This is a genomic window from Methylicorpusculum oleiharenae, assembly GCF_009828925.2.
GTDB classification, from domain to species: Bacteria; Pseudomonadota; Gammaproteobacteria; order Methylococcales; family Methylomonadaceae; genus Methylicorpusculum; species Methylicorpusculum oleiharenae.
The window spans coordinates 4,439,221-4,554,563 of sequence record NZ_WUTY02000001.1 but is presented as its reverse complement, the minus strand read 5'-3'; the positions used below and the strand labels follow the sequence as shown (position 1 = coordinate 4,554,563).

The window sequence follows — 115,343 nt, the reverse complement described above, 5'->3', positions numbered from 1 at the left end:
AACCCGGTTATGGACTACAGTGCCGGGCTTTCCCCGAGGTTTGCCGTAATGGTTGACAGTGCAGAGAGCAACCATGTTAGCTAAACGTGAGTGTTTCAAAGACTTTCGCTTTTGGTGTTTAACCTTCGCTTTGTTGGCTTTGGTGATGCTGTTTCTGTTTCCCAAGATCAAGCGATCGGGTCCGGCCTATCAGATGACATTCATTGTCGATATCACCCGGAGCATGAACACCGAGGATTACCGTTATCACGGTGAAATCATCAGCCGACTCGAGTTTGTCAAAATGACCTTACGTGAGCTTTTGTCGAGCTTGCCGTGCCAATCCAAAGTGGGTTTGGGCGTGTTTACCGAACGGCGTTCGTCACTGTTATTCCAGCCTATAGAAGTCTGTTCCGGTTTTAATGAACTGGATGCCGCCATTGCTGCATTGGATTGGCAATCGGCCTGGGCAGCTGATAGCCGGATTGCTCACGGTTTATTGAATACTCTGGATATGTTGAAAGATGATCAGGAAACCCGTTTGATATTTATCTCGGACGGTCATGAGGCGCCACCGCTCAATTCGCGTTATGGACCTGATTTTTCCATCGTGAAGGACACGATCAAAGGTTTGATCGTGGGCGTCGGTGGGTTAGAACCGAAACCTATCCCGAAATTTGATCAGCAAGGCAAACGTGTGGGGTTTTATAGCGCCGATGATGTACCGCACCGTTCAACTTTTGGCGAATCGGATCTGAATCCTGAATCGATTCAAGGCTACGATGCCCGCAATGCTCCTTTCGGCAGTGAGGCTGCGGTAGGTTCGGAACATTTGAGCCGGTTGCATGAACCGTATTTGAAACAATTGGCGGCAGAGACCGGTTTGGGGTATCAACGCTTGACCGAAACAGCAGCGTTTAATCAGGCGCTTCAATCAGAAGCATTAGCGGTTAACAAAGACATCTGGATCGACAGGCGCTGGCAGTTTGCTTCAATAGCGCTGTTGGCTTTGCTGCTGGTGTTTATATAGGCTGAAATACTCAAATCCGGATGTTTAAAAGCCATGTCCTTATCTATCAGTCACTTTGTTCTGCCTCCATGCTTTTTTGTAGATCGAAAAGCACTTGGTCTGAAGTGTCAACTTTTATAATGCCGAGTCGCGGGTATTCAAGATCGACAATCACGTAGATAGCAAGCGACATAACCGCCGAGAAAGACAAAATATGCAGCCAGCTGCGTTCCTTGTTGACGGACATGCTGTAGCCAACCAGCAAAGCACCGATAAAGCTCAGTCCATAAAGCAAGATATAGATCTGTACCGGAGGATGATTCTTGGTTGCCATCTCTCTGGTTGTGGTGATGTCGATCATTTCATTTAATGCGGGGATCAGCAACATGGTTGCCTGGGGCGATGCGTCAGGCAAACGGCTTGCTGCCAATGACAACCTCCAAATCCGGGTTTGCAGATCAGCTACCTTGTTCTGTTTTACTTTCATGAGGGGCTTATTAGCCCTGTCTTCGTAAATGGTTGCCCTGATGCCGGTGTAGGTGCGAAACAATTCAGGAATTTCCGGCTGGGCTTCTTTGGAAAGCAAGTCAATACGCAGATAGGCCGTGCCGATGGCATTGGCTTCCTCGGTTATCAAATCTCGGCGTTCTTCCAGTCTCGTTGCTGCGCCCGAAAAGGTAAAAGCGATAACCAGTCCTAACAAGGCAAACACAGCACCCTCAGCCGCTCCGATCCCTTCTGCCAAGCCTTTGGGGTCATTTGCGATGCGGTTAAGGCCGATTCGCCTTCCAAGTTCAGAAACAGCCACCATTAAAAAAAATAGGACACAGGCTGTGATTGTAATTAATAGGGTAAAGTCTATTTTGTCAGCCATTTTGAAATATTTCCCGATTACGATGGTTTCCCGGCGGGCATCCTCTTTATAGGCCCGAATTTGAACACTTGATAGAACCTACCATAAACACAAAATAAGTTTAAAGGTAACTTTTCAGAGGACCAACCAAACAAAGGTGATGGACCTCGTAGGTTGCGGTTGGCGATAGCCAACCCAACATTTCAAGGCCATAGCGTTAATTGTTGGGTTGCGAAAAGCACGCAACCCAACCTACACCTAATAATTACGATCTAATCAGACCCATACTTCGATAGACTGACGTGTGGCTATAGATCAACGCAGAATGGTTTACCGCATCAAAAACATCAGGATTCCTGATTCAGATACTTCATCGCAAAAACGGCGGCGGTCGTGCGGTTTTCCACATTCAATTTTCGGAAAACCTGTTCCAGGTGCTTATTAACCGTTCGGGGGCTCATGCTCAGAATAGTCCCGATTTCCCGGTTGGTTTTGCCTCGGGCAATCCAGAGTAACACTTCGGCTTCCCGTTCGGTAATGGGCAGCGCGGAGCGTAAGCGTTCGATTTCACTGGGGCGCTGCAAATCAATCAGCCGTAATAAAAATTCGTTGGCACCGGTTTGGCCTATATAACGAATTTCCAATGGCTTCTCGTTCACCTTGATGAGGAGACCTTTTTCTTTATTAAACTGAGGCTGCAGTAACTGGCGCAATTGATTGGGAAGATTTTCCTCAAGCCAGTCTATTGTGACACCTGCCGTATTGAACAGTTGATTGGCCTGGGGAGTAGTCCACAGCAAAGCGCCTTCCGAGGATGCGGCGAACAGGTATTGACCGGCGGTATCCAGAGCGGTTTGTGCGCTTAAGGTGAGCCTGGCATTGGCTAAATGGACTTGCATACGCGCAATTAATTCATCACCTTTGACGGGTTTGTTGATGTAGTCCACGCCTCCGGCCTGAAGGCCTTTGACAATGCTTTCTGTATCGGACAATCCGGTCATGAAGATGACGGGAATATGAGCCAGCGATCGGTTGGCTTTCAGTCGTTTACAGGCTTCAAATCCATCCATGTGGGGCATGATCGCATCCATCAATATGATGTCCGGCGTGATGTTGTCCACAATGGTCAGCGCTTGAGCACCTTCCAGCGCAACCAGCACGGTCAGTCCGGCCTGATCGAGTGTGTCGTTAAGCATGCTCAAGGTTTCAGGGGAGTCATCCACAATCAAAACCACGTCTTTTTTCCGGCCGGTCTGCATCATGCCTGTTCCTTGAGTAATTTGATCAGTGCTGAAAACTGGAACTGATGCGTTAATTCTTCAAGCTGCTGCATCAGGTCGGCATCAATCTGATGCTCATTTTTAAGCTGTTCAAGTAATGAACAGATGCCATTGGCGTAGCCGATTTGTGCCAGCCGGATTAACTCGCCTCGAGCTTCTTGATCGGTTATCAGGTTGGTTTTTAACGTATCGCTGATACTGCGATTTTGTTGGGGTGCTGCCAAAGCAAGACCGGTTTGATTTTGGGTGTCTTGTTCACAGGGTTTATAAAGCCAGGTGAGTCCGGTCTGTTGCTGAAGCGTGTCCAGAAGTTGAGCCATGCGCAGGGGTTTTACCAAATAAGCATTATGGGGCGCCATTTGAAGCTGCGGCGGAACTTGCTCATTGGCGTTGGCGGATACCATCAGGATGACAGCTGAAGGTATCCGCTTGCGAACAATATGAGCCAGTTCCCAGCCGCTGATTCCGGGCATGGCGATATCCAGCAGGAAAATATGCGGTTCGCATTCACAGTATTGCAGCATATCCAGGCAAGACAAGCCGTCCTGAGCCTGAATTACATTAAAGCCCAGTGGTGTCAGCATTTCCTGAAGCAGGCCACGATGACTGGGTTCATCATCTACGACAAATACGGTTTTCTCTTTGCCCGCGTAGCCGCAGACTATTTTTTCGGGCGCGGTATTGGCGGCAAGGGTCATGGCGCTGCTCAGCATCAGCCGGACATTAAAATGGCTGCCCACACCCGGTGTACTCTCTACGCTGATATCGCCGCCCATGATCTCAGTCAGGAAGCGGGTAATGGTCAGACCCAAACCCGTGCCGGTGATATGGGGCGATCCGGCTTTGCGTATCCGTTCGAAAGGCCGGAAAATTCGGTCCATATCTTTGGATGCGATACCGACACCGGTATCTTTGATAGAAAATTCGGCGACCTGATTTCGATAACTGACCGAAAGGCTGACTTGGCCTTGGTGGGTATATTTAATCGCATTCGATATTACATTGATCAGGATTTGACGCAGGCGTTTTTCATCGGTGCGCACCGTATCGGGAAGCGGAGTCAGACGTTTGTACTCAAAATGGATGCCCTTTGCAATTGCCTGAACTTCGAACATGCTGACAATCTGATCCAACAGACCGCCCAGCTGGACATCGCTGCGCGACAGATGAAGACGGCCTGCCTCAATGCGGGAAATATCAAGCAGACCTTCGATCAAGTCGGCTAGATGTTCACTGCTGCGGCGGATAACGGCCAGCGCATCCCTCCTTTTTGCCGGAATGGTCTGGTCTTTTTCCAGAAGTTGCGCATAGCCCATGATGGCATTGAGCGGTGAGCGTAATTCGTGGCTGATTCCCGTCAAATAGCGGCTTTTGGCCTTGTTGGCAGATTCTGCGACCTCTTTGGCTTGCTGCAATTCCTGGTCGGTTTTTTTATGGGCGCTAATTTCGGCCATCAGGAGTTGTGTTTGGCGTCGGGATTCTTCCTGGGCAATCTTTCTGTTTTCGTGGACCAGCGCGAACATCCAGGCTACGACGCCCGATACGATCAAAAGTATAAAGAAAACATTGATCAATGCCAGGGCAACTCCATTTTTTTCAACCCCTTCATCAAGCGTTATTTGAAAAAACACCAGCATCAACAAGCAGGCGATCATCAAACTGGTCAGTATGAACAAACCCAGAAAATGGCCAATGCGGTTATTCAACACTTTCACCCAGCTCAGGGGGAACACCAGGCTTAACGATGCCGTCAATTGATCCGACAGTCTGGCGTTGGTTTTACACATGTCGTGACAACGGCTGTCCAACGAACAACACAGCGAACAGATGGGCCCGGCGTAAGCAGGGCAATGACTCATGTCCTCGGGTTCGAAATGGTGTTCACAGATACAACAGCTTATCTCTGCACGAGAAGGAAAAACCGAAGGTTCGCGGGCAATATAGTAACGCCCCTGGGTTAGCCAGGCGATCAGAGGGGCGCAAATAAACGTAGAGCCCAGGGCGATAAAAGAAGACAGGGCGCGCGGAATTTCCCCGAACAGCCCGGCGTGAGCCATAAAGCCGGTGACTGAAGCAACGAGCATCGAGCCTACGCCGACAGGATTGATATCGTAAAGATGGGCGCGTTTGAACTCCATGGTTTGGGGACGTAAGCCCAGCGGTTTGTTGATGACCAGATCCGCAACCATTGAGCCTACCCAGGCCAGGGCAATAATCGCATAAACGCCGAGAATTTCTTTCAGAACCCGGTAAATGCCAAGTTCCATCAACATTAATGCAATTGCAACATTGAACACCAGCCAGACGACGCGGCCGGGATGGTTCTGAGTGAGTCTGGAGAAAAAGTTGGACCAGGCAATGGATCCGGCATAGGCGTTTGTCACGTTGATTTTGAGCTGCGACAAAATTACAAACGCACCGGTCATCAACAGCGTGAATTGCGGGCTTTGATTCATATAACTGAATGCGGTCAGGTACATCCGGTTAGGATCGGAGGCTTCCTCGTGAGCGATGCCATGCTTGAGAGCCAGCACAGCTAAGAAAGAACCTATCAATATCTTGCCGGAACCGATGATGATCCATCCGGGGCCTGCAGTCAGCATCGCTAACCACCAACTGCGCGACGATTTATTTTCCTGGGGAAGAAAGCGAAGAAAATCTACCTGTTCGCCGATTTGCGCTATCAGTGAGAACAAAACTGCAGATGCAGCGCCAAAAGCGATCAAATTGAAATCCGGGCCGGTTGCCGTGGGATTGTATTCAGTCCAGAGGCTGATGGCTTCATCCGATTTTAAAGCAATGCAGGCCAGGGGCAGAATTTGCAGAACAAGCCACAGCGGTTGAGTCCAGATCTGAAACCGGCTGATCAGCGTGATGCCGTGGGTAACCAGAGGAATGACCAGCAACGCGCTGATTAAATAGCCGATCGATAGTGGAATATTGAGTATCAGTTCCAGCGCCAGTGACAGGATCGCGGCTTCCAGTGCGAAAAAAATAAAGGTGAAAGACGCATAAATCAGCGATGTAATGGTCGATCCGATATAACCGAAGCCTGCTCCCCGGGTGAGCAAGTCAATATCAATGCCTTGTTTTGCCGCGTGGTAACAAATTGGCAAACCGGTCAAAAAAATGATCGTTCCGACTACCGCAACAGCCGTTACGGCGTTAGTAAATCCGTAGCTGAGGGTTATTGCGCCGCCAATGGCCTCCAAAGCCAAAAATGAAATCGCACCCAAAGCAGTAAGCGCTACCTGCGTGGCCGACCATTTTCTGGCGCTATTGGCCGTGAAACGCAACGCATAGTCTTCAAGTGTTTGGTTGGCTACCCAGCGATTGTAATTCCGTCGAACCCGAAAAACTTTTTGCTGGGCGTTCATGAGGTGAGCGTAGCCACTTGGCTTAAGCGTCTTTTTGAAAGTGACGAAGCGGGTCTTAAACCAATGGTGTATGGAATGTACGTACTCCAATCCAAACCGGGATCAAAAGGCGGTTGTTCTGATTGCGAGTTACCACAGGCAACAGCATAAAGCTTGGCTAAACGGGGTTTCATAGTTGAAAGCATACCTGGACACTGTGTCATTAGCTATACGTCATATGACGTAACAGGGGTGATCATCCGACGAATGGCGGACTAAGCCGCTTTAACGGACACTAACCGCGAACCACATAAACCTTAGGAGAGCACATTATGCGTAACCCAACCGATCTTCGACTATCCAAAGCCGGCAGCACTTGTCAGGTGTCTGGACGTCGTCTGACTGTCAAAGCGCTATGCGCCCTGCCTGTGAGCCTGTTGCTGGCGTCACACATGGCCTGGGCGGCACCGGCAACCAGTGAAGTCAATACCACGGGATTGGCCGTAACCGATGATACCGTAACCGTCGGTATTTTGCATTCGGTGACCGGCACCATGGCGATCAGCGAAACCGGCTCGGTGCAAGCGGAGAAACTGGCGATCGATCAGATCAACGCCACGGGAGGCGTATTAGGCCGTAAGATCGAATACATTCAGGAAGATGGCGCCAGTGATTGGCCGACATTTGCTGAAAAATCCAAAAAACTGCTGGTCAATGACAAAACAGCGGCTGTATTCGGTTGTTGGACTTCCGCGTCACGTAAGGCGGTATTGCCGGTGTTTGAACAATATAACGGCATGTTGTATTACCCGACGTTTTATGAAGGATTGGAACAGTCGCCTAACGTAATTTATACCGGTCAGGAAGCGACACAACAGATTATTGCCGGTATCGACTGGGTCGTAAAAGAGAAGGGTGCCAAAACATTTTATCTGCTCGGTTCCGATTACATCTGGCCGCGTACCTCCAACAAGATTGCCCGTAAACATATTGAAAAGCTGGGTCTGACCGTCGTTGGGGAAGAATACTATCCTCTGGGCCATACCCAGTTCAACTCCGTGATCAACAAGATCAAACTCAAAAAGCCGGATGTGATCTACGCCATTGTGGTGGGCGGGTCTAACGTTGCCTTTTACAAACAGCTGAATGCCGCCGGTATCAAGCTGCCCAGTGAAAAACCGCTGCTGCTGACTATTTCCGTGACTGAAGATGAAATCCTGGGGATAGGCGGAGAAAATATTGAAGGCGCCTATGCCGCGATGAAGTATTTCCAAAGTTTGGACAATCCCAATAACAAAGCATTTGTTCAGGCCTTCAAAGACAAATGGGGTAAAGACATTGTGATCGGCGACGTAACGCAGGCAGCCTATCTGGGACCCTGGTTGTGGAAAGCTGCGGTAGAAAAAGCCGGTTCATTTGATATCGACAAAGTGCGTGCCGCTTCACCGGGTATCGAATTGACCACAGCCCCTGAAGGGTATGTCAAGATTCATGAGAACCATCATCTTTGGTCCAAGACCCGCGTCGGTCTGGCTCAGAAAGACGGTCAATACAAAGTCGTATTTGAAAGTGCCGATCTGATTGAACCCAATCCATTCCCGGTGGGCTATCAGTAAACGCTTCAAAGGGCCGGATCAGGTTAACCCTGACTCCGGCCTACGCTATTCAAACGGCAGCAATGGAGGATTGAACCATGTTTGATGAGTACACCATGAGTGAGCTGACCTCAATTCTTGCGATGCAGGGATTTGCAGGATTGATTCTGTTTTCTGTACTGGTTTTGATGGCGCTGGGCTTGGCCATTATTTTCGGTCAGATGGGGGTCATCAATATGGCACACGGGGAGTTCATGATCCTGGGTGCTTACGTAACCTATTTAACGGCTAAATTATTTGAGACTTACATGCCCAGCCTGTTTGACGGTTATTTCTTTGTCGCGATGGGCTTGGCTTTTCTTGCTTCGTTTGCGCTGGGTGTGCTGGTGGAGTGGTGCATGATTCGCTTCCTCTTTAAACGTCCTCTGGATACTTTGCTGGCAACCTGGGGCTTGAGCCTGATTTTGCAGCAGCTTTATCGGACGATTTTCGGCGCGCGCGAAGTGGGCGTCACTTTGCCGGACTGGATGATGGGTTCTTATGCCTTGAGCGAAACCATTGAAGTACCGATCAACGGTATTTTTGTCATGGTGCTGACGCTGTTTATTTCTTTGTGCGTTTATTTACTGATGTTCCGTTCACGATGGGGTAAACAGGTACGCGCAGTCGTGTTAAATCGGCCCATGGCCGGCGCTGTAGGCATCAATACCGAAAAAATCGATCGCTATACGTTCGGGATAGGCTGCGGTGTTGCGGGTATCGCGGGCAGTGCTTTTACGATGATCGGTTCCACCGGACCGACTTCAGGCCAGTTATATATAGTCGATACGTTTCTGGTTGTTGTGTTCGGAGGCGCACAAAGTCTGCTGGGTACTATCGCATCTGCGTTCACCATCTCGCAATCGCAATCCACGCTGGAATTTTTTCTCAGTGGGTCAATGGCCAAGGTCATTACGTTGCTGCTGGTGGTCGGCATCCTCATGTTGCGGCCTCAAGGTCTCTTCGCTCTCAAGATCCGTCATTAATGAAATCAAGGAGATATTCCCATGCAGGAACGTGCTAAAGCTTTATTTATGCCACGCCAGGACCTGATTGGATTTGCAGTGCTGGCGCTTATTTTGATCGTGATACTGCCGCTGGTTTTGGATGTGTTTCGTTTGAATCTGGTCGGCAAATACCTGACTTATTCTTTCGTCGCATTGGGTCTGGTGCTGTGCTGGGGGTACGGCGGTATTCTGAGTTTGGGGCAGGGCTTGTTTTTCGGGCTGGGTGGCTATTGTATGGCTATGTTTTTGAAGCTGGAAGCGTCCGATCCCGTATCGACCAAAATCCAGTCCACTCCCGGCATTCCCGATTTTATGGACTGGAATCAGATTACCGCTATACCCTGGTGGTGGCAGCCTTTTAACAGTCTGACGCTGAGCTTGATCGTGGTGGTTCTGGTGCCCACTGTGTTTGCATTTATTATCAGCGTGGCGATGTTCAAACGTCGGGTGGGCGGCGTTTATTTTGCCATCATAACCCAGGCGTTGGCGGCAATACTGACCATCCTGATCATCGGTCAGCAAGGTTATACCGGCGGCGTTAATGGTATTACCGATTTACGCACGCTGCTGGGTTGGGACATCCGCAGCGATAATGCGAAGCTGGTTCTTTATTTTGTCAATTGCATCCTGTTGTTTGGCTGCCTGCTGATCGCTCAGTTTATCCGTAAGAACAAATTAGGCCGGATTCTGGTAGCGATGCGTGACCGTGAAGAACGGGTCCGGTTTTCCGGCTACGATGTGGCCAACTTCAAAATCTTTGTGTTTTGTCTGGCCGCTGCCATTTCATCAGTCGGCGGAGCGATGTTTACGCTGCAGGTCGGGTTTATGTCGCCTTCTTTTGTGGGCATTGTGCCGTCCATAGAAATGGTGATTTTTTGCGCTGTGGGCGGAAGATTGTCGATACTCGGCGCGGTCTACGGTTCTTTGCTGGTGAATTGGGCTAAAACCAGTTTTTCCGAATCATTTCCAGAATTATGGCTGTTCGCCATGGGCGCACTGTTCATTGGTGTCGTCATGGCTTTTCCCAATGGGCTTGCCAGTCTGTTTCTTCGCTATATAGAACCCTATCTTCCTGCCTGGTATCACGGCAAAGCAAAACCGGTCCAACCTGCTGAAGTTTTGGAAAAAGCGCCGTTGACTTCAACGGATACTCAGCCTGAAACCGCAACCAGTAAAAGCACTGAAAAACAATCCGATGAAACGGTGCCTGTCAATTCGCTGGAAGGGGGCGTTTATGTCGATTAAGGCGAATGATTTTGTCCTTGAAGTGGAAGGGCTCACGGTATCGTTCGACGGATTTAAAGCCGTTAATGATTTGTCGTTTTATGTCAATGAAGGCGAAATTCGGGTGATTATCGGACCGAACGGGGCGGGTAAGACCACCGTGCTGGATTTGATCTGCGGACGCACGCAAGCCACAAAAGGCTCCATCAAGTTCCGGGGGAAAGAGCTGACGCGGATGAAAGAACACGAAATTGTGCATACGGGCGTGGGCCGAAAGTTTCAAAATCCTTCCATCTACGAAGACTTGACCGTCTTTGAAAACCTGGAGATTTCTTACCCGCGTGGCCGCAGTGTTTTTGGTGCGTTAGCGTTCAAGCGGGATAAGGAAGTCATCCGGGAGGTGGAAGCAACCGCCGAAACCATATTTCTAAAAGATGACCTGGACAAACAGGCCGGTCTGTTAAGTCATGGTCAGAAACAATGGCTGGAAATCGGGATGTTACTGATTCAGAAGCCGGATTTGCTGATGCTGGATGAACCGGTTGCCGGGATGTCCGTTGCCGAACGTAAAAAAACGGCGGATTTGCTTAACCGAATTACCGAAGGACGTTCTGTTCTGGTGGTCGAACACGATATGCAGTTCGTTGAAGATATTGCTCATCGGGTGACAGTCATGCACCAGGGCAAAGTGTTGTCGGAAGGCTCCATGTCACGCGTGAAAAATGATCCCAAAGTGATTGAAGTTTACCTTGGGCATTGATGAGAATCAGGAGAAATCAGAATGTTGAGCGTTAGAGATTATCACGTGGCTTATGGTCAGAGTGAAGTACTGCATGGGCTTAACTTTCAGGTTAAACCCAGAGAAATTGTGGCGGTGATGGGCCGTAACGGCATGGGTAAATCGACGCTGATGAAGTCGCTGATCGGCATGATACCGGCTGCGCAGGGCAGGGTTACGCTGGAAGACATCGATATTACTCATCTTAAAAGCCATCAGCGTGTGGCCGGGGGATTGGGTTTTGTACCTCAAGGACGCATGATTTTTTCAACCATGACCGTCAAGGAAAACATTGAAACCGGTCTGACCAGCACCGGTGAAAAAACCATACCGGAAGATCTTTACGAACTGTTTCCTGTGCTTGAGGAAATGCGTAACCGGCGCGGCGGGAATCTTTCCGGCGGTCAGCAGCAGCAATTGGCCATCGCCAGGGCATTGGCCAGCAAGCCCAAACTGTTGTTGCTGGATGAACCGACTGAAGGGATTCAACCGTCCATCATCCGCGAGATGGCTCGGACCTTGAAAAAGATCAGGGATACCCGAGGCTTGTCCATCATCGTATCCGAGCAAGTGCTGAGCTTTACGCTTGAAATCGCGGATCGGGTCATCGTGCTGGAAAAAGGCGAAATTGTTCATGAAGAAGAGCGGGCATCGCTTAACGAAGCCAAAGTCGCGGCTTATTTATCCGTTTGAACCACCCAAGCAATCAATCCACTCAGGAGAAATGATATGGCTGACACCATTATAAAAGTCGATTTAAACAAATCCCCTTACGAAAACGATATGATTCACAACCGCTGGCATCCTGACATTCCTATGGTGGCGATGGTGAAACCCGGCGATGATTTTATAGTCGAGTCGGTGGACTGGACCGGCGGTCAGATCAAAAACAACGACTCCGCCGATGATGTGCGTGATGTCGACTTGTCAAAAGTGCATTTTCTATCGGGACCTGTAGGGGTTGAAGGCGCAGAACCCGGTGATTTGCTGGTCGTAGAAATTCTCGATATCGGTGCATTTGAAGAGAGTCAGTGGGGGTTTAACGGCTTCTTTTCCAAACAGAACGGCGGCGGCTTTTTGACCGAACATTTCCCTGAAGCGCAAAAGACAATCTGGGATTTTAACGGCATGTTTACCAAATCTCGCCATGTGCCGGGCGTTGAATTTGCCGGGTTGATCCATCCGGGGCTGATCGGAACATTGCCTTCAAAAGCCATGCTGGAAGAGTGGAATACACGGGAAAAAGCGTTATACGATACCGATCCGGATAGAGTGCCTGCGCTGGCAACATTGCCTTATGCGGATACCGCGCATATGGGCCGGATGAAGGGCGAAGAGGCAAAGGCTGCCGCTGCAGAAGGTGCCAGGACCGTTCCGCCGCGCGAACATGGCGGTAACTGCGATATCAAGGATTTATCCCGCGGTTCAACTGTGTATTTTCCGGTTTATGTCGACAATGCCGGGCTCAGTGTCGGCGATTTGCATTTCAGTCAGGGCGATGGCGAAATTACGTTTTGCGGCGCCATTGAAATGGCCGGCTGGATTCATATGCGGGTTAACCTGATCAAGGATGGCATGCAGAAATACGGTATCAAAAATCCTATTTTCAAACCCAGCCCGATGGCGCCCAAATATGACGATTATTTGATATTTGAAGGTATCTCCGTCGATGAGGGCGGCAAACAGCATTATCTGGATGTTCATATCGCATACCGCCAGGCCTGTTTAAACGCGATAGAATATCTGACCAAATTCGGCTATTCGCGAGCGCAGGCCTATACCATTCTCGGTGTTGCGCCGGTTCAAGGCCATATCAGCGGGGTTGTAGATATTCCAAATGCCTGTGCGACCTTATGGCTGCCTACGGATATCTTCAAGTTTGAGGTCAAGCCCAATGCCGATGGTCCCAAAATAGAAGTGGACGGCAGTGTTCAAGTGCCTTTGTCACCGGATCTTTAATTATAAAAAATCCGCAATGAGTCCACATTAGAGTAGCTTCGTGGATCAGTGATGTTTCTATCTTAAACAAATCAAGAGGAGCGTTGATCGTGCCTGTTTATGATTATAAATGTTCAGATCATGGCGTTTTCCATGATCTTGCGACCATGGATCAAGCCGGTATGCCCTGTGCGTGCCCAAGATGCGGCAAGCCCAGCGCCCGTGTGATTTTGATCGCTCCGCAGGTGCTGGCTATGGCGCCGGCCAAACGAAAAATCATCGAAACCAACGAGAAGGCAAAGCATGAACCCCGGCTATCAACACCGGATGCCCGAGAAGAAACGGCCTTACGCCATCAGCACGGCAAAAGCTGCGGCTGTAACATTAAACATCCGGATCGCAGTGATTTGAGTCAGCAGGTGGTGTTTATGCCCGATGGCAGCAAGGTCTTTCCGTCCCAGCGGCCGTGGATGATCAGTCATTAGTATACCTTTCGCACTTCAATTTTCGGCAGTGCCTAAGGAGGCAACGGGTTGTTCGGCAAAGGCTTTGCCAGCATGGATGCTGGCATAGAGCCTATAGGGAAGTATTTACGGCGTACTTTGACGGACACCCCGGTGCCGAATTTCGATCCACGATGGGTATATTTTTCGTTGAAATGGTTAACTTAAGTTTCAAGGCCATATGATTAGATTCGCAAATACAGATGAATCCGGGTTACGGATTACACATTATAAGGCTGGGCAATCCAGTCGCGCAGGATGGCTTCATCACGTTCCGGAAGGTAAGCAAAATCACCGGTGATGTCTTTGTAAACCGATTGGGCGCTGTAGGGCGAAACCAGTTTTCCTTTGACCATGTAAAAAAACCAGGCAAATGGATAGCCGGCCTGGCGATCGAACCGGTTTAACAGATTGTTGAGTGTGTTGCCTTTGATTCCGCTGATATCTTCAAGGTAAGGCAGGTGATTGACGTGGGTGTTGATAATTTCGGCGTTCACAATTTGCTCGCCGAAACGGCCGGTATGTTGATAGGGTCGGATGATCCAGTCTTCAGACAGTTTATGACTTTGACCGGCGCTGCTACGGTTCCAGTCGTCCATAAAACGTTGAACCGGATGTTCGAACGCATGATGTTTGTTGATTTCTTCCATGAATAAATTGATATCGGTTTTGCGCCGGTAGGTGTAGTTGGATGAGCCCAGGTAAAAACTTTCAATACTGGCCGGATTCATCGGATCAATAAATTCCTCTAAATCTTCCGGCAACTCTTTTTCATTGACCATTAACCGGTCGGAAATTTCATGCGTCTTATCGATTTCAATCAGGGTGAAATCAGCGGCTTGTTTGCCGGTTTGAACGACATAATACAGCGTTTTTCCGGTTTGCCGGGTGGCAATCAGTTTTTGTTCGCGGGCATGGTCGATCAGAATTTGCAGATTTTGGCCGCACTGAATATAGGTTCTTTCCGTCCATTCAATTAAATCATGGGCGATACGTTTACCTTCGGAGTCGACCACACCCCCTATGCGATACCATTCTTCTCCAATCATGGCCAAACGTACCGGATAATCCGGAATGAGTGATTCTAATTTAGCCAGCAGCGCCTCATCGCTTTGGCCCGGGATAATTTTTTTACAGCATTCGGAGAGGGTTTGACCGGCAATGATTAATTGCGATTCATTCATATTCGGCTCCAGAGGGATGCACAGCATTAAGGCGTTGATTTACCAAGGCCCGGACATCAGGTTCCGGATCGTCGGCCAGTCCCGACAGGTCGTCAGGGTTGGCCCGGAGCGCGGCGGTATAGCGTACCAGCCAGTCAGCGTCGTTGAACAGCACCGAAACATCCTTCGGCGCCATCCGTTCTGCCAGAATTCGTCTTATTTCCGGGGAGGCATCATGGATCATCAGGCCAAGGCTCATCTCCGGGAGGCGTTTAGCTACGATTTTGCGTACCTCCAGATCCTCATCCTTGATATAACGGAATAAACGGCCGGTAGGCAGGCGTTTGGCGACGGTTACCCGGACAATGTAATCCCGGTCCGTTGCCAGTTTTTCCAGATGCTCCAGTTCGATGCGGCTGGCAACCGTCATGCGTACTTCCCGGTCAGGGTCGTCGATCATCGGCAGCAACTGATGCTGGGGTAGCCTAAAAGCAACGGCACGTCTGACGACTTCATCTTCGTCGTTCATCACGTTCAGCAATGCTTTTAACGGCGCATAGCGAACAGCAATGGCACGTCTTTCCCAAAAGGCATCGTTCAGAAATAGCACGGCATAAAGCGGATTGACTCTAAGAAAGCGGTCAATTTGCCGGCCACTCTCGGCCATCACACAGGTATCTCCCGGCATGCAGCGTCCCATCAACAAGGTTTTGCTGCGAAAACGGCACAGACTGCAGTCGGCCATCGGAGTCGAAACGGGGCGTTGTTCACCGTCCATCGAGTATCCTTATCAGTCGTATTCCACAATTTCAGCAACGACGAAACCGGATGCCTGTTCATAACTTTGCGTCAGGCACAGACAATGATCTCTTCCGTCAACCAGGTATAAATTAAATTCGGGATGTTCCAATACAGGGGTTTGATCAGGGATGTCATCGTCCATGCAATAAGTAAAGTGAATCCCCGGATGTTGCTCTCTCAATAAACCGATCACCGTTTCATCAATACCTTGCGAGGCAATGGTTTCAGCAATCGTTTGTGTCAGCTGTGGGTTAATCATAAAACCGGTTCCTGTTTTTCGAAACGGAAGCGCTGAGTGCCTTCGATACCCATCACCTTGGCGAGCCAGGGTGGTGGAGACTCTACGAGTATGAGTTGCAGTTGTTCCAGCACGGAGGCTATCGTTTTATGGTTCCCGATTTTGATCAAATGGACGCCCTTTTTTACGATTTTGGCCGCAGCGGCACCGCCTATGGAGGCAATGTGCAGGATTTGGCAATCGGCAATCAGATCGGCACGGTATTCGTTTTTGTCCGAATATTTTCGCGCGTCTTCCATCTGTATCGGGCGAATATCGATAGGGCGGATTTCGCTGGTCGATATTTGATAAATCATGAATTGCAGGCACGAACTGAAATGACCGTCGACATGGTAGCCATCCTGACTGCCGATCGCAATCCGGATAGAGCCCGGCATTTCGCCGTCATGATAGTCTGTTTGACCTGGAGCAGATAGTTCGACCGGTTTGGCCGTTTTAAGAATACTTAATGCGTGGTCAAGGACAGTTTCAGTAAACGCTCGTCCGTGTCGCTTGAAAACCTCGCTGAACCGGGTTTTATCCAGTGAGTCAACCGACGCTTCCGTCAAGGGTAAACCGGTGCATTCGGTTAATACGGTCATGAATAACTTAGTCTGTGTATCGGGCAGGGAGCGCGCTGCCAGCCCGATACGCAAAGCCAGATCCCTGTTTAGATTTGGCTTGTTCATGACTAGGCCGTTAACGGTAGGATACAGTTGTCGATGGGGCATACCCTGACACATTCAGGTTTGTCGTGGTCGCCCAAACATTCAGTACAGGTTTTTTTGTTGATTTCGTAGACGATGGCGCCTTCTTTGATCGATCCGGTCGGACAGACCGGCTCACAATCACCGCAGGAAATGCATTCGTCAGCCACTATATATAAAGCCATGACAGCCTCCTTATAAACGTTTTGCTTGTAAAGTCGTTGGAATTTTCGGTGGGGGTGAGGTCGGTTCAAAATAATAACGGGAACCATCCCCTAGCACGACTTCGCCACCCCATTTGTCCGGTGTGTCGAATTCCATGGACTCAATCGTTTCTTCAAGATCTTTCTTAGCCACATAAAACAGCAGTTTGCCGTCTTCACGTTTTCTCAGCATGACGCTGGGCATAGGGTTCTCCAAACAAAAGTAGGTTGGGTTGGCAATAACCAACCCAACGTTGAAGCTTGTGCGTCAGGTTGGCTGTTTCCAGCTAACCTGAACTTGAGTTAACTAGCGAACCAAATCGTAGTTATAGTCGGTAGTGCCCATGCCTTTGGTTTCCTTGTCCAATTGCTCCAGTACGGCGTTGACGAGGGTTGTCAGGATATACATGCCGCCTTCGTAACCGAGCGTTGTCATTCTGTGCAAATGGTGACGGTCAAAGATTGGAAAGCCTATCCGGATTAACGGTACTTCGAACTCTTCACCTTTGTAGAAGGTGTCACGTTGAATAAATTTACCGTATGAATTACCGATCATGAAATCGGGCTTGTTGGTGAAAACCAATGACCGAAAATGCCACAAGTCTTTGCTGATATGAACCGTCGCACTTTGGCCGTAAGGTGAAGCATTCAATATTTCTTCACAGGCTTTTTTCCAGCGTTTGTTCGCATGATTGGCCAAGACGTCAGTCACTTCGGCACCCAGTTCCAGCAGGAATTTTGTCATTCCCAAGACAAAGTCGGCATCGCCATACAGTGCGAACTTCTTGCCGTGTAACCAGGCATGAGAGTCAGTCATCATGTCGACAAAGCGGCCGCGCTCTTTTTCCAGTGAGGCTGGAATCGGTTTGCCGGTCAGGTCGGAAATGGTCATCAACAATTTGTCGGTCCACTCCAGGCCCATCGGAATATCCAGCTTCGGCGTTTCGTGTTTCCAGGTAGCGTTCAGGTATTTCTTGGTTTTTTCCAATTGCCAGGGTTGCAGCAGAATTGTATTGATGGCATTCGGCGCATCCTTGACTTCATCCATCGTCGTGCCGCCGGCATACATGCGGAACTGTCCATCAGCCGGAGTATCCAGCACTTCGGTAGGATCACTGAGCAATGAATAATCGACACCCATTTCTTTCATCATGCGATGAATCACGCGAAAGTTGCCGAGATAGGTTTCAAAACCGGGTACAAAATTGATTTTGCCGTTGGAACCGACTTCTTTATCTTCCATGAAATTTAGCGTGAAATACCGGGCAATCCCTTCGAACATATTATCCCAGCCGGTCGTATGGCTGCCGACGAAGCTTGGCGTATGCGCAAACGGAGTTGGAAATTCCTGTTCGATATGGCCTTCTTTTTTGGCGTTGTTAATAAACGCGTTCAAGTCGTCACCAATAACTTCGGCCATACAGGTCGTCGAAACGGCAATCATGTCGGGCTTGTAAAGTGCCTTCGCGTTTTCGAGACCGGCAAACATATTTTTTTGCCCACCGAAAACGGCCGCATCTTCTGTCATAGAGTCGGAGACACAGGAGATCGGTTCTTTAAAATGACGATTGAAATAGGTACGAAAATAAGCCACACAACCTTGTGATCCATGCACATAAGGCAGGGTTTTTTCAAAACCCAGCGCACATAATACCGCACCTAAAGGTTGACAGGCTTTGGCTGGGTTTACGGTCAGCGCTTCGCGGTTGAAGTTTAATTCTTTGTATTCCTGAGTGGTCGTCCATTGGAACACTTCGTCAATGGTTTCCTGCGGGTGACGTTCTTCGTAGGCTTCGCGTTTATTGGCCAGGTTATCTTTGTATTCGTCAGTACGGAACAATGGATAACTGGGTTGAATGTTGTCGACTTCTTGGCTCATGATAATCTCCTGACGCGCCACTAATCTGTGGACAGCGTAGATTGGATTTTGCCGGGTTGTTTTATCGGTCAACCCAGCCTGCATTAGGTAGATCTGTTTAGGATGGGTTGCAGGTGTTTGCAACCCAACACAAGGTGTTATGCCACCGCTTTTACCGCATCGCTGGCAGCCTCGGTTTTCCAAGGTGCTTTAAAGTTTTTCCAGCAAGGATTGTTGATAGTCATATCCATATCTTTGGCGAAGATGGCAAAGCCATCATAGCCGTGATAAGGACCTGAATAATCCCAAGAGTGCATTTGGCGGAACGGCACGCCCATTTTTTGGAAAATATACTTTTCCTTGATGCCGGAGCCGACGAGATCAGGCTGTACTTTTTTGACGAATTCTTCAAACTCATAGCCGGTTACATCATCATAAAGCAGGGTAGCGTTACCCATTTCCTTGATGGTCCGGTCGTAGTCATCATTGTGAGCAAATTCGTAGCCGGTCCCCACCACTTCCATGCCCAGATCTTCATAAGCGCCGATAACGTGACGTGGACGCAAACCACCCACATACAGCATCACGCGTTTACCTTGCAGGCGAGGTTTATATTTGGCGATAACCGCTTCATACTCGATCTTGTAGCGCTCAATCACACGTTCCGCGCCTGCCTGGATGGTTTCATCGAAGTGGGACGCGATTCTGCGTAACGATTCTGCTATTTTGGTAGGACCGAAGAAGTTGTACTCAATCCAGGGAATGCTGTACTTTTCTTCCATATGCCGGGCGATGTAGTTCATCGAACGGTAACAGTGAATCAGGTTCAGCTTCACTTTCGGGGTTTTTTCGATTTCAGCGATGGTGCCGTCACCTGACCATTGAGCCACTACGCGCAGACCCATTTCTTCCAGTAAGGTTCTGGATGACCAGGCATCTCCGCCGATGTTGTAATCGCCGATCACAGCGACATCGTAAGGTGTGGTCGGGAAGCTGTCGTCGCCATCTCGATTTTCCAGCACCCAGTCACGGATCGCATCATTCGCAATATGATGGCCTAATGATTGAGAAACACCGCGGAAGCCTTCGCAACGAACCGGCACGATAGTTTTTCCATGTTCTTTTTTCTTCACTTTGGCGACCGCTTCGATGTCGTCACCGATCAGGCCGATAGGGCATTCTGATTGAATCGAGATACCTTTATTCAATGGAAACAACACTTCGATTTCATCGATCAACTTGGCGAGTTTTTTATCGCCACCGAAAACGATGTCTTTTTCCTGAAAATCGGAGGTAAAGTTCATCGTGCCGAAGGTGTTGATACCTGTGGTACCGACGTAATAGTTACGGCGACCGGCGCGGGAATATTGTCCGCAGCCGACCGGGCCGTGGGAAATATGGATCATGTCTTTGATCGGACCCCAAACCACCCCTTTTGAACCGGCATAGGCGCAACCACGAATGGTCATGACACCCGGCAGGGACTTACGATTTGAGGTAATACATTTATTTGCTTTTTCCAGGCTTTGATCGTTCACGGCCAAATGTTTGGCGCGATCGAGTTTAGCTTTTTCAGGGTAGACTTCCAGCACTTCCTGAATGAGTGCTTCAGTCTCTTCTCTTGTCATGGCTGCCATGATGTTATCCTCCTAATGCCGTGGGTAATCTCCCAACAGGCAGTTGTGGGAATCGTAGGTTGGGCTAGGCGAATGCCTAACCCAACATCTTGAGCTGTGTGCCGGGTTTAACTTAAAACAAGCAAAACCCAATCAGCTTTATGCAGTAGCTTCAGCTGCTGCAGTCTTGCCAACGATGCTCTCGTCAACTTCTTCCATGATGCCAAATTCCATCAACATGTCTTCCAGTTCATCCATTGTGATGGGTGTTGGAATGACCAGATTTTTGTTGTGGAGGATTTTAGTAGCAAGATCGCGGTACTCTTGCGCCTGTTTGGCTTGTGGTTCGTATTCGATAACCGTCATACGGCGAATTTCAGCACGTTGAACCACGTTGTCACGCGGAACGAAGTGAATCATGTGTGAACCGAGTTTAGAGGCCAACTCCATAATCAGTTCGTCTTCACGAGCTGTTTGACGTGAGTTGCAGATTAAACCGGCTAAACGAACGCCGCCTGAGTTAGCGTATTTCACGATACCTTTAGCGATATTGTTGGCCGCATACATGGCCATCATTTCGCCCGAACAAACGATATAAATTTCTTGCGCCTTGTTTTCACGGATTGGCATGGCAAAACCACCACAGACAACATCCCCAAGTACGTCATAGAAAACAAAATCAAGGTCTTCATCGTAAGCACCTTCTTCTTCAAGGAAGTTGATCGCTGTGATAACACCACGGCCGGCACAACCAACGCCTGGCTCTGGGCCGCCGGATTCAACGCATTTAATGTCGCGGTAACCTACCTTTAATACATCTTCAAGTTCCAAATCTTCTACGCTGCCTGCATCCGCAGCCATTTGCATAATTGAGTTTTGTGCTTTGGCGTGAAGGATCAAACGGGTAGAGTCAGCTTTTGGGTCGCAGCCGACAATCATCACTTTCTTGCCGAGTTCGGCTAAACCAGCGACCAGATTTTGAGTAGTGGTTGATTTACCGATACCACCTTTACCGTATATAGCGCATTGACGTAATGCCATGTTATTCTCCTGCTTGGGCTTGTTGTGAACAGTACTTGGTATTTAGCAAGCCGTGTGCCAAACTGAAAAAATAATCTAAGCTATTGAATCAAATGATTTATTAATTATGTTGTAAGGTGATTGTTGGTTGTGTTACCAACAATTTGTTAGGACTGGTGGTATTTTCAACAAGAACAGTACGTTTTTTCAGGACGGCAGTGTGGTTAAGCGTATTTTGTAGGAGCGGGCCATGCCCGCGATTGAATTAACTTGGGTCGCGGGCATGGCCCGCTCCTACAATATAGCCTTTCAATTTATTGCGATGGCCTTATTATTTTCACATTGACAAAATTTCTATTACTACCCACACCCGGAATTTATAGATGAAAATCATTTCATGGAACGTTAACGGTATACGCGCCATACAAGGTAAAGGCTTTGCCGAGACGCTGGCTCAACTTGATGCAGATTGTATCTTGCTTCAGGAAACCAAGGCGCAGGCCGAACAGATCGACAAAGCGCTGGAAGGTATCAACGGCTATCACATCTATTCCAATTGTGCTGAACGTAAAGGGTATTCCGGTGTAACGATTTTATCCCGGCATGAGCCGCTGCAAGTTATCCGTGATATCGGGATAGCAGAACATGACAGGGAAGGGCGCGTCATTGTTGCCGAGTTCGAGGGGTTTTATTTGCTGAATGTCTATGTGCCCAATTCCGGCGAAGCCTTGTCAAGGCTCGATTACAGGCAGGTTTGGGATGGTGAGTTTCTAGCTTACCTGCAGCAATTGCAAAGCAAAAAGCCCGTGATTGCCTGTGGAGACTTTAATGTGGCACACCAGGAAATCGATATTGCCCGCCCTAAGGCCAATTACAATAAATCGTCCGGTTATACGCAGGTTGAAATTGATGGCTTTAGCCGCATGGTCGAGGCTGGATGGGTCGATACTTTTCGTCACTTTCATCCGGATACAGTTGCCTACAGTTGGTGGAGTTACCGTGCCAATGCCAGGGTAAAAAACATCGGGTGGCGGATTGATTACGTTTTGACCAGCCAAACACTGATCGACAAGGTCAGGCAGGCTTTTATTCTGCCGGACATTTTGGGTTCGGATCACTGTCCGGTCGGTATTGAGATTGCGTTGTAACCGATGATTAAATCTGAACACCTGCTGCTGGAACATCGCTCGGCTTTGTCTGCTTGCAGTGCCTGTCCTGATATGAAAGGCCCGGTTGTTAGCGGCAGTCCGATACTGTCACCTATCTTATTGATAGGTCAGGCGCCAGGCGATAAAGAAGGTATTTATGGCAAGCCCTTTGCCTGGACTGCAGGCAAAACGCTGTTCAAATGGTTCCAGCGTATCGGCCTCGATGAAGCTTCTTTCCGGCAGCGAGTTTACATGGCCGCTGTGTGCCGTTGTTTTCCGGGCAAGAATCCCAAGGGCGGAGACCGTGTTCCCAGTCTTTCCGAAATTGATAACTGCGCCCGTTGGCTGCATTCTGAGATCAAGCTACTCAGACCGGCGCTGATTTTGCCGGTTGGCAAACTTGCGATCAGCCAGCTGATGCCGGTCAAAAAGTTGAACGATGTGATTGGTAAACTTCATCAGGTCACTTATCACGGGCATACCACTGAAGCGATACCGCTGCCGCACCCTTCTGGCGCTTCAACCTGGCACAGGACAGAACCGGGCATCAGGTTACTGGATTTGGCATTGTCCGAAGTGCAAAATCATCCGGCTTGGCAGCAAGTCTGCACACACCGCTGATCTATCAAGTCGGGGCGGGGTCAGCGGCTTAGCGATCCTGCGCCGTCAAGCCCCCATGGATGGGTCTACGGCGTTCCTCGCAAGGCTTACGCCAACTCTAACTCAAGCCAGATTAAATGTTCAAACCGGGAATTGTTGCTGCTTACACGTCAATTTGATTTCTGAATGAATCGTGAGTTAACGGCGTGGCCTGGGATTCGCTGGCGTACTTATGGCAGATATAAATCAAAAACTGTACGCCAAAAATGAGATTGGCCATCAATAAGTGTATCGGTTGAGCGAACGCCGGAAAACCTAATCTATCCAGCGAAACACCGGCTAAGATTGCAATGACAACACAACTGGTCAAAAGGATACCGAGTTGCTGTAATGCTCTGTTATTACCCGTCAGTTTGAATAATTTCCAGCCCAGCCATAAATTGGTGAACAGAATAACTGACGAAAATGAACGGTGGACATAAAAAATGACCGGTAAATCATTGCGCCAGAATTGCCTGTCAATATAACTGTGCTGATTTGCAATGAGATCAACCGCTTCGCGTACCTGAGTGCCCATGGAAATCTGCACTAAAGTCATCCCCATGGCAACCTTGATGACGGTTCTGAATTGTGGGGGTAATTGGTCGATGGATAGCGTCTGCAACGTATCGTGTTGAGATCGGGCGATCACATAAATCAGCAATGCCACGATAAACAGGGCCAGCATCATATGCAGCGTGATGATCAGCGGTTTAAGATTGCTGGCGACCACAGCTGATCCCAGCCAGCCTTGAAAACCGACAATCAAAACCACCGAGCACGACAAATAAAAAACGGTTTTATCCGTTCTTAAATAAATGCGCGATGCCCAGGCAGTAGCAAGAATCAAAATGCCTATCGTGACGCCGCTAAGGCGATTCAGATATTCGGTCCAGGTTTTTACCGGATTAAACGTTGTGTTTTTATAGCCACGCTCGGCATAGAGGGTTTGGTAATTATCTGGGAGCTGACTAACATCGGTAGGCGGTACCCAGGACCCAAAGCAGGTAGGCCAATCGGGGCAGCCCATTCCAGCACCGGAAGCCCGGACGATGCCGCCAACCAGGATCAAGAAATAAACGGCGATAATGGTTATGGTGCCCAATCGCCTGAAGCTTTTAAAAGAGTGTGTGTCGGTCATTGCTTCGCTTTGATTTGCTGATTTAATTAAGGAGCATTTGTGCTAATTCAATTTCTTCAGAAACACCCTCAATTTCCAAAATCTCAGAGTCAGGGGCAATACCCAACTTGCCAAATGCCGGTACTGTTGACCAGTCGACCCGGGTGGCCGGGTGATCTGTTCCTGCAATGCTTTGCAAAAATGCAACCTGGACAAGGTCGACATAATCGGCTTTAGGCCCCGAATCGTAAGAAAAATTGATGTATTGGTAGGGCACCGCTTTCAGCTCTTCCGGAAAAGTCCAGTTTTGCATAATGATTTTTCCAATCGCAGGATGCGCTTTTTCCAATAGTTTTGAGAGCCGTGACGGACTGTCACTGAACTCGGGCATTTTTTCAACCAGCATTAAAATAGGCAGTTTGCCGATTTGATGAATCAACCCTGCCAGCATTGCTTCATCAGGGTTAAGATGAGGTACAAAGGCGGCAAGTGCCCGGCTGATAGCGGATACATTAACACTTTGCTCCCAGGTTTCCCTGAAATATTGTTTCAAGTTATTTGACGTGGGATTAAACATTTGCTGCATAACCAAGCTGGTTATCAACGATTTAAGCGTTTTATTTCCCAGTCGGGTAACTGCCGTCTGAATATTCTTAATTTCATTGGAGCCCCGGTATAAAGGGCTGTTTGCAACCTGAATAAGCCGGGCTGACAAGGCTGCGTCGGTCACAATCATGTTTGCCAGATCGTGGGCAGTTGCTTCACCCTTATTAACAGTGTCTCTGACCTTTATAGCAATATCCGGCAGGGTCGGCAAAATAAGGCGGTTTGCATTCAGTTCCTGCTGAACATGCTCTAGAAAATCTTGAACGGATTTAAATTGCATCGGGGTAAAATCTCAATATAGATGGAAATGGCTTACTTTTATAAAACGATTTATCGTTAACCCGGCTAATGGTTTTTGTTTATGCAGCGATTGCTCGTGTTAAAAATAAACAACTGATCAGCAGAACAACTCAACGAAAGTCGAGAACCGGATTTGCTAATCCAACCATCGAATCATTCAGCTTTCGAAAGGTCGTTACGATCATCGCCCGATCCAAGGCTGGATGATTACAAACACAAATTGTTTTTTTTGGATTTAGCCAAAAATGATCACGGTAGTAAAGTATAGCTATAAATAATTTCTAAGTTGCAACCTGGCCGATTTTACTTGCAGGGCATCATTGGTGCTTTCTGTCGTGGGTAATACGACTTGAAGGCTACAATTTTTGCCGTTATAAAAAGCTTGTAGAACTTTTCCTACCGTTTCGCCTTTACTGTCAGAAATTTCAGTGTTGGGTAAGGGGGCTGTTTCACAATTAGCCTCGGCCAGATAAAGTTCGCGTTTGGCTTTGCCAAGAAAGTGAGTCCGTGCAACAATTTCCTGGCCTGTATAGCATCCTTTGTTAAAGCTGATTCCGCCCAGTTTGTCCAGATTCAGCATTTGAGGAATAAATTCTTCAGAGGTGGTTTTGTCCAGCCAGGGAATACCGGCATTCAAATCCAGCAGTTGCCATTCCTCACTCGTAGCCGGTTTAAAAGGTTTGTCTGAACCGGTTATCGATGCCAGCGAATCCAAGCTTTGTTCTGCACTCAGAATAACCAGAAAACGGGGTTTGGGTGATGGCAGTTTAAGTCCGTAGACAGGCGTTAGAAAAATTCCGAAATCCGGCTCCGGCAAATTTAATTCCGGGGCCTCCTGATTCAGCATCAAACCAACTAAACAGTCAGTTTCACTTGAATCAATCAGTTTGACATCTGATCTCAGTACATAGCGTTGCAATGTTATTTTTACATCATCCAGCAAGGTTTCGGGAAGAATCAATTTGTAGGATTCATCGTATTTGACGACAATAAACGTCGAGATTACTCGACCTTTGACGTTGCATAAGGCACCCAGGCTGGCTTTTTCTTCCGTAATGTCATTGATGTTGCAAGTAACCTGGCCTTGTATAAAACGACCTGCATCCTTTCCTGTTAAGGTCAGAATGCCAAGATGAGATAAGCGGTTTGGGAAATTATGTATCATTGCAAATGAGTTGGAATTCTTAGGGGTGGTCGGGGAAATATCAACAGCTGATGATGACAGTTTTTCACAAAATTATATCGTTCTTTGGCAGTTGAAAATAGAAAACTTCAATTAATCGTTATCTGTACTTCTTTGGCATCTGTCTGACAAAGCCCAAGGATGTCTGTTCATTTTTTTTGGAAAAACTAATGGTTTGCATATTGCCATCACTCAATTAAACGGAAAGGGTTCGTGCCATTCAATTTCGGCGTGTTCCAAATGGTAATCGGCGATGGTTTTTAAAGGGCCGCCAATTTCAGCTGCGGCATAAGTCATTAGGCTGATTCGTTGTATCAAGCAAGCAGTTGCGCAGCTTTGTGGAAATACTTTAATACGCGAGATAACGTGATCTCTGGGCCAAGTTCCAGCATAAAGTCCAACCGTCACATGAGGTGTATAAGCTGAACTGAAATAGGCCTGCGCCGAGGAAGCCAGGCAGTTATGCAAAGTAGCAATGCTGTTTGTCCTCTCATGAACATGCAAAAAAGGGGCGGAAGAAAAGCTCGACAATGCGCCAATTTTGATTTCAAAAGGCTTCAGACAGGCCTGACGCATCCATGCTATTTGGGAATCTAAGGACTTGGCTCCGAAGTCGTCAGAGTGCCTGGGATTGTTGCTTGGAAATCCGCAGAGGCTTAAAGTGATATGCGGTTGGCGGTTATAGTCATCCAGCAGAAATTCGGCCAGATGTTGCTTTGCGGCATTGACCTTTTGACCTACATCAGGGTAATCAACGTCGATTGCCCAGAAGGCAAAATGCGATCTTCCTAAATGCCATTCCGGAAAATCCCTGCGTACATTGGGTAGGGTATGAAGGCCATCGAAACAGTGATGTTCAGCATTGGTCACAGCCATTAATCCAAGTTGAAGCAATGTTTGGCGAGGGGTTCATCAAATGAATTTCCGATAATGTCAGGTTAACGTTGCATTCTTGAGCAGTGATTTAAGCCCAGCAGGGTTACCGTATCGTTTCACCTGGTCTTTATAGCTTATCAACGATGCCTCCAGGGCTTTATTTTTGTCGATACACACAGCAACGGCTTCCAGTTTTGGGTGTGGTTTGCGAATTTCATAACCCTGTGTTGTAATGCCGATGACTTCTCTGGCTGTCACCGTTATTCGTTCCATCGTGTCGTCCCACAGATTGCTCCAGCTAAGCGGCGAGGCAAAATGAAATTCAGTCATGGCCTGGATGCTACCCAATAACCAGGCGTCATTGGCCAACAGAGACCAGTTTCGGGTGTCCAGAATGCTGCCCATCGGGCCAGTCGATTCTTCGGCGAGTGTGCCGAGGTTTTCTTTCATGATGGCATCAATACTGGGAAATGACTCGTCAGACGGAACCCAGGAATAGTCTTCTTTACCGTTATCTTTGCGGATACTTATCTGGAGCGCCAGACGGCCGACAATGGTCACCCCGAACGGTATGATATTTCCATCGGCATCAAGTAATGTCGTCCCTTGCCGGGCATGCTGATAGATTTTAAAAGCAGTGTCGATATTTTGCGGATTTAACGAGGCATCAGAATAATAATCTGTGCCGCACTCAAGCGCATCCTGCCGAAAATCATTATTATGTGTATACATGGTTTTTTACTGTGCTTCCCGGATGATTCTGCCTTCTATTTGATGCCTTATTGTCCTATCAGGCAACTTGCTGATCGCTTCCTCGACGGTTTTACGGAAACTTGCGGCAGTTCCTTTATCCAGACGTGTGGGACTGGATTTTCCTGCCCCTTTGGAAAAGAGGGTATAGCCATCGATGAAACCTTTTTCCCAAATGAAATCGTTGCTGGCAACCCGGTAATTTTTATTAATATCCAGCGGTTGATAGGCAGCGTTACCTCGCAATTTGACCTCAACATCGGCAGGAGTTATGGAATAAGTATAAACGCCGTTCGATTCCATCGCATGATACTTGAACCGAAGCCCGGCTACCTGAAGAAAACGTCCGTCACCCAGATGTGATTTTGACACCGAGTTTTTCAGTACATCCATTATTTGCGCGCCGGTAAGTTCGAAACTGACCAGTCCATTGTCGTAATAAAAAAGCCCTTCCATGTCATAAACCGTAATCGGACCGGGCGGAATGTTGTCGTTGATGCGAATGCCACCGCCGTTGGTAAACGCAATGTCGGTTTTCATGTGCTCGCGGATCACATCGGTCAGAAAATTTCCCAGTGCCGTTTCCCGGCCTCGCACTGCCGGTTCAACGCCTTCGAGCAGATAGCGGGTATAGCCTAATACCTGGTTCAGATCCTTGTTCTCTTTGCTGAATTCTTCCGCCAGCCGTTCCAATTGTTTGCCCACTTCGGCATCGACCCGAGCATCTTTTTCTAGCTTACTGCTCACGTCGATTTTCCGGTGACGGGTTTCGACGCTGCCATCCGACAAAACACGGACATCATGCAGCACGGCGCTCTGAATGTCTGCATCGGCCTTGGTAATCCAGGTTTTACCGGCTTGTTTCTCGATATAGAAATGCTCATGGCCGCCAATTATCAGGTTTATCTCAGGAAACTCATGCGCCAGCCATTGATCCTGATCGAGATTCTGATGCGTCAGCGCGATGATCACCGCGGCACCTTTTGCCTTCAAATTGGCTATCGCTTTGCTGATCACTTTTCGGCGAATTTCCAGATCGTAATCGAAACTGACATAAGGCGGTTGTTGGCTGTCCAGCGTGATGCCGAACAGACCTACCTTCACGCCGTTGATATTCTTGATCAGTACATCATGAGCATTGGTTAACCGTTCAGAGAGGGGTGAGCCCGATGAACTCTCGGAAGAACGGTACCTGACATTGGCAGATACCCAGGCAAAATCAGACTGTGCAATGCGTCCTAGCAACACGCCCGGATCAGGATCGTCAAATTCATGGTTGCCGAACACAGCTATCATACGGTCATCGAAAGCCGATTCATTGCCATCCATCAGGTTTAAAACTTTAACCATGCCATCGCCTTTTAAATACTTGCTCATGACCGATGGAAACAGAAAATCGCCGCCGTGCAGCATCAATATCTGTTTACCGGCATCTTCAAGCTGCTTGCGAAGCGTGCGCAAACGAGCAAAACCACCGACACTGCCGTTTTGCAGACCCTCGATCTTATAGGAATCATTAATCTGCAAAATTGAAAAATGCGCTTCGCGTTGAACCGGAGCGAGATCAGCACTGTCATCTAGCGGTGTTAATTCCGAACAACTTGCCGTCCACAACAAGACGCTGATTAGCGAAACATGCCTGGCCACCTTCCAAAAGTTCATCGTGCAACCTGTTTTATTGTTAAACGCGTCATTTAAGAGCGGGTTTGTTAGGAGATATAAAAATTCACACCTTGTCATAGGCGTATCGTTATGTAAATAACCCAATATATTTAATACTCAGGCAGTTGCATGCCTAATAATAAATACAATAGGGTTGACTTTACATGAAATTATTAGAAAGCGCTGTCGTCGTTACTACATTGGCAGTTTCATTTGGACCGTTTTCAGCTACAGCTGATGTCTGTTTGGGGATGGCATGTATGTATAACAGAATGACTCCGATTGAAGGCATTGACGCAACTTTGGGTCTTTTTGCTAAAGAAGCCGAGAAACGTTTTGCAGAACTTAAAACGATGATCGACTTAACTCAAGCCGATAGGGTATCGCAAAAGACCAACCTGCTAAACCGTATTATGGACACGCCGGATGAAGCATCCGGTGCTCGTTGATAATAAAGATATTTACGACACAATAAGGAACTAACGGCAGTCCGGATCAACACGGCTGCCTATAATTGCAAACGCAACTATTCAGCGTTTAATCAATCGGATTTTTTTGAACCTTCTGAAAGCAAGTTCTAAGCTAATTGGGCTCTAATATCCACTGTTAAAATACAGTTGACAGAATACCGTTTGACTCAATAACGTAGATCCGACGCTGCAACAAGCATAAGCACTAATGTCTGCGGAGTAGCTGAACTTGTTGCAGCGTTCCTTTAGACAGATAACAAAGCTGCCATCGGCTGTCGCAATATCCATTGATTCCGAATCGGCCTGACTCGTTTTTCTTGATCAATTTCGCCTTACCCTGGAATGCCAGTTCACTCTTAAACTTCAACCGGCCAAACCCCCTCTTCATATTCCGGCATAATCTCAAAAACACAGAAAAAATCATTGTTTTTTCTGGTAACTGAATAAATAACCCTATACCCTGTTTCATTGGTTCTCGGCTTGAGGTCGAGATCAAAGACAATTAAGTCACTTTCGAACAGACGATGGACTTAAGCTCCGGCTCGATAATTGCGGGTGTGGGTTGTTAATTCACAGGTAATTGGGAGAATATCGATAATGAGCGAAAATACGAATGCCAAGCCACTTTATATTTTATTAATAAGTGTCCACGGCTTGATTCGCAGTCGCGACTTGGAATTAGGCCGCGATGCCGATACCGGTGGCCAAACCAAATATGTGATTGAGTTGGCGAAATCACTGGCAAGACAGGTCAATGTCAAGCGTGTGGATTTGGTAACGCGTCGGATAATTGATTGCGAAGTAGCTCCCGATTATGCCCTAGCTACGGAGCCGTTAGCTGAAAATGCACAAATAATTCGAATCGATGCGGGCCCGGAAGCTTATATTCGCAAAGAGGAACTGTGGGATCATCTGGATAGTTTTGCCGACAATTTGTTAACCTGGCTTCACCATCAGTCCGAAATGCCCGATATTCTGCATAGCCATTATGCCGATGCTGGTTATGTGGGTATCCGTCTTTCGCATTGGACCGGTTTACCGTTGATTCATACGGGTCATTCTTTGGGGCGAGATAAATGCCATAGGTTGTTAGCTATGGGATTGACTATGGAGGATATAGAGAAGCGCTATCATTTGCTGCGCCGCATCGAGGCTGAGGAGGACACATTAACCAACGCTGACTTGGTGATTACCAGTACCCGCAATGAAATTGAAGAGCAATACGAACTTTACGATTGCTACACACCGGACAAGATGGCGATTATTCCGCCAGGAACCGATCTGGAACAGTTTCATCCCCCCCTTCATCGGTGTGAAGACATTGCCTTTGCAAAAGTTCTCGAGATGTTTCTGAATGAACCGGATAAGCCCATGATTTTGGCGTTATCCCGCCCTGATGAAAGGAAAAATATCGTAGGTCTATTGGAAGCTTATGGTCAATCGCCCCGTTTGCAGGCGATGGCTAATCTGGTCATTGTCGCGGGCAATCGTGAAGATATCAGGGAGTTGAGCGAGGGTCCGCAAGGGGTTTTAACGGAGTTGTTACTCGTTGTCGATTATTACAATCTTTACGGGCGCGTTGCGCTGCCGAAACATCACTCAGCTGACGACGTTGCCGATATTTATCGTCTTGCCGCGTTGTCCCGCGGCATTTTCGTTAATCCGGCATTAACCGAACCATTCGGTTTGACGCTGCTGGAAGCGGCCGCAACAGGTCTGCCTCTGGTTGCCACAGAAAACGGCGGTCCGGTAGATATTATTGGCAATTGTCATAACGGCCTGCTGGTTGACCCGCTTGATAAAGCGGCGATGGCTGAAGCATTGTTGACTCTTCTCGAAGATACAAAACTGTGGTCGGAGTTTTCCGGAAATGGCTTGCAAAATGTTGCCCGCTATTATTCATGGGATGCTCATGCACAAGCCTATTTGCGGAAAATTTCGATGTTACCGCACCGTGAACATCTTCACAAAACGCCTCTTGTCGCCAAAACTGGCCGCTACCGCAAGCAAGCCATTTTTACCGCTATCGATAACACTTTGTTAGGCGACTCTGAAGGTTTGGAGCATTTTGTAAAACTTATACGCGAAAAACGTAAAACATTTCTATTCGGTATTGCAAGCGGAAGGCGGCTGGATTCGGTATTGGCCATTTTAAAAAAGCACCGAATTCCGATGCCGGATATTTTAATTACAAGTCTCGGAACTGAAATCTATTATGCTCCCCAGCTGATTGCGGATATTGCCTGGACTTACCATATCGATCATTTGTGGATGCCGCAGGTTTTAAGGCGCATCATCGGAGGCTTGCCCGGTCTGACTCCGCAACCCAAAAGCGAATTAAGCCGTTTTAAACTTTCCTATTATTACGACAGTACTATCGCACCGCCGATGGAAGAGATTTTAACGCTATTGCGGCAGCAGGAATTTACGGTCAATCCGACACTCTCTTTTGGACAGTTTTTAGATATCGTTCCAGCCAGAGCCTCGAAAGGGCAGGCCTTAAGATATGTTGCCAGGCAATGGAATATTCCTCTGGAACGTATCTTAGTTACGGGGGGATCAGGCGGCGACGAAGATATGCTGCGAGGAAACACGTTAGGGGTTGTTGTTGCCAATCGGCACCGTGAAGAATTATCGATACTGAGCGATACGGAGCAGGTTTATTTCGCTGAACAATCGCATGCGAAGGGCATATTGGAAGCTATAGAACATTACGATTTTTTCAATCTTTAGCGGGGATTAAACAGTATGTCCAAACATATCTTGATTTGTACTGACCTTGATCGCACATTGCTCCCAAATGGAAAACAACCTGAATCACCCGGAGCTAGAGCCGCATTTGCTCGACTGGTTTCGCGTCTGGAGGTCTCCCTGGCTTTTGTCAGTGGCCGGCACAGGCAGCTGGTTGAAGAGGCTATTAGCCAATATCAAATACCCATTCCCGATTGGGTGATCGGTGATGTCGGCACGACAATATATCAACTAAAAGACAATAAATGGCTGCCTTGGCCGGAATGGGAACAAGAAATCTCTTTAGACTGGCAGGGGTTGACGGCACATGATTTGAGGCCTTTTTTTAGAGAATTTAAGGCCTTGACTTTACAGGAAGAAAGTAAACAAAACCGTTATAAGCTTAGCTATTATCTGCCGTTAGAAACAAAAGTCCGGCCACTTCAACATGCTATGTTGTTGCGGCTTAGTTTGGCAAATATTCGCGCAAGCCTGATTTACAGCGTCGATGAAGAGACGTCAACGGGTCTGCTGGATGTGTTGCCGGAACGCGCGACTAAACTTCATGCCGTAGAATTTTTAATGCGGAATAAGGACTTTGATATTTCAAATACCGTTTTTGCCGGCGACAGCGGAAATGATTTACCGGTGCTTACCAGTGCGATTCAGTCCGTATTGGTCGCCAATGCCGGCCTCGATGTCGTCGAACAAGCTCAATATCAATCTTTGCAGGAAGGTTCGGAATCGGCTTTATATCTGGCGCAAGGCGGTTTTATGGGTATGAACGGCAATTACAGTGCTGGCATACTTGAGGGCGTTGCCCATTATCACCCTGAGACCCGGCATTGGATGGAGCAAGACGATGAACAATAACAAACCTCTGCATATTTTCGGTGAAGTGCTGTTTGATCATTTTCCTGACGGCAGTCGGGTTCTGGGTGGTGCACCGTTTAATGTTGCCTGGCATTTGCAGGCGTTTGGACTGTCGCCCCGATTCATTAGCCGCATCGGTGATGATCCTTCCGGACAGGAAGTTGCTGCCTTAATGGACTTTTGGGGTATGCATAAAGAGGCATTACAACGGGATCCTGAACATCCAACCGGCAGTGTCCGTGTGTCCATCGACAATGGCGAGCCGCATTACGAAATCATACCCGATTGCGCTTACGATTTTATCGATAGCCAGTTGCTGGATGAAAAAACAACCCAAGGCATCTTATATCACGGTTCGCTGGCGCTCAGAAACCTGCCTTCATATAGGGCGCTGCAAACCACCAAAGCGAGGCATCAAGGTAAAATATTTGTCGATGTCAACCTGCGGGTACCTTGGTGGGATAGGGACTTGGTGTTGTCGTTGCTTCATGATGCGGATTGGGTCAAACTCAATGAAGCGGAACTGGCCGAGTTATGCTCGGAAGAATCAAGTTTGGAAAATGCCATGCGGGCATGTTGCGCTCAGTTCAATCTGGATATGCTGGTCGTAACCCGGGGTCCAAAGGGGGCCGTCGCTTGCGACAGGCGGCAAGATTTTGTCTCAGTGGAACCGCCGAAAAGCATGCCGGTTGTCGACACGGTAGGTGCGGGCGATGCATTCGCGGCCGTATTGCTGATGGGACTGAGCAAACAATGGTCGATGGATCTTATGCTGGATCGAGCTCAAGCCTTTGCAAGCAATTTGGTAGGCAGGCGCGGGGCAACCGTCACTGACAGCACTTTTTATAGTGTATTTAATGAACAATGGCATTAACCGTTTCCGATGGTTTCTAGTCGTCAATAAAACATCACGGCTCTGCTCTTGTGATAGGGCCACACTTACTCAGCCAGGAAAAATATGTACGAACAGGTTTCCCACTCGCTATTGAATGCCATTCTGGACGATTTAAAACCCGAAATCAGACGACAGGATTTACGGCACTTTTATACCCGTTTGGGGGCTAACTTTTACGCTATTTATTCGCTGTTTTTTAAACTCTATGGGCACCGTGACGATTTTAAACAGCAGATGCTTAAACTGGTTGAGACGATGGCTAAGGGTTATATCGATCGTTCTGCCGAGCTCGAACAGATCGACATACAGCGTGAAAAGGATCATAACTGGTTTTTGTCTCAGAAATGGGTTGGCAAGGCTCTTTATACCACCGGTTTTGCTGAAAATTTGGCTGATTTGGCGGATAAAACGGGATATTTTCAAGAGCTGGGTATCAATATGGTTCATATCATGCCTATTTTGATGTGCCCATCCGGCAAAAGTGACGGAGGATATGCGGTCAGCGATTTCAGACAGATAGATGACAGGATAGGGGGGCTTGACGATATTCGCCGGGTCGCTGAAGAATTCAGGAAACGCGACATTCTGCTGGTTCTGGATATCGTGCTTAACCATACTTCGGATGAGCACGAATGGGCTAGAAAGGCTATAAATGGGGAGCGGCGTTATCAAGATTACTATTATATTTTCGAAAACCGGGAGATTCCCGATATGTTCGAACAGGCTATGCCGGAAATTTTTCCGGAAAGCGATCCGGGCAATTTTACCTGGAATGCGGACATGCAAAAATGGGTAATGACTGTTTTCCATCATTACCAATGGGATTTAAATTACAGTAATCCAGAAGTATTCATTGAAATGCTGGATATCATTCTGTTTTGGGCAAATCAGGGTGTGGATGTGCTGCGTCTTGACGCAGTTGCTTTTTTGTGGAAACAAATCGGCTCCTCTTGCCAAAACGAGCGTAACGCCCACCTGATATTGCAATTGATGAAAGATTGCTGTCAGGTTACCGCTCCGGGTGTTTTGTTTATTGCCGAAGCTATTGTTGCACCGGTTGAAGTGATCAAGTATTTCGGAGAAGACGCAATTATCGCTAAGGAATGCGAAATTGCTTACAACGCTACTTTGATGGCCTTGTTATGGGACGGTATTGCCACCAAAAATACAAAATTGCTATACCAAGGCGTGAAAAATTTGCCCGCTAAGCTGGAACGAGCGACTTGGCTCAATTATGTGCGCTGTCATGATGATATTGGTTTCGGGTTTGATGATTACGATGTCAGGGCCGCAGGTTATGAGCCATTTGCACACAGGAAATTTCTGATTGATTACTTCAGTGGACAATTTGAAGAATCGACTGCCCGGGGTATGGTGTTCATGCGTAATGAAGCAACGGGTGATGCGCGTATTTGCGGTTCATTAGCCTCTTTGGCTGGGCTGGAGTCGGCAATGGAAAAAGATGATCCTGAGCTGATATTGATGGCCATTAATAAAATCCTCTTATTACACAGTCTGATTATGTCTTTCGGCGGAATTCCGCTACTTTATAATGGCGATGCGATCGGCGTAGTCAATGATTACAGCTATCAGGACGATACCAGTAAAAGTTCAGACAATCGATGGATACACCGCCCTAAAATCAATTGGGAAAGAGCCGAATTACGAAAAAAACAAGGCACAGTTGAATACACCTTGTTTAATGCGTTGAAAAAAATGATCGCCATACGCAAAGAAACATCGGCATTTGCCGATTTTAATAACCGCGAATTGCTAGACGTTAAAAATGAGCATTTGCTCTGCTTCATCCGTTTCAATCATGAGCGTCCGTCAGAACGTGTCCTGGTTGTTGCTAATTTCGATGCCAATCCCCAGTATCTTGATTTGGATGTTATCAGTACCAAAGGCATCAACGCTTATGCTCAATTTATCGATTTGTACAGTGGTAATAAACCGGCACAGTTTGATCGCAGGATAGTCCTGCAGGCTCATCAATTTTACTGGTTGAGTGAGTTGTAATCGAGATTCCCCAGCAGAATTCTTGATTTTCTCTAACTACTCGCTCGCTGGGAATAGAGGGTGTAGGTGATTGATTGAAATGGCTTCTACAGCACGGATGTTGCAGAGAGCAAAACGGATGGTTTCATGTGTCCTTTGAAATCAAGTACCTACACCCAATAAAATGGGAGGGGGAGTGCAGATACGATTTTCTGTTGGTTGTGCAACTTGTTGTTTTTTATCAGAGCCAAGGCTCGTAAAAATTTATTGAAAGGGTGACTTGCAATAACTGTGAATAAGAGTGGTCAGTCAATTCAGTTCAAATGGGATGTTGTATAGAACTGTTCGTGGTAAATTTGTTGGAACCATAAGCCACGAGCCCATCGACAAGCTAAGAGCGAACCGATCACATTTATGAACCGGAATATTAAGCAGACTGAGTATTAGGTGTTTGTAGATAAATCATGACAACTGAAACATCTTTTTGGGTAATCAATTAAAAATAATGCAAACAATACAAATGCAAGCAAATAAGCTCCCAAAATCGGGTAAAAGTGACCTGCTCGCCAGCCTGAAATACGATTTTCCAGCTGGTATCGCTGTTTTTCTGATTTCCATACCGCTGTCGTTGGGAATAGCGCTGGCATCCGGAGCGCCCCTGTTCTCGGGGTTGATAGCCGGTATTATCGGCGGAATAATCATTGCTCCCTTGAGTGGTTCCGCGTTGGGGATCAGTGGCCCTAGCGCGGGGATCGCTGTTATTGTCCTGTCTGCCATTGAAACGCTGGGTTTTAATGGTTTCCTTCTCGCGCTGTTGGTGGCAGGAATTATTCAAATTCTCATGGGCCTGACCCGGGCCGGGGTTATTGCTTATTATTTTCCGTCGTCTGTTATTAACGGCATGTTGTCGGGTATAGGCATCATTCTATTTTTGAAACAAATTCCCCATGCCGTTGGCTATGACTTGGATTATGAAGGTGACACTTCCTTTTTTCAGGCGGATAGCTACTCATCTTTTTCTGAGCTGGCGCACATGCTGGAATACAGTTCGCCTACCGCCATTTTAATAGCAGTCATATCACTGGCGATTCTTATACTCTGGGAACAGCCGTTTATAAGGCATTTCCGGTTTTTTCAGTTGTTCCAAGGGGTTTTAACCGCAATCGTTGTGGCTGTGCTGATCAATCAAGGGCTGCTAAACTTCTATCCGGAACTTGCGCTAACCGGCAATCACCTGGTCATGGTGCCTGTGTTACAAAATCCCGGTGATTTATTGAGTCAACTTCATTTTCCGGACTTTTCCCAGTTTAACAATCCCGCTATTTACCTAACCGCGTTAACACTGGCGGTTGTTGCCAGTTTGAAGACGCTGCTCTCTTTGGAAGCGGTTGATAAAATGGATCCCGTAAAAAGAGTAACCTCGGCTAATCGTGAACTGATTGTTCAGGGCATAGGCAATGTATTTAGTGGTTTTCTCGGCGGTTTGCCGTTAGCGCAAGTCGTCGTGCGCAGTTCCATTAATGTCCAATCCGGCGCAAAAACCAAAGCGGCCGGTGTCATTTACGGCTTGCTGTTGTTTTTTGCTGTCATTCTTATCCCGACGCTACTCAACAAAATTCCTTTAGCCAGTCTAGCCAGCGTGTTATTGGTTGTCGGTTATAAACTCATCAGACCGGAATCTTTCAGGGTCATGTACAAAGCGGGCCTGTATCATTTTATTCCGTTCTGCATGACTATTTTGGGGATGGTTTTTACCGACTTGCTCATTGGTCTGGTTATCGGCCTGGTTACTGCCTTGTTTTCTATTTTGCTGGAAAACTATAAAACCGCTTTTTATTTTAATGAGTCACACATCGGTAATAAAACTATTCTGCGGTTATCCGAACACGTCTCTTTTCTGAACAAGGCTAATATTCAGCAAACCTTCGAACAGTTGCCCGATTATTCGGACGTCATCATTGATGCAACGCGTTCAAAATACATTGATTATGATGTCTACGAAATCATTGAGAACTTCAAAGTCGAGGCTCAGCGCAAACACATCAAACTGACCCTGGAAAACCTTCGCGGTTACGGCGTCCTTCCGCCGGTTGAGAATGCGCGGGCGCCCACTTATGATACTCAGAAATCATTGACCCCTGCTAAAGTGCTGGAGTTGTTAAAAGAGGGCAATGAGCGTTTTGTCAATAATCTCAAGTCAAACCGGAATTTACTGGAACAGATTAACGACACCCGGCAAGGGCAATTTCCGATTGCTATTATACTCAGCTGCATGGATTCGCGTACATCGGTTGAACTCATTTTCGATCAGGGCTTGGGCGATGTCTTCAGTGTCCGGGTAGCGGGCAACGTGGTCAATGACGATATTCTCGGCAGTATGGAATACGCTTGTAAAATCGCAGGCTCAAAGTTAATTGTGGTATTGGGGCACTCGCATTGCGGAGCGATCAAAGGCGCGTGCGCAAATGTTGAACTGGATCACTTGAGCGGACTTTTAGACAAAATCAAACCGGCTGTTGATGCTGTAAATGCAGAGCAATCTTTAGCAGTAACGGCTGATAACGAAAATCTGGTGCAAAAGGTCGCCGACAAGAATGTGCAGTTGACCGTTGAACAGATCAGAAACAAAAGCTCTTTGCTGGACGGTATGGTCGAAAGCGGCGAGATTGACATCGTCGGCGCGATGTACAGCATTGAAACCGGAAAAGTGAAATATTATGGAGTTGATGATTAAATGTATCTGCTCATCCCTCCCGATTTACTCTGTGTAGGTGCTTGATTTCAAAGGACGCATGAATACGTCCCTGAAGATCTCTGCAACATCTCTGTTGCAGGAGCCTTTTTAATCAATCACCTCCACCCGTCAATTCCAAGCGGGCGAGTAGTTACGATTAAAGAATCTTAAGGAATTTTTAATCATCAAGCACTTTAAGAATTTCGGTTTCTATTTTCTGTTGCTCTTCCGGCTCTGTGATGGGTAAGTGGTGTTGATTGGTAACGTAAAACATGTCTTCTGCCCGACTGCCGATAGTCGTTATTTTTGCACTGTGCAGATGGATGGCCTGTTCCAGAAAGACATGGCCAATTTTAGACAAGAGACCTGCGTGGTCGGTTGTGATCAGTTCGATCATCGTTTGCCGGCTGACCGAGTCGGCATTGAATTTGATGCTGGAAGGAATAGGGAAGTGTTTTGCCTGTCTTGACTGCCGATGGATATTACCGTCTCCTTTTACTTCCTTTTGCAATAGACTAGCGCGAAGGGTTTTACAGATTTGAACTTCCCTAAACAATTCGTTGATGGGTTGCCCTGACTGTTCAAGAACCTGAAAGCTGCTCAGCACATAATTGTCGATTGTGGTTACGAATCGGGCATCGAGAATGGTCAGGCCCAATTGGTCGAGAGTAGCGGTGCTGAGGGAAAAGATTGTTCCTTCGTTGATGGTATAAATGAAAATTTCAGCACTGCCCAGCTGCGTTTGCGGACGGAGCAGTACCAGAGGAAAGTCGACTTCACTGGAAGAAGCAATTGCGATGGTATGCCAGGCAATTTCATCGGCTGAAAAACGTAAGAAATAATCATCACTGGCATGCCGCCAGGAAGCATCGATGGACGGCTCTGAGAGCCCAAGTTTGATGAGTTCTTCTCTGGCTTCTTTTTTGGTTTCAAACCGTCGGTCGGCGAGTGCGGCCGGACTTGACAAGCCTTTTTGCAGTGTCTTGTAAGTGACGGCGTAAAGCTCCTTGAGCAGGGCATCTTTCCATGAATTCCAGAGTTTAGGATTGGTTGCCCGGATATCGGCAACGGTCAGTAAATACAGATGCTTAAGATATTCTATGCTACCCACCTTACTGGCGAATTTATGAATGACATCCAGATCGCTGATATCGCGTCTTTGAGCCGTCATTGACATGATCAAGTGATAGCGAACCAGCCAGGTAATCAGTTTGGTATCGTGTGTGGACAAGTTATGTTGTATGCAGAAATTTCTCGCGATATCTTCCCCAATGACCGAATGGTCACCGTTTCTGCCTTTGGCAATGTCATGAAACAGCGCTGCCAGATACAGCACTTCCGGTTTTTCGATAAGTAAAAATATTTGATTGCAATAGGGCAGTTCATCGCTATGAATGTCTAGCGAGAAACGGCGCAAATTTCGGATTACAAAAAGGGTATGCTCGTCTACGGTATAAACGTGAAACAAGTCGTATTGCATCCTTGCAACGATATTGGCAAAACTGGGTAAATAAGCGGCTAAAATGCCGTAACGATTCATCCGTCTTAACTGTTGAGTAATGCCTCGGGGCTGCCGGAATATTTCAATAAACAGGCGATTGGCCGTTTTGTTTTGCCGGAAGTCGTCATCGATCAAATGCAGGCTTTTTCGTATCAAGCGGATGGTCGTGGCTCTGACGCCGGTCAATGAACCGTTTTGCTGCAGAAGCAGAAAAATCTCGAATAAAGCCGTGGGCTCTCGTTCGAAAACGCCGTCATCTACCGCTTCAAGATAACCGTTGATGACTTTGAAATGATCGTTGAGAGGTGTCGAGTTTTCGGCGGAATCACCAAAAATAAACCGCTCGTTAAATAACTGCAGCAACATTTCATTTTGTCTTTCCAGGCCCTGCACTGTTTTAAAATAAAACTGCATGAACTGTTCAACATCTTCATTGTAATGCTGGTTTTCTTCACTGAAACCAAATTGTTGGGCGAGGGCACGTTGATGATCGAAGAACAGGCGATTTTCGCACCGGCGCGTCAAAAGATGCAGCGCATAACGGATACGCCACAGTACATCCAGTGCGGCGACCAGATCGGCATATTCGGATTTGGGCAAAAAACCGTATTTAACCAGCTCCTCGGGCAGGAATCCGTATTTGACCAGTTCCTTGAGTTCTGAGGTGTCGTAATGCCGTTTGAATACCCAGGCAATGACATGCAGGTCGCGCAATCCGCCGGGTCCTTCCTTGATATTGGGTTCAAGGTTGTAAGCGGTGTCATGGTATTTCTTGTATCGGCGTTTCTGCTCTTGCATTTTAGCGGCAAAAAACTGGTCGGCCGGCCAAATCTTCTCGGGTGTGATTTCGGCTTTCAGGGCTTCCAAAAGAATAACCGAACCATTTATCAGCCTGATTTCCATGAGGCTGGTCATAATGGTCTGATCAAGTTTGGCCGACTCTACACACTCATGGATAGTCCGCACGCTAAAGCCCGGCTTCAAGCCAATATCCCAAAGAAACGTCAGAAAGCGGCCAAGGCCTTCATTGATTACGGTCGATTCTTCAAAATTTAGCAATACCAGGATATCGATATCAGAATAGGGGAATAATTCCCTCCGTCCGTAGCCACCGACCGCACACAGTGACAATTGAGATACATATTCACCCAGGAAATATTGGCAGCAGCAACTGAGAATTTGATCGATAAAATCCGACTTTTCCTCGAGTAAGGCGGCTACTGATTGGTGTGGATCAAATTTTTCACTGAGGTTTATGTCCTGTTGTTTGAGGAGTTCCTTAAATAACAGCAGGCTGTCTTGCCGGGCAAAAAGGGAAGAGTTGATATTCGGAAATAAGTAAATCACAGTTTCACCTGGGGTAAAGTTACTTTCAAATATACGCTGCATACGAATCAAAAAACAGCCGAAAAAAAATTATTGATTCGGATTAACCACTGCTTGCCGGAAAAGCCAGGCTGTTTTCATCTAAATCAGAGCCGTTTTATGCGTTGCTTAAGCCTTATGCTTGATGATCAGATCAGGTCGGGCATCTAAAAAAGCTCTTGATCGATGAAATGTAATAAAAACACTAACAATGAGCCGGTTATAGACAAACGTTCTTGTTCGCCGGGTAATATAGGTGATCCTTTCGCCCTGTGCTTTTCGATGGGTTTATGGATAGCTAAACTCACCTCAAACCTTTTTTTACAACCACGCGTGACAACTAAATTGACTGGCTACCGGAATTAACGGCTTGAGCTACGATTGCTAACCAGGGTTGTTCTTCAATGGGTTTGCCGGAAGGCCGGTAATAATGATTCAGCACTGCAAATCCGGCTGCTTCCAGAAATCGCACGCTGGTTTCCAATTGAATGAAATGACCGTAACGTTGCCCGGACCAGCCCTCGTCATTTCCGCGAGGATTAGATAAAAATAAAATACCGCCGGGTCTTAATGCTGCGTGCAGCTTATCAAGAACATGTGGCAATTCCTTGCTGGGGACATGGAAGAGAGAGGCATTAGCAAAAATGCCATCGAAGCGGTATATGGATAATTCCAGGTCAAGAAACTTTTGATGAAGGATCTCGCAACCCGAGTACCGACGGGCCATCGCGCAAAATACCTCACTGCCGTCCAAGCCAATAGGCCGGTGGCCTAGTGACTTGAAATACTGAACATCTCTTCCGGGTCCACAGCCCAGGTCTAGAATATCCAACTTTTTATCGATAGGAAATGGGGCTAAAAAGGCCGCGTAGTTCTGAGTTACGTCGTGATCTTTTGTGCCCTGCCAATAGGCTTCAGCATTTTGGTCGTAATGACTGAGCGTCACCGCTTCTATCAACTCCAATTCTTCAGCTTTAGGGGCCATAATCCGCCTTTATAATCAGTGATAAATCATCATTCCGGTATTATCAACCTTTTGACGTGCTGTCTTCTAATGTCTAGATTTTCACAGCATTTCCCAGTTTGAACTTTTAATGTGGCTTTGAGGGCAGGCGTAAGCCTTGCGAGGAACGCCATGGACTCATCCGTAGGGGCTTGACGGCAACATCCCTGCTGCCGACATCCCAGCAAAGCTTACACTTACACTTTTTATCATCAAACTGGGAATTACTGGGATTTTCAAAAAGCACCTTATTGAATAACTTCTACCCCGCGCCAGAAAGCGAGGTGGTTTTTGATATTCAACGCTTCCGGTTTGGGATCGGGATAGAACCATGCGGCATCACGGTTAATCGCATCGTCAACGACGATGTCGTAATAGCTAGCCTTGCCTTTCCATGAACAGAAGGTGTGCGTGTTGCTTTCTCTAAAGAATTGGGCTTTGATCGAATTGTCAGGGAAATAATGATTTCCCTCGACCATCACTGTGTCATCGCTTTCGGCAATGATGACTTTCTTCCAGATAGCTTTCATGTTTTTGCTCCTTGTTGAATTTTAATGTTTCAGGGTATCACTTACACCTTCAATCCAAATCGGGCGAGTCGTTACGATTCAGGTTTTCACACGGCTTCAAGAAAGTAAATACTGAAGAGCTGCTTGTTATCAGACCATATTTTGAGCAACTTAAAGCCGCCGGCATTAGCTAAGGTAATAAATTCATCGGGACTGTATTTGTAGGAGTTTTCGGTATGGATGTACTCGTCTTTTATAAAGCGGAAATCCTGGCCTGAAATACTGACATGCTGATCTTCGCTACTGACCAGGTGCATTTCAATTCGACCTCGCTGATCGTTGTAAAAGGCACGATGGTCAAAGCGGTCTAGGTCAAAGTGACCGTCCAGTTCGTTATTGATACGGGTGAGCAGATTCAGATTGAATTCTGCCGTAATGCCGGCCGCATCGTTGTAAGCAGCGTTCAAGACGGAAGGTTCCTTTTTACGGTCAAGTCCAACCAGCAAACCGCCGCCTTTGCCGGTTAGTCGGTGTATTCCGGTCAGAAAATGCTGAACTTCCAGCGGGTCAAAATTGCCCAGGCTGGAACCCGGAATGAACACGACACGTCGCCCATGGGGGATGCCCTGAGGTAATATCATCTGTTGAGTAAAATCAAGGCAGGCCGCATAAATGGGTAGCCAGGGAAACTGCTGACCTAAATCGCAGGCCGATTGCTTGAGAAATTCACGGGAAATATCCATCGGTACATACGCGGAGGGAAGCAGACTTTCCAGCAGTAATTGTACTTTCTCGCAGCTACCGCTTCCGGGTTCGATCAATACCGATCCCGGTTCAATCAGACGGCCAATTTCATCCGCATACCTTTGTAACAGGTCGCGCTCAACATGAGGTATGTAATATTCCGGCTGTTCCAGAATCGCTTCAAACAATTGAGAGCCGGTTTCATCATAAAAAAACTTGGGCGGTATTTGTTTTTGTCTACGGGATAGGCCTTTTAGTACAGTTTCACGAAAGCTTTCCAGCTCAGGTTGAAAATCATGGAAACTGATTTTTTGGCTTAGTGCATTCATAAGTCGTCCGCTAAACGGATGCCGGAAAATTGCCAGCGATCCTGTGGATTGAAAAAATTACGGTAAGTTGGGCGGATATGATCTTCCGGTGTCACACAGGAACCGCCTCGCAATACCCATTGGTTGCACATGAATTTGCCGTTGTATTCACCCATGCTGCCTTCTAGTGGTTTAAAGCGAGGATACGCCAGATAAGGTGAGGCCGTCCATTCCCACAACGAACCATAGAATTGACCTTCACCTGCTTGTGGATGAACAATGCCGCTATCACTAAAATGGCCTGTTATCGGAATTTCCAGCAATTTTGTTTCAAGCTCGGCTTCCGATGGTAGTCGTTTGCCTGCCCAGCGAGCATAAGCATCTGCTTCGTAATAACTGATATGAGCGACAGGGGCTGAGGGATTCAGCGTCTCAAGTCCATAAAGTGTAAACTCATGCCATTGACCGTCATGGTTTTCCCAATAAAGCGGCGATAGCCATTGGTTGTTCCGGATGTGGCTCCAGCCATCTGATAGCCACCATTCAGAACGGACGTAGCCGCCGTCTTCAATGAAATCCAGAAATTCGCTGTTTGTGATCAGGCGAGAACTTAACCGGTGGGGTTCCTGCCAAACTTGATGCCGGGGCGTTTCGTTATCAAAGGTAAAGCCATCATTATTATCGTCCTTTCCCATCATTACCAGGCCGCCAGGCCTTTCCTCCCATTTCAATTTTCCGCTTGCTTTAATCGCCGGTTGGGCGCGCTCCAGATAATGCGGTTTCAAGGGATTGTTCCAAAAGTTGTGCTTGATATCCATGAACAGCAATTCCTGGTGCTGCTGTTCGTGGTGTAAGCCCAGAGTCAGACGAAAAGCGACTTGTTGCCACTGGGATTCGTCGCAGTCAAGCAGAAAATTGACGATGCGTTTATCGATTTCAGAACGGTAATGAAACACCTGTTCAACCGTCGGACGTGACAATAAACCGCGTTTCGCGCGGGCATGCATAGTACCAACCGTCTGATAGTAGGAATTAAACAAATAACTGTATTCCGGGTTGGTGGGGCGATAATCCGAATCAAAAGCTTGTAGCAGAAAGGTTTCAAAGAACCAGGTCACATGCGCTAAATGCCACTTGGGCGGACTGGTCTCAACGCAGCTTTGTATTTGATAATCATCGGCCATCAACGGTGCACAAATTTGAAGACTGATATTGCGGACACGCTTGTAATCTGCAATCAATTTTTGCCGCGAATTTGCCGGTATAGCCGGATGAGATTTTAATGAAGGTGACATTTGGAATTATTTAATGTTTTATGTAAATGCACGTAATGCAAGAAGAGAAAATAACAGACAACGCTGTTACTTCAAGAGGTACTGATCTGCCATTTATAAAATCTTAATTTACTGCCCGATCCCCTTTTGTCAACCAGTATTAACCGGTGGGGCGGTGTTTAACTTCAATAAAGTGCTTTCTGGTCAGTGACGTTCTGTTTAGAATTTCTGCGGCTTCGAACTTTTTATGGATCAACCGGTCACCAAGAGTAGGCTTATGGCTGACTTTCACATTCATTAAGATCTGCTATTCAGTAAGCAGTACCGATTAATAGGTACCGGCTATGGTTGCAGTGTCACTTTAATAAAAACAGAAAAGGGTTTTGCAAAATGATGGTATATAAAAGAGCGTTAAATGCCGCTGCGATAGCGGTAGTCTTGCTAATGAGTCATGCACTGCAAGCGGCCGATAAGCGTGATTCGGCTAGCTATATTGCGGGTGATGTTGGCCCTCAAGGCGGCAAAGTCTATTTTGTCGATGCTTCGGGTGAGCATGGCTTGGAGGCTAAAGCAGCCGATGAGATCAATTCGCTCAATTGGATTGATGCGGTCAGTGCAGCCAGTGCTTATGGGGCTGAATGGCGTTTGCCAACAAAGACCGAATTAAAATTACTGTATGAACAAAGAAACCTTGTGGGCGGTTTTGCCAATGACGACTATTGGAGCGATACAGAACTCGACAGCAACAGCGCCTGGATTCAGGGCTTTTTCAACGGCGATCAGGACCGCTACAATAAATACAGTACGCTGAGAGTCCGAGCGGTGCACGCTTTTTAATACTGAAAGGCATCCATTTGTAGGATGGGCAAAGTGCGCGTGCCTATCAAGCACATCACAGCCGGGATTTAATTTTCAATGCCATTGCTAAACAACGATGGGCACGGCGTTGCCTTTGCCCATCCTACGTTGCTTTCCCAAATCATTTGTAGTTTGTAGGATGGGCAAAGCGCAGCGTGCCCATCGAGCACTAATAAAGATCTTGCGTTTGAATCAGAACGGAACCATCCACTTCAAAATGCTCGCTTTCTATCAGCCGTCTCGCGGCCTCATGAATGGCCGTCCGATGTTGCGCTACAGAACGCATGAGTTCATCATCCGCGTCCATTGAACCGAATTTATCTTTTAAGCTTTGCAGTGAAATTCGGCAAAGTACACGCCTTTTGTCTACTTCGGCGACAACGGTCGCCATGTTTGTCGTATTGTTGCAGCACTCAAGCCTAGGGAAAGAAATCATGATATCTCCTGATCAGGTGTTCGATGGCTGGGCAATAGCATAGCGAGATGAGTTCGCCGGGGTATCGTCAATTGGCTAAGGATGTTTCCAAACAAGGTTATGATTGCTCACTTTGGCTTCTGCGAATTCAGATGGTCATGCAGTGGCAGCTAAGGATGCTTCTTCGGTTCATTTTGTCTTAACCTGGTGAGTATACGCCCCTCATGCTAAGTTCAATAACATGATTTTTTCAACTTACGAAACTGCTGTTACATTTACCGCGTCTACGTTTTACTTACCTGACTCTTCCCCTTATCGATTTTGACCAAACCTTTTGTGTAATCAGGTAATTGTTTGTTTGCTCACATTCATTCTGACCTTTGTTGTTATTTTTCCTACAAAATGACTTTTCGTAGCCTGCGTAAGTCCATGAACCATTAGCATTAGTGGCTTTGGCAAGAATGGCATGAACCGTGCTGATAGCTAACTAACACACAGTCAGCGAGGTCAACCTTCATGGAATTGCCAGTACTAAACGAAAAGCCTGCAAGCCAGGGCGGTTGTTCCGCCGGATCTTGCGGTTCAACCGATGATCAACTGAATCATCTTTCCGATGAAATCAAAGCCAAGGTTCAAAATCACCCTTGTTATTCTGAAGATGCTCATCATTATTTTGCCCGCATGCACGTAGCGGTTGCACCGGCTTGTAATATTCAATGCCATTACTGTAACCGTAAATACGATTGCGCCAACGAGTCCAGGCCCGGTGTGGTATCTGAATTATTAACGCCGGATCAGGCGGTTAAAAAAACGATGGCGGTCGCAGCCAATATTCCGCAAATGACGGTATTGGGTATAGCGGGTCCCGGCGATCCATTAGCGAATCCGGAACGGACGTTCGAAACGTTTAGACGGCTTAGCAAAGAAGCCCCCGATATTAAATTGTGCGTATCGACTAACGGTCTTTCACTGCCGGAATCGGTTGAAGAATTAGCCAAGCACAATATTGATCATGTCACGATTACGATCAACTGTGTCGATCCTGAAATTGGCGCGAAGATTTATCCCTGGATTTTCTGGGAAAACCGGCGCATCAAGGGCAAAAAAGCGGCGAAAATTTTGATCGAGCAGCAGCAAAAAGGTCTGGAAATGCTGGTTGCAAAAGGCATTCTGGTTAAAGTCAATTCTGTGATGATTCCCGGTGTTAATGACAAGCATCTAGCCGAAGTCAGCCGGATAGTCAAAGCCAAAGGGGCCTTTTTGCACAATGTGATGCCTTTGATCGCGGAAGCCGAGCATGGCACATTTTACGGTGTGATGGGGCAGCGTGGCCCGACCGGCGCCGAATTGCAAGAGTTACAAGACGACTGTTCCGGTGATATGAACATGATGCGTCATTGTCGCCAATGCCGTGCCGATGCAGTGGGTATGCTGGGCGAGGATAGAGGCGATGAATTTACGATGGATAAGATCGAATTGATGGACATTGATTACGAAGCCGCGATGGAAAAGCGGAAAGTGATTCATCAAGCGATAGAAGCAGAAATGAACAGCAAACGTTCACAGAAATCCGAATTTGCCGAACAAATCGCGCAAGAACCCAAACTCACGACCCGCCCGGTTCTGATGGCGGTCGCTACCAGCGGACAAGGCGTTATCAATGTGCATTTTGGTCATGCCAAAGAGTTTCTGATTTATGAAGCGTCTCCTGATGGCGTGCGTTTTATCAGTCATCGTAAAGCCGATCTTTATTGCGGTGGCGACAGCACTTGTGGCGATGGCGAGTCGGTATTGCAAACCACCATCCGGTCACTGGAAGGCTGTGAAGCGGTGTTGTGTTCCAAAGTCGGTTTTGAACCCTGGGAAATGCTGGAGAACGCCGGGATCATGCCCAACGGTGAACATGCAATGGAACCGATAGAAGAGGCTGTGATGGCGGTTTACAAGGAAATGGCGAAAAGCGGCAAACTGGATGAGATAAGCCTGGTTAACCGGGCAACGGCTTAATCCGGGTTGCTTGTTAAGCTCACTCCATTGGACTTGAACGGATGAATCATTATGTCTTTAAAAATCATCGAGACTTGCGTCAATTGTTTTGCCTGTGAACCCTTATGTCCCAGCAAGGCAATCTATGAAGCTAAACCGCATTTTTTAATCGACAGTAAAAAATGCACCGAATGCGAAGGGGATTTTGCGGTACCACAATGTGCAAATATTTGTCCTATTGAGGGCGCGATACTTGATGCCTTGGGTGTTGCGTTAAATCCTCCGGGTTCTTTGACCGGTATTCCACCGGAAAAAATGGCTGAAGCAATGGCTGAGTTGCAGGCGCATTAGTGGGTAGGTTGGGTTAGATCGGTAGACGCTAACCGAACAGGTCAATGTCCACTTTGGGTTACGGCTAACGCCTCAGGACAAGTATCTGAGGCAGCTTAGGCTTAATCCGAACTACCCGCTACTGAAATGGGCGACAGTTTTTTATGCCGCAGCGAATTGACCGATTTTCTCAAGGTGAACTGTTATGGCACTTGTCTATTTTTACGAAAAACCGGGATGTCTGAACAACACCAGGCAAAAACAACTGCTCGTGGGCGCCGGTCATCTGATCATTGTTCATGATTTATTGTCCGAACCTTGGCGTAATGACGTTGCCAGATTGCGCTCATTTTTTCATAACAGACCGGTTGCGGAATGGTTTAACCCCAGCGCGCCCCGCATCAAACAGGGATTGGTAAATCCTCAAATGATGTCAGAAAGTCAGGCGATTGCGGCAATGATTGATGATCCTATTTTGATAAGGCGCCCGCTGATTGAATCAGACGGCATTCGTTGGGCAGGATTTGATGTTGAACAGGTTGATGCCTGGATTGGCTTATCTTCGGGAGTTGCAGGACGCGATCTGGAAACCTGTACCCGCGATAGACGGCAAGCCGGTGAACATTTATGAACAAGCTTGAACTCCACGACAGTGATGGAAAGCCCAAAGCGGTCATGTTGTCTGAGCGCGTGCATTGGGTGGGTTCTCTGGATCCTGATTTAAGAACGTTCGACATTATTCTCAAAAGCGCTAACGGTACAACCTATAACGCTTATGTGATTAGAGGTAGTGAAGGGGTGGCGGTTGTCGATACGGTCAAGGAAGGTTTTGCCGATGATTTTTTCTCCAGACTGGAAAGCGTTGCCGATTATTCAGAAATTAAAGTCATCGTGCTGAATCATTTGGAGCCTGATCATACCGGCGCATTACCGGAATTGATGAAACGGGCGCCGCAAGCGCAGCTTTATATTTCCCAAAAAGCCCAATCCATGCTGAAAGCCTTGCTGAAGCAGGATGAAATGAGCTACACGCCGGTATTGACCGGTGACCGGGTATCGCTGGGAGATCGGACCCTGGAGTTTTTACATACCCCTTATTTGCATTGGCCCGATACCCAATGTACGTATTTGGCGGAGGAAAACATCCTGTTTTCCGGTGATGTGTTCGGCTGTCACTACTGCGATAACCGCTTATTTAATGATCATGTCGGCGATTTTCGCTTTTCGTTTGAATATTATTATGCGCACATCATGCGGCCTTTCAAAGACTATGTGATGCGTGCTCTGGATTTGATAGAGCCTTTGCCGGTCACGATGATTGCACCTACGCACGGTCCTATTTTGCGAGATAGACCGGATCGCTATGTCAGGCGGTATCGTCAGCTTTCCAGTCCATCGTTGGCCAGTGAAATCAGTTGTGATCAAAAAACGCTGCTGATTTTTTATATCAGCTCCTACGGCAACACCCGGCGCATGGCAGAGGCCGTTTACGCGGGAGCGATGCAGGTGCCTGACGTCAGGGTGTCATTGTACGATCTGGAAGGCGGCGAAGTGGACCCTTTTGTCGATTTGATCGAGGAGGCCGACGGCTTGATATTCGGTACGCCGACTATCAATGGTGATGCGGTTAAACCCATCTGGGACTTGTTGTCATCACTAACCGTCATCAATATCAAAACCAAACTGGGTGGCGTTTTTGGCTCTTACGGCTGGACCGGCGAAGGCGTTCCGTTGGTTGAAGACCGCCTGCGCGGTTTGAAAATGCGTGTCCCTATCCCCGGGTTGCGCGTCAAATTAATTCCAACCGATGAAGAAATTCAGGCCTGCCATGATTTCGGCCTGGAGTTGGCAAAAGAATTAATGGGGCTGCGCAGTCAAAAAGTCCTTAATTTTGCCGATTTGGCTTGAAAGAGGAAAACAAGGCGATTCATGCGCCAAATATTACTAACTTTAACTAAGGAGTCACACTATGGCCAAATCGACCATTACATTTGAAGATATCAACGTCACAGTCACCGTTCCTGCCGGAACCCGCGTTATCGAGGTTTCAGAAAAAGTCGGATCGGGGATCACCTATGGTTGCCGGGAAGGCGATTGCGGAACCTGTATTATGAAAGTGACCTCCGGTTGGAATCATCTGACTGAACCCTCCGTATTAGAAGACAAGATTTTAAGAGAAAACATGGCCGGAAAACATAACCGGCTTGCCTGTCAGGCCCAGGTATTGGGCGGCGAAATTTCAGTACATCCTGTTTAAGTTTAAAAAATGTTGAGGAATAAATCATGGCTTTAGTTACATTTACAAGTCCGGATTACCGGGATAAAACCGTTTACGCGGTGGCCGGCAGTCACACGCAGTCAGTTTTGAAACTGGCATTGGAGAACAAAATCCCGATTAATTTCGAATGCGAGGACGGCGAGTGCGGGACTTGCCTGGTCAGGGTAAGCAGTATCGACAACAAGCATCAACGTATGGGTGGTCCACTAACCGATAAAGAAAGAATCATCTTGCAGCAACTGGGCAAAATCACTAAAGACCAGGTGGAAACGATGATTGTCGATGATTTACCAACCGAATGGCGCTTGGCCTGTCAGATGATAGTCAGGGATGAGGATATTCGCGTCGAATATTGATTATTCAATAAATCAAGGTCTACTGCCTTGGCGACCTTCGCAATGACTCGTGAACGGATATTTCAGGAACTGGTAGAACGTTCTAACCGATCCGGTAATGCAATCTGGTTGGCTAGAATGATTGCCAGTTGGCGAGTCGGCGAGGGCGCATTGCCCGATTATTTGGGGCTTTCCCCGATACAATTCAATAATTTACGGGGTCATTGTTTTTCAGACATTGCCCTCCCTCATCTTGCCGTATCCGGCAAAACAGTCGATTACAGCCGGATGCTTGAAAAACAGGATCTGGAAACATTACTGGGTGATTTTCGCGCGCCGGATGTGGCTGAATCTGAATGGATAATCGCCATCCTGGTTGCCGGCTGCTTGGGAAACGATCATCTCTGGCAGGACTTGGGTTTATGGTCACGTTCAGAATTATCCGGACTGATGAGTCATAATTTTCCCGAACTGGCCGCACGCAACAACAAAGACATGAAGTGGAAGAAATTTTTGTATAAGCAGTTATGCGAAATGGAAGGGCTAAATCTATGCCGTGCACCTTCATGCCAAGTCTGTCAGGATTATGGACAGTGTTTTGCCTCGGAAGAGGCGACAAGTGTAAGCGATATCCTCAGGCATGATAGTTTGGATTAGGGCATCTGGCCGATAAGAGCGAAGAAACAGCAAACAATTCCCCGTTTTATTTTGCCATTCAAAATCCATGCTGCATCTTGATCAGACACCTTGTTCAAAAATTCCCGCATTCCTCTCCGGAAAAAAACCGAAGCATCCAATAAATCTGGCGTAGTCAACAGGCCAAACTAATCACGTAGTAAATTTTTGATTTTTTCGAGTTGCTGCACCTTGCCTTTGGTGTTAAAGCCAGACTACTCTTCAATTGAATCCAAGATAATAAAGAAGCGGCGGAAGGTTGGATAAAAATCGCCTCTTTGCAAATTAAAGACAGTAATCATTTATAAATAGCTGAAATCGACCTGTAAAGTCGATTTCTGGTAAAGCTTTTTTGTAAGACTCTGCATTGACATGCGTGGCAGTTTGACGAAATGTATACGGAATCCTTAATTACTGGGGTCAAAAAATTAAATTAGGTAGATAATATGTTTACTTTGATTCCAGGTATAAAATGCCGCCTAAATGCTTGATCGCAAAACTCTTTAACCTCAAATGTGGCCGCGTGAAATATAAATAATACCAATCCCAATAAGTTTTTATTGATACTTTCTCCAAAGGGAGAATATCAGGATAAGGGATTTCATATATACCTTTCGCACTTGAAATTTCGGCAGTGCCTAAGGAGGCAACGGGTTGTTCGGCAAAGACTTTGTCAGCATGGATGCTGGCATAGAGCCTACCTGGAGGTATTTACGGCGTCCTTTGACGGGCACCCCGGTGCCGAATTTCGATCTACAATGAGTATAACAACTTTTAGTGATTGGTCTAACTTTGCTGTGACAAACCGAAACTGAAGACAATCGAGCCTTTAAAGTCTCGATTGTCCAAGACTGCATCGAGACGATGAGGACGGCAAATCCTGATTAGGACAACATCAATATGACGGAAAGAAAACCGGTCAAATTGCAAAATCACAGTGAAGACAGCCCCGCGTCGGCATGGCGGTCCGCTCTCAACCAGATCATTTTCGGTGCGGAAACCCGCGCAGGCAAAGCCTTCGATATCGTTCTGATTATCATGATTTTGCTCAGCATCCTTACGGTGATGTTCGATAGCATCGAGGCCATGCGTAATCAATATGGACAACAACTCTATGGAGCGGAATGGTTTTTCACCCTATTATTTTCATTTGAATATTTGTTGCGACTGATTTGCGTCCGAAAACCCTGGCTTTATGCCCGCAGTTTCTTTGGTTTTATTGATCTGCTGTCCATCCTGCCGACCTTTCTGGGGCTGCTCATTCCTGGCGCCGAATATATGCTGACGCTTCGCATTCTGCGTATGCTGCGGATATTCAGAATTTTAAAGCTGTCCGAATACATCCGCGAAGCGAATATTCTAATGGTCGCACTGAACAACAGTTTTCGAAAAATCACGGTATTTCTATTTACAGTATTAATGTTAGTCGTCGTATTCGGCGCGTTAATGTACATGATAGAAAGCAGCGAATCCGGCTTCACCAGCATCCCGACTTCAATTTATTGGGCTATCGTTACGATAACGACTGTAGGCTATGGCGACATTTCACCGCAAACCGCTCTGGGCCAGTTTGTCGCGTCGATGATCATGATTATGGGTTACGGCATCATCGCTGTTCCCACCGGAATTTACAGCGCTGAGCTGATGAAAAGCCAAAAGTCCAAGCCAATCGACAACGAGTCTTGTCCCGGCTGCGGTGCAACCGGCCATGATTTTGATGCCGATTATTGCAAGTATTGCGGGCATTTTTTGGGGGAAGATGATTAGGGCCTTAAAATGCGGTGACTATTGGAACCGCACCCATAAAGTTGCCATTCAAATAACTGGGGCAGAGTAAAATTAAATCAACTGGATAATTATGTTTACTCTGACTCTAGGTATAATATGCAGTCTAAATGCTTGATTGCAAGACTTGGCCAACTGACCCTCCTTGTCATCCAAGATTTGATTCCGGACTCCCCAACAGCTTTACCGAGCTTCGATATGAACGCAAAATTATTGATCTCCACCGTATTTTTCTTTTTGAGCTTTGGACTTTCTTCTGCTGAAACGGCGACTTACGACAACTTTAACGACGGCGTCGATGACGGCTGGATACACTACAATCCGCGACCGGGGGCCATCACATTCGTAGAAGAATCGGGTAGCTTGGCCTATCAGATGAAGTGTTCCAGGGGAAGTCTGATTGATCCGTGCCGTATGGTCAGCATCAATATGAAAGAGCCTCCTCATGCAAAATTTCATGTCGAAGTGGACTTGTTAAGTTGGACCTTGAGTTGGGGTGAAGATGTCGGTTTGGTAGCGCGCGTACAGGAACCGCTGCCTTCGTATTTTCTGCCACAAGGCTACGCTTTGCTGTTCAGAAACGACCGAAAAGTTCATCCGCATTCGCGAAAATTGATGATAGTCAAAAGCAAGGGCGGCGTCAGCTTCCCCATTTTTCTGGCTAAAGGTCGTTTTGTGGAGCCGGCGCCCGACCCAGCCGGCGATTACCGACTCAAATTTTGGTCGGCAGACGGTAAGCTTTGGGGGCAGATGATCGACAATAAAACCGGAGAAGCCCTCAAAATGCGGGATGGCCAAGCTTATGTGGATCGTATTTCCGCCGTCGATGATGGCGAATTTTTGAGCGGTAGAAGCGGTCTGGTTGCTTATGTCCACATTGTTAGTTATAAGCAGGAAGGTGTCTCGCCTATCTTCGACAACTTTTACTCAGGTACCGAAGCACCCTCCGAAAGTGTATTGCCAGCCCGATAAAAGGCACCGGTAATTACCAGCCAACTGTTACAAAATTAAAATCAGGATCGTTGCCCGCCTGATTGCCAAGCAAGTCTATATCCCTAACTTTCCCGTAATGCTGGGTAATTTTGCGTAATTCATGGTTGAACTGATAGATCAGATTTATCTTTAAAACCTAGCTTTAAATTGATTCATAAATAACTAGAAGAGCAAAACATATGAAGTTTGTAGTTTCGTACCCGCAAACAAATTGGGATTACGTCAAGTTTAGGTTAAACCGTATCATTTTAGGTAAAGACCGTTCGAATGATGTCTTCAAAGGATTGCCCGGCGGTAAACTGGAGCTGTTTGAACATAATGGCGAATTAGGTGGAATTAAATCCCTTGGAGAATTGAATCAAATTAAACCCTTTGGTTTACAATATGTTACAGGAAAAGGTTTATATTTCATAACCGGTTTACCTTGCAGCGAAGAGGGTGTGTCTGGTGATGAACATATTGCGAGAATGAACGATAAAGGGGAAATTGACTTGGAAATCCGCAGTCCGTTATTAACCCAGGTTCGTTCGTTACGCCTTACTGAAAGAGGTTTATTGGTTACGGCTAGCGGCGTAGATGCTATTTTAGAATTTGATTTATCGGGCGAATTGATTTGGTCTTGGTGGGCGACTGAGCATGGCTACGATCAAGCTTATGGCGGCAGCACACGGGTTATCGATAAAAAGATTGATCATCGTTTGAAGAATTATCCCGGTCGTTTACAAACTACGCATTTAAATTCAGCAATTGTTGACCCCTATGATAATACTAAAATACTGACCATCTTGTTCTATCAAAGAACGCTCATTCGTATAGACAGGGATAGTTTGGAGCACGAAATCGTAATCTCGGGATTGAATGGGGCGCATCATATCCGACCGCATTCTAAAGGGTATATGCTCTCTAATTCGCGCAATGGTGAAGTACTCATTTACGATAGAAATTTTCAACTTATCGAAACAGTGCCCGGTACCAACCGTTTCTTCCCAGTCAAGTGGGTACAAGATGCTATAGAGACACCTTTTGGCACGTATCTCATTGCCGATTGTAATACATTTAAATTGCGTGAACGCGATAAAAAGGGTCGCGAGAAGACTTACAATACTCATATGCCAAATCGCGTTTTCCAGATCGAACCGGTTGACGAGTGTTTCTCGTTTCCATCAAACGATATTCACTAGAATGTTGTTAATTTTTTCAATACGGCTATTATTCGCACATCGAATTCGGTCTTTACTCTTTACCCCATTTTTCCCAAGCGGGAAATGACGCCTAAATTTGAGGTCCAATGAGCTTCACCAAAATTTTGCTTTTGTAATAGCTGAATTTTTGTAGGGCTTATTACCTGTACACTATCGTATTCATACATCTTTTCGTTTTTTCTATTCAATCGAAGCGATTTTGTTTTTTGGCAAGCTTGGAAGCTTACTATTTAACACATCAAATCGGATATCTAGATTGAATTACTGTTAGTAAATTTGCATTTTTTAGGAATATCAATGGAAAAACCATCTATTTCGGTTACATTTCTTTTCAGCTTTTCACTGCTATTGTTCAGCTGCGGCGTTAATGCGGACGAGACCGAACGTTTTGTATATCAGGCACAAAACCCGTTAACTCCGATTTACAGCATTCCGTTGGAGTATACCCATCATGGCGGAGCTAAAAACGGTGATGTCTCGATTGGCAGCGTGAAACCCGTTATCCCCATTGCTCTGGGTGATTGGAATCTGATTAATCAGTTATCTCTGAATTTTATCGGTACACCGGGTCCAGTGAATGGTATTGCCGAGTTGCCGGAAGCTTTTCCTGGAGATGGTGCTTATGGTCTTGGCGATACCACACTGACATCCTATTTTTCTCTCAATACGTCGGATGATTTCAGCTGGGGATTTGGGCCTACTCTGGTTTTTCCAACAGATACTCTATTCGGGGACACTGAGGATCGTGAATCGCGTGAATTAGGCAGTGGTAAATTCAGTGTCGGTCCAGCTGTGATGTTTGTAACTCAACCTAAGCCATGGTCACTGGGACTTGCCGTTAAACAAATTTGGTCGGTATTCGGTAATGATAGTCGCGATGGGGTTAGCCAAATGCTTTTTCAACCCTTTGTAAATTACAATTTGAACGACGGATGGTATTTGGTTTCCGATATGGACATGATTGCTAATTGGAATAGGGATAACGATGATCGTTGGACTGTCCCGGTTGGCGGCGGTGTTGGCAAGTTATTTAGTCTTGGACAGTATGCAATCAATACCAAAGTGGAAGGCTACTACAACCCGGTCAGGGTAAGCGAAAGCCCTGAGTGGTCGGCTAACTTTTCGTTTCAGTTTTTGTTCGGAAAGTAAGCTTAAAACCCATTCATGGGGCTTGACGGCAGCATCCCTGCTGCCGTCAAGCCCGCAAAGCTTACGTTTATTATCAAACTGGGAACCGCCCCGACTGACAGGTTATTGTTATTTATTTCGAATCACACTGATGTAATTTGACAGAACAGTATCCCTTTTACTCTTGAAGTTCCCATCAAAAAATCCTAAAACCATGACTTCATAACGATCTAATATTTCATCGGGCAAAATCTCCGATGGCTTTTCATGACTCATAAAAGCCAACGGAGGTTCAGTTGGTAAATCCCGTTGTGTCAATGGATTCCAATGCCGAATTTCACGACCGCTAGCCCATACGACACCCATGAAATTTCCAGAGACATTGCCATTGAAAAAAAAGGGTATATTTTTCAATGCCTGAAGGTGACGCAGTTCTTCATAGGGCCTACCCTGTCGATGGGGCACTAAAATTTCCTGAGCATGACCCATGAACATGACGCATGCAGAAGCAACCATTGCAACCATAGAAGCCCAAACCAAAAATGGTTTTTTATTGATTGTAGAGTGAATCAAAACAAACGCCAGCGTCCAAAAAACAAATAAAGTTATTAACTTAAACCCTAGTTTAGATTCAAAACCATTTCTATCCATCAGGTACCAAACAGTAAGAGGGGCAATGAAACTGATACACGCTATCAAAAAGCCGTTAGCACTGAATAAGATAGTATCTGTTTTTGTATTTCTTTAGTAACTACTCAGCGTAATTTTTTCAAAAAATAAAAAATAATGCTTGACACGTTTTTTCGCAAATAACCGTAATTTTAAGCAATTCATCGAAAGGCTTTAGGCTTGCTATTTATAGCCTCCAGCTCGTTCAAGAAAAGCCGGAGAGCTTTACAAGCACAGCAGATTGCTTACCCATACCTTTCGTGGCGCTTAGGTCATCCTCGAAGGCAAAATTCGAGTTCTGAAACCGGCCTTATAATAGCGTCATTCCAAACGGTTTACGGTATTTAATTTGACAGTCAATGACATTGACGTGGAAGCCACGATCAAAACTGCTCAGCAATTGCTTGCCGAGGAATCGCAATTGTCACCGGCTTTTCGTTCGGTATTGGCCGTGCTGATTCTGCTGGTGCAGATCATGGCGGGCCGTTTGAACTTGAACAGCCGTAACAGTAGCAAGCCACCTTCATCCAATCGGTTTGGCAATAGCGGAAAAGGTGATAAAGGGGACTCCGGCAAAAAAACCGGAGGTCAACCGGGGCGCATTGGCACCACGCTGGAAAAGAGTGATAATCCCGATGTGATTAAACCCCTGACGGTCGACCGAAGTCTTTTGCCGCCCGGCGACTATACGGTGGTCGGTTTCGACTCTCGCCAAGTGTTTGATATTGACATTCGACGCGTCGTGATCGAATACCAAGCCGAAATCTTGGAAAATCTGCAGGGGCAACGCTTTACAGCGCCCTTTCCAGCGGGTGTGACTAAAGCCGTTCAGTACGGCAACGGCGTCAAAGCCCAGTCGGTGTATTTGTCGCAGTATCAATTGATTCCCTATAACCGGGTCCAAGAGCATTTTCAGGAGCAACTGGACTTGCCCATCAGCGAAGGATCGATTTTTACCTATAATCAACAGGCCTATGAACTGCTGGAGCAGTTTGAGCAAAAGCTGATCGCCAAACTACGCCATACGCGGGTCATTCATGCCGATGAGACCGGCATCAATATCAATGGCAAAAACCGCTGGTTACACTGCGTGTCCAGTCCGCTGTGGACGCTGTATTATGCGCATGAAAAACGCGGACTGGAAGCCATGGCAAGCTTACCCCTGTTAACACGGTTTACCGGTATCCTGGTTCACGACCATTGGAAACCGTATTTCAAACTCATTTGTCAGCATGCCTTATGCAATGCCCATCACTTACGGGAATTGGCTTTTGCCCATGAAGAAGAGGGGCAGGCCTGGGCAAAATTGATGATTGATCTATTAGAAGACATTCTGGATGAGGTTTATTCACAGGGCGGGAGGTTAACTGAAGATCAAGCCGTTCAGTACCGCGAACAATACCGGGCACTAGTGAAGCAGGCGGAGTTGGAATGCCCGCCACCGCCAGAGCCGGAAGGAAAAGACCGCAACAAGAGGGGCCGCATCAAACGGAGCAAATCCCGAAATTTACTGGAACGATTGCGCGATTTTGAGCAAGAAACGCTACGCTTCATGACCGACGAGGAGGTATCCTTTACCAATAATCAGGGGGAAAATGATATTCGCATGACTAAGTTGCATCAGAAAATTTCCGGTTGCTTCCGATCTATGGAAGGGGCGAAAATCTTTTGCCGTGTGCGGAGTTATTTATCGACTTGCTGTAAAAACGATGTCTCTGCCACCAATGCACTGACTCTGCTTTTTGAAGGCAGATTACCGGACTTTATTCTTTAACGGCATGAGCGCGTGATCATGCCAACCAATATCATATTTGGGATGGTTGTTAATTACGCTGAGTAATTACTTTCTTTATTCCTTAAACGAGTCGATCAGATAGCGGAAGTAAAATGATGTGATTATAGATAGCGGCAAAACAACTGGAAGCAGATAGCGGGCTTTTTTTTCCGGGAAAAGCGACATCAACAGGACGGACGACCCTATCCATGTAGCCATGAATTTGTAATTTCCGAATTCGTCTATTCGTTTACGGGCATAAGGAAAAACGAGCGTAATTGATGCCAGAAATGCCCAGATACCTGATTGAGCCGGAAAATTCCAGTAGTAGTAAAAAGGTTTTACTGCTCTTTTTATCCATGCTGTTGATTCTTTATTGGCTATGTGTTGAGAAAAATCTGGATACTGTGAGTAAATGTAAATTGGCCAGATTGCACTGATTACTAAAGCAGTTAGTATCATAACCATTGATGGTACAAGATTTATTCTGAAATCGTTTCCTTCATATGCCAAAACTCGCGCAGTCAGATAAGGCATCAACAAAGAGAAAAAGGATACCGGTCCTTTAGATAGAAAAGAGAATCCCATTAGAACTCCTGCACCAATAAAATATTTCAGGTTGTAGTGCCTGATTACCAGGCCCTTGTGGATCAGATAGATAGCCCCAAGCATAAAACTGTGGCAAAAAATATCCCAGGTAATATTGCGGGACATCCATAAGATCAGAAGGGAGGTTGATGCGGTGCCCGCAACCAGGTAGGGCAGCATTTCGTCCGTAGTCAACTCTTTTGTCAGTTGAAACAGAAAGAAAACCAGTAACATCGCGGCTAATGCAGCAGGCAGCCTGAGCAGCGACAGGTTATCTTGCCCGAACAGATGCATTGTAAATGCTGTGGTCCACGTAGGTAGAGGCGGTTTTTCGAAACGAAGCTCACCGTTCATGGTGGGTGCAAACCAGTTGTCTTTTTCAAGCATTTCTCTGGCGGTGGTAAGGTTTCGAGACTCCATTGTATTCGCCTTGAAGGCATCATTGTTCACAAAAAAAGTAAATACCATTAGTAATAACAGAAGGGGTACATATAAATTTCTATGGTTCATTTAGTTCCTGATTCGATCATAACGTATTCACAAAATAAAGCTTACAGACATAAATCAATACACTGAGTTGAAAAAGTCTTGATTTGATCTGATCTCAATGGTCAATTAAATTAGCTGTGTTCAATTTTAAGGAAGCTCTATTAATTGCAATTTTAGTCACTCTATAGTTGGGGTTCGCAGCGAGTACTATTTTCAAATGTTGGAGGTCAGCGCTGTTGTGGGATGCGGTGACGATAGGAACCGCATCAATCGCGAAAGGTGTCATTTATCAAAGGCCCAAAATGGGGTCAAAGCATGGTATCGCAGAGGGCTCAGGTCGCGTAATATAACATGAATAGGTTATGCGGGCATTCAGTGCAAGACCTCTCAGACAGCTCATCTTGCGTGGGCTTAATGGTGACAAGGAGGTTCGCATGCGTGTCCTGAGCCTAGCTGAAGGCTCACAACGAACGTCTTTTTTACAACATCCCGTCAGAACACAATCGACTGACTCCCAGGATCAATAAATCCTTACCGGTTACTACGACTTGATGATTCCCCCTCTAACCGACGCAGGTATTAACAAAAGCCCTCCTACATCCGATTTCCTTCATAAAACCTGCGTTTGTCGTATTTGCTACACAGCGTTTACTTTGAAGTGCCAATAAAATCAACAAAATGAACGCTGGCACGGCGGTTGCAAATGTCTTGTTAAATACTTTAGGAATCGCGCTATGAAATCTACCAAAGATATTGCCGAACTGTTGGATGAACCGGCTTGCGAGCATAACAAAAAGGAGAAATCCGGTTGTGCCAAGCCAAAACCCGGTTCGGCAGCAGGGGGGTGTGCCTTTGATGGTGCTCAAATAGCGCTGTTGCCGATTGCCGATGTAGCGCATATCGTCCATGGGCCTATCGCTTGTGCGGGAAGCTCCTGGGATAACCGGGGTACGCGCTCATCCGGTTCCGATCTTTATAAAGTCGGTATGACCACTGATTTGACCGAGCAGGATGTGATCATGGGACGCAGCGAAAAGCGCTTGTTCCATTCCATCAAGCAGGCCATCGATACATATCATCCGCCTGCAGTTTTTGTTTATAACACCTGTGTGCCTGCTTTGGTTGGTGATGATATCACTGCCGTCTGTAAGGAAGCGATCGAACGCTGGGGTGTGCCCGTTGTGCCTGTCGATTGTGCCGGATTTTACGGGACTAAAAACTTGGGTAACCGGATTGCCGGTGATGCGATGGTCAAATATGTGGTCGGTACCCGTGATCCGGATCCGTTACCTAAGACGTCAGAAAGGCCTGATATCAAGGTGCACGATGTCAATCTGATCGGTGAATACAATATCGCCGGAGAGTTCTGGCATGTGCTGCCGCTACTTGACGAATTGGGTTTGCGGGTCTTGTGTACTTTGTCCGGTGATGCGCGGTTTCGCGAAGTACAAACCATGCATAAGGCTGAAGTCAACATGATGGTGTGTTCCAAGGCGATGGTCAATGTCGCGCGTAAATTGCAGCAACAATACGGTACGCCCTGGTTTGAAGGCAGTTTTTACGGAATTACCGATACCAGTCAATCGTTGCGGGATTTTGCCAAATCGCTGAACGATCCTGATTTACTGGCCCGCACTGAAACATTGATCGTCCGTGAAGAAACGCGCATCCGAAAGGAACTTGAACCGTGGCGGGAAAGATTGGCGGGCAAACGCGTGTTGCTATTTACCGGCGGGGTAAAAAGCTGGTCGGTGATTTCAGCCTTGCAGGATTTGGGTATGGTCGTCGTTGCGACAGGTACCAAAAAATCAACCGAAGAAGATAAAGCCCGTATTCGTGAATTGATGGGTGAAGATACGGTGATGATCGATGACGGCAGTCCTAAAGCGCTGCTAAAAATTGTCAGGGATTATCAAGCCGATATCCTGATTGCGGGCGGTAGAAATATGTACACCGCATTGAAAGCACGCGTTCCGTTTCTGGATATCAACCAGGAGCGCGAATTCGGCTACGAAGGCTATCAAGGTATGCTGGAACTGGTCCGCCAATTGGCGTTGACGATAGAAAGCCCGGTCTGGCCCGCCGTTCGAGCCCCCGCGCCCTGGAAAGCAGGCTGCGCATCGCGTAAGTCTGTCGTCAGTCATGCACAACCTGTCGCCGGGTAACGACTATGGCTGAAATACACAAACGTAAAAAAGCATTGTCGGTTAATCCTCTGAAAGCCAGTCAACCGATTGGCGGTTCGTTGGCAACACTGGGTTTCGATAAGGCCATCCCCATGCTTCATGGATCGCAGGGTTGCACGGCCTTTGCCAAAGTGTTTTTCGTGCGTCATTTCAGGGAGCCGATACCCTTGCAGTCAACTGCCATGGATCAGGGCAGTTCGGTGATGGGGGCTGATGAAAATGTAGTTGAAGGTTTAAAAGCGATTGCCGAAAAATCCAATCCGGCCTTGATTACGGTGCTGACCACCGGTTTGGCCGAAACACAAGGTGCCGATGTGCACCGGAATGTCCGCGAATTTCGCGCAAAATATCCACAGTTTGATCATGTCGCTGTTGTCGCGGTCAATACGCCCGATTTTACCGGCTGTGTCGAAACCGGTTATGCAGCAACGCTGACTGAAATCATCCGGACGCTGGTTCCGGATACCGCTGTTGCCGGAACTGCGCCGGGTAAACGTAAACGGCAGGTCAATGTTTTGTCCGGTCCTATGTTGACGCCAGGCGATCTGGAAGCTTTGCGCGAACTCATTGAACAGTTTCAACTGAGGCCGGTATTCGTTCCCGATATTTCCGATTCACTGGACGGCGTATTGACCGATCAGGATTTCTCGCCAGTGACCATAGGCGGTACAGCGATTTCGGAAATGGCTACTTTGGGCGATGCCAAGGCGACACTGGTCATCGGCGCTTCCTTGCAAAAAGCCGGTGAATTGCTGCAGGAAAAAACCCAGGTCCCCAGTTACTTCTTTAAGCATTGTTATGGTTTATCCGCGAGCGATGCATTGATTTGCGCACTCAGCGAAATTGCCGGGCAGGATGTGCCTGAACGCATCGAGCGTCAGCGCGCGCAGTTGCAGGATACGATGCTGGACACGCATTTTATGCTGGGTCAATTGCGTATTGCGATAGCTGCGGATCCCGATCAGCTCAATGCTTTCATCGATTTGGTTAATGAAATGGGATCCGAGGTCGTTGCTGCGATCAGTGCTGCCAATGCGCCGGTATTAGCCGAAGCTAAAACGGATAGTATCAAAATTGGCGATCTGGAAGATCTTGAATTAACTGCCAAAGCCCATAAAGCACAATTACTGATCGGCAATTCACACGCTGTTGCGACAGCCGAACGATTGGGTATTCCTGTTTTACGTGCGGGATTTCCGCTTTATGACATCATCGGTGGTTATCAGAAAACCTGGATAGGCTATCGCGGAACCCGTCAGGCCTTGTTTGATTTGGCTAATCTGGTCATCAATTTTGCCCATGAAGAGATAGCACCTTATCACTCGGTTTACGCGCAAAAACCTGAAAACGAAAGACAACAGGACACGCCGTCATGTCACTAACCCGGCGCATGCACATTGTCCAAACCAACGAGCAGAGTCTAGCCATGGATACCGCCATAAAAGTCGCTTTTGCCACCACCGATATGAAAACAGTCAATCAGCATTTCGGTTCTTCCAGGTCATTCGCGGTCTATGCAGTGAATCCGGAGCGTTACGAATTACTGGAAGCCGCCCAGTTCGGCGAACTGGATCAGGACGGTAATGAACAAAAATTGTCGGTCAAAATGCAGATGCTGGAAGGTTGCGCCGCGGTTTACTGTCAAGCTGTCGGTGCCTCAGCGATCAAACAGCTGGTGGCTCAGGGTATCCAGCCGGTAAAGGTACACGAAGGCAGCCGAATCGCCGATTTAATTGCCGATTTGCAAAACGAATTGAAAACCGGCCCGTCAAGCTGGCTGGTAAAAGCACTGAATAAAGCCAAAAGTCCCGATGCTTCGCGTTTCGATGAAATGGAAGAAGAGGGGTGGTCGGAATGATTCAACACCCATAGCAAGCGATGGGCTTTCTAACATCAGCCCATCCTAACGTTCTATCTAATTGATCTCTATCGAGGAAACACTATGTCCCAAGCAGCACTCGTCATTGAAGAAAACGATCCTTACATGAGTTCGGATTTCGTTGTGGAAATGCTCAAACAATTACGCGCTGTCGACACTTACGACACATTCGAAGGCTGGCCTGAGGAAAAAATCATCGATCCGCTGATTTTGACCAAAGAGCGTAAGCGCGAGATTCCGATTGTCGGCGATCCTGATGAAATCACCATCACGCGGCTAAAGTCTTATTACAACGCCATTGCATCATTGATCGAGAAGAAAACCGGTTTGATGGCGGTACCGTTTGTCAATTTGACACATGAAGGTTTTGGTCGTGCATTGATCATGGTCGGAAAATTGATCGTAACCGATAAAACGTTGCGGGACGTTCATCGCTGGGGCTTTCCAAGCCTGGAAGCTCTGTGTGTGGAAAGTGAGAAACAAATCGAAAAGGCGCTGGCTTTTATCGAGAAGCATAAAGAAGTGGCAGAAGCCTAGGGAGCGTGTCATGACATCCGAAGAAATCAAGGCATTGGAAAAGGAAGTCAAAAAAAACAAGCGGCTGGCCAGTGAACAAGCCATGGAATTGCACGATTTAATTGAAGACAAGTTGCCCGATGCTTACGGGGAACTGATGGGAATTGCACAGGCGACCTTTGACGCCTGCAAGACGTGGGACGAAGCCAACCAAAAACTGCTTGCAGCCCAATCTGAAACTGCGTAAGGAGCAACCATGGCAGATTTAGTAACTGGAGTAACCTTTGGCGGCGCCGTTTGGACGCCTGCTTATGTGACGGATTTAAATCAACGGACCTGCATTGGTTGCGGGCGCTGCTTTAAAGTGTGTCCCAGAGATGTGTTCGATCTGGTCGAAAAAGACGAGGTGCTGAATCCGGAAGATTTTGGCGATGATTACGGTGATTTCGAGGACGATGATGATAACAGCATGGTCATGAACATTAAAAATGCGAATGACTGTATAGGCTGCGAAGCCTGCTCGAAAGTTTGTCCGAAAGATTGCTTTACCCATGAGCATAAAGAAGCGGCTTGATGTTGAGTCTTGATGAGACGCGAGATTTTGAGTCTCTAGCGCTATCCCGTCCACGATAAGGGGTGTCAGATGTTTAACGAAAAACCGGAACCTGTTCTTGCTGTCATTTCAGTGCTGATTTTTGCGGTATTGGCGGTGTATTTGATCGTTAGCGATACGGATCTGATTGGTCCATTTTAAACCCGAGGTTAACGTCATGAGCTTTACAGAAGAAATCGAAGAGTTGGAATCGGCAGAGGACTTTTTACAGTATTTCGAACTGGACTACGACCCGTCCGTCGTGCATGTCAACCGACTGCATATTTTGCAGCGTTTTCATGATTATTTGAATCAGGCGGGAGACAAAATGCCGGAAGATGAAGATGCACGTCAGGCCATCTACAAACAACTGCTGCATCGGGCTTATTTCGATTTTGTGGAATCCGATGCGCAAACCGAAAAAGTGTTCAAAGTTTTCAAAATGGGCGAACCGCAAACCGTGTTTGTCCCCTTGACCGACATCAAGTAATGATTGAGGAACGGTTCGACGAAGAGCGCTTCGATTTTGGTGAAGCCGTGCGGGTGACCCGCAATGTGCGCAACGACGGCACGTATCCCGGCAAGGCAGTTGGCGAACTCCTGATCCGGCGAGGCAGTATCGGTCATGTCATTGAGGTGGGAACGTTTTTGCAGGATCAAGTGATTTACACCGTTCATTTTCTTGATTTGGGTCGTATGGTCGGTTGCCGAGCGGAAGAGCTGATTTTGGCTGATGCGCCTTGGAATCCCAGTCGTTTTGAATTTCGGGATAAAGTGGTCAGCACAATTGATTTGGGCATTCAAGGGCAGGTTGTCGCCGAAAAAGGGCAGGAAGGCGAAATTCTCAAGGTACTAAGAGACTATGAGCCAATTCAATACCATGTCCGATTTCCAGGCAGAACGCTTCAAGTACCGGAAAGCATTTTGGAGCCGGCTAATCCGGATACCTTTTCAGAACCGGAAGAGTGATATGAATATGACGGCCGAAGTATCGATAGAGCCTTATACCTTATTAAGAGCGGCGCTGGCGCTATTTAAAAAACCCCCGGCCGAACTGGAAAGTGAACAATTTACCAAAGCCCGGATTCATGCATCAAAAGCCTATGATATCGAAACCCGGGTTTTAAATGCTAAAGAGGCTACCGGCGTTATCATTTCAGATGAAGAACTTGACCGGGCTTATGAAGAAATTCGCAGCCGGTTTAATGATGATGAAAGTTTTCTGGAGACCTTGAAGCATAATAATCTCGACAGCGATGGATTGCGCGCGGCATTGAAAAGAGAATGTAAAGTCAATGCCGTGATGGACAAAGTCGCCAGTCGGACACCCAGCGTGAGTGAAGTTGAAATAGGCATTTTTTATCATTGCCACCCTGAAAAATTCAATATTCCGGAACAACGCACCGTTCGTCATATTTTAATTACGATTAATCCTGATTACCCGGAAAACAGCCGGGAAAATGCACGTCAGCGCTTGCTGGATATTCGCCTGAAGCTGAAAAACAAGCCGTATAAATTTCCTGATCTGGCCCTTAAATATTCCGAATGTCCGACTTCTCTGCAAGGCGGCATGCTCGGCGTTTTTGCGCGGGGCATCTTATATCCCGAAATCGATGCTGTATTGTTCAATTTAAAACTGAATGAAATCAGTCAGGTAATAGAAACTGAAGTCGGCTTTCATATCATTGAATGTATTGAGATAGTCAAAGCTGAAACATTATCGCTGCAAAAGGCGACGCCTAAAATCCGGGAAATCATGCAGGAGCGTTACCGACGCAACTGTCAAAAAGCGTGGTTATCCGGTTTACCTAAGTGATTCAAACGGGGCTTTTATGCAAAAACAAAATAAAAAGTGTTCATTTTGCGGGGTAGAGGCCTCTATCGATGTGCCGTTGATTGCCGGCAATGAAGGGCAGATTTGCGAGGCCTGTGTTGTGCTGGCCAATCAGGTCGTCTCCAGCTGGGGTAAAAAAAAGGAACTGGCTGAAATGCAGGGTCCTTTACCGAAGCCGGTCGAAATAAAAGCGTTGCTGGATGAATATATTATTGGCCAGAATTTGGCCAAGGAAATTTTGTCTGTTGCGGTTTATAACCATTACAAGCGCTTGAAACATGAAAGCAGCCAAATCGGCGGTTTGGGATCGGCATCCGGCAGCGTTGAAATAGGAAAATCCAATATTTTGCTGATAGGCCCGTCCGGAACCGGTAAAACGTTACTGGCCAGTACCCTGGCGAAAATTGTCGGAGTTCCGTTTGTAGTGGCCGATGCGACGACGCTGACGCAGGCCGGCTATGTCGGCGACGATGTGGAAAATATATTGGTCCGTCTTCTGGATGTAGCCGACGGTCATACCGGTAAAGCCGAGTGGGGCATTGTGTATCTGGATGAGGTGGATAAAATTGCCCGCAGTCCGGAGCAGGCTTTCGGTACGCGTGATGTCTCCGGCGAAGGCGTGCAACAGGCGCTGCTCAGGCTGGTCGAAGGATCTCAGGTTAAAGTGCCCTGCAAAGGGCGACGGAAAGATGCCAGTAACTCCGATTCGGTAATGATTGATACCCGTAACATTTTATTTATAGCAGGCGGGGCATTTCCAGGGCTGGAAAAACATGTAGAAAAACGGTTGGTGCCTGCCAACACAGCGATTGGTTTTCATCTGGATATCAGTCGGTCTAATCAGAAACCGCCACTGGAAGAACTGCTCAATGCGACCGAGCCGGACGATCTGAAACGTTTTGGTTTGATTCCTGAGTTTATCGGTCGGTTTCCGATACTCGCGCCGCTGGAACCTCTGGATATAGATGCGTTAATCCAAATACTGACCGAACCTAAAAATGCACTGGTCAAGCAGTATCAGCATTTGTTTGCCTATGACGGCGTGAATCTTGAGTTTACCACCGAAGCCCTGGTCGAAATTGCTGAAAAAGCGATTGTCAGAAATACCGGTGCGCGGGGGTTGCGAAGTATCATTGAGACAATTTTACGCAAGCCCATGTTCGAGCTACCGACCCGGGACAATGTTGAAGCCTGCATTATTGAGGCGTCAGCCGTTAAGGGTGAAACGACGATCAAATTGATCGAACGCGAAGAACCCTCGCCAATTCAACAGCAAGCTCATTAGTTCAAAAAATCACCCATCAAAATTCGGATGTTGATTGTTTATATCATGGCCTTAGCCGGCGGATATCCAATGTCATTCCGAATGTCCTTTTTTAAAGAGAAAAAACCATGACCACCGAAGAAAAAATCCGCAAGCAACTCGCCGACAATCCGATCATTTTATATATGAAAGGTATTCCTTCCGCTCCACAATGCGGTTTTTCCGGCAAAGCAGTCGGTATTCTTAATGCCAGTGCAATCCCGTTTGCCTTTGTCAACATCTTGGAAGCACCTTTTATTCGCGAAAAATTGCCCAAGTTATCAAAGTGGCCAACTTTTCCTCAATTGTTTGTCAAGGGCGAGTTAGTCGGCGGCTGCGATATTGTTGAAGCGATGGACAGTGATGGCAGCTTGTTGCCCTTGCTAAAAAGTGCGATTGTTGAAGGTCAGCAACAAGCGGTTGATACTCAAGTAATAACGCATGCTGAAGTTGAACAATTGGTTAAAAACGGCTTTCCTGATGCGACCGTCCTGATTGAAGGCGAGGGGTGTAATTTGTCGATTACGGTGATTAGTCAGCAATTTCAGGCCTTACCACTGGTAAAGAAGCAGCAAGGCGTGATGGCTGTGCTGACTGAACCCTTGGCATCCGGTCGATTGCATGCGGTGACATTGAAAACCTATACACCGGAAGAATGGGGGAATTTAGATAAGACGTCTGTTCCGGGATTACTACAAATTCAACTTTAAGGAATAGCACCATGGCGAAAGTAGGTGTGATTTTTGGAACTGATACGGGCTCAACGCGGCGTGTTGCCAAGACGATTGCAAAATGCATAGGCTCTCAAGCCGATAAACCCGTCAATATTCGTAATGCCGGTGTTGAGAACTTGCTTGCTTATGATGTGTTGATTTTGGGCACGCCGACTTATGGCGAAGGCGAATTGCCGGGTAAATCGACGGGTAATCAGACGGAAAGCTGGGAAGAGTTTTTGCCCAGATTGAAAGGCCATTCGTTCGAGGGTAAAAAAGTAGCCTTGTATGGTTTGGGAAACCAAAAATCATACAGCAGCAATTTCGCCAGCGCTTTACGGGATATATACGATGCATTTACTGAATGCGGGGCTGAAATTATCGGTGACGGATGGGAGGCTGCTGGCTACAAATTTAAATTTTCCAAGGCGATAATTGATGATCAATTTGTCGGTCTCGTTTTGGATGAAGAGAATCAAAAAGAACTGACAGAAGAACGCATAGACTTATGGTTGAAAGGGATAGATCAAGCCTGGAGTTGAAGGAAGCAAAAAAGTCAGTAGGTGCGCATTGCTTCGTGCCTGCCAGCTTCATTGCTCTCATAATCAGAATTATCGGCTGAGGTAAGCACAAGAATCGAGTTTTTGTTGATGGAGGCGTTGAATTAGTGTGAAGCTGGTCGTTGGTATCCCAATGGTCGTCTTCCTGTAGTTCGTGTCATAAAAAGTTTACAATCTGAAGTTTCCCAATAATTTCAAAATTATGCCTGGGTTGCAGGAATTATCGATAGGGTATGCGTAAACGGTGGCAAAACAATTTAGTTAAGCATTGATCGCATTGGGTAGAAGCGTTATCCCGGCAGATATAAGGGATTGTTGGGATCCAGGACACAAGGAGACGTGCCAAAGCCTTTGCCATTCATTGTTCTGGGTTCCAGCAAACCCTGCCTGAGCGAAGGGAACTATTTATACAAACACAGTGCCTGAACCAGCCTGAACATCCCTATAAAAACTGGGAAACTTCACGTTTTCAATGAGTTGATGATTAGTAGTTTTATCATACATATTTGGTAAATTCTCAGGATTTGCTTTACTAACAGTCAATCAATTTCTTCAGGACAAATCACCCAGCTCCTGTTCAATTTTCTCTATACTGGGCAAACTGGTTTGCAATTCGGTCGGCAGGGCTTCGACCAATTGGTACTCAGCCACGCCGATCGGCTTGTTGGTATCGCGCAAAGCATATTCGGCCACGACCCGGTTTTGTGTCTTGCACAACAATAGGCCGATAGTTGGCTGGTCGAACTCGGCTTTGAGTTGCGCGTCTACGGCCGTCAGGTAAAAACTCAATTGTCCGGCGTGTTCCGGCTTGAAAGCTCCGGTCTTGAGTTCCACCACCACATAGCAACGCAACTTCAGGTGGTAAAACAACAGGTCGATAAAAAAGTCGTCGCCGCCAACTTCCAGATGGTATTGCCGGCCGACGAAAGCAAAGCCTGCGCCGAGTTCGATCAAAAAACGGGTGATATGCTTAACCAGCGCGTTTTCAATTTCCCGCTCGTCGGCCTCTTGGCCAATGTCGAGAAAATCGAACAAATAAGGGTCTTTCAAGGATTCGCGGGCCAAATCCGAATGCGGCTTTGGCAGATTGGCTTCGAAATTAGTGACCGCGTTGCCTTCCCGTTCCAGCAAACGGGTTTCGATGTGGATATTCAGCACATTGCGCGACCAACCGTATTCAATAGCCCTTTCGGCATAGCGTTTGCGGCTACCCACCTCTTTCAATTTGCTGAGTAGCACCAAGTTGTGTCCCCATGGCAATTGTCCAACAAGCTGTTGGACAATTGCGGCATCAGGCCAGGCTTCGGCAAAAGCCCTCATATACATCAAGTTAGCGCGGGAAAAACCCTTCATATCCGGAAATGTGGTGCGCAAATCGTGAGCCAATCGCTCGATAACCTTGGCACCCCAGCCTTGTTGCGCTTGCCTTTCCAGAATGTCCCGACCGATCTGCCAATACAGCAGAATCAATTCACGGTTGACGGATAAGGCCGCGCGTTGTTGTGCGGAATGAATGCGGGTTTTGAGTTCGGTTAGCCAGTCGGTGTAGCCGGTGGGCGTGTCGATAAGTGACACCGGGTTGATTTGATCGCTCATAGCAACTCCTGAATGATTTGCGCCAAATGGCAATCCTTCTGGTATTGCAAGGCGGCGGCCTGACGAATCGAGCGTTCTTCTATGCCTACATTTGTCCTGGCCCAGATAATCGAATCTTCGAGCAATTCACCAATCTCGGCTTCATCGGGTGTTTGTCCCCGAAATCTATCCTGAAATGCTTTGGAGACGAATACCGATACGCCTCTGCCATCCATTTTCTCATTCACATCGTTTGACCAACGCGCTTCGAGATCAAGGGTGTTAACTAATGTTTGAGCGCGTTCCGGAACCGCTGTATCACGAATTTCGATAGAAACCCGCATGGGATGTTTTAGCGACTGTTTGGCCGCCACAGAAATTAGCGAAGCGCCAGTGATTAAAGAAGGATGATACGTTCCCCGAATTGCAGCTTCGTCGGCATTCCCCATTGGGGTTTTATCCAGCTTCCAGGTTTCGTTACAACCCTTGCAGGAAGCAAACAAATTGGCGGGATGAATGGCTAAATGCGGCCATTTGGACTTTGGGAAAAAGTGCTCGCAATCATTGGCGTCGGCTTTGGTACCGATTTCTCCTAGAGGACCGTCGCAGTAACCACAAATTCCAAGACTTTGAGGACGGTATGCCTGCATGATTTTGGAACGAGTCATGTCATCGCCCGTTAACCCAAAAACATCTTTGGCAAAGCCTTTTTCCGAAGCCAGCCAATCATAAAATGGTTCGGCAACGGCCTTAACCGGCTCCAGCCAACCTGTAAAGCCACCTGGAAATTTCAGCTCAAATCCCGGTTCGTGCCAATTTTGATGAAAACCCGCATCATGTTCGATGGCGGCAGCGACCTGTTCCGCTTCGACTGGCACTAATCGCGCTTTGTTTGCCAACGCGTCTAACGCTTGGCCAAATTGAGTGCGCTTATCAGGTTTACCCAAACGACGAATACCAAACCAACCCAGCAGCTTTGATTTATTACCGTATAAGGTTTCTATGTCTTCCTTGGTCACCTGGCCAGCCGGAGGCGCACGCAGCAGCCAATAAAGCAATTTCAGCTTGACTTGATAAACCTTGTTCAAGTCCTCGAACACAGAAGCCGGCAACTCACGCTTGTGTAACATTGCCTACCTCGTTCAATAAGCGCCGCCATGCGCGCTTCAATTCCACCTGAAAATAGCCGGGGCCGGTTTGCCGGATGAAGGCTTCCAAAACTACCTTCATAGTCAGCGGTCGCTCGGCCCCGAAATGCACAGCAAAATGCTCGATACTCTCAAGTGCCTCCCTGATACTGGCTTTACTCATACTGGGTTCGGTTTCGGCGACAATCTTACAAACTTGTTCGACAATTTTGCCGTTTAGAACAGGTTTTTCACGTGCCCAACAGCTATCCATTTGATCAGCAACGCTAGCCGCCGCTATCAACACCTCGAGAATGCGGCTCGCCCGACGACCCACGGTATCGGATGCACCAAAAATATCCCGAAGTGGATGATCCCCCGTCGCGCCGAAAGTATGGATATCACTGTCCAATACACGGAGAACAGAATGCGATGAAGTATTCGAATTCTCGTCAATCGTTCGCTCCAAGACCACCAATTCGTCTTTCAAGGCATCGGTCAACACCAAGGCGGCATGGGTGGCTATTACAACCTCGCACGAGGTTTTGCCTAACGCGCCATCCACCACAGAGACCACATCGCGTTTCCAGAGGTCGTTAAAATGCGTTTCCGGTTCGTCTAGCAACAATAGAGAATCTTGTTGCCCTTCCAGCAAATGAAACAAGGCCATACGGCCCAACACCATTTGCTCGCCGTCGGAAAGTTCTTCGTAGCGCAATACACCGACATCGTTTTCAACGGTGTCACTATCAGCTGATTCGTCAGGCTTTGGGTAACGGCGCAAACGCAATTCGACATCGTCGAACAAGCCAGCCTGATGCAAATCCACTAATTTGGTAAACAACTCAAAAGCTGTGGCTTCGTGGCCACCCAATAATGCCCAAAGCGCTTCGCCTTGGGTGCCGCTGATTTGCAAATTGTCATTGGCAGATAAGGTTTCGCTATAACTGCTGAAATTGCCTTTCAGATCGAAATACAGCGTTCTTCTGGCTTCGGTTGGGTGCGGTTCCGCAATCACTTCTCCTGCACAAATCAACCAATCGTGGGCAATGCCCAATAAACGATTGCGGCGCCACGCTTCAGTTTGCAAGCGGCAACGGAAAGCTACCGAAACCAGATAATGCCAACCTCCGCGTTGCAACATTTCTTGTAACGGCGACAATTGCCTCTCTTTTCTAAACGCTTTGGCTAATTTGATTTCCAATTCAGCTAATCTGTCGTGTGTATCCAGGTAGGCTTGCGGCAGCGCTATCGCCAATAAAGCGCATTTCAACAATGCGGGATTCAGCAAGATCGGGCGACGAAAACCCATAGTTGAAGAAGAACTTTCGGGAAACCAATCTTCAACATTACTGGTTTCCGATTGGCCGCTCTGTTGGTTTTGGCTTGCTAGTTCCTGAGCCATATTCCAGCCCACCGGACGTTCGACTTCTAATGTCTCTTCGCCGGTCGAGAAAGATTCTTCGCCGTTTTTGCTATCGGCGCTACGATTCCATAAGGTCTGCCAAGGCTGAATAGCACCTGTGGTATAGGCCAGTACTGCGTTTGGTAGAGCCATTAATGGCGGCGTGGTTGCGCGGCTGGGCCATTCGCCTGGAGCGATCAATGGCACGAATCCAGGAGGAACAGGATTACTATTTAGGTCTAAAGACCCAATCATCAAGTCAAACTCTGCAATTGAACTTTGATCTTGAGGGCTATGAAATTCATGCATCCATAAACTCGATTCCGTCCGTTTACCCGGACAATGCAGTAACAACGTCCGGTGGTTGGCTGAACCTTTCTGGCCCAATTCGTAGACCAAACTAACCGGAAACGGCGGCACGCGCTGTTCGGATAACGCCAAAAATACTTCAGCAATGGCGCGCAGCAAATTGGATTTGCCACTGCCGTTGACGCCGACCACAAAGCGAATCGAGCAATCACGTTGCAGTGGCGAGCCACTGGCGAATACCACCTTGATGTCTTTGATCGGCGGATAGTCTTTGAGATGCAGGTAGCGCAACTTCATTTACCAACTACCTCTTATATTCGATTTATCGCCGCTTTTTTCGCTTGGATTCAATTCGTTATTTAGCATTGCTGCATCGCGTAAGCGGCTGTTTTCGGCTTCGCGTAGCGGACGGAACGCTGTCAAATATTCGGTTTGCTGAGTAGCGGCATTCTGGCGCGGTACGCTGACTTTGGCGATCAAACCCAAGGCTGCCAGTTGTTCTAGGGTTCGGCGAACGCGATTGGGCGAGGCGTTAAAGTGTTCGATCGGCCAAGTGGTTTGCTCGTTGGTGCAAAAGTCGTTAAACGCTTCGGGATCATCGACGACGACCAGTTTTTGTGGCCATTCGTGACACAGCATAGTCCAGACTGCACCTTGAAATTCACTGATTTCGTTGAGGAGCCAATGGCGAGCTGGACGATCCAAATCTTTCTGCAGCGTTGGAGTTGACTTGGACTCAGCATAAGATTGCGCGAACTTTGACCCTCGTTCGCGTAAGCTTTCATCACGTTCGATGGTAGACGTTGTTATTTCTTTAATATGGGCAGCTCTCCATGCTTCAGTAAGCTCCCCGTTAAATGCAGAAATAACAAGTGCCTGGCTTGATTTTTTCAGCAGGAATTGCTGATTTTCTTGGCGTTCTAACTCTTGAAAAATATTTCGAACATTTTCTGAAAATGCTAATTGTTTTTCGAAAGTTGGAATTCGAAGTTTGTATGTCTTCAAAAAGCTTTCGGGTACACGTTGATGGCCGCTGGTACCTATAAATGCTCTCGCAGCCATTTTTCGAAATACAGTTCTTCTTGTTAGCGCCCATAGGAACTCAGCGGTTGCATTTGGCTTCGGACGAAATACATGGAATTCCGTTGACCCTACGCCGATGCCGTTTTTCAATCCTTGGGCAATGGCAATCTTCCCGTTTTCCATGCAAGGGCTGATTTTGGCAAAGAGAACATCATTTTCAACGAACCGTGTATAACCGGCCTTTACTTCCTGGAAAAACTTAGTTTCATATTTGGCTATCCTGCCAGAAACCTCGTCGATCGCCGCCATCGGAAGAAAAGACACTTCTTGCTGCAAATCTATTGGACTATCTAGAGGCGGATTGATCCATGCTAAATCTGCCAACAATCCGTTTTTTTCATTACCTCGGCTCACTTCTGGAGCTTGAAAATACTCGGCGAACAAAAGGAATATTAAGCTATGCAGCCTTGATATTTGGGTGTTGCGTGCAGTAATCATGTCGTCAAGAAGCCGCAATACATCAACCATGCGCTGTTGTTCGGGGAGAGTGGGAAGTGGAAGCTTTACACGTGACAAGAAATCAAGTGGTACCCGTTGTAAACCACCTGTACCAACAAATGCCGACGCTGCTCGGGTGCGAAATGCTGGCTGTCGAATGAAATGAAACAGATACTCAGGTAATACCTCATCAGTCGGGCGCAATACATGAAATTCGGTTGAACCAAAGCCAAGCCCATTAAGCAATGGACCAACAATGGCCGCTTTGCCATTTTCCATACAAGGCGTGACTTTGGCAAAGAGAACATCTCCTTCCTTGAAATTGGTGTAACCCTTGGCAACTTCACTGTAATTACGAATCTCCGGCTTTGCAATTACACCCACGTTTTCATCCACAGCGGACATAGGCACAAAAGTTACCTGAATATCTTCCTCCGGGCGTTCTTCTATTTCGAATTTAGGATTAATCTGGCAGACGTCACGCAAACGGGCCTCAACCCATGAGTTCGGCAATTTCATTCCCGTCCCTCAACCATCGCCAGCAATTTGTCCAAACCACCCAAAATATTCTGCTCGGTCTCCCGAAGCTCACTAATCAACTCGACGACACTCTTGTCGCTCTTGAGTTGGCTGAAATCGAAGGGTTTGTATTGTCCGGCCGATAGGTTCCAGTCGCGGGCCTCAATGCAATCCGGGTCAAGCAAGTCGTCTTTCAAATTGCCTTTGTCGTCGAATAGCCCTGCGGCCATCATGGCTTGAACATATTCCGGCCTGACCAAGCCGCCGGCATCATGCGAGCCTTGTAGCTTGCCGTCCACCGATTGCCAATCGTCGTTTGGTAGCCATTGCCGCACTGGAATCACCCAGTGCTTGGCGGTGTCGATAGTCGTTTGCTGATCGATGGCAAGACTGCGCAGTACCACGTCGAAACCGTCCAGTTTGGCCACTTCGCGCGCCAAGGCTTCCATTTCCCGCACCAAATCGTTGACTGGTTGATATTCGCCAAAGCTGTTGCGATTAGCCTGAGTGACTATGATTTCATGCTCTGCCAGTGCAGTATTCAGCGCCTCTTTGGTCCAATCTTTCCAAAACGGTAAGGCCGGGGAATCTTCGCTCTCGAAAAAACGCTGGGCATCGCTGGCGGCGCGCCTGAATTCCTGCGGCAAATTTTTGATGGCTTTTTGCCAATCGTCCAGAGCTTGTTGCGGTGCCGGAATTTGCGCCGGATGCCATTTTGCCCAAATCTCGCGGGTTGCGGGCGCCAGATAGCGTTTGGCTAATGCCAATAAAGCAGGTTGAACCTTGGCCTTGATTTGTTCTTCGGCCGCTTTGGGATCGCTGGGTAATTCCGGAAACAGTTCGTGTATGCCCCAAACCTGACCGTCCCACATGCCGGTATCGGATTGATTGGCAAAGGCATAACCGGCCGCTGTTAGCTGATCGGCGCTATCGCGCAACAGCGCTTGCCGCCAGCGTTGTTTTTGGAAAGTCGGTTGCCAATAGGTTTTTTCCAAGCGTTCAGAACCGGGGCGGCCTTCGTTCAACCAGACCTTGAATTTGACTAAGGCGTCCCACAAATCATTAGACTGCTCCTTTCTTTCAGTCTGTTTTGCATCGTTGGAATAGCAATGATCGTTGACTTCATAAAACCAAACGTATTCAGTACGTGGCGCTTGGCAGGTAAAGCTTTGCTTGTCGTCGCGCCGGGTTTCCTTGCGGAAGATCAGGATCGAGGTTTTAACGCCGGTGTAGGGCTGGAACACGCCGCCGGGTAGCGAGAGCAACGCTTCGACGACATGCTCGGTCAGCAGTTCACGGCGCAAGCGTTTGTGGGCGTCGGTGTTGCCGAACAAGACGCCTTCGGGAATGATTACCGCGCAACGACCGCTTATATCAAGCAAATCGAGCATCAACCACAAAAACAACAATTCGCTTTTGTTGGTGACGGTATCTTTATTTTTCTTGCCACCACCACCGATGCGCGGAAATAACACGCTATCTTCTTCCAAATCGGCAGTATCGACGGTACCGGTAAATGGCGGATTGGCGAGTACGAAGCGGTAGCTTTCCGGCGTGAGTAATTCGGCCAGTTTGGCTTTACTTTCGCGCTTGCTCAACGAGTCGCCTTGCACCAGTTGCGGGTCGGCGATGTCGTGTAGGATCAAGTTCATCCAGCCGATGCGGGTCATGGTGCGGTCGTTATCCAGACCGACGAAATTGGCGCCGTTATGGATTTCGGCGTATTCCCGCGTGGTCGTGCCTGCACCATCCAGACGGTGCGGCGTGCCGTCCCACTCCAGGCGGATGGTGTCGGGTAGTGTGAATTTTCGCATCAGGTATTGCTGGGCACTGAACAAAAACCCGCCGGTACCCGCTGCCGGATCGATGATTTTGTCGCCGGGCTTGGGGTCGAGCAGTTCCACCATGAAGCGGATCAAATGCCGTGGGGTACGAAACTGGCCGTTTTTGCCGGCGGTGGCCATTTCGCTGAGCAGGTACTCGAAGGTGTCGCCCATGATGTCCTGGGCAGCAGAACCCTCTCCGGCGCGAGCGAAGAGTTGGTCGATCAAATCGATGGCATCGCCCAGCACTTGGCCTTTATTGGGGTCGAGCTGGAAATAGGCATCGGCCATGCGTTTGTCCAAACCGCCTAGTTCGGCGTCAGTTTCTTGCGCGGACAAACGGCTATCGATGGTTCTCAACCACGGAAAGACCACTTCGGACAGATGACGCGGATTGGTTTTTTCCAACTGGCGGATATAACTCCAACGGCAGGTTGAGGCATCAAACTGCTTACGCAATTTGACTCGATCTTCTTCATTTGCCTCTGCTATTTTTGATTTTTCTTCGTCCGTTAGATCATAGATAGACGGTAAATTTCGACTAACACGAATGTTATCGATGTCTTCAAGTCTTTTCAGAAACAGCAAATAGGTAATTTGCTCGACGGCGACCAATGGGTTGGTCAGGCCGGCGGACCAAAAACGGTCCCAAAGTTTATCGACTTTTTTCTTGATATGCGGGGCTAGCATTTACGGGTTTTTCCTTAAGGTTAAGCGCATACCTTATACATCAATACCATCATCCACCGGGAAGCGGATATCCAGCGCCAAGGCCGGCAAACTGATGACTTCCCTGTAGCCTGGATTCCGGCAATCCCTGCCGGAATGACGGATTGATGTATAAGGGCATGGGTTAAGCGACATCGTCAATCCATTGGTTGGCGAAGGCGATGAGTTCTTCAATGTCCTGCGGCGGAAACAAAGCCTCGACTCGGCCGACACGCGACAGCGGCGGTTCGTTCAATGCCGCGCGGGTAATGCGGCCGTGGCGCAGTAGCGCAGCCTTTACCGCGCGTAAATAATTGAGTTGATTGGCGCGTAAGTAGCCGTGTTGGGCGATGAAGGTTTCGAATGCCTGGTTTATGCGCTGCTCGCGGTCGGGCAAGCGCGCATCTTCGCAGAGAATGTGGCGTAAGAATTCCGGTAGCGCGGCGGTTTGATTTTCAAAGGCTTTGCGCAAGGTTTCTTCGGTGACAAATAAATCAGCTTGATTTAGGGTGGCGGCGATACTATCAAGTTCGTCGTCGCTGAGGTTTTCGCCGCTTTTTAACTTGGCCAATGCCGGCAGTTCGTCGGCCAGACGCTTGATCCAAACTTCAACTTGTTCGCGGTAGCTTTCCGCAAACGCGCCTTCGCCGCTGGGACCATAAATGATCCAACTGCGTTGGCTTATAGCATCCGGCAGGTTGATTTCCACTGTGTGTTTGGGTGCAACCGTTCGGTAACGCATCAGCGGCGCAAATGTGGCTTGCAGATTATTCAGACGGGCCAAATCCAAATGTTCCCAAAAGCCAGTCGTGGCAACCCAGACGCGTTGTTCCTGCACTTTGCGGACTTCCGGAATGTTGTCCGCCAAACTGGCAATGGCCTCTTGAATACGCTGTTTTACCTTGAGTTGTTCGGCTGCATCGGTTTTCAACCAAGCCATTGTTAACCGCTCGCACCAGACGCGAAATTGCAGTTCGTCGAGTCCGCAAAGCGGTACCAGGCGCAGCAACGGCGCAATGGTTTTGCTGAGATGCTCGATGGTTGTGTGATCGGGTTGCGGCCATTGGGCGAGTAGTTGGTCCAGTTCGTCCCAATGCGGTCGCACGTTGATACTTTGCCGGGGTAAGGCGGCCAGCATGGCTTGTAGTTCTTCAACGACAGACTGTGTATCGAATTGCTGCGCATGGAGCAGATTCCATTTTTCCAAGCGTAAGCGGAATAGCCGCACTGGTAATGGTTCGCTGGGATGGTCGAGTTCGCCGTCCGGGTTGAGTTTGAAATAAGCGAAGTTTTTCCAATGGTCGATGATCAGAAAGTCTTGTTTTACTTCGCCGGTGGCTTTGTCGATGTAAAGCCGGGTACCGCGTCCTATCATCTGCCAGAACTTCACGCGGCTGAATACCGGTTTGGCGAACACTAAATTTTGAATGGCTGGTACGTCGACACCGGTGTCGAGCATGTCCACCGAGATGGCGACACGGGGCATGGTTTTGTATTTGAAATCATCCAGCGTGGCATCGGCCCGTTCCATGTGGCTATCGATTATTTCCGCCATGCCTTGCCGTTGCAACTCCGGATAGAGTCGATTGAAGCTTTCGTACAAGCGTTTGGCATGGGCGTGGCTGACCGCGAAGATGATAGTTTTATGTGGCAGTCCGCGCGCGTCCTTCCGGGATTTATCCATGAACTCACGCACAATGGCATCGTTGGTGCCTTGGTTAATGACACCTTTTTCAATGTCGCTGCCGTCGAAGTTGAGTTCGTCGAGTTCAACACCTTGATCTCGGGCCATTTGTTTCAACGGTTCGGGTAATGCGTCGCCTTGAATGCCTTGTAGTTGAAAATTGGTTTGCGCATCCAATACCCGATAATTGACCAGATTTTTATCGGCAACCGCTTGTTCATAGCTGTAATAGTAAGACGGCAGCCCATCGCCACAGTCGAACAGTTCGAAGGTGTTATGGTCGATATAATCGGTCGGTGTAGCGGTCAAACCGAGCTGGATGGCATCGAAATGATCGAAAATGGCTTTGTAACGTTGATAAATGGAGCGATGACTTTCGTCGGCGACGATCAGGTCGTAACAACCAACCGATAAGCGATGATAAACCTGCATCATGCTGGGATAGGTAGCGAATTGAATACGCGCTCCGGACGTTGCTCCACCCTCGATGCGGCTTAAGCTTTCATTGGGCAGATGGGTTTTGAATTCGGACATGGCTTGGCGAACCAGTTCGCGGCGGTCGGCCAGAAACAGCACTTTCTGAACGCGCTTAGCCCTTAGCAGGGTATCGACCAAGGCAATCGTAGTGCGGGTTTTACCGGTACCGGTTGCCATCACCAACAAAAATTTACGCTTGGAGGCATCGACACCTTCGGTAACTCGGCGAATCGCTTCGTTTTGATAATCACGACCGGCAATATCCGCGTTAATAGTGACTTCGTTCAGTGGCAATACATATTGCTTTTGGTGTTTCAGGCGTTCGAGGTCGTCACGAGTGTAAAAACCGGTAATTTTCCGAGGTGGGTAGCGGTCACGATCCCAAAACTGGATTTCCTTGCCGTTGGTTAGGAAGATAAATGGATCGATGCCGGTTTTGGCTTTGATCGCTTCGGCATAGTCCGCCGCTTGGCGTTTTCCGGCTAATTCGTCTCGCGAAGAGCGCTTGGCTTCTACCACCGCCAGCGGTTTGTCGTCCGAGCCAAGCAAGACGTAATCGGCGAACTGGTTTTTTCCGTAAGACTGATCCGGCGTTGCGATTTGCAACAACACTTCTTCCAACAACATTTTACGTTGCTTGGACCAACCGGCTCGCGCGAGCTGGGTGTCGATTAGTTCGGTACGCGTAACAGTTTCTTTGGGAGTTATTATTGCCACAAGCTTCATTTATTAATCAAATTCGAATTTTATTAGTTTTTGATCACAAACTTGATGGCCAGGAGTCAAGATAGGATTTTTAACCCCATAAAGCATGAGGTGGTCTTTCAACTAAGCTCTGTAATCTGGTCCTAGCAGATGGTGAGAGGAGTATATATAACCTAACAGAAGTCGTCTATCGAATCATAATGACATTCAAAATTAAGTTTTTGACATAACAGCGAGAATTTTGATGGATAAAATTGCTGACGGCCGTTTTCGTTGGTCTGATCCCGCTAAATATCGCCATCGATTTATCACAACTGCTGCGCACTGTTTGAGTGCTTTTTCATGCTCTTTGTTTGTGCAAGTATCCCCTGGTCTTGAGTTTTTGAGTCCTTGGTATTCAACAGGATTCCTCTCTGGCGTCCATAAGCGCTGAATTATTGCAATTCTCATAATGAATGGGCAAAGCTGGCATTGCTGTTGCTTAGTTCCTACTCAGTTTCCTTCTTGAAGTCTTTGGCGAAGCTTTATAAAAGACCGGTCAATTTTATTCCATCACCTGGGGTCATAATGAAGAAAAAATCGAATTACAAACCCTCTAAAGATGTAATCAAGCGCAGCTTTTTTCGTAATCTGGCCAATGTGCAGGGCAAGTTTCCTGCTTTAGCCAGCCGCTACGATTATTACATGGCCTTGGCCTTTACTGTCCGGGATATGTTGATGGCGAGGTGGGTAGGCACTGCAAACGAATATACCCGGAGTAAATCGAGGACAGTCGCCTATCTGTCTGCCGAATTTCTGATGGGTCCCCATTTGGCTTCCAATTTGTTGAACCTGGGTATTACCAGCGAAGTTCGCCAGGCGATGGCTGAGTTAGGGCTTAATCTTGATGAATTATTGACCGAAGAACCCGAACCGGGTCTGGGAAACGGTGGTTTGGGACGTTTAGCAGCCTGCTTTCTGGATTCGATGGCAAGCATGGAAATTCCTTCAGTGGGGTATGGCATTCGTTATGAGTTTGGTATTTTTGAACAGGTGATTGTCGACGGTTGGCAGGTGGAGAAAACCGATAAATGGCTTTTCCGGGGTAATCCCTGGGAAATTGTCAGGCCGGAATGGGCGGTGGAAATCAAGCTGGGCGGAAGAACGGAGCGGCATACTAATGAAATAGGCGAGCAGATTGTAAGCTGGATACCGGACTGGGTGGTAAAAGGTGTCCCTTACGATACGCCCATCCTGGGTTACCGTAATAACACGGCTAATACGCTGCGTTTATGGCAGGCAATTGCGCCTGAGTCTTTGAACTTTAGCCGGTTCAATCAAGGTGATTATTACGGTGCGGTAGAGGAAAAAGTGGCTTCAGAAAATCTGACCAAAATTCTTTACCCGAATGACGGTACGTTGCAAGGTAAACAATTGCGTCTGGAGCAACAATATTTCTTTGTTTCCTGTTCATTGCAGGACATGCTGCGGATTATGAAAACACAGAGAATCCGTCTGGATCATTTTCATGAAAAATTTGCCGTACAACTCAATGATACGCATCCGGCGATTGCTATCGCCGAGTTGATGCGCTTGCTGGTTGATGAAAACGGCATGCCTTGGGATATGGCCTGGCAGGTCACGCAAAAAACATTTTCTTATACCAACCATACCTTGTTGCCTGAAGCACTGGAATGCTGGCCAGTGGAAATGATGGAGCAATTATTGCCGAGGATTCTCGAAATAATTTACGAAATCAACCATCACTTTTTGGATCAAGTCAGGGCCGAATGCCTGAACGATAGGGATAAAGTGTTTCGAATGTCATTGATTGATGACTCGAACAAAAGGATGGTGCGTATGGCTCATTTGGCCTGTGTGGGCAGTCATGCGATCAACGGTGTCGCCGAATTGCATACCGAGCTGCTGAAAAACGATGTGCTCAAGGATTTTTATACCTTTTGGCCGGCCAAATTCAGCAATAAAACCAATGGTGTAACGCCACGGCGTTGGCTGGCATTGTGTAATCCCAGGCTGAGCCGGGTCATTACTGAAGCGATTGGCGAAAGCTGGGTCAAAGACTTGAGTTGCCTTGAAAATCTGGAAACCTTTGTTACTGAACCCGGCTTTCTGGATCGCTGGCAGGATGCCAAGCGGGTCAATAAACATGAATTTGCTGTCAGTCTTTACAAACGTACCGGTGTCGGTGTCGACCCCGAATCGATATTTGATGTGCAGGTAAAACGCATCCATGAATACAAACGGCAGCATTTAAACATTCTTTACATTATCAGTTTATACCAGCGCCTGAAAACCGATCCTCATTTTGATTTTCATCCCCGCACCTTTATTTTTGCCGGAAAAGCGGCGCCAGGTTATCACTTGGCCAAGTTGATCATCAAATTGATCAATGCGGTTGGCGAAGTGGTCAATCGTGACCGTGCGACCAAAGACAGACTTAAAGTGGTCTTTTTGCCAAATTTCAATGTCACTAACGGGCAGCAGATTTATGCCGCGGCGGAAGTGTCTGAGCAGATTTCCACCGCAGGAAAAGAAGCATCCGGTACCGGGAATATGAAATTTGCGATGAACGGCGCCATGACCTTAGGTACTCTGGATGGCGCAAATATTGAAATTCGTGAAGAAGTCGGTGCGGAAAACTTTTTCCTGTTCGGTCATACCGATGGGGAAGTGAAAGCGTTGTGGAAAGAAGGTTATACGCCTTACGATTATTACTTGAAAAACCCCGCTATAAGAAGTGCGATTGATTTGATCAATAACGGTTTCTTTTCTCACGGCAATACAGAAATGTTTCGCGATTTGACCAATAACCTGCTGTACAGTGATCCTTATCAGGTTTTTGCTGATTTTGATGCTTACACAAGCTGTCAGGATGAAGTTGATTTGGCTTACCGTGATGTTGCGCGCTGGCAAACGATGTCTGTGCTGAATACGGCTCGGTCAGGGAAGTTTTCTTCTGATCGAACGATCGCTGAATATTGTCAGGATATTTGGAAGGTCAAATCCATCCCTATTGATACCCCGCAACTGGATCCCTTCAGACTGGGATAAAGAGGGGGTTTGCGAATTTTAAGACGGGCAAAAAAAAGCGGCCAAATAGGCCGCTAAAAAAGAAGGATATATAAGCTCTTAAAACAGCAAAGAAGATAACTTTAAGAGTTGCTAATATTCTAAACGTCCTGCTTCGGTTTGAAAATGTGTCAAATTGTCGCGTGACAGTCTGACGCAGGCATCACAGGTGATTACTTAGCCGGGCAAAATCGAGTAAGGACAAGTTTTCGGCCCGGGCGGAAGGATCTATTCCCAATTCAATAAAGACTTCTTCACTCATCAGCTTTTTTAATGAATTACGAATGGTTTTGCGGCGCTGGGAAAATGCATGTGCGACCAGGGATTTGAAGTTTTCAATAGATGCTAATTCCACGGGTGGTTTTGCGTGAGGCACCAGCCGGATAATGGCTGAAGTCACTTTAGGGATAGGATCGAAACATTCAGGCGGCACATCAAATAAATGTTCGGCTTCGCAGTAATATTGCAGCATGACGCTTAAGCGGCCGTAGCTTTTGCTGTTCGGAGTCGCGCAAATTCGGTCCACGACTTCTTTTTGCAGCATGAAGTGCATGTCGCTGATACAGGAAGGATAGTTAAGCAAATGAAACAATAACGGTGTTGAAATGTTATAAGGCAGATTGCCTATCAATCGATATTTTTCATTGTTTTTGACCAGGGATGAAAAATCAAATTGCAGCGCATCGGCGCTGTGAATATTTAAATTTTCGGCATTGGCGAATTGCTTGGTGAGCAATACGACCAGATCTCTGTCCAGTTCCACGACATCCAGCGTCCCGGCTTTTTCCAGCAAAGGCTTTGTCAATGCGCCTTGCCCTGGACCTATTTCTACCCAGTGTTCCCCGTTATGCATCTGAAGACAGGACAGAATATTCGAGATGATGGAGTGATCGGTCAAAAAGTTTTGACCGAAACGTTTACGCGCCTTGTGTGCCATATTAATCCGATGGGTAAGCAGGCGTCAGGGTTAACGCTGTCTGCAATGCATAGACAAGACTGGACTCATCGGCCAGTCCGGTTCCCGCTAAATCCAGTGCCGTACCATGATCAACAGAAGTTCTGATGATGGGCAGCCCCAACGTGATATTGACGGCCTTGCCAAAGCCCTTATATTTAAGAACAGGCAAGCCCTGGTCATGATACATCGCCAGAACTGCATCGGCATTGTCTAAATATTTGGGGGTAAATACGGTATCTGCCGGTAAAGGACCCTGAAGATTTAAACCGTGCTGGCGCAGATTTTCGATAACAGGTTCTATGATCTCTTTTTCCTCGCTGCCCAAATGACCATTCTCACCGGCATGAGGATTAAGCCCGCAGACCACTATTCGCGGGTTGGCGATGCCAAAGCGGCTGCGCAGATCCTGATCCAGTATCCTTATGACGGTTCTTAAGCGCGCATGAGTAATCATCTCGCTGACTTTAGACAAGGGAATATGAATGGTGACCAGAGCGACTCTTAGCCCTTCGGTGGCCAGCATCATGACCGGTTGTCCTCCGGTGATTTCGGCAATATATTCGGTATGTCCGGTAAAAGCGATTCCGGCATCATTAATAATGCCCTTGTGGACAGGCCCTGTGACCAGCGCAGAAAAAAGGCCTTCTACGCAGCCTCGTGTAGCCCGGTCAATCGATTTCAAAACATAGCGACTGTTTTCTTTATCCAGCAGGCCTGTTTTTGCTGGTTTGATCATTTTGATCGGCAAAATGGTCAGCTCTCCTGCTTTCTGGCAAACAGCGGGCGCGTCGGCGTCAAATTGCTTTATTTCAACCGGCAATCCTAATTGTGCGGCTCGTTCACGCATCAACTCGGTATCGGCGACACAAATGATCTGGCAGTCATGGGGCGTTTGAATAAGTTTCAGCACTAAATCGGGACCGATTCCGGCCGGTTCGCCTGGCGTTAGGGCAATACGCCTGATTGTGTTGGATGCTTCCATGTGATTTTGCAAAAGGCTGAATTGTACCGTAAGGATCAAGCCTAAGAAAGTTTCGGGTATTGATACTTCACGTTGTTAAGATTTTATACAAACGAAGTTATGTGCTATTTTTTGTAAGCATATGATTACACTTTGTAGTCATTTTGGCGAAGTATAAAAAGAAAATTGTAAAAACTGCTAAGCTTATTAATCAAAATCTGATCAGTAAATCAGTTATGAGTTTTGCTAAAACGGTCATCAAATCCAAATCTGCTTCAGATCAAAAAGGCTTAATTGATAAGCCATTTTTGCCTCGAATATGCAGGGCTTTTTTCCCTTTGAGGATATTATTCTTAGACACACCTATGACAAATGGAAAAAATATAATTGGTGTACGCTTAGGGTTATTAGTTACCTCTTATCCAAAATATGTCTTACTCACCGTTCTGCTTATCACCGGAATCGCCGGTATCGGTTTGACTTGTTTGCAATTTAACAGCGATTACCGTGTTTACTTTAAGTCAGATAGTCCCGAATTGCTGGCTTTTAATGAAATACAATCCACTTTCAGCAAAACGGATAATGTTCTGTTTATCGTTTCTTCCCGCTCCGGTAATTTGTTTACCGCCGTTTCGCTTAAAGCCATCAAGGAGTTGACTGATGCGGCATGGCGTATTCCTTACTCCATACGCGTTGATTCATTAGCCAACTATCAAAGAACTACGGCAAATCACGATCAGATGAATGTGGCTAATTTGATTGCCGATGCCGGTCAGCTGACCGCTGTTCAGATTGCTGATATCAAAAATGTGGCGCTTAACGATCCTCGTCTTGTCAATCGGCTGATTTCAAGGCAAGGCGATGTGACCGGGGTGAATGTGACCTTTCAGTTGCCCAAAGAAAATGCAGCTCAAACTATGGATATAGTGAATCAAGCCAGGGATATGGCACGGGTTTTGGAGGCTGGTAATTCTGACCTCAAGATTTATCTGAGCGGCATGGTAGTGATGAATGATGCGTTTATTGAATCAGTGATAGATGATGGCAAAATATTAGCGCCATTGATGTATATCATTCTGGTCTTCGTTCTTTATGTTTGTGTCAAGAACTGGAGCATCATTTTCGCCACTGTTTTATTGGTTTTTTTAACATTACTTTCAACTTTAGGCATTACCGGTTGGCTGGGTTGGGAGTTGACGTCTACCTCTATAGCCGCCCCTACCATTATTTTGACCGTTGCTGTCGCCGATTGTGTACATATTGCGGTTTCGCAGCTGCATTTTATCGAAAAGGGCGAAGCAAGGCTTGCAGCCATGCGGGAAAGCTTGAGGATTAACTTTGAGCCGGTATTTTTGACTAATCTGACCACAGCTGTCGGATTTCTCAGTATGAATTTCAGTGATTCGCCTCCCTTCCGAGATTTAGGCAATATCGTCAGTTTGGGCGTATTCATTTCCTGGGTTTTGGCGCTAGTTTTTTTTCCTGCCATCCTATGTGTGCTTCCGTTTAAGGCCTCCAGGAAAAGCCGGGGCAAGACCCAATTTATGCCTCGATTAGCTGAGTTTGTCATCCGCTATAAAAATAAAGTCATCCTGTATTTAGGCGTATTTACGCTGCTGATGCTCGGTTTTACCCCTATCAATCAATTTAACGATGAGTTTATCAAGTATTTTGACGAGGCAATGGACTTTAGACAGGGGACCGATTTTTTGGCAGAGCATATGGGTGGTTTATACACTCTGGAAGTAGCAATTCATGCCAATTCCGAAGGTGGGATCAATGATCCGGTTTTCTTGCAAAAACTGGATTTATTGTCGGTCTGGCTAAGCCAGCAACCTGAAGTAAAACATGTAAATACTCTTTCAGAAATTTACAAGCGCCTCAATATGAATATGCACGGTGATGATCCGGCTTATTACAAGTTACCCGAGGAACGTAATCTTGCCGCTCAGTATTTATTGCTGTACGAAATGTCATTGCCTTATGGATTGGATTTGAACGATCAGGTCAATATTTCAAAGTCGTCCGTGCGTACGATTGCCACGTTGGCTAATCTCAGCTCTATCAAAATGTTAGAGCTGGAAAGTAAAATTAAAGCGTGGCAGCTGGTTAATATGCCTGAAGTAAGCATGTCGATGGCCAGTCCCATTTTGATGTTTGCCCACGTGGGTAAAACCAACATAGGCCAAATGATTTCAGGCAGTATGCTGGCCTTTGTTCTAATATCGATAATGCTTATACGGGCATTTGGTTCGCTTAAACTGGGATTGATCAGTCTGATTCCGAATCTGGCGCCAGCCGCCATCGCATTCGGTTTATGGGCGCTGATAGACGGAATGGTCGGTTTGAGTTTATCTGTCGTCATGGCAATGACGCTGGGGATTGTGGTCGACGATACCGTCCATTTTATGAGTAAGTACCGCAGAGCCCGAATTGAGTTGGGTCATGACTCTGAAGACGCTGTTCGCTTTGCGATGTCATCCGTAGGTCAGGCAATGTGGGTGACTACGGCGGTTTTAGTTTGCGGTTTTTTAGTACTGAATTTATCTCATTTCACAATGAATTCCACTATGGGATTAATGTCGGCACTGACCATAGCGGTTGCACTGATCATGGATTTATTACTGTTACCGGCCTTACTTATCAAAATGGATAGCTGGAGTTTCAAACGGTAAATTCAATAGGTTAATTATCGATATCGAGCTCTTTAATTTTGCGGGTTAACGTGTTCCGCCCATAACCTAACATCTTGGCTGCTTCGTGTCGTCTGCCTCCCGAGTGATTTAATGCCGCTTTAATCAGAATGGTTTCAATCGTGGGAATGGTATGTTTGGCAATATCACTATCGCCGCGTTGTAGCTGAAGTTCTATGCTTTTACTGAGCAGCATCTGCCAGTTATCTTCATGCGCTTTTGTTTCGTCGCGGGTATTCAACAGCTCAGGCGGCAATTCGTTTTTATGAATCTCGCGTCCGGATGCCATGACGGTCAACCATCTGCACAGATTTTCCAATTGTCTGACATTACCGGGCCAGTCAAGTGTCTTAAGAAACTGTTCGGTTTCCGGTTTTAAAACCTTTAATTCAGTATTCAGTTCGGTTGCCGCTTGGCTTAGAAAATGCTGCATCAGTAAAGGAATATCTTCACGCCGCTCTCTAAGCGGCGGAATATGAATGCGGATGACATTTAAGCGGTGAAATAAATCTTCACGAAATCGCCCTTGAGCGACCAGTGCTTCAAGATTTTGATGCGTTGCCGCGATGATACGCACATCCACTTTTATTGAAGAATGAGCCCCTACCGGATAAAACTGGCCGTCAGCCAGCACCCTGAGCAAGCGCGTTTGAAGTTCGGCGGGCATGTCGCCTATCTCATCAAGAAACAGAGTGCCATTATTGGCTTGTTCAAAACGCCCTGAGCGGCGGGATTGAGCGCCTGTAAATGCGCCTTTTTCGTGACCGAACAGTTCCGATTCCATCAAATCCTTAGGGATAGCCGCCATGTTTAAGGCGATAAACGGATTTCCGGCTCGGGGGCTATGCCTGTGTAGCGCTTTGGCAACCAATTCTTTGCCGGTGCCGGATTCGCCGTTAATCATTACCGTGATGTGAGAACGGGCCAGCCTGCCTATCGCTCTGAAAACTTCCTGCATGGCAGGAGCTGCCCCGATGATTTCAGGAGTGGCTTCGCTAGGCAGCTGTTCTTTGGCTGTCGCATGTTGTTTGGCATGGGCGCAGGCACGTTGGGCAACCTCGACAATTTCTTTTATATCGAAAGGCTTGGGCAGGTACTCAAATGCGCCGCTATGAAATGCTGAGACAGCGCTTTCCAAGTCCGAATGAGCTGTCATGACAATCACGGGTAGTTCAGGGTGCGATTCCTGAACTTTCTTGAGTAATTGCAGACCGTCGATTCCCGGCATGCGTATGTCAGTTATCAATGCATTCGGTAAATCGGTTTTCAGCGCTTCCAACAGAGGTGATCCGTTAGAAAATGTCCGGGTGGTTATTGAAGCTTTTTGTAAAGCCTTCTCCAAAACCCAACGTATGGATTTATCGTCATCTACAATCCAGACTGTGCCTGAATTATCCATTGTGACTCTCCAGTGGCAGATAAATTGAAAAAACGGTATGGCCGGGCTGGCTTTCGCACTCAATCAAGCCGTCGTGCTGGTTAATCAGCGATTGAGCGATGGATAGTCCAAGACCGGTCCCGTCCGGTCTGCCCGTAATCATGGGGTAAAATATTTTACTCATCATGTCTTTATTGATGCCGGGACCATCATCAATGATATCGATTCTTGCGGTGAGTTTGTTTCGCTTGCGACCTATTGTCATTTGCCTGCAAATGCGGCTCTTGATTGTTAACGTGCCGGCATTATCCATCGCCTGAATGGCATTTCTGGCGATATTCAATATGGCCTGAATAAGCTGGTTTTTATCGGCATGTATATCCGGAATACTGGGGTCATAATCATGCTGAATAGTAATTTTACCGTTGGATTCCGCGAGCAGAAGCTGACGAACCCGTTCAAGCACTTCATGGATATTCAGCTGAGTTTTAATAGGCAGTTTATTGGGGCCCAGCATCCGGTCCATTAAGCTTTGTAGCCGGTCTGATTCAGCAATGATTATGTGCGTGTATTCTTTCAATTCCGGATCTTCCAGTTCAAGATCCAGCAATTGAGCTGCCCCTCTTAACCCGCCCAGGGGGTTTTTAATTTCATGAGCAAGCCCTCTGACCAGCATTCTCGCGGTAGTCTGTTGCGCCATTATTTGTTCTTCCTTTGAGATTCGCAGGTGTCGGTCCAATTGTTGTAATTCAACAATAATCTCGTTAACCTGATCATTAACGAGCAAAGGAGTTGCACTAAAGTTGACAGTTACATGTTGATTCTGAAAATCCAGCGTCAATTCACGATCCACCAGAGGTTCATCCATATTTAGGCACATGCGAAGGTTCAGTTGCTGATCTTCATCTACATACTTAAGCAAATCGTCTGCATGACTGCCCAACAAATGACGCGCACTGTCTGCGAACATGATTTCGCCGGCTGTGTTGATATAGATCAGGACAAGTTCCCGGTTAAATAACAAGATGGCTTCATTCAGGTGTTCAAGAATTCGTTTGTACACAATGTTTATCGGTAGGGGCTGATAGTCGTTCAATAAATAAAAGCAATTTGCAGGCCAGATATATTTACACGGCCTTGATTGCTGGTTTGGCGATTAAAGAGATTTAGCTCGAAATTTTTATAACCAAAAAGATGCAATTCGGCACCTTCCTCTAAAGCGATAGCATTGCCTGTTTAATTTTCATAAAATACTGATAAAACAATGGTATAAGACTTTAATGGTGGCTGCAAAATGCGGCTATTATAAAGCCGGTTGAATATAACGGTGCAGCAGTGAACCGAAATGTTACCTGAATGCGGGGATTGAAAAGTTATAATTTTGGGATATTGCCCAAGTTTGATGCGGCGGAATAAAAAACGCCCCATTATGGGGCGTTTTACTTTGGATTGCGTTGGTATAAACCAAACCGCAGATGCAGAGATTAATTACAAGCTATAGTACATATCAAATTCAACAGGATGAGTACTCATGCGCAGGCGAGTGACATCTTCCATTTTTAATGCAATATAGCCATCGATCGCATCGTCGGTAAATACACCGCCACGCGTCAGGAATTCACGGTCTTTGTCCAATGCATCCAACGCTTGGTCAAAAGAGTGGCAGACTTGTGGTATTGCTTTTTCTTCTTCAGGCGGCAGATCATACAAGTCTTTATCCATCGCATCGCCAGGATGAATTTTATTTTGAATTCCGTCCAGGCCGGCCATTAACATACCGGCAAAGGCCAGATAAGGATTTGCAGTCGAGTCAGGGAAGCGGACTTCGATACGGCGTCCTTTTGGATTTGAAATGAATGGAATACGGATGGATGCAGAACGGTTACGAGCAGAATAAGCTAGCATAACCGGTGCTTCAAATCCTGGTACAAGACGTTTGTAGCTGTTGGTTGACGCGTTGGTCAAAGCATTTAAGGCTTTTGCATGCTTGATGATTCCGCCTATGTAGAACAATGCCGTTTCAGATAAGCCGCCGTACAGGTCGCCGCTGAATAAGTTGACACCGCCTTTGGCCAAAGATTGGTGAACGTGCATGCCGCTGCCATTGTCGCCGACAATAGGTTTAGGCATAAATGTTGCGGTTTTTCCATAAGCGTGAGCAATGTTGGCAATCACGTATTTTAATTCCAGCACTTCATCCGCTTTTTTGACCAGGGTATTGAATCTGACGCCAATTTCACATTGACCGGCAGTTGCCACTTCATGGTGATGTACTTCAACAGTTTGGCCCATTTCTTCCAGAGTCAAGCACATTGCAGAACGCATATCCTGCATGGAATCAACCGGAGGAACGGGAAAATAACCGCCTTTAACGCCTGGACGATGCCCCATGTTGCCGTCTTCGTAGGCTTTTTCTGAGTTCCAGCCGGCTTCAGAAGAATCAATCTTAAACGACGCGCCGGAGATGTCTGCTGACCAGCGGACATCGTCAAATACGAAAAATTCGTTTTCAGGACCAAAAAAAGCAGTATCAGCAATGCCCGTAGATTTCAGGTAGGCTTCTGCACGTTTGGCGATAGAGCGGGGATCGCGCTCATAACCTTGCATGTTATTGGGTTCGATAATGTCACAACGCAAAATTAGTGTTGAATCATCAAAGAATGGGTCCATCACAGCGCTGGAAGGGTCCGGCATCAGGATCATGTCGGATTCGTTGATCCCTTTCCAGCCTGCAACCGAGGAGCCATCAAACATTTTGCCTTCTTCGAAAAGATCTTCGTCGATATCTTTGGCTGGAAAAGTCACGTGCTGCTCTTTACCTCGGGTATCGCAAAAACGAAAATCCACGAATTTAACTTCATTTTCTTGAATCATTTTAAGAACGTTAGCTACAGACATGTAGATTGTCTCCTGGGTTTGTTGTTGAGTAATGGGTTAAAGCTTACAGGGCATAACAATATCATTTTTCTATCTTAATGGCTAAAAAAGCCTTGCCGCTGTAAGCTTTTCGACGATTAAATAATGTGGCGATAAGCCGTTTAATTTATTGGTATCGTAATGATGCGAACGGCCTGCCATTCTCTTTGATCTATCGCCACTGTTTTGATCAATCAAGCGCATGCTTCATACAAAAAATCTATCCTGCATTTTCGCCTTGAAGCATCCAAAAGTGAATTTATAGAAAATTGAATTTCTTATACCTGTTTATTAGTTGGTTTGAAGAGCGATCTTGCTTTTCAAAAAATTAACTTTATGGATTGCGCCAGTTATGGCACTCCATCACTATTATTTAAAGCATTTCATGTGCCAGAAATTTAAATAGTTGTTAGAAAAGGATTTAAATGGTGCGTTGGTAGCTGTGTATTTTGTTAGCGCACCACAATGAGTCGTTATTGCTGTATTTTCGCACCATAATCGATCGCATGACCTGTGCTTTAGGGGGTCGATTATTTTTTATGCAAAGAAAAGAGCCGTCGAATTTGGTTGGCACAATCCATGCAAAAGGAAGATTGAGTTTTTGTCAACTTAACACGAGGCACACATATGAAACTGATTACAGCAGTTGTTAAGCCCTTCAAGTTGGATGATGTCCGTGAGGCATTATCCGAAATGGGGGTGTCAGGCGTGACGGTTACCGAAGTAAAAGGATTCGGCCGTCAGAAAGGTCATACTGAGTTATACCGAGGTGCGGAGTACGTAGTCGATTTTCTGCCCAAAGCAAAAGTGGAAGTTGCGATCGGCGATGATAAAGTCGATGCAGCGGTTGAAGCTATTACCAAAGCGGCAAACACTGGAAAAATTGGGGATGGAAAAATTTTTGTGAGCAACCTCGAGCAAGTGGTCCGGATTCGAACCGGAGAAACTGGCGAAGAAGCCCTTTAGTCTGAGACAGGAGAAACGTGGTGGATAAATTAACAGAACTGAGTTACGCATTAGATACGTTCTATTTGCTGATAAGCGGTGCCTTTGTAATGTGGATGGCGGCTGGGTTTGCCATGCTTGAGGCTGGGTTAGTCAGAGCAAAAAATACAACAGAAATTCTTACCAAAAACGTGGTTTTGTATGCAATTGCCTGCATCATGTATATGTTGTGCGGATATAACCTGATGTATCCCGGTGAGGCTGTCAACAGCGTATGGCCTGGTATCGAATTTTTATTGAGCAATATTGATAATGAAGCTGCCGAAGTCATTTCGGTCAATAATGATACAGACGACGACAATAATGTTGTCTATTCTAAAATGGCTGACTTTTTCTTTCAGGTAGTCTTTGTCGCGACAGCCATGTCGATAGTCTCCGGTGCGGTGTGCGAACGGATGAAATTGTGGGCCTTCCTGGGATTTTCTGTCGTCATGACTGGCTTTATTTACCCCATACAAGGTTACTGGAAATGGGGTGGCGGTTTTCTGGACACCTTGGGATTTTTTGATTTTGCAGGCTCCGGTGTTGTGCATTTATGCGGTGCCAGTGCTGCATTAGCCGGTGTTCTCTTGCTGGGTCCAAGAAAAGGGAAATACGGTGAAAACGGAGTTATTTACCCCATTCCGGGCTGTAACATGCCTTTGGCAACCTTAGGTACGTTGATTTTGTGGATGGGCTGGTTTGGTTTTAACGGTGGTTCAGAACTGATTATATCCAATGTCTCAGAAGCCAATACGGTTGCCAAAGTTTTTGTTAACACCAATGCAGCCGCCGCTGCTGGTGTGGTGGCGGCTTTAATCACCGCACACATGATGTTTGGTAAGGCTGATTTATCCATGATTTTAAACGGCGCATTGGCAGGTTTGGTTGCGATTACTGCCGATCCGGCCAGTCCCAGCACACTACTGTCTACAGGCATTGGTTTTGTTGCCGGTGGCCTTGTTGTGGTTGCCATTGTCACTATTGATAAGCTCAGAATCGATGATCCTGTCGGTGCCATATCGGTTCATGGTATATCGGGTATATTAGGTTTACTTGCGGTTTGTTTATCAAATGAAGAATCAACACTGTCGGCTCAATTAATTGGCATCGCTACGATTTTTGGCTTTGTATTCACTGCCAGTTTAGCCATGTGGTTCCTGCTGAAGTCAACTATGGGTATCAGGGTCTCTTCTGAAGATGAATACCAAGGTGTGGATTTCTCCGAGTGTGGTATGGAAGCTTATCCTGAGTTTACTTCCGAAGGCAGTAAGTAACGGACAGAATAGTAAAACAACAGGGCGGGCGCAGACGGCGCCCGTTTTTTATAAGCAGCTATTGATGGAATGATAAATTTTTTTGGGTATCTGCTAACCCTCTCCCGTTTTGTTAGATGTAGGTGCTTGATTTCAAAGGACGCATGAATTCGTCCCTGTTCCAGAAGCCTGTTCAATCAAAGCCTAAGCCTAATAAAACTAAAGGGGTGAGCAGATACAATAAAGGTATTGACGATCCAGTGTTTCCGGAAATTCAATACAATTTCTTACATACTTTACAATGAGACGGGATACACTCGGCTTAGGACAGATAGCAGAGTCTGTTTTGTTTTTGAAATCCTTCGGGGATAGACTAACTTTTTCAATTGTTTAGAGAATAAAAATGAAATTAATTACAGCAATTATCAAACCTTTCAAGTTAGATGACGTTAGAGAAGCGCTTTCCGAAATAGGTGTTGCCGGTGTAACGGCAACTGAAGTAAAAGGCTTTGGCCGTCAGAAAGGCCACACCGAGTTATATCGCGGCGCCGAGTATGTGGTCGATTTTCTTCCCAAGGTTAAACTCGAAATCGCGGTAACTGATGAAGTGGTTGACCAAGCGATAGAGGCAATTGTCAAATCAGCCAACACCGGAAAAATTGGTGATGGCAAGATTTTCGTATCCGCTTTGGAGCAAGTAATCAGGATCAGAACCGGAGAAACCGGAAGCGATGCCATTTAGGCACGTGAATAGATAACTTCCAAAACTGACTTGCCTTTTTTACAACATCATTGTTGCTTAAACGGTTGCATAGATTTCTATGGGCCTGTTTTCGCGCCTTGAACATGAATATAAATACGGTCTTATTTGCGTTAGTTATTTTATTTCAGTCCCTTGGCATCTTTGATTCACTTACCTTAATCAGCATATTTGATGAGGAGGTCACATCGAATAGGCTAACAATCATTTAAAGCCGGATTTGTTTTTTGATTTGAAAAACGCATAGCCGCGCTTAGAGGAAGCTATGAAATCCTATAATAATAATTATTTAATTTTTCTCTTATGGGCTTTGCCCGGTTTAGTTAGTGCGGATGAGTTAAACCCGAGCAACACCGCTTGGGTTTTAACCTCTACCGCTTTCGTGCTGTTTATGACATTACCTGGTTTGTCGCTTTTTTACGCTGGATTGGTAAGAAGCAAAAATGCGCTTTCGGTTTTGATGCAATGTTTTGCGATTACCTGTGTCGTTTCTTTACTCTGGCTTGCCGGTGTTTACAGTCTTATATTTTCTGATGGTGGTGAATGGCAGGAAATTATTGGCGGTACCAGTAAATTCTTTATGCCGGAGTTGGGAACGTCATCAATGACAGGGGATATTCCTGAAACTGTATTTTTTATGTTTCAGATGACCTTCGGTATTATTACTCCAGCGCTAATTGTGGGTGCTTACGCAGAGAGAATGAAATTCTCCGCGATGCTCTGGTTTAGCAGTTTGTGGCTGGTTATCGTGTATATGCCAATTTGTCACTGGATTTGGGGCGGCGGTTGGCTGGCCGATATGGGGGCTATGGATTTTGCAGGCGGCATTGTTATTCATGTCAATGCTGGTATTGCATCTCTTGTCTCGGCATTGGTCATTGGAAATCGAAAAGGTTTTCCAACCACAGCGATGCCGCCACATAACATGACTATGGTGGTTACCGGTGCAGGTATGTTGTGGGTGGGGTGGTTTGGATTTAATGGCGGCAGCGCCCTTAAAGCTGATGGCTCGGCAGGAATGGCTATTATAGTTACCCATATCGGTGCGGCGGCAGGTTCATTGACCTGGATGTTCATTGAATGGGTCAGGTTTGGCAAGCCCAGTGTGTTGGGAATAGTCACAGGAATGGTTGCGGGGCTGGGAACTATAACGCCTGCATCCGGATTTGTTGGTCCTGCAGGTGCCTTGGTCATCGGAATAACAGCCGGAGTGGTTTGTTTTTGCGCTACCCAGATCGTCAAACGTAAATTAAAAATTGACGACTCGTTAGATGTGTTTCCCGTTCATGGTGTAGGCGGAATTGTCGGGTCTTTACTGACCGGTGTGTTTGCAGCCACCAGTTTGGGCGGACTGGGTCTGGCGGAGGGTGTCTCCATTTTTGATCAAGTCAAGGTTCAGGCTTTGGCCGTTTTAGTCACAATAGGCTGGAGCGCCTTATTCAGTTACCTTATCTTGAAAGCGATTGAATGGACAATGGGTCTTCGCGTCACAAAAGATGAGGAGGAACAAGGCCTTGATATCGTGATGCACGAGGAAACGGGGTATCACAATTTGTAGTTCACACTCCTAAATAACTCTTTGTTCTGAAGAGTTCTGTGCAGGGACGCACTGTCCATCAGCATTGCCTAAATTTTCTCCTATCCCTGTTGCTATGCATAAGCGGGACAGTTTATGAGTGATTCATTTATAGTGTTGTAAGCTATTTTAATGAGTGACTTGTTGTTATCTTTCAATTTGAAAGATTCCCGGATATAAACCAATGTTAAGGGCTAAAATAACTAGCTTTAGATCTCTATTCGATCAAGGTATTGAGCTTTTTGCCAGACTTGATTTAAGCGTCTTTCAGGATTTTAGAGGTGTTAAGCAGTGCATTTTTTTGAATCAGGCATGGTAAAAAAACTCATAAAACCTACATTGATCACACTGGCCCTTGTGGCTTTTTATGCTGTGTCGGGGTTTTTTATCTTACCGGCATTATTGAAAATGCAACTTCCAGGATTGATCCACGATGCTACTGGTCGTCATGCCTCAGTTGAAAAGATTGCTTTTAATCCTTTTGATTTTTGTCTGGAAATTCAAGGGTTCACCTTGCAAGAAACTGATGGTCAGGCATTTGTTGCATTCGATAGGCTGTACACCGATTTGGCTGTATTCACTTCGATTAGACATATTGGCTTGGTCATTGATACATTTCAGCTAGATAAACCGTTTCTCAGGGTTGCTAAAAATCAAAAAGGAATTTTTAATTTCGATGATCTTGGCTCGGACACTCAAGAGGAAAAGGACGCATCGGAAGGTTTATTTCCTGTAAAGATTCATCAATTGAATTTGTCGGCTGGTTCGGCACTTTGGGAACATGCCCGGGCCAATGGAGTGGAAAAAGAAACCCTGCAGCCCATTAATCTGAAACTGTTGGAATTATCAACATTTCAGGATAATCCTGCCAATCTTGAACTCAACATGGCTTTTTCTTCGGGAGCAACTTTACAGTGGTCAGGCGAAGCCAGCCTTAATCCGATTCATTCCAAAGGGCTGATCAAACTCGAAAAGGCCGATTTATTCCGAATAGCCACCTTGTTTCTTCAGGATTTGCCGGGTGTCATGCTGGAAAAGGGTCAGCTGGCAGTTTCAGCTGCTTATCTATTGAATTATGACAATCGGGTTTTGCAACTGGACGCCCCGGAAACAAAAATTGATCTAGAAAGCTTTAAATTAACGGTTAATGATCAGGGGGGCGGCCAAACTCGTATTTTGAATGACAAAATGAATCTTCAGGCAGGGCTCGTTTTGCGATCAGAAGAAAAAGGATTGTCTCTGCAAAGCAAAAATACGCGGCTGGAAATGGATAACATGGATGTAAGCGGAAAAGATATGCCCTTAATCAAGGTTAAACACCTCGATTGGAATACCCATTTGGCTGTTGAGCAGTCTGCAGATCAGCTAAAACTGAGTGCCGGGCAAAATCAGATTAATCTGGCTGAAGTGGGTTTATTTCACCATGATGGATTAAAGCATTTTCCGGCTATTACGATAAGGTCGCTTAAGTCACAAAGCGAGTTTGCATTTGATGATGCCAATCAGGTTTTGAATTATTCGATATCGGCAGGTACAGCCGATCTTAAATCACTGGTGATAACCGATCCCGGTCAGAATTCTAAGGTGGTGACTGTTCCAACACTCGCAGTTCAGGGAATAACTGTGGAAGGGGGCAAGCAACGCGTCAAGCTGGCAAAAATTGACACAGCAAATGCGACACTTAATACCTGGTTAAACGAGGACGGCACGTTTAATTTGCAAAACCTGTTTGTTGTAAAGGGCACTGATAAAGAAACATCCCGCATTGCGGAAAGCGGCAATAGCAGTCAACCAGCGTGGCAGATTGCTGTAGATGATTTGGTAATTAACGATTATCAGGTCAGTTTTGCAGATAGAAATCAAAACAAACCTCTAGCCGTTGAACTTTCAGATTTAAATCTTCAGGTTAAAGGTTTTGATACGCTGAAAACGACAGCGCTACCTATCGATTTTAAAGCGCAGATTAACAAGTCCGGAAAGGTCAGTATTGCCGGAGATGCTGTTTTGGATCCTTTCTCAGCTGATTTCTCAGTGGCTCTTGACAACTTGCATTTGAAAGGATTTCAACCTTATTTAGAGCAGTTTGCGAAATTGGATATTATCGATGGGGGGCTCTCTACCGATGGGAGTCTTTCTTTAGCCTTGACTCCTTCCGGCGAACTGGATTTGAAATATAACGGTAATGCCAATGTCGACAGTTTGTTGCTGCGTGATCAAAAACAGCATCGAGACTTTGTTAAATGGGAAAATCTGCATTTGACAAAAATCAATGTAGATTTACTCAAGCAGCACTATTTCCTTAAGGATGTGCTTTTTGATAGGCCTTACATACGGTTGCTCATCAAAAAAGAAGGGGGAACCAATTTCGATGATGTTATTGCCGATAACACGGATGCTAGCAGTGCAGCGCCTTCTTCAGAAAAGATGAAGGCAAAGCCAAAAAATTCACCGGTCTTCAAAATTGGTGCGATTCAACTCAAGGACGGGATGTCCGATTTTGCCGATTACTCATTGATACTGCCCTTTGTTACCAAAATGACCCGGCTTAACGGGAATCTGCAGGGGCTTTCTTCCGACAAAGGTGCGACGGCAAAATTGAATTTGGACGGCAAAGTTTACGATTTAGCGAAAGTCGATATTGATGGTCAATATGCCCTTGATTCCGGTGATTCGGCTGTCGAGCTTAAATTCGAGGATATGCCTTTACCGTTGGTGACGCCTTACATGGCAGAATTTGCAGGTTATAAAATTGAAAAAGGCCAGATGTCGTTGGATTTGAAATACACCATCAAGGACAACAAACTCGTAGCAGAAAATAAGCTGTTCATAGATCAGTTTACTTTGGGTGAAAAAGTGGACAACCCAAAAGCGGTGTCTTTGCCTTTAGAGCTAGCCATTACCCTGATGAAAGATGGTGATGGAAAAATCAATCTTGAGTTGCCTATATCCGGTAGTCTGGATGATCCTCAATTCAGTGTCAGCTCGCTGGTTTTCAAAGCGCTGGGCAATGTGATAGGCAAAATTGCTTCAGCGCCTTTTAAGATGCTTGCTTCGCTGGTCAATTTTGGCAGTGATGAAGATCTCAGTATGATCGGTTTTAGTGAAGGTAACCCTGATCTGCCTGATCATGAAAAGATGAAACTTGATGCGATTGCCAAAGCATTAATCAGTAAACCGACGCTCAGTCTGGAAGTCAAAGGGGCCGCTTTTCAGGATTTGGATTGGCCGGCAATGCGCGACGAAGCCTTGAAAGATCAGCTGAAAAAAATCAAAGCCAAGGAATTGCGCACAAAAGGGGAAAGAACCCGTTCAGAATACATTGAGCTTTCTGAAGATGAATACAAACGATTATTAGCGCAACAGTTTATTGAGAAATTCCCATCATTGGCTGATGTTTCAATTTTTGGAACACCGAGGCTCAAAGAGGGCGAAAGTGGCGATTTTTATGAGGTTGCCAGGCAAAAACTTGAGGCGCTTTTACCTCCGGAAGAACAACGGTTAAATGACCTTGCGGTATTACGCGCCGGTAATGTAGCAAAATATCTGCAGGAGGCGGGTATAGCCAGTAACCGGGTATTTTTACTGGCAACCGAACTTGATCCTGAAAGGAGTGAGCCCGGGGTTAATGTGAAGTTGTCAATTAGATGATCTTTTTAGGCAATCAGGCTGGCGCAGGCCGTATTAGGCCTGCTAGCAATTCACAGCTATTTGATGAGGCAGTTCTATTTCGGGCAACCTTCCAATTTAAGGATGCTATAACCTTTGGTATCGATTTCATTGCGTATATCCGTAGGCGCTTCTGCACTATGGCAAAATACACAATTGGTTTGATTGACGATAGCGTCTGATTCACCGATGCTGGCTAACCATTCTTTTGCATAGGTGATGGCCATCTCAGGGTCTTTATTATCGAGCACAACATCGAAGTGCATTATCCGGCCCTTGACTGTTTTAGCATAAGTATCAAAAACATGAGACATTGACATAAGCGGTACTAAGCTCCTAAAAAAAGACCGGCAAAGTGCCGGCCTTGAGTCGCAAGAATCTGAGGAATCGTGTTCCGTCCTGGATATGAAAAAAGGTGGCAAAAAGCCATTTAGTTTCGAATCGAAACAGGGCATAATGTATTTTAATTCCATTTCATTTGTCAACTGAGTAATAAAAATTAAGAAACTCTATGCAAAAAGTTGATGTTTATAAGTTAATTGAACGAATGGCGGCATTAATTCGTTCGGAAGAACGAAAACGTTGCACGGAAATGGGTTTGCAGGTTGTGCATCTGCAAGTCATGGATTATTTGTCGCGCTGCAACAGATACAGCAATACACCGGTTGCGTTGACCAATTATCTGGGTATGACCAAGGGCACGGTTTCGCAAACGCTTCTTCTGCTTGAAAGAAAAGGTTTTATCATAAAAGAAGCCGATTTAGCCGATAAACGGATGGTTCATCTATACCTGACAGAGGAGGGGAAACTGATGCTAAGTCAAGCCTACCCCTCTGATCTTTTTAGTAATGCGGGCTTGTTTTTGGAAGAGCACAATCCTGATTTAACCGAAGAACCTTTTATTAATGCGTTGACGGCACTGCAAAAAGCTCATAAATCCAATTCCTTTGGTTTATGTAAAACGTGTAAGTTCTTTACTCATACGAATGACGGCTTTTTATGCGGATTAACCAAAGAAACTTTAGACCCAAAGTGACAGTGAAAAAATCTGCCAAGAACATACGCTGCTTTAATTTTCTTTATTGCGCTCATCAGCTTCAGAAGTCGGTAGTTTTTCTGATTGTCGTAAATTAATTCGAAAAAATATATCGTATCGAATCGATAATTTATTGACTTTTCCATTATTGCTTCTTATAGTATCGATGCACTACCAAATTGCATGTTTACGTTTGCATTAGACTTTATTTGAATAAACAGCCAGTTATCTGTGTATTTTTATATCGAGTCAAGTTTATAGCTTACAGAGATACTAATTAATCAGGGGATAATCATGATACAAGAAGAGCCCAAAAAAGACCGATTCTGGCTATATGTCGGCTTGTTTACTTTCTCATTAGTGGCCGTTTTACTGATGGTTAAAATGAATGAAAATGAAAAGTTTGAGCCTATCAAGCAACAATTGATAGAGGAGGAAAAACAAATGAACATTCGGGTTATAGGTAACCGGTAACGGCACACACTATCAGAGTTTTGACTGATTCAAGACGCATCACTTATGACTTAAATCGTTGCGCTTAGCCTAACCGCTTTAGCAGGAAATCACTATGAGAAAAATCTTAAAACTAATTTTCGCAGCCTCACTCACTTTTACGGCCAGCAATGCGTTGGCAACTGATTATATATATCGTGAACTGATGGCTAATACGTTACCATCTGCTAAATGTGAAGCAGAGTCAGCCGCAATAGCCAGCGCATCAAAAAACTATAATATTAAAAGATTCAGTAAAAAGTTCTGCCAGACTCAAGGTTACGGTTGGCATTTGGAACAAATTAAAGATTCCGGTAAACCGGTTTGCACGCCCTGTGATAACCCCAAAGAAACCGGGTTTCGTTGTCATATGGAAGATGTAGTGGTTGAGTGTAAGCGCATAAAACCGGGTTCTGTTGGCATGTTACCGGGGAAAAGCTAATTTCTTTCAGAACAATAAGCAGCAGATATTGCCAGGGAAGGGCATTAGTTCATTTTTGCTTACGATTCGACGAGTTCTAATAGATCCTTGAGACAAAGGGGCAATGAGAGCTTGTCGAATTATCAGCGCACCCAGTCGCCTCATCCAATGTCGTCAACCATCAGATACTCGCTCATTAAGTCAATAGCCGATGGACTAAAATCGGCACTCAATAAATCAATTTATCTTATAATGCCCCATTAAATTGCGTTTCTCAAAACTGAAGAGTAAAGAATGGATTGGCACGGTTGGCTTACTGTTTTACTGACTGCCGGTGTTTTATTGACACTGATTTTCTCACGTTTCACCCCGGATTTGGTGCTTATGGTCGCACTCACTGTGTTGAGTGTCGCCGGTGTATTGGATCCCAAACAAGCACTTTCCGGTTTTAGCAATGAAGGCTTGATTACTGTGGCGGCTATGTTTGTTATCGCAGCAGGCATCAGTTCGACGGGAGGCGTCGAAATGGTGGTCAATAAATTGCTGGGCAACCCAAAAACCACGCAAGGTGCCTTGCTTAGATTAGTTTTACCGCTAATACCCTTGAGCGCATTCCTGAATAATACGCCGGTTGTGGCAACCATGATTCCTGCGGTAACCCGCTGGTCTAAACGAATTGGTATTGCGCCATCCAAATTGATGATTCCGCTCAGTTATACCGCCATTTTGGGTGGGACATTGACATTGATAGGAACAAGCACAAACCTGGTGCTTAATGGACAATATCAAGCATTGACAGGAAAAAAAGGCTTTGAGTTGTTTGATATCACTTGGATTGGTTTGCCTGTTGCAGTTGTGGGTGTGTTATTTATTGTATTTTGTATGCCCTTTATGTTGCCTAACAGACAAAGTGCGGCCGAGCAGTTTGCCGATCGTAAAAAGTTTACGTTTGAAGTGGCTGTGGCGAATAATGGGCCGTTGGAAGGTGTAACCGTTGCAAAGGCCGGCTTACGAAATCTTCAGCGCATCTATCTGGTTGAGATAGAACGTCACGGAAGTATTGTGACTGCCGTGTCGTCAGAGGAAAAACTGCAGGGCGGGGACCGGTTGGTTTTTGTCGGTGAGACCAGTGCAATTTTTGATATCTTGCGTATTAATGGTTTGGTCCCATCTGTTAGCCAGACACCGGTAATAGACAAGGATACACCGGAGCGGTGTTTGGTTGAGGCAGTTGTTTCACAGCATTGCGACAGCATTGGCAAGGCTATTCGGGACAGTCATTTTCGTGATCGGTACGGTGCTGTGGTTCTTGCCGTGGCCAGAGACGGCGAAGCCATTCAGGGTAATTTGGGATCAATCGAGCTGCAACCCGGTGATGTACTATTACTGGAAGCGCGCCCTGCGTTTGTTACCCGGCAACGGGTACAACGCGATTTTTTGTTGATTAATGATTTGGAAGAAACGCGTCCCAATCATCAGCGCGCCAAACTGGCATGGGTACTTTTATTGGGAGTCATCGGTGCCGCAACATTTGGGCTGACCAGTATGTTGAATGCTGCCTTGGTAGGTGCAGGGCTCATCGTGTTGACGGGATGCTGCAGTATAGCCGAGGCCAGACGCAGTTTGGATTTGACCGTGCTGGTCAGTATTGCTGCAAGTTTTGCTTTGGGTAACGCTTTGCAGGTCAGTGGTGCGGCAGATTTTATAGCCCGTCATATTTTATCTATTGCCGACGGCAATCCCTGGATTTTATTGGGATTAACTTATGTCACCGTGTCGATTCTTACCGAGGTCATTACCAATAACGCGGCGGCATTACTGATGCTGCCGATCGTGTTGGCAATCACCGGTAGCCAGGGTTTAAATCCTGAACCATTTGTGTTTGCAACGATGATGGGTGCCTCAGCCAGTTTTGCAACGCCTCTGGGTTACCAGACCAATCTGATGGTCTATGGACCCGGCGGTTACCATTTTAAAGACTTTTTACGGGTTGGCGTGCCTATGAATATTATTGCCGCCATCACGACAGTGGGACTCATTCCTTACATTTGGCCGCTTCAGAACTAGTTTGATCATTGCGTATTTTTTGAATCATCGGCAGGTAGCCATCACGATAATCAGGGTAAATAAATTCATAACCCAATGCTTTTAGGCGTTTGTTATCACAGCGTTTGTTGAGATCAGGCGGAGTTGATGGCGGCTTCACTGAAGGTGGCCGGCACCCCAGTTGTTCTGTCATCCAGCTTACAACCTCCCATTGAGGGGCGGGGTAATCATCACTTGCCAGATAACAGGTCGCTAGTTTTTCACCTTTCAAGCGCAAGCCGATAAGAAAGACCAGCACCGTAGCGCAATCGTCCTGATGAATGCGGTTTGTGTAATAAGGCGGATCAAGCACAATTTCAGGTGCAGCCCGGGCCGAATTCAGCAAGTATTCCCGACCGGGTCCGTAAATACCGGAAAAACGAACAATCGTTGTTTCCGGCAAAGCAGATAAAAGCCTAAGTTCAGCGCGACGGATGAGTTTTCCTGAGGGCGAATTAGTTTCAGTGACAGAATCCTCATCAACCCATTCTCCGTTCGATTGACCATACACGCTGGTGGATGAAATAAAAAACCAGTGCGGCGGCCGTTCCGCTTTTTCGAAATGCTTGAGCAGGTTTTCCAAAGCCGTATCATAGACTGCCTGATAACTGGCCGTACTTCTTTGTCCCGGCGTGGGCATAAAAACCACCTCGTCAAAATTGAGAGACAGTGCCGTAAAACTTGACGCTTGAGTGAGATCCGCTTGAAAGAAAGTAACGGTTTCATTCGGATTTTCAGGAGGATGTCTTCTTATCCCCGTTACTTGGTGATTTTGCCTGTTCAATAAACCGGCAAGGCGGATGCCTATATCGCCGCAGCCGGCGATGAGAATATTAGCCATTGTGTTTTTACTCTGTTGAAATCATTAACGCGGTGAGTTTCCAAAATAAACCGTTTTGTGGGGCTATTTTGGGCCTAAAATTAATTTTTTATTCTAAACTTCATAAGCAAAAAGCCTATCAATCATTTCATCTAAATCAATCAGGGAGAATTTTTGTTCAAGCCTAGTATTATTGATATCGAAGCTTCAGGGTTTGGAAAACTGAGTTATCCCATCGAAATCGGAATTGTTTTAGCGTCTGGTAAAAAATATTGCAGTTTGGTCAAACCCGCCCCCGAATGGCAGCATTGGGATGAAGATGCGGAAAAAGTTCACGGCATTGCCCGGCAGACACTGATTGCAAATGGACAATCTGTTGACAAGGTGGCTGCGGACATTAATCACATTTTATCCGGTGTCACTGTTTACACGGATTGTTGCAGTATAGACAAACCCTGGTTGGATAATTTATTTCAGACCGCCGGGTTTAAAACGCTATTCTATATAAGAGATCTTGAAATGATCTTGAATGAAGCGCAAATGAACATCTGGCAAGAAACCAAATTACAGGTTATTTCGGATCTGCAATTAAGCCGTCATAGAGCCAGCGCTGATGCTTTGATTATTCAGGAAACCTTTATGCGCACAAGTCAGCGATCCATGGCATTAAATACCTCATCGACGACCCCGTAAAAGCTTATGGATACTGCCTTGTTAAATATTCTTGCGCGGATCGATACTCATCAACTTCCTGCCATTCCTAAAGTATTGTTAGGTCTGATCGAGGCTTTTCAGAATCAGCAAACCGGTTTTGATGATTTGACTCGGATTATTGCGCAGGATGCGGGACTCAGCTCAAAGGTTTTAGCTGCAGCTAATTCGTCTTTTTATCAGCAATTCGGCGAGCTGAAAAATTTAAACCGGGTAGTGGTGGTTTTGGGACTGGAAACCTTAAAGACCATAACGATGACCAGTGTGACTCAGCAGTTTTTTAGTCAGATACCCCCGTCCCAGCAAAACTTTCTTGAAGTCATCTGGTTTAGATCTCTGGCCTGCGCTCATTTCGCCCGAAGGCTCGCCAAATTGACCGGTTTTGAGTCGCCGGATCAGGCCTATTTGACCGGTTTGTTGCACCGACTCGGACAACTGGTCTTGTTGCAATGTTTTCCCAAGGAATATTCCGCATTGTTGAACGAGCATTCCGAAGATGTTGTTGAGGTGCTTGAAAAGAAGGTAATCGGTATTTCCCATAGTGAAATCGGCGCTCATATTATAGAGACCTGGAAAGTTCAAGGATTTATTGCGGATGCTGTTCAATATCAAAACCACGACATAGCCGCTATTCTGGACAGTTCTGCGTTAGTTAAATTGGTAAATTTGGCCGCACAATTGAGCCGTCTCGATAGCCAATCCGAAGTGCGGATTTTTGAAGCCGCTTTCACTTTATTCGGACTGAGTCAGCCTTTACTGGAGGAAATATGCGCCGATGTGATGGCGCAAGTGAATAAAACCGCAGGAAGTTTAGGCGTTTCATTGGCTAAACGGGACGACAGTACGGCGGTTATTAAAGCCAGAGTGGATCAGCGCAGTGCGATTTTTAAACGCCTGGGAGAGCACACCAAGGATTTGGCCTATATTGGTGCAATAACCCGTAATAATGACAATTGCGTCCCGCTCCATAATGTCATCGGCAAGATACGCCGTGATTTAAAAGTGTTGTTCGGATTAAGTACAACCGCTGTCTTTCTGTTAAACAAGGAAAACATGATACTGGAGGGCTATTCCGAATCAGAAGAAGCTTTATCGAAACTATCGATCGATTTTAAAGAGAATCGAAGTCTGGCTGCCAATGCATTGTTACAAAAAAGGATACTTGATTCTTTTAACACGGTATTGCCGGACCCGGTTCCTGTCATTGACCGTCAGATTTGCCGCCTGCTGGCAGCCCAAGGCATGGTTGTGATTCCGTTGATTGCAAAAAATCACAGTTTGGGCGTGGTTACAGCAGGATTAGAATCCAGTGATCTCCCTAAATTAAAAGCCAAGCTGGGCTTGATTGGGATGTTTTCAGGCGAAGCGGCACAATCTATTTTAAATCACCGTCAGACTGATGAATTTATTCATGACAGTGTCGATACCCTTCGAACCGATTTTCAGTTACAGGTCAAGAAGGTGATACACGAAGCCAATAATCCGTTGAGTATTATCAATAATTATCTTTATTTACTGGGCCTTAAACTCGGAGAGAACGGTCCTCAGGAAATAGGGCTGATCCAGCAGGAAATCAATCGAGTCGGTGAACTGATTCTGACTCTTTCCGATAGTCAGGGGGCTGTCAACGAAGAAAACGACCTCGTTGATATTAATGTCTTGATACTAGATCTTGTCTCATTGTTTAAAGGCGGTCTATTTGCTTCTTATCGAGTGAGTTCAGTTTTAAAGCTTGATGATAAGCTTCCAAAAATAGCGATAAGCAAGCCCAAACTCAAACAATTACTGACCAATTTGATTAAAAATGCCGCCGAAGCTTTCACTTCCGGGGGGAATGTCACGATTATTACCCAGGACCGGGTTTATCTGGGCAGTAAATGTTGCGTTCAAATTGAAATAAAAGATGATGGTCCAGGCTTTCCGGAGAAGATCAGCAAAAACTTGTTCAGCCCCGTGATAAGCACTAAAGGTGCCGGGCACTCAGGGCTTGGCCTGACTATCGCCAAAAATCTTGCCGACGAATTATCCGGTACGATAAGTTGTATTTCGGTGCCTGAGGTAGGAACAACCTTTCAGATTTTTCTACCCCGTAAAACATAACCCCTACTATAATTAGCATCTCATAATAAAGGCTATAAAATGGATGCAAGAACTGATTTACATTCCAATTCCGATCTTGAGATTCTCGTTATCGACGATGAACCTAAAGTTAGAGATAGTCTGCAAGATATTTTGAAACTCTCGGGTTATCGAGTCGTAACTGCAGGCAATGTGCAAGCGGCTATCCGATATATCAAAGAGCGTGATATTACCTTGATTCTGCTCGATCTCAATATGCCCGTTCACGACGGGCACCACTTGCTGGAATATATTGACCGTTACCAGTTAGACGTACAGGTTGTCATTATCAGCGGTGAAGCCACTTTTTCTCAAGCTTCCAGATCCTTGCGTTTCAACTTCGTTCAGGAATTCATAAAAAAACCTTATGCGGTTGAAGCCTTGTTACACTCGGTTGAAATGGCTGCTGAAAAAATCCGGTTAAAAGAAGCCAACATCAAGATCCAGGCGCAGTTGTCCAAATCCGAGCAGTTGCATCGCTTTTTCGTCGACAGTTCGCCCGATATTATTTATATGCTGAACGATAGGGGGGAATTTGTATTTTTGAATAACGCTATAGCCAAAATTCTGGGTTTCAAAAAACAAGAAGTCATCGGTAAACATTACTCTGACCTGGTCTACCAACCTGATATGGAAAAGGCCAAATACGCATTTAATGAACGCAGGACCGGTGACCGGTCGACCAAAGCGATTGAATTGCGGCTTTGCTGCAAGAACAGTAAAGAGCCGAAATATGTTGAAGCCCATTCGATCACGATTGTGCTCAGTTCCAAAGGTGTTTATAAAAAGAAACTGGACAACAAAGAATTTGTCGGGACTTACGGTGTCATCAGGGACATTAACGATCGTAAACTTTCCGAAAATATGCTGCGTAAACTTAATCTGGCGGTTGAGAACAGTCCTAATCTGATATATATCACCGACAGTAAAGGAACGATTGAATATGCCAATCCCAAAATAGTTGATATTTCAGGTTATACCGCCGATGAGGTGTTAGGTCAGAATCCCCGTATATTCAGTTCAGGCGAAACGCCGCCGTTTGAATACAAGATCCTTTGGGATACTATTTCTTCAGGACAAATTTGGCGGGGTGTATTTAAAAACAGAAAGAAAACAGGTGAATTGTACTGGGCTCAACAATCCATAGCCCCCATGCTGAATTCCGAGAAGTGTGTGACCCATTATGTCGCAATCCAGGAAGATGTAACTGAGGCACTGCTTCAGCGAGAACAAATTTCTCATCAAGCCACCCATGATTCTTTGACGGACCTGATCAATCGCAGTGAATTTGACCGGCGTTTAAAGCGGATTATCAATACGGCTAAAATCAATAATTCCGAGCATGTTTTATGCTATCTGGATCTGGACAATTTTAAAATTGTAAACGACACCTGTAACCATTCAGCCGGTGACGAAATGCTGCGTCAAATCAGCAGCCAATTGACAAAACTTATCCGCTACAGAGACTCAATTGCCCGGCTGGGTGGCGATGAGTTTGCTATTCTAATGGAACATTGTTCGCTGCAGCAAGCGCTTGTGACAACGGAACGCATCCACAAGCAAATCGAACAATTTCAGTTTTATTGGGAAAACAAATGTTTTCGGATCGGTGTGAGTATTGGTTTGGTATTGATCAATTCTGAAAATAGCGCCTTTGATGATCTGCTGGAGCGCGCCGATATGGCCTGCTACCTCGCGAAGAAAGCCGGCCGTAACCGGTCTCATGTCTTTGATGAACAGGACCAGGCCAATATCCTGCGTCAAAATGAGCTGCCCTGGCCTGAAAAAATCAGGGATGCGTTAAGCCAAAATCGATTCAGGCTTTACCGGCAAAAGATTATGCCTTTAAATTCAAGGGAAGGAGAGGGAGAGCATTACGAAATATTGATTCGCTTGGAAGACGAGGATGGGAATCTGATCTTGCCCTGTGCTTTTATTCCTGCAGCAGAACGCTATCAACTCGCTGTTGACTTGGACCAATGGGTAATCCGTAACCTGTTCGACTGGTTTCTCCAGCATCCTGAACGGTTGCAGGCGTTAGCCTTGTGTTCGATCAATCTTTCAGCTTCCAGTCTGGCAGGCAAAAAAATGTCGGGCTTTATTGTCGAGCAATTCAAAAACACCGGCTTGCCGCCCGAAAAGTTTTGTTTTGAAATTACTGAAACAGCCATTATTGCCAATTTGACTTCGGCAACTGAATTCATCATTTCACTTAAAGAGCTGGGTTGCTTGTTTTCGCTGGACGATTTTGGTAGCGGCTTTTCATCGTTTTCTTATCTTAAAAATCTTCAAGTCGATTTTCTTAAAATGGATGGCATTCATGTCAGAAATATCGAATCTGATCCGGTCTCATTGGAGATGGTCAAGTCAATTAACGATATTGCCCACCTGATGGGTAAAAAAACCATTGCCAAATTTGTCGAAAATGATGAAGTTTTAAAAATACTGGTGGGTTTAAAGGTTGACTACGTTCAAGGTTACGGCAGCGATATGCCTTCAGTTTTGCTTTAGTTCTACCCTGACGACGCGCCCCCATCTAACGCTAATTAGACGGATCATTAACCCGACTGAAACGCTTTGGCAACCGCTGCCGCTCTGGTTGATACGCCCAGCTTCTCGAAAATATGTTCAAGGTGTTTATTGACAGTACGGGGACTGCTGCCCAGAATGATGCCCACTTCTTTATTGGTTTTGCCGCGTGAAATCCACATCAATATTTCAGCCTCTCGCCCGGTCAGGCCGAGTGACTCCCGCAGCGCTTCCATATCCCATGTTTCCTGCCGTTTTGAAAGAAAGAGCAGATATTCAGCAGAATGTTCACAAGGCATCATGGTCAATACTATGCCTTGATAGGCAAAATCTGTCCCTGCCTGATCGGGTCCGGTTGTAACAAAGTGCTTGATTGCTTGCATGATCCAATCTTGAATGGGCATTGGCAAAGCATAAGCTAGATCATTTTGTTCAGACTCAGTGTGTTCTGCTGAAAACGATTGGAGGATGGTTTTGGCTGCTTCGGTCATCCATGTGATTTCACCGCTTGTATTAACCGTTAATACGGATACAGCGCTATGATCCAGGGCCATACGAACTTGTAACATCTGCCTGGCCTGATTCAGGTGCACTTCAATTCTGGCCAGCACTTCAGGTGGACGAACGGGTTTGACGATATAATCCAGCCCGCCTTCCTCGAAACCTCTCAGCAAATGTTCCAATTCGGTCAAGCCGGTCATGAACAACAGCGGAATATCGCCAGTTGCAGGGTCTGCTTTTAAGCGTTGACAGGTTTCAAAGCCGTCAATACCCGGCATCATGACATCCAGCAATATAATGTCCGGTTTTAAAAAGCCGATTTGTTCGATGGCTGAGACCCCGTCAGTAGCCACCAGAACGCGATAACCCGCTTCGAAAAGCAGATCAGAAAGCATAGCAAGATTGCCAGGGGTGTCATCGACAATCATGACCGTCCCGTTATGGAAAGGGGGTTCAGTTTTCATGTTGCATAAGTCAGTATTTGCTTGAGTTCTGAAAGTTTAAAATCATCAGCCAGTGCGATCAGTTTTGTTGAAAAACCGTCGTGTATCCTGCCGTTTTTTTGCAACTGGTGAATCGCGGCCTTCAATCCTAAAATGTCGCCAATTCTAACAAAAGCCTGCAACATTTCGAGAACTTCCCGGTCGGGAGGAATCAGCACGATAGCAACTGCGGGCTTGTTGTCAGGATCATCTTCGCCTTCGTAAACCCAATCCAGGGCAAGATGCAGTTTGAGTTTGTACAGCAGGTCCGAGATCTGTATCGGTTTACTGAGAAAATCGTTGCATCCGGCATGGATAGCGGCAAGCCGGTCTGAACTGTAGGCGTTGGCGCTTAACACGATGATCGGTAAGGTATGGCCTTGCTGGCGCAGTTGTATCGCCGTAGCAACACCATCCAGGCCCGGCATGCTGATATCCAGCAGGATCAAATCAGGGGTCTGTTTGGCAACCGCCAATAAGCCGGCTTCTCCCGAGTCAGCCTGTAATGTATTAAACCTTAAGGGCTGCAGAATGGAGCACATCAGATCACGGTGTTCAGGTTGGTCATCCACGATTAAGATCGTTTTTTGGGGGCCGAGATAGCCGGTAATGTCGGCCTCTCGTTGTAAGTGGTTATCCCCGCCCAGATTCGGCAGGAACAAACGGACCGTAAACGAAGAGCCCTGTTCAGGCCGGCTTTTTACCGTGAGTTCGCCGCCCATGATTTCTGCCAGAATTTTACTGATCGTGAGGCCCAAGCCGCTGCCTGAAACAGGATGTTCGGCCGTATCCATCAAACGCGTAAAGGGCTGGAAAATATTTTGTAATTCCTCTTCCCTGATACCCCTGCCCGTATCGGTTATCTGGAAGGTCGCTACTTCACCGCTGTAGCCGATACGGAACAAGATGTCTCCGGAAGTGGTGAATTTAACCGCATTGCTTAATATGTTAATTAATATTTGCCGTACGCGCTTCTCATCACCCTTGATTCGTTTCGGCAATGATTGGGTGATCTGGCAGCAAAATGCCAAGCCTTTTTCTTCTGCTTGAGCTTTGTAGATTCTCACCAGATGTTCGATAAAGGCCGGAAAGTTGA

At 46.6% G+C, this 115,343-nt stretch carries 99 protein-coding genes (2 of these 99 only partly in view); 56 read left to right on the top strand and 43 right to left on the bottom strand.

What is annotated here, in order from left to right; all coding sequences use genetic code 11:
• Window positions 1-49, top strand: partial view of an MxaK protein gene (locus GO003_RS20265; protein ID WP_159653174.1) — the 3' portion only. Its footprint begins 509 nt before the window's first position; only the last 49 of its 558 coding nucleotides appear in the window; its start codon lies off the left edge, out of view; it ends in the stop codon at window positions 47-49.
• Between the two features lie 24 nt (window positions 50-73).
• A complete protein-coding gene (locus GO003_RS20260) occupies window positions 74-1,009 on the top strand; it encodes a VWA domain-containing protein (RefSeq protein ID WP_159653172.1) in 936 nt (311 codons plus the stop codon).
• Between the two features lie 46 nt (window positions 1,010-1,055).
• Here the strand turns inward: GO003_RS20260 and GO003_RS20255 are convergent, their stop codons facing one another.
• From GO003_RS20255 to GO003_RS20240, 4 genes are all read right to left on the bottom strand, one after another.
• Entirely contained in the window at window positions 1,056-1,862 is an 807-nt protein-coding gene (locus GO003_RS20255; RefSeq protein ID WP_159653170.1) for a bestrophin-like domain, read from the bottom strand.
• Between the two features lie 326 nt (window positions 1,863-2,188).
• Window positions 2,189-3,103 (bottom strand): response regulator transcription factor, encoded by a 915-nt coding sequence (locus tag GO003_RS20250; RefSeq protein WP_159653168.1) that lies wholly within the window; start codon window positions 3,101-3,103, stop codon window positions 2,189-2,191.
• Window positions 3,100-6,498 (bottom strand): hybrid sensor histidine kinase/response regulator, encoded by a 3,399-nt coding sequence (locus tag GO003_RS20245; protein ID WP_159653166.1) that lies wholly within the window; start codon window positions 6,496-6,498, stop codon window positions 3,100-3,102. The genes GO003_RS20250 and GO003_RS20245 overlap by 4 nt, the downstream gene beginning before the upstream one ends.
• Entirely contained in the window at window positions 6,495-6,671 is a 177-nt protein-coding gene (locus tag GO003_RS20240) for a hypothetical protein (RefSeq protein WP_159653164.1), read from the bottom strand. Before GO003_RS20240 ends, GO003_RS20245 begins: the two co-directional genes overlap by 4 nt.
• Window positions 6,672-6,809: 138 nt before the next feature.
• Between GO003_RS20240 and urtA the strand changes: the two genes are divergently transcribed.
• The 7 genes from urtA to GO003_RS20205 all read left to right on the top strand — a co-directional run bounded on the left by urtA (window position 6,810) and on the right by GO003_RS20205 (window position 13,543).
• Window positions 6,810-8,093 (top strand): urea ABC transporter substrate-binding protein, encoded by a 1,284-nt coding sequence (urtA, locus tag GO003_RS20235; protein ID WP_159653162.1) that lies wholly within the window; start codon window positions 6,810-6,812, stop codon window positions 8,091-8,093.
• 77 nt (window positions 8,094-8,170) lie between these two features.
• The gene (urtB, locus tag GO003_RS20230; protein ID WP_159653160.1) at window positions 8,171-9,097 is read left to right on the top strand and encodes an urea ABC transporter permease subunit UrtB; all 927 of its coding nucleotides are present in this window, start codon (window positions 8,171-8,173) and stop codon (window positions 9,095-9,097) included.
• Window positions 9,098-9,118: 21 nt separating this feature from the next.
• Window positions 9,119-10,363, top strand: coding sequence for an urea ABC transporter permease subunit UrtC (gene urtC / locus GO003_RS20225; protein WP_159653158.1), 1,245 nt, complete (start codon window positions 9,119-9,121; stop codon window positions 10,361-10,363).
• Complete coding sequence (gene urtD, locus GO003_RS20220) at window positions 10,353-11,102, top strand: urea ABC transporter ATP-binding protein UrtD (protein ID WP_159653156.1); 750 nt, start codon at window positions 10,353-10,355, stop codon at window positions 11,100-11,102. The genes urtC and urtD overlap by 11 nt, the downstream gene beginning before the upstream one ends.
• Window positions 11,103-11,123: 21 nt before the next feature.
• Window positions 11,124-11,813, top strand: a complete 690-nt coding sequence (urtE, locus tag GO003_RS20215; protein WP_159653154.1) for an urea ABC transporter ATP-binding subunit UrtE — start codon at window positions 11,124-11,126, stop codon at window positions 11,811-11,813.
• Between the two features lie 36 nt (window positions 11,814-11,849).
• Window positions 11,850-13,079 carry a formamidase gene (gene fmdA, locus GO003_RS20210; RefSeq protein WP_159653152.1) on the top strand — a complete coding sequence of 410 codons (1,230 nt, stop codon included), beginning with the start codon at window positions 11,850-11,852 and terminating at the stop codon, window positions 13,077-13,079.
• 89 nt (window positions 13,080-13,168) lie between these two features.
• Window positions 13,169-13,543 carry an FmdB family zinc ribbon protein gene (locus GO003_RS20205; protein WP_159653150.1) on the top strand — a complete coding sequence of 125 codons (375 nt, stop codon included), beginning with the start codon at window positions 13,169-13,171 and terminating at the stop codon, window positions 13,541-13,543.
• A 239-nt stretch (window positions 13,544-13,782) separates the two neighbouring features.
• Here the strand turns inward: GO003_RS20205 and GO003_RS20200 are convergent, their stop codons facing one another.
• The 9 genes from GO003_RS20200 to nifH form a co-directional block, all read right to left on the bottom strand.
• Window positions 13,783-14,745 (bottom strand): hypothetical protein, encoded by a 963-nt coding sequence (locus tag GO003_RS20200; RefSeq protein WP_159653148.1) that lies wholly within the window; start codon window positions 14,743-14,745, stop codon window positions 13,783-13,785.
• Window positions 14,738-15,502, bottom strand: a complete 765-nt coding sequence (locus GO003_RS20195; RefSeq protein ID WP_159653146.1) for a 4Fe4S-binding leucine-rich repeat protein — start codon at window positions 15,500-15,502, stop codon at window positions 14,738-14,740. Before GO003_RS20195 ends, GO003_RS20200 begins: the two co-directional genes overlap by 8 nt.
• 12 nt (window positions 15,503-15,514) lie before the next feature.
• Window positions 15,515-15,784 carry a DUF6129 family protein gene (locus GO003_RS20190; RefSeq protein WP_159653144.1) on the bottom strand — a complete coding sequence of 90 codons (270 nt, stop codon included), beginning with the start codon at window positions 15,782-15,784 and terminating at the stop codon, window positions 15,515-15,517.
• The gene (locus GO003_RS20185) at window positions 15,781-16,491 is read right to left on the bottom strand and encodes a NifB/NifX family molybdenum-iron cluster-binding protein (RefSeq protein WP_231089107.1); all 711 of its coding nucleotides are present in this window, start codon (window positions 16,489-16,491) and stop codon (window positions 15,781-15,783) included. Before GO003_RS20185 ends, GO003_RS20190 begins: the two co-directional genes overlap by 4 nt.
• A 2-nt stretch (window positions 16,492-16,493) precedes the next feature.
• A complete protein-coding gene (locus GO003_RS20180) occupies window positions 16,494-16,781 on the bottom strand; it encodes a 4Fe-4S binding protein (RefSeq protein ID WP_159653140.1) in 288 nt (95 codons plus the stop codon).
• Window positions 16,705-16,917 carry a putative nitrogen fixation protein NifT gene (nifT, locus tag GO003_RS20175; RefSeq protein WP_159653138.1) on the bottom strand — a complete coding sequence of 71 codons (213 nt, stop codon included), beginning with the start codon at window positions 16,915-16,917 and terminating at the stop codon, window positions 16,705-16,707. Before nifT ends, GO003_RS20180 begins: the two co-directional genes overlap by 77 nt.
• A gap of 102 nt (window positions 16,918-17,019) precedes the next feature.
• Entirely contained in the window at window positions 17,020-18,591 is a 1,572-nt protein-coding gene (gene nifK, locus GO003_RS20170; RefSeq protein ID WP_159653136.1) for a nitrogenase molybdenum-iron protein subunit beta, read from the bottom strand.
• A 137-nt stretch (window positions 18,592-18,728) separates the two neighbouring features.
• On the bottom strand, window positions 18,729-20,207 hold the full coding sequence (gene nifD / locus GO003_RS20165; RefSeq protein ID WP_159653134.1) for a nitrogenase molybdenum-iron protein alpha chain: 1,479 nt from the start codon (window positions 20,205-20,207) through the stop codon (window positions 18,729-18,731).
• Between the two features lie 138 nt (window positions 20,208-20,345).
• Window positions 20,346-21,227, bottom strand: a complete 882-nt coding sequence (gene nifH, locus GO003_RS20160; protein WP_159653132.1) for a nitrogenase iron protein — start codon at window positions 21,225-21,227, stop codon at window positions 20,346-20,348.
• 362 nt (window positions 21,228-21,589) lie between these two features.
• On the opposite strand from nifH, the gene GO003_RS20155 reads away from it, so the two are divergent.
• Window positions 21,590-22,354, top strand: a complete 765-nt coding sequence (locus GO003_RS20155; protein WP_159653130.1) for an exodeoxyribonuclease III — start codon at window positions 21,590-21,592, stop codon at window positions 22,352-22,354.
• Between the two features lie 3 nt (window positions 22,355-22,357).
• Window positions 22,358-22,975 (top strand): uracil-DNA glycosylase family protein, encoded by a 618-nt coding sequence (locus tag GO003_RS20150; protein ID WP_231089106.1) that lies wholly within the window; start codon window positions 22,358-22,360, stop codon window positions 22,973-22,975.
• Window positions 22,976-23,117: 142 nt separating this feature from the next.
• On the opposite strand, the gene GO003_RS20145 is transcribed toward GO003_RS20150, so the two are convergent.
• The 6 genes from GO003_RS20145 to GO003_RS20120 all read right to left on the bottom strand — a co-directional run bounded on the left by GO003_RS20145 (window position 23,118) and on the right by GO003_RS20120 (window position 29,490).
• Window positions 23,118-24,134, bottom strand: a complete 1,017-nt coding sequence (locus GO003_RS20145) for a COX15/CtaA family protein (RefSeq protein WP_159653128.1) — start codon at window positions 24,132-24,134, stop codon at window positions 23,118-23,120.
• Window positions 24,135-24,156: 22 nt separating this feature from the next.
• On the bottom strand, window positions 24,157-24,999 hold the full coding sequence (locus tag GO003_RS20140) for an HDOD domain-containing protein (RefSeq protein ID WP_159653126.1): 843 nt from the start codon (window positions 24,997-24,999) through the stop codon (window positions 24,157-24,159).
• A 288-nt stretch (window positions 25,000-25,287) separates the two neighbouring features.
• Window positions 25,288-26,184 carry a CAF17-like 4Fe-4S cluster assembly/insertion protein YgfZ gene (gene ygfZ / locus GO003_RS20135; protein ID WP_159653124.1) on the bottom strand — a complete coding sequence of 299 codons (897 nt, stop codon included), beginning with the start codon at window positions 26,182-26,184 and terminating at the stop codon, window positions 25,288-25,290.
• Window positions 26,185-26,394: 210 nt separating this feature from the next.
• Window positions 26,395-27,078 (bottom strand): 2'-5' RNA ligase family protein, encoded by a 684-nt coding sequence (locus tag GO003_RS20130; RefSeq protein ID WP_231089105.1) that lies wholly within the window; start codon window positions 27,076-27,078, stop codon window positions 26,395-26,397.
• A gap of 57 nt (window positions 27,079-27,135) precedes the next feature.
• Window positions 27,136-27,810, bottom strand: a complete 675-nt coding sequence (locus GO003_RS20125) for a hypothetical protein (protein ID WP_159653120.1) — start codon at window positions 27,808-27,810, stop codon at window positions 27,136-27,138.
• Window positions 27,811-27,816: 6 nt separating this feature from the next.
• Window positions 27,817-29,490, bottom strand: coding sequence for a bifunctional metallophosphatase/5'-nucleotidase (locus GO003_RS20120; RefSeq protein WP_159653118.1), 1,674 nt, complete (start codon window positions 29,488-29,490; stop codon window positions 27,817-27,819).
• A 164-nt stretch (window positions 29,491-29,654) separates the two neighbouring features.
• Here GO003_RS20120 and GO003_RS20115 point away from each other — a divergent pair, with 164 nt between their 5' ends.
• From GO003_RS20115 to GO003_RS20090, 6 genes are all read left to right on the top strand, one after another.
• Complete coding sequence (locus tag GO003_RS20115) at window positions 29,655-29,939, top strand: hypothetical protein (RefSeq protein ID WP_159653116.1); 285 nt, start codon at window positions 29,655-29,657, stop codon at window positions 29,937-29,939.
• A 618-nt stretch (window positions 29,940-30,557) separates the two neighbouring features.
• Window positions 30,558-32,693, top strand: a complete 2,136-nt coding sequence (locus GO003_RS20110; RefSeq protein ID WP_159653114.1) for an HAD-IIB family hydrolase — start codon at window positions 30,558-30,560, stop codon at window positions 32,691-32,693.
• Window positions 32,694-32,708: 15 nt separating this feature from the next.
• Window positions 32,709-33,563: an HAD-IIB family hydrolase gene (locus tag GO003_RS20105; protein ID WP_159653112.1), complete on the top strand. Its 855-nt coding sequence runs from the start codon at window positions 32,709-32,711 to the stop codon at window positions 33,561-33,563.
• Entirely contained in the window at window positions 33,553-34,437 is an 885-nt protein-coding gene (locus GO003_RS20100) for a carbohydrate kinase family protein (RefSeq protein ID WP_159653110.1), read from the top strand. Before GO003_RS20105 ends, GO003_RS20100 begins: the two co-directional genes overlap by 11 nt.
• 84 nt (window positions 34,438-34,521) lie before the next feature.
• Window positions 34,522-36,477, top strand: a complete 1,956-nt coding sequence (locus GO003_RS20095; protein ID WP_159653108.1) for an alpha-amylase family glycosyl hydrolase — start codon at window positions 34,522-34,524, stop codon at window positions 36,475-36,477.
• Between the two features lie 499 nt (window positions 36,478-36,976).
• Complete coding sequence (locus GO003_RS20090; protein WP_159653106.1) at window positions 36,977-39,190, top strand: bifunctional SulP family inorganic anion transporter/carbonic anhydrase; 2,214 nt, start codon at window positions 36,977-36,979, stop codon at window positions 39,188-39,190.
• Between the two features lie 178 nt (window positions 39,191-39,368).
• Here GO003_RS20090 and glnD read toward each other — a convergent pair whose 3' ends face one another.
• The 5 genes from glnD to egtB form a co-directional block, all read right to left on the bottom strand.
• Complete coding sequence (gene glnD, locus GO003_RS20085) at window positions 39,369-42,035, bottom strand: [protein-PII] uridylyltransferase (protein ID WP_231089223.1); 2,667 nt, start codon at window positions 42,033-42,035, stop codon at window positions 39,369-39,371.
• A gap of 361 nt (window positions 42,036-42,396) precedes the next feature.
• Window positions 42,397-43,041, bottom strand: coding sequence for a class I SAM-dependent methyltransferase (locus tag GO003_RS20080; protein WP_159653102.1), 645 nt, complete (start codon window positions 43,039-43,041; stop codon window positions 42,397-42,399).
• Window positions 43,042-43,307: 266 nt separating this feature from the next.
• Window positions 43,308-43,589 (bottom strand): DUF427 domain-containing protein, encoded by a 282-nt coding sequence (locus tag GO003_RS20075; protein ID WP_159653100.1) that lies wholly within the window; start codon window positions 43,587-43,589, stop codon window positions 43,308-43,310.
• An 86-nt stretch (window positions 43,590-43,675) separates the two neighbouring features.
• Window positions 43,676-44,641, bottom strand: coding sequence for an L-histidine N(alpha)-methyltransferase (gene egtD / locus GO003_RS20070; RefSeq protein ID WP_159653098.1), 966 nt, complete (start codon window positions 44,639-44,641; stop codon window positions 43,676-43,678).
• On the bottom strand, window positions 44,638-45,915 hold the full coding sequence (egtB, locus tag GO003_RS20065) for an ergothioneine biosynthesis protein EgtB (RefSeq protein WP_159653096.1): 1,278 nt from the start codon (window positions 45,913-45,915) through the stop codon (window positions 44,638-44,640). Before egtB ends, egtD begins: the two co-directional genes overlap by 4 nt.
• A gap of 369 nt (window positions 45,916-46,284) precedes the next feature.
• Here egtB and GO003_RS20060 point away from each other — a divergent pair, with 369 nt between their 5' ends.
• Window positions 46,285-46,731 (top strand): Lcl domain-containing protein, encoded by a 447-nt coding sequence (locus tag GO003_RS20060; RefSeq protein ID WP_231089104.1) that lies wholly within the window; start codon window positions 46,285-46,287, stop codon window positions 46,729-46,731.
• A gap of 190 nt (window positions 46,732-46,921) precedes the next feature.
• Here the strand turns inward: GO003_RS20060 and GO003_RS20055 are convergent, their stop codons facing one another.
• Window positions 46,922-47,188, bottom strand: coding sequence for a DUF1488 family protein (locus GO003_RS20055; protein WP_159653094.1), 267 nt, complete (start codon window positions 47,186-47,188; stop codon window positions 46,922-46,924).
• 495 nt (window positions 47,189-47,683) lie between these two features.
• On the opposite strand from GO003_RS20055, the gene nifB reads away from it, so the two are divergent.
• From nifB to GO003_RS20000, 11 genes are all read left to right on the top strand, one after another.
• Complete coding sequence (nifB, locus tag GO003_RS20050) at window positions 47,684-49,174, top strand: nitrogenase cofactor biosynthesis protein NifB (protein WP_159653092.1); 1,491 nt, start codon at window positions 47,684-47,686, stop codon at window positions 49,172-49,174.
• A gap of 51 nt (window positions 49,175-49,225) precedes the next feature.
• A complete protein-coding gene (locus GO003_RS20045; RefSeq protein ID WP_159653090.1) occupies window positions 49,226-49,504 on the top strand; it encodes a 4Fe-4S dicluster domain-containing protein in 279 nt (92 codons plus the stop codon).
• Window positions 49,505-49,688: 184 nt separating this feature from the next.
• Window positions 49,689-50,114 carry an ArsC/Spx/MgsR family protein gene (locus GO003_RS20040; RefSeq protein ID WP_159653088.1) on the top strand — a complete coding sequence of 142 codons (426 nt, stop codon included), beginning with the start codon at window positions 49,689-49,691 and terminating at the stop codon, window positions 50,112-50,114.
• Complete coding sequence (locus GO003_RS20035; RefSeq protein WP_159653086.1) at window positions 50,111-51,391, top strand: FprA family A-type flavoprotein; 1,281 nt, start codon at window positions 50,111-50,113, stop codon at window positions 51,389-51,391. The genes GO003_RS20040 and GO003_RS20035 overlap by 4 nt, the downstream gene beginning before the upstream one ends.
• Window positions 51,392-51,452: 61 nt before the next feature.
• A complete protein-coding gene (locus GO003_RS20030) occupies window positions 51,453-51,740 on the top strand; it encodes a 2Fe-2S iron-sulfur cluster-binding protein (RefSeq protein WP_159653084.1) in 288 nt (95 codons plus the stop codon).
• A gap of 26 nt (window positions 51,741-51,766) precedes the next feature.
• The gene (locus tag GO003_RS20025; protein WP_159653083.1) at window positions 51,767-52,117 is read left to right on the top strand and encodes a 2Fe-2S iron-sulfur cluster-binding protein; all 351 of its coding nucleotides are present in this window, start codon (window positions 51,767-51,769) and stop codon (window positions 52,115-52,117) included.
• A 42-nt stretch (window positions 52,118-52,159) separates the two neighbouring features.
• Window positions 52,160-52,753, top strand: a complete 594-nt coding sequence (locus GO003_RS20020) for a nitrogen fixation protein NifQ (protein WP_159653081.1) — start codon at window positions 52,160-52,162, stop codon at window positions 52,751-52,753.
• 918 nt (window positions 52,754-53,671) lie between these two features.
• Entirely contained in the window at window positions 53,672-54,538 is an 867-nt protein-coding gene (locus GO003_RS20015) for an ion transporter (RefSeq protein WP_159653079.1), read from the top strand.
• A gap of 216 nt (window positions 54,539-54,754) precedes the next feature.
• On the top strand, window positions 54,755-55,528 hold the full coding sequence (locus tag GO003_RS20010; protein WP_159653077.1) for a hypothetical protein: 774 nt from the start codon (window positions 54,755-54,757) through the stop codon (window positions 55,526-55,528).
• A 200-nt stretch (window positions 55,529-55,728) separates the two neighbouring features.
• Entirely contained in the window at window positions 55,729-56,730 is a 1,002-nt protein-coding gene (locus GO003_RS20005; RefSeq protein WP_159653075.1) for an RHS repeat protein, read from the top strand.
• A gap of 318 nt (window positions 56,731-57,048) precedes the next feature.
• Window positions 57,049-57,900, top strand: a complete 852-nt coding sequence (locus tag GO003_RS20000) for a neuromedin U (RefSeq protein ID WP_159653073.1) — start codon at window positions 57,049-57,051, stop codon at window positions 57,898-57,900.
• A 108-nt stretch (window positions 57,901-58,008) separates the two neighbouring features.
• On the opposite strand, the gene GO003_RS19995 is transcribed toward GO003_RS20000, so the two are convergent.
• Window positions 58,009-58,530 (bottom strand): hypothetical protein, encoded by a 522-nt coding sequence (locus GO003_RS19995; protein WP_159653071.1) that lies wholly within the window; start codon window positions 58,528-58,530, stop codon window positions 58,009-58,011.
• A 367-nt stretch (window positions 58,531-58,897) separates the two neighbouring features.
• Here GO003_RS19995 and tnpC point away from each other — a divergent pair, with 367 nt between their 5' ends.
• A complete protein-coding gene (gene tnpC / locus GO003_RS19990; protein ID WP_159657603.1) occupies window positions 58,898-60,322 on the top strand; it encodes an IS66 family transposase in 1,425 nt (474 codons plus the stop codon).
• A gap of 75 nt (window positions 60,323-60,397) precedes the next feature.
• Here the strand turns inward: tnpC and GO003_RS19985 are convergent, their stop codons facing one another.
• Window positions 60,398-61,420, bottom strand: coding sequence for an ArnT family glycosyltransferase (locus GO003_RS19985; protein WP_159658782.1), 1,023 nt, complete (start codon window positions 61,418-61,420; stop codon window positions 60,398-60,400).
• A 713-nt stretch (window positions 61,421-62,133) separates the two neighbouring features.
• On the opposite strand from GO003_RS19985, the gene nifE reads away from it, so the two are divergent.
• The 12 genes from nifE (at window position 62,134) to GO003_RS19925 (ending at window position 70,964) form a co-directional block, all read left to right on the top strand.
• On the top strand, window positions 62,134-63,564 hold the full coding sequence (nifE, locus tag GO003_RS19980) for a nitrogenase iron-molybdenum cofactor biosynthesis protein NifE (protein WP_159658783.1): 1,431 nt from the start codon (window positions 62,134-62,136) through the stop codon (window positions 63,562-63,564).
• 5 nt (window positions 63,565-63,569) lie between these two features.
• Window positions 63,570-64,967: a nitrogenase iron-molybdenum cofactor biosynthesis protein NifN gene (gene nifN, locus GO003_RS19975; RefSeq protein ID WP_159658784.1), complete on the top strand. Its 1,398-nt coding sequence runs from the start codon at window positions 63,570-63,572 to the stop codon at window positions 64,965-64,967.
• Between the two features lie 44 nt (window positions 64,968-65,011).
• Window positions 65,012-65,443 (top strand): nitrogen fixation protein NifX, encoded by a 432-nt coding sequence (gene nifX / locus GO003_RS19970; protein ID WP_159658897.1) that lies wholly within the window; start codon window positions 65,012-65,014, stop codon window positions 65,441-65,443.
• Between the two features lie 84 nt (window positions 65,444-65,527).
• A complete protein-coding gene (locus GO003_RS19965) occupies window positions 65,528-66,001 on the top strand; it encodes a NifX-associated nitrogen fixation protein (RefSeq protein ID WP_159658785.1) in 474 nt (157 codons plus the stop codon).
• Between the two features lie 10 nt (window positions 66,002-66,011).
• Window positions 66,012-66,227: a CCE_0567 family metalloprotein gene (locus GO003_RS19960; RefSeq protein WP_159658786.1), complete on the top strand. Its 216-nt coding sequence runs from the start codon at window positions 66,012-66,014 to the stop codon at window positions 66,225-66,227.
• Window positions 66,228-66,236: 9 nt separating this feature from the next.
• Window positions 66,237-66,554 carry a ferredoxin III, nif-specific gene (fdxB, locus tag GO003_RS19955; RefSeq protein ID WP_159658787.1) on the top strand — a complete coding sequence of 106 codons (318 nt, stop codon included), beginning with the start codon at window positions 66,237-66,239 and terminating at the stop codon, window positions 66,552-66,554.
• Window positions 66,555-66,750: 196 nt separating this feature from the next.
• A complete protein-coding gene (gene nifW, locus GO003_RS19950) occupies window positions 66,751-67,062 on the top strand; it encodes a nitrogenase-stabilizing/protective protein NifW (RefSeq protein WP_159658788.1) in 312 nt (103 codons plus the stop codon).
• The gene (locus GO003_RS19945) at window positions 67,062-67,541 is read left to right on the top strand and encodes a nitrogen fixation protein NifZ (RefSeq protein WP_159658789.1); all 480 of its coding nucleotides are present in this window, start codon (window positions 67,062-67,064) and stop codon (window positions 67,539-67,541) included. Before nifW ends, GO003_RS19945 begins: the two co-directional genes overlap by 1 nt.
• Window position 67,542: 1 nt before the next feature.
• The gene (nifM, locus tag GO003_RS19940; RefSeq protein WP_159658790.1) at window positions 67,543-68,388 is read left to right on the top strand and encodes a nitrogen fixation protein NifM; all 846 of its coding nucleotides are present in this window, start codon (window positions 67,543-67,545) and stop codon (window positions 68,386-68,388) included.
• Between the two features lie 16 nt (window positions 68,389-68,404).
• Window positions 68,405-69,691, top strand: a complete 1,287-nt coding sequence (gene clpX / locus GO003_RS19935) for an ATP-dependent Clp protease ATP-binding subunit ClpX (protein WP_159658791.1) — start codon at window positions 68,405-68,407, stop codon at window positions 69,689-69,691.
• A 107-nt stretch (window positions 69,692-69,798) separates the two neighbouring features.
• Window positions 69,799-70,419 (top strand): Grx4 family monothiol glutaredoxin, encoded by a 621-nt coding sequence (gene grxD / locus GO003_RS26690; RefSeq protein ID WP_159658792.1) that lies wholly within the window; start codon window positions 69,799-69,801, stop codon window positions 70,417-70,419.
• An 11-nt stretch (window positions 70,420-70,430) separates the two neighbouring features.
• On the top strand, window positions 70,431-70,964 hold the full coding sequence (locus tag GO003_RS19925) for a flavodoxin (protein WP_159658793.1): 534 nt from the start codon (window positions 70,431-70,433) through the stop codon (window positions 70,962-70,964).
• 570 nt (window positions 70,965-71,534) lie between these two features.
• Here GO003_RS19925 and GO003_RS19920 read toward each other — a convergent pair.
• From GO003_RS19920 to GO003_RS19890, 7 genes are read right to left on the bottom strand one after another with little or no spacing between them, the layout of a single operon-like run.
• On the bottom strand, window positions 71,535-72,578 hold the full coding sequence (locus tag GO003_RS19920) for a PDDEXK nuclease domain-containing protein (protein ID WP_159658794.1): 1,044 nt from the start codon (window positions 72,576-72,578) through the stop codon (window positions 71,535-71,537).
• Window positions 72,575-73,687, bottom strand: a complete 1,113-nt coding sequence (locus GO003_RS19915) for an HNH endonuclease family protein (protein WP_159658795.1) — start codon at window positions 73,685-73,687, stop codon at window positions 72,575-72,577. The genes GO003_RS19920 and GO003_RS19915 overlap by 4 nt, the downstream gene beginning before the upstream one ends.
• Window positions 73,671-75,695 carry an AAA family ATPase gene (locus GO003_RS19910; protein WP_159658796.1) on the bottom strand — a complete coding sequence of 675 codons (2,025 nt, stop codon included), beginning with the start codon at window positions 75,693-75,695 and terminating at the stop codon, window positions 73,671-73,673. Before GO003_RS19910 ends, GO003_RS19915 begins: the two co-directional genes overlap by 17 nt.
• Window positions 75,696-77,438, bottom strand: coding sequence for a restriction endonuclease subunit S (locus GO003_RS19905; RefSeq protein WP_159658797.1), 1,743 nt, complete (start codon window positions 77,436-77,438; stop codon window positions 75,696-75,698). It abuts the gene before it with no gap.
• The gene (locus GO003_RS19900) at window positions 77,435-79,951 is read right to left on the bottom strand and encodes a type I restriction-modification system subunit M (RefSeq protein WP_159658798.1); all 2,517 of its coding nucleotides are present in this window, start codon (window positions 79,949-79,951) and stop codon (window positions 77,435-77,437) included. The genes GO003_RS19905 and GO003_RS19900 overlap by 4 nt, the downstream gene beginning before the upstream one ends.
• 33 nt (window positions 79,952-79,984) lie before the next feature.
• A complete protein-coding gene (locus GO003_RS19895; protein WP_159658799.1) occupies window positions 79,985-80,125 on the bottom strand; it encodes a hypothetical protein in 141 nt (46 codons plus the stop codon).
• A complete protein-coding gene (locus GO003_RS19890; protein ID WP_159658800.1) occupies window positions 80,115-82,856 on the bottom strand; it encodes a type I restriction endonuclease subunit R in 2,742 nt (913 codons plus the stop codon). The genes GO003_RS19895 and GO003_RS19890 overlap by 11 nt, the downstream gene beginning before the upstream one ends.
• A gap of 546 nt (window positions 82,857-83,402) precedes the next feature.
• On the opposite strand from GO003_RS19890, the gene GO003_RS19885 reads away from it, so the two are divergent.
• Window positions 83,403-85,886: a glycogen/starch/alpha-glucan phosphorylase gene (locus GO003_RS19885; RefSeq protein WP_159658801.1), complete on the top strand. Its 2,484-nt coding sequence runs from the start codon at window positions 83,403-83,405 to the stop codon at window positions 85,884-85,886.
• 181 nt (window positions 85,887-86,067) lie between these two features.
• On the opposite strand, the gene rsmA is transcribed toward GO003_RS19885, so the two are convergent.
• Together rsmA and pdxA are read right to left on the bottom strand one after the other, a co-directional pair.
• Entirely contained in the window at window positions 86,068-86,841 is a 774-nt protein-coding gene (gene rsmA / locus GO003_RS19880) for a 16S rRNA (adenine(1518)-N(6)/adenine(1519)-N(6))-dimethyltransferase RsmA (protein ID WP_159658802.1), read from the bottom strand.
• A 1-nt stretch (window position 86,842) separates the two neighbouring features.
• Entirely contained in the window at window positions 86,843-87,844 is a 1,002-nt protein-coding gene (gene pdxA, locus GO003_RS19875; protein WP_159658803.1) for a 4-hydroxythreonine-4-phosphate dehydrogenase PdxA, read from the bottom strand.
• 344 nt (window positions 87,845-88,188) lie between these two features.
• On the opposite strand from pdxA, the gene GO003_RS19870 reads away from it, so the two are divergent.
• The gene (locus GO003_RS19870) at window positions 88,189-90,498 is read left to right on the top strand and encodes an efflux RND transporter permease subunit (protein ID WP_159658804.1); all 2,310 of its coding nucleotides are present in this window, start codon (window positions 88,189-88,191) and stop codon (window positions 90,496-90,498) included.
• A gap of 10 nt (window positions 90,499-90,508) precedes the next feature.
• Here the strand turns inward: GO003_RS19870 and ntrC are convergent, their stop codons facing one another.
• The 3 genes from ntrC to glnA all read right to left on the bottom strand — a co-directional run bounded on the left by ntrC (window position 90,509) and on the right by glnA (window position 94,792).
• Window positions 90,509-91,915 carry a nitrogen regulation protein NR(I) gene (gene ntrC, locus GO003_RS19865; RefSeq protein ID WP_159658805.1) on the bottom strand — a complete coding sequence of 469 codons (1,407 nt, stop codon included), beginning with the start codon at window positions 91,913-91,915 and terminating at the stop codon, window positions 90,509-90,511.
• On the bottom strand, window positions 91,908-92,957 hold the full coding sequence (glnL, locus tag GO003_RS19860; protein ID WP_159658806.1) for a nitrogen regulation protein NR(II): 1,050 nt from the start codon (window positions 92,955-92,957) through the stop codon (window positions 91,908-91,910). The genes ntrC and glnL overlap by 8 nt, the downstream gene beginning before the upstream one ends.
• Before the next feature lie 425 nt (window positions 92,958-93,382).
• Entirely contained in the window at window positions 93,383-94,792 is a 1,410-nt protein-coding gene (gene glnA, locus GO003_RS19855) for a glutamate--ammonia ligase (RefSeq protein ID WP_159658807.1), read from the bottom strand.
• A gap of 645 nt (window positions 94,793-95,437) precedes the next feature.
• On the opposite strand from glnA, the gene glnK reads away from it, so the two are divergent.
• The 5 genes from glnK (at window position 95,438) to GO003_RS19830 (ending at window position 103,034) form a co-directional block, all read left to right on the top strand.
• Window positions 95,438-95,776 carry a P-II family nitrogen regulator gene (glnK, locus tag GO003_RS19850; RefSeq protein ID WP_159658808.1) on the top strand — a complete coding sequence of 113 codons (339 nt, stop codon included), beginning with the start codon at window positions 95,438-95,440 and terminating at the stop codon, window positions 95,774-95,776.
• A 20-nt stretch (window positions 95,777-95,796) separates the two neighbouring features.
• Window positions 95,797-97,071, top strand: coding sequence for an ammonium transporter (locus tag GO003_RS19845; RefSeq protein ID WP_159658809.1), 1,275 nt, complete (start codon window positions 95,797-95,799; stop codon window positions 97,069-97,071).
• Between the two features lie 382 nt (window positions 97,072-97,453).
• On the top strand, window positions 97,454-97,792 hold the full coding sequence (locus tag GO003_RS19840; protein ID WP_159658810.1) for a P-II family nitrogen regulator: 339 nt from the start codon (window positions 97,454-97,456) through the stop codon (window positions 97,790-97,792).
• 283 nt (window positions 97,793-98,075) lie between these two features.
• On the top strand, window positions 98,076-99,368 hold the full coding sequence (locus GO003_RS19835) for an ammonium transporter (RefSeq protein ID WP_159658811.1): 1,293 nt from the start codon (window positions 98,076-98,078) through the stop codon (window positions 99,366-99,368).
• 330 nt (window positions 99,369-99,698) lie between these two features.
• The gene (locus tag GO003_RS19830; RefSeq protein ID WP_159658812.1) at window positions 99,699-103,034 is read left to right on the top strand and encodes a DUF748 domain-containing protein; all 3,336 of its coding nucleotides are present in this window, start codon (window positions 99,699-99,701) and stop codon (window positions 103,032-103,034) included.
• Between the two features lie 74 nt (window positions 103,035-103,108).
• On the opposite strand, the gene GO003_RS19825 is transcribed toward GO003_RS19830, so the two are convergent.
• Window positions 103,109-103,366, bottom strand: a complete 258-nt coding sequence (locus tag GO003_RS19825) for a DUF2024 family protein (protein WP_231089103.1) — start codon at window positions 103,364-103,366, stop codon at window positions 103,109-103,111.
• A 197-nt stretch (window positions 103,367-103,563) separates the two neighbouring features.
• Here GO003_RS19825 and GO003_RS19820 point away from each other — a divergent pair, with 197 nt between their 5' ends.
• The 4 genes from GO003_RS19820 (at window position 103,564) to GO003_RS19805 (ending at window position 107,068) form a co-directional block, all read left to right on the top strand.
• Complete coding sequence (locus GO003_RS19820) at window positions 103,564-104,088, top strand: MarR family winged helix-turn-helix transcriptional regulator (protein ID WP_331001647.1); 525 nt, start codon at window positions 103,564-103,566, stop codon at window positions 104,086-104,088.
• Window positions 104,089-104,382: 294 nt separating this feature from the next.
• Window positions 104,383-104,562, top strand: a complete 180-nt coding sequence (locus GO003_RS19815) for a hypothetical protein (RefSeq protein WP_159658815.1) — start codon at window positions 104,383-104,385, stop codon at window positions 104,560-104,562.
• 94 nt (window positions 104,563-104,656) lie between these two features.
• Complete coding sequence (locus GO003_RS19810) at window positions 104,657-105,022, top strand: hypothetical protein (RefSeq protein ID WP_159658816.1); 366 nt, start codon at window positions 104,657-104,659, stop codon at window positions 105,020-105,022.
• Between the two features lie 273 nt (window positions 105,023-105,295).
• Entirely contained in the window at window positions 105,296-107,068 is a 1,773-nt protein-coding gene (locus GO003_RS19805) for an SLC13 family permease (protein WP_159658817.1), read from the top strand.
• Here the strand turns inward: GO003_RS19805 and GO003_RS19800 are convergent.
• Window positions 107,037-107,927 (bottom strand): SDR family oxidoreductase, encoded by an 891-nt coding sequence (locus GO003_RS19800; protein ID WP_159658818.1) that lies wholly within the window; start codon window positions 107,925-107,927, stop codon window positions 107,037-107,039. The genes GO003_RS19805 and GO003_RS19800 overlap by 32 nt on opposite strands.
• Window positions 107,928-108,080: 153 nt before the next feature.
• Between GO003_RS19800 and GO003_RS19795 the strand changes: the two genes are divergently transcribed.
• Genes GO003_RS19795 through GO003_RS19785 form a run of 3 tightly spaced genes read left to right on the top strand, consistent with a single transcriptional unit; the run spans window position 108,081 to window position 113,246 of the window.
• On the top strand, window positions 108,081-108,599 hold the full coding sequence (locus GO003_RS19795; RefSeq protein WP_206444786.1) for a 3'-5' exonuclease family protein: 519 nt from the start codon (window positions 108,081-108,083) through the stop codon (window positions 108,597-108,599).
• 6 nt (window positions 108,600-108,605) lie between these two features.
• Window positions 108,606-110,717: an HDOD domain-containing protein gene (locus GO003_RS19790; protein ID WP_159658819.1), complete on the top strand. Its 2,112-nt coding sequence runs from the start codon at window positions 108,606-108,608 to the stop codon at window positions 110,715-110,717.
• A 39-nt stretch (window positions 110,718-110,756) separates the two neighbouring features.
• Window positions 110,757-113,246, top strand: coding sequence for an EAL domain-containing protein (locus GO003_RS19785; RefSeq protein ID WP_159658820.1), 2,490 nt, complete (start codon window positions 110,757-110,759; stop codon window positions 113,244-113,246).
• Between the two features lie 47 nt (window positions 113,247-113,293).
• Here the strand turns inward: GO003_RS19785 and GO003_RS19780 are convergent, their stop codons facing one another.
• Together GO003_RS19780 and GO003_RS19775 are read right to left on the bottom strand one after the other, a co-directional pair.
• Window positions 113,294-114,229: a response regulator transcription factor gene (locus GO003_RS19780; RefSeq protein WP_159658821.1), complete on the bottom strand. Its 936-nt coding sequence runs from the start codon at window positions 114,227-114,229 to the stop codon at window positions 113,294-113,296.
• On the bottom strand, window positions 114,226-115,343 hold the final stretch of the coding sequence (locus GO003_RS19775; protein ID WP_159658822.1) for a hybrid sensor histidine kinase/response regulator. 2,248 nt of this gene lie beyond the right edge of the window; only the last 1,118 of its 3,366 coding nucleotides appear in the window; its start codon lies beyond the right edge, outside the window — the gene reads right to left on this strand; its stop codon occupies window positions 114,226-114,228. Before GO003_RS19775 ends, GO003_RS19780 begins: the two co-directional genes overlap by 4 nt.

Excerpts from the sequence above, each read along its gene's own strand:
- GO003_RS20190 (WP_159653144.1), bottom strand. The coding sequence starts at position 15,784 with ATGATTAACCCACAGCTGACACAAACGATTGCTGAAACCATTGCCTCG.
- GO003_RS19835 (WP_159658811.1), top strand. The coding sequence starts at position 98,076 with ATGAAATCCTATAATAATAATTATTTAATTTTTCTCTTATGGGCTTTG.
- GO003_RS20000 (WP_159653073.1), top strand. The coding sequence starts at position 57,049 with ATGGAAAAACCATCTATTTCGGTTACATTTCTTTTCAGCTTTTCACTG.
- GO003_RS19965 (WP_159658785.1), top strand. The coding sequence starts at position 65,528 with ATGTCCCAAGCAGCACTCGTCATTGAAGAAAACGATCCTTACATGAGT.
- GO003_RS20110 (WP_159653114.1), top strand. The coding sequence starts at position 30,558 with ATGAGCGAAAATACGAATGCCAAGCCACTTTATATTTTATTAATAAGT.
- GO003_RS20045 (WP_159653090.1), top strand. The coding sequence starts at position 49,226 with ATGTCTTTAAAAATCATCGAGACTTGCGTCAATTGTTTTGCCTGTGAA.
- nifX (WP_159658897.1), top strand. The coding sequence starts at position 65,012 with ATGGATACCGCCATAAAAGTCGCTTTTGCCACCACCGATATGAAAACA.
- GO003_RS19780 (WP_159658821.1), bottom strand. The coding sequence starts at position 114,229 with ATGAAAACTGAACCCCCTTTCCATAACGGGACGGTCATGATTGTCGAT.
- GO003_RS20035 (WP_159653086.1), top strand. The coding sequence starts at position 50,111 with ATGAACAAGCTTGAACTCCACGACAGTGATGGAAAGCCCAAAGCGGTC.
- GO003_RS19890 (WP_159658800.1), bottom strand. The coding sequence starts at position 82,856 with ATGAAGCTTGTGGCAATAATAACTCCCAAAGAAACTGTTACGCGTACC.
- GO003_RS19885 (WP_159658801.1), top strand. The coding sequence starts at position 83,403 with ATGAAGAAAAAATCGAATTACAAACCCTCTAAAGATGTAATCAAGCGC.
- GO003_RS20020 (WP_159653081.1), top strand. The coding sequence starts at position 52,160 with ATGACTCGTGAACGGATATTTCAGGAACTGGTAGAACGTTCTAACCGA.
- egtD (WP_159653098.1), bottom strand. The coding sequence starts at position 44,641 with ATGAATGCACTAAGCCAAAAAATCAGTTTCCATGATTTTCAACCTGAG.
- clpX (WP_159658791.1), top strand. The coding sequence starts at position 68,405 with ATGCAAAAACAAAATAAAAAGTGTTCATTTTGCGGGGTAGAGGCCTCT.
- nifT (WP_159653138.1), bottom strand. The coding sequence starts at position 16,917 with ATGCCCAGCGTCATGCTGAGAAAACGTGAAGACGGCAAACTGCTGTTT.
- GO003_RS20040 (WP_159653088.1), top strand. The coding sequence starts at position 49,689 with ATGGCACTTGTCTATTTTTACGAAAAACCGGGATGTCTGAACAACACC.
- GO003_RS19815 (WP_159658815.1), top strand. The coding sequence starts at position 104,383 with ATGATACAAGAAGAGCCCAAAAAAGACCGATTCTGGCTATATGTCGGC.
- urtB (WP_159653160.1), top strand. The coding sequence starts at position 8,171 with ATGTTTGATGAGTACACCATGAGTGAGCTGACCTCAATTCTTGCGATG.
- GO003_RS20005 (WP_159653075.1), top strand. The coding sequence starts at position 55,729 with ATGAAGTTTGTAGTTTCGTACCCGCAAACAAATTGGGATTACGTCAAG.
- GO003_RS19985 (WP_159658782.1), bottom strand. The coding sequence starts at position 61,420 with ATGAACCATAGAAATTTATATGTACCCCTTCTGTTATTACTAATGGTA.
- GO003_RS19790 (WP_159658819.1), top strand. The coding sequence starts at position 108,606 with ATGGATACTGCCTTGTTAAATATTCTTGCGCGGATCGATACTCATCAA.
- GO003_RS19830 (WP_159658812.1), top strand. The coding sequence starts at position 99,699 with ATGGTAAAAAAACTCATAAAACCTACATTGATCACACTGGCCCTTGTG.
- GO003_RS20030 (WP_159653084.1), top strand. The coding sequence starts at position 51,453 with ATGGCCAAATCGACCATTACATTTGAAGATATCAACGTCACAGTCACC.
- GO003_RS19910 (WP_159658796.1), bottom strand. The coding sequence starts at position 75,695 with ATGAAGTTGCGCTACCTGCATCTCAAAGACTATCCGCCGATCAAAGAC.
- GO003_RS20200 (WP_159653148.1), bottom strand. The coding sequence starts at position 14,745 with ATGAATGAATCGCAATTAATCATTGCCGGTCAAACCCTCTCCGAATGC.
- ygfZ (WP_159653124.1), bottom strand. The coding sequence starts at position 26,184 with ATGATACATAATTTCCCAAACCGCTTATCTCATCTTGGCATTCTGACC.
- GO003_RS20130 (WP_231089105.1), bottom strand. The coding sequence starts at position 27,078 with ATGGCTGTGACCAATGCTGAACATCACTGTTTCGATGGCCTTCATACC.
- GO003_RS20125 (WP_159653120.1), bottom strand. The coding sequence starts at position 27,810 with ATGTATACACATAATAATGATTTTCGGCAGGATGCGCTTGAGTGCGGC.
- egtB (WP_159653096.1), bottom strand. The coding sequence starts at position 45,915 with ATGTCACCTTCATTAAAATCTCATCCGGCTATACCGGCAAATTCGCGG.
- urtE (WP_159653154.1), top strand. The coding sequence starts at position 11,124 with ATGTTGAGCGTTAGAGATTATCACGTGGCTTATGGTCAGAGTGAAGTA.
- GO003_RS20010 (WP_159653077.1), top strand. The coding sequence starts at position 54,755 with ATGAACGCAAAATTATTGATCTCCACCGTATTTTTCTTTTTGAGCTTT.
- grxD (WP_159658792.1), top strand. The coding sequence starts at position 69,799 with ATGACCACCGAAGAAAAAATCCGCAAGCAACTCGCCGACAATCCGATC.
- GO003_RS19920 (WP_159658794.1), bottom strand. The coding sequence starts at position 72,578 with ATGAGCGATCAAATCAACCCGGTGTCACTTATCGACACGCCCACCGGC.
- GO003_RS19785 (WP_159658820.1), top strand. The coding sequence starts at position 110,757 with ATGGATGCAAGAACTGATTTACATTCCAATTCCGATCTTGAGATTCTC.
- GO003_RS20180 (WP_159653140.1), bottom strand. The coding sequence starts at position 16,781 with ATGGTTCCCGTTATTATTTTGAACCGACCTCACCCCCACCGAAAATTC.
- GO003_RS20185 (WP_231089107.1), bottom strand. The coding sequence starts at position 16,491 with ATGAACAAGCCAAATCTAAACAGGGATCTGGCTTTGCGTATCGGGCTG.
- GO003_RS20120 (WP_159653118.1), bottom strand. The coding sequence starts at position 29,490 with ATGAACTTTTGGAAGGTGGCCAGGCATGTTTCGCTAATCAGCGTCTTG.
- GO003_RS20055 (WP_159653094.1), bottom strand. The coding sequence starts at position 47,188 with ATGATTTCTTTCCCTAGGCTTGAGTGCTGCAACAATACGACAAACATG.
- GO003_RS19915 (WP_159658795.1), bottom strand. The coding sequence starts at position 73,687 with ATGTTACACAAGCGTGAGTTGCCGGCTTCTGTGTTCGAGGACTTGAAC.
- GO003_RS20115 (WP_159653116.1), top strand. The coding sequence starts at position 29,655 with ATGAAATTATTAGAAAGCGCTGTCGTCGTTACTACATTGGCAGTTTCA.
- GO003_RS20105 (WP_159653112.1), top strand. The coding sequence starts at position 32,709 with ATGTCCAAACATATCTTGATTTGTACTGACCTTGATCGCACATTGCTC.
- GO003_RS20245 (WP_159653166.1), bottom strand. The coding sequence starts at position 6,498 with ATGAACGCCCAGCAAAAAGTTTTTCGGGTTCGACGGAATTACAATCGC.
- fdxB (WP_159658787.1), top strand. The coding sequence starts at position 66,237 with ATGGCAGATTTAGTAACTGGAGTAACCTTTGGCGGCGCCGTTTGGACG.
- GO003_RS19825 (WP_231089103.1), bottom strand. The coding sequence starts at position 103,366 with ATGTCTCATGTTTTTGATACTTATGCTAAAACAGTCAAGGGCCGGATA.
- GO003_RS20250 (WP_159653168.1), bottom strand. The coding sequence starts at position 3,103 with ATGATGCAGACCGGCCGGAAAAAAGACGTGGTTTTGATTGTGGATGAC.
- nifM (WP_159658790.1), top strand. The coding sequence starts at position 67,543 with ATGAATATGACGGCCGAAGTATCGATAGAGCCTTATACCTTATTAAGA.
- GO003_RS19820 (WP_331001647.1), top strand. The coding sequence starts at position 103,564 with ATGCAAAAAGTTGATGTTTATAAGTTAATTGAACGAATGGCGGCATTA.
- GO003_RS20090 (WP_159653106.1), top strand. The coding sequence starts at position 36,977 with ATGCAAGCAAATAAGCTCCCAAAATCGGGTAAAAGTGACCTGCTCGCC.
- urtD (WP_159653156.1), top strand. The coding sequence starts at position 10,353 with ATGTCGATTAAGGCGAATGATTTTGTCCTTGAAGTGGAAGGGCTCACG.
- nifN (WP_159658784.1), top strand. The coding sequence starts at position 63,570 with ATGGCTGAAATACACAAACGTAAAAAAGCATTGTCGGTTAATCCTCTG.
- GO003_RS20060 (WP_231089104.1), top strand. The coding sequence starts at position 46,285 with ATGATGGTATATAAAAGAGCGTTAAATGCCGCTGCGATAGCGGTAGTC.
- glnA (WP_159658807.1), bottom strand. The coding sequence starts at position 94,792 with ATGTCTGTAGCTAACGTTCTTAAAATGATTCAAGAAAATGAAGTTAAA.
- GO003_RS20080 (WP_159653102.1), bottom strand. The coding sequence starts at position 43,041 with ATGGCCCCTAAAGCTGAAGAATTGGAGTTGATAGAAGCGGTGACGCTC.
- nifW (WP_159658788.1), top strand. The coding sequence starts at position 66,751 with ATGAGCTTTACAGAAGAAATCGAAGAGTTGGAATCGGCAGAGGACTTT.
- GO003_RS20255 (WP_159653170.1), bottom strand. The coding sequence starts at position 1,862 with ATGGCTGACAAAATAGACTTTACCCTATTAATTACAATCACAGCCTGT.
- glnK (WP_159658808.1), top strand. The coding sequence starts at position 95,438 with ATGAAACTGATTACAGCAGTTGTTAAGCCCTTCAAGTTGGATGATGTC.
- GO003_RS20195 (WP_159653146.1), bottom strand. The coding sequence starts at position 15,502 with ATGGACGGTGAACAACGCCCCGTTTCGACTCCGATGGCCGACTGCAGT.
- GO003_RS20015 (WP_159653079.1), top strand. The coding sequence starts at position 53,672 with ATGACGGAAAGAAAACCGGTCAAATTGCAAAATCACAGTGAAGACAGC.
- ntrC (WP_159658805.1), bottom strand. The coding sequence starts at position 91,915 with ATGGATAATTCAGGCACAGTCTGGATTGTAGATGACGATAAATCCATA.
- GO003_RS19895 (WP_159658799.1), bottom strand. The coding sequence starts at position 80,125 with ATGTCGCTTAACCCATGCCCTTATACATCAATCCGTCATTCCGGCAGG.
- GO003_RS20240 (WP_159653164.1), bottom strand. The coding sequence starts at position 6,671 with ATGAAACCCCGTTTAGCCAAGCTTTATGCTGTTGCCTGTGGTAACTCG.
- GO003_RS20145 (WP_159653128.1), bottom strand. The coding sequence starts at position 24,134 with ATGACCGACACACACTCTTTTAAAAGCTTCAGGCGATTGGGCACCATA.
- GO003_RS20260 (WP_159653172.1), top strand. The coding sequence starts at position 74 with ATGTTAGCTAAACGTGAGTGTTTCAAAGACTTTCGCTTTTGGTGTTTA.
- GO003_RS19905 (WP_159658797.1), bottom strand. The coding sequence starts at position 77,438 with ATGAAATTGCCGAACTCATGGGTTGAGGCCCGTTTGCGTGACGTCTGC.
- GO003_RS20140 (WP_159653126.1), bottom strand. The coding sequence starts at position 24,999 with ATGCAATTTAAATCCGTTCAAGATTTTCTAGAGCATGTTCAGCAGGAA.
- GO003_RS20150 (WP_231089106.1), top strand. The coding sequence starts at position 22,358 with ATGATTAAATCTGAACACCTGCTGCTGGAACATCGCTCGGCTTTGTCT.
- urtC (WP_159653158.1), top strand. The coding sequence starts at position 9,119 with ATGCAGGAACGTGCTAAAGCTTTATTTATGCCACGCCAGGACCTGATT.
- GO003_RS20100 (WP_159653110.1), top strand. The coding sequence starts at position 33,553 with ATGAACAATAACAAACCTCTGCATATTTTCGGTGAAGTGCTGTTTGAT.
- GO003_RS20025 (WP_159653083.1), top strand. The coding sequence starts at position 51,767 with ATGGCTTTAGTTACATTTACAAGTCCGGATTACCGGGATAAAACCGTT.
- GO003_RS20075 (WP_159653100.1), bottom strand. The coding sequence starts at position 43,589 with ATGAAAGCTATCTGGAAGAAAGTCATCATTGCCGAAAGCGATGACACA.
- GO003_RS19925 (WP_159658793.1), top strand. The coding sequence starts at position 70,431 with ATGGCGAAAGTAGGTGTGATTTTTGGAACTGATACGGGCTCAACGCGG.
- GO003_RS19945 (WP_159658789.1), top strand. The coding sequence starts at position 67,062 with ATGATTGAGGAACGGTTCGACGAAGAGCGCTTCGATTTTGGTGAAGCC.
- GO003_RS20095 (WP_159653108.1), top strand. The coding sequence starts at position 34,522 with ATGTACGAACAGGTTTCCCACTCGCTATTGAATGCCATTCTGGACGAT.
- nifD (WP_159653134.1), bottom strand. The coding sequence starts at position 20,207 with ATGGCAGCCATGACAAGAGAAGAGACTGAAGCACTCATTCAGGAAGTG.
- nifB (WP_159653092.1), top strand. The coding sequence starts at position 47,684 with ATGGAATTGCCAGTACTAAACGAAAAGCCTGCAAGCCAGGGCGGTTGT.
- GO003_RS19810 (WP_159658816.1), top strand. The coding sequence starts at position 104,657 with ATGAGAAAAATCTTAAAACTAATTTTCGCAGCCTCACTCACTTTTACG.
- GO003_RS19800 (WP_159658818.1), bottom strand. The coding sequence starts at position 107,927 with ATGGCTAATATTCTCATCGCCGGCTGCGGCGATATAGGCATCCGCCTT.
- GO003_RS19805 (WP_159658817.1), top strand. The coding sequence starts at position 105,296 with ATGGATTGGCACGGTTGGCTTACTGTTTTACTGACTGCCGGTGTTTTA.
- pdxA (WP_159658803.1), bottom strand. The coding sequence starts at position 87,844 with ATGGAAGCATCCAACACAATCAGGCGTATTGCCCTAACGCCAGGCGAA.
- GO003_RS19900 (WP_159658798.1), bottom strand. The coding sequence starts at position 79,951 with ATGCTAGCCCCGCATATCAAGAAAAAAGTCGATAAACTTTGGGACCGT.
- GO003_RS19840 (WP_159658810.1), top strand. The coding sequence starts at position 97,454 with ATGAAATTAATTACAGCAATTATCAAACCTTTCAAGTTAGATGACGTT.
- rsmA (WP_159658802.1), bottom strand. The coding sequence starts at position 86,841 with ATGGCACACAAGGCGCGTAAACGTTTCGGTCAAAACTTTTTGACCGAT.
- GO003_RS19995 (WP_159653071.1), bottom strand. The coding sequence starts at position 58,530 with ATGGATAGAAATGGTTTTGAATCTAAACTAGGGTTTAAGTTAATAACT.
- GO003_RS19960 (WP_159658786.1), top strand. The coding sequence starts at position 66,012 with ATGACATCCGAAGAAATCAAGGCATTGGAAAAGGAAGTCAAAAAAAAC.
- urtA (WP_159653162.1), top strand. The coding sequence starts at position 6,810 with ATGCGTAACCCAACCGATCTTCGACTATCCAAAGCCGGCAGCACTTGT.
- nifH (WP_159653132.1), bottom strand. The coding sequence starts at position 21,227 with ATGGCATTACGTCAATGCGCTATATACGGTAAAGGTGGTATCGGTAAA.
- GO003_RS19870 (WP_159658804.1), top strand. The coding sequence starts at position 88,189 with ATGACAAATGGAAAAAATATAATTGGTGTACGCTTAGGGTTATTAGTT.
- fmdA (WP_159653152.1), top strand. The coding sequence starts at position 11,850 with ATGGCTGACACCATTATAAAAGTCGATTTAAACAAATCCCCTTACGAA.
- GO003_RS20155 (WP_159653130.1), top strand. The coding sequence starts at position 21,590 with ATGAAAATCATTTCATGGAACGTTAACGGTATACGCGCCATACAAGGT.
- nifE (WP_159658783.1), top strand. The coding sequence starts at position 62,134 with ATGAAATCTACCAAAGATATTGCCGAACTGTTGGATGAACCGGCTTGC.
- nifK (WP_159653136.1), bottom strand. The coding sequence starts at position 18,591 with ATGAGCCAAGAAGTCGACAACATTCAACCCAGTTATCCATTGTTCCGT.